Annotated in this window: 123 protein-coding genes, 1 tRNA gene, 1 pseudogene and 1 riboswitch (2 of these 126 cut by a window edge); of the genes and pseudogenes, 76 read left to right on the top strand and 49 right to left on the bottom strand. The window is 64.8% G+C overall.

Annotated elements, in window-relative coordinates:
- Positions 1–118, bottom strand: partial view of a PepSY domain-containing protein gene (locus ASG67_RS12425; RefSeq protein ID WP_056530679.1) — the start only. The gene continues 140 nt to the left of window position 1, outside the view; the window shows 118 of its 258 coding nt (coding positions 1–118); its start codon is at positions 116–118; its stop codon lies off the left edge, out of view.
- A gap of 223 nt (positions 119–341) precedes the next feature.
- Between ASG67_RS12425 and ASG67_RS12420 the strand changes: the two genes are divergently transcribed.
- The 4 genes from ASG67_RS12420 to ASG67_RS12405 all read left to right on the top strand — a co-directional run bounded on the left by ASG67_RS12420 (position 342) and on the right by ASG67_RS12405 (position 4,508).
- A complete protein-coding gene (locus ASG67_RS12420) occupies positions 342–1,082 on the top strand; it encodes an ABC transporter ATP-binding protein (protein WP_056530452.1) in 741 nt (246 codons plus the stop codon).
- A complete protein-coding gene (locus ASG67_RS12415) occupies positions 1,079–2,515 on the top strand; it encodes an ABC transporter permease (protein ID WP_056530450.1) in 1,437 nt (478 codons plus the stop codon). Before ASG67_RS12420 ends, ASG67_RS12415 begins: the two co-directional genes overlap by 4 nt.
- The gene (locus ASG67_RS12410) at positions 2,515–3,807 is read left to right on the top strand and encodes a DUF3526 domain-containing protein (protein WP_056530448.1); all 1,293 of its coding nucleotides are present in this window, start codon (positions 2,515–2,517) and stop codon (positions 3,805–3,807) included. The genes ASG67_RS12415 and ASG67_RS12410 overlap by 1 nt, the downstream gene beginning before the upstream one ends.
- Positions 3,808–3,974: 167 nt before the next feature.
- Positions 3,975–4,508 carry a TonB-dependent receptor plug domain-containing protein gene (locus tag ASG67_RS12405; RefSeq protein WP_235535186.1) on the top strand — a complete coding sequence of 178 codons (534 nt, stop codon included), beginning with the start codon at positions 3,975–3,977 and terminating at the stop codon, positions 4,506–4,508.
- 259 nt (positions 4,509–4,767) lie between these two features.
- On the opposite strand, the gene ASG67_RS12400 is transcribed toward ASG67_RS12405, so the two are convergent.
- On the bottom strand, positions 4,768–6,033 hold the full coding sequence (locus tag ASG67_RS12400) for a S41 family peptidase (protein WP_156460795.1): 1,266 nt from the start codon (positions 6,031–6,033) through the stop codon (positions 4,768–4,770).
- Between the two features lie 94 nt (positions 6,034–6,127).
- Between ASG67_RS12400 and ASG67_RS12390 the strand changes: the two genes are divergently transcribed.
- Both ASG67_RS12390 and ASG67_RS18965 read left to right on the top strand, forming a co-directional pair.
- On the top strand, positions 6,128–6,739 hold the full coding sequence (locus tag ASG67_RS12390) for an ArsR/SmtB family transcription factor (RefSeq protein WP_200940781.1): 612 nt from the start codon (positions 6,128–6,130) through the stop codon (positions 6,737–6,739).
- Positions 6,740–6,780: 41 nt separating this feature from the next.
- On the top strand, positions 6,781–6,918 hold the full coding sequence (locus ASG67_RS18965) for a hypothetical protein (RefSeq protein WP_156460794.1): 138 nt from the start codon (positions 6,781–6,783) through the stop codon (positions 6,916–6,918).
- A gap of 129 nt (positions 6,919–7,047) precedes the next feature.
- Here ASG67_RS18965 and ASG67_RS12385 read toward each other — a convergent pair whose 3' ends face one another.
- Complete coding sequence (locus ASG67_RS12385) at positions 7,048–8,073, bottom strand: tyrosine-type recombinase/integrase (protein WP_056530433.1); 1,026 nt, start codon at positions 8,071–8,073, stop codon at positions 7,048–7,050.
- Positions 8,054–8,812: a tyrosine-type recombinase/integrase gene (locus ASG67_RS12380; protein WP_162244354.1), complete on the bottom strand. Its 759-nt coding sequence runs from the start codon at positions 8,810–8,812 to the stop codon at positions 8,054–8,056. The genes ASG67_RS12385 and ASG67_RS12380 overlap by 20 nt, the downstream gene beginning before the upstream one ends.
- 24 nt (positions 8,813–8,836) lie before the next feature.
- Between ASG67_RS12380 and ASG67_RS18960 the strand changes: the two genes are divergently transcribed.
- The 12 genes from ASG67_RS18960 to ASG67_RS12330 all read left to right on the top strand — a co-directional run bounded on the left by ASG67_RS18960 (position 8,837) and on the right by ASG67_RS12330 (position 17,977).
- Positions 8,837–9,370, top strand: a complete 534-nt coding sequence (locus ASG67_RS18960; RefSeq protein ID WP_156460792.1) for a hypothetical protein — start codon at positions 8,837–8,839, stop codon at positions 9,368–9,370.
- Entirely contained in the window at positions 9,367–9,966 is a 600-nt protein-coding gene (locus ASG67_RS12370; protein ID WP_056530424.1) for a hypothetical protein, read from the top strand. The genes ASG67_RS18960 and ASG67_RS12370 overlap by 4 nt, the downstream gene beginning before the upstream one ends.
- 19 nt (positions 9,967–9,985) lie before the next feature.
- Complete coding sequence (locus ASG67_RS12365) at positions 9,986–10,519, top strand: hypothetical protein (RefSeq protein WP_056530420.1); 534 nt, start codon at positions 9,986–9,988, stop codon at positions 10,517–10,519.
- 35 nt (positions 10,520–10,554) lie between these two features.
- Positions 10,555–10,947 (top strand): hypothetical protein, encoded by a 393-nt coding sequence (locus ASG67_RS12360; RefSeq protein WP_235535185.1) that lies wholly within the window; start codon positions 10,555–10,557, stop codon positions 10,945–10,947.
- A gap of 116 nt (positions 10,948–11,063) precedes the next feature.
- Positions 11,064–11,576, top strand: a complete 513-nt coding sequence (locus ASG67_RS12355) for a TIGR02594 family protein (RefSeq protein WP_056530676.1) — start codon at positions 11,064–11,066, stop codon at positions 11,574–11,576.
- 19 nt (positions 11,577–11,595) lie between these two features.
- Positions 11,596–11,721 (top strand): hypothetical protein, encoded by a 126-nt coding sequence (locus ASG67_RS19715; RefSeq protein ID WP_268796292.1) that lies wholly within the window; start codon positions 11,596–11,598, stop codon positions 11,719–11,721.
- Positions 11,722–11,746: 25 nt separating this feature from the next.
- A complete protein-coding gene (locus ASG67_RS12350) occupies positions 11,747–12,004 on the top strand; it encodes a hypothetical protein (protein ID WP_056530415.1) in 258 nt (85 codons plus the stop codon).
- A 29-nt stretch (positions 12,005–12,033) separates the two neighbouring features.
- Positions 12,034–12,309: a spike base protein, RCAP_Rcc01079 family gene (locus ASG67_RS12345; protein WP_056530414.1), complete on the top strand. Its 276-nt coding sequence runs from the start codon at positions 12,034–12,036 to the stop codon at positions 12,307–12,309.
- Entirely contained in the window at positions 12,309–12,461 is a 153-nt protein-coding gene (locus ASG67_RS18955; RefSeq protein WP_156460790.1) for a hypothetical protein, read from the top strand. The genes ASG67_RS12345 and ASG67_RS18955 overlap by 1 nt, the downstream gene beginning before the upstream one ends.
- 404 nt (positions 12,462–12,865) lie before the next feature.
- Complete coding sequence (locus tag ASG67_RS18950; RefSeq protein ID WP_162244353.1) at positions 12,866–14,806, top strand: LamG domain-containing protein; 1,941 nt, start codon at positions 12,866–12,868, stop codon at positions 14,804–14,806.
- Positions 14,807–14,822: 16 nt separating this feature from the next.
- A complete protein-coding gene (locus ASG67_RS12335; RefSeq protein ID WP_156460788.1) occupies positions 14,823–16,766 on the top strand; it encodes a hypothetical protein in 1,944 nt (647 codons plus the stop codon).
- A gap of 83 nt (positions 16,767–16,849) precedes the next feature.
- Positions 16,850–17,977 (top strand): acyltransferase family protein, encoded by a 1,128-nt coding sequence (locus ASG67_RS12330; RefSeq protein WP_162244352.1) that lies wholly within the window; start codon positions 16,850–16,852, stop codon positions 17,975–17,977.
- A gap of 153 nt (positions 17,978–18,130) precedes the next feature.
- Here ASG67_RS12330 and ASG67_RS12325 read toward each other — a convergent pair whose 3' ends face one another.
- The gene (locus ASG67_RS12325) at positions 18,131–18,772 is read right to left on the bottom strand and encodes an SOS response-associated peptidase family protein (RefSeq protein WP_056530406.1); all 642 of its coding nucleotides are present in this window, start codon (positions 18,770–18,772) and stop codon (positions 18,131–18,133) included.
- Positions 18,765–18,914: a hypothetical protein gene (locus ASG67_RS18945; RefSeq protein WP_156460787.1), complete on the bottom strand. Its 150-nt coding sequence runs from the start codon at positions 18,912–18,914 to the stop codon at positions 18,765–18,767. The genes ASG67_RS12325 and ASG67_RS18945 overlap by 8 nt, the downstream gene beginning before the upstream one ends.
- Positions 18,915–19,263: 349 nt before the next feature.
- On the opposite strand from ASG67_RS18945, the gene ASG67_RS12320 reads away from it, so the two are divergent.
- Together ASG67_RS12320 and ASG67_RS18940 are read left to right on the top strand one after the other, a co-directional pair.
- A complete protein-coding gene (locus ASG67_RS12320; protein ID WP_056530403.1) occupies positions 19,264–20,097 on the top strand; it encodes a DNA adenine methylase in 834 nt (277 codons plus the stop codon).
- A gap of 867 nt (positions 20,098–20,964) precedes the next feature.
- Positions 20,965–21,459 carry a hypothetical protein gene (locus tag ASG67_RS18940; RefSeq protein ID WP_156460786.1) on the top strand — a complete coding sequence of 165 codons (495 nt, stop codon included), beginning with the start codon at positions 20,965–20,967 and terminating at the stop codon, positions 21,457–21,459.
- Between the two features lie 225 nt (positions 21,460–21,684).
- Here ASG67_RS18940 and ASG67_RS12315 read toward each other — a convergent pair whose 3' ends face one another.
- Both ASG67_RS12315 and ASG67_RS18935 read right to left on the bottom strand, forming a co-directional pair.
- Complete coding sequence (locus ASG67_RS12315; RefSeq protein ID WP_056530396.1) at positions 21,685–22,323, bottom strand: PEPxxWA-CTERM sorting domain-containing protein; 639 nt, start codon at positions 22,321–22,323, stop codon at positions 21,685–21,687.
- 341 nt (positions 22,324–22,664) lie between these two features.
- A complete protein-coding gene (locus ASG67_RS18935) occupies positions 22,665–23,537 on the bottom strand; it encodes a hypothetical protein (RefSeq protein ID WP_156460785.1) in 873 nt (290 codons plus the stop codon).
- A gap of 767 nt (positions 23,538–24,304) precedes the next feature.
- Here ASG67_RS18935 and ASG67_RS18405 point away from each other — a divergent pair.
- Positions 24,305–24,640, top strand: a complete 336-nt coding sequence (locus ASG67_RS18405) for an excalibur calcium-binding domain-containing protein (protein ID WP_082543488.1) — start codon at positions 24,305–24,307, stop codon at positions 24,638–24,640.
- A gap of 19 nt (positions 24,641–24,659) precedes the next feature.
- Here the strand turns inward: ASG67_RS18405 and ASG67_RS12310 are convergent, their stop codons facing one another.
- Both ASG67_RS12310 and ASG67_RS12305 read right to left on the bottom strand, forming a co-directional pair.
- A complete protein-coding gene (locus ASG67_RS12310; RefSeq protein ID WP_235535193.1) occupies positions 24,660–25,289 on the bottom strand; it encodes a glycosyltransferase in 630 nt (209 codons plus the stop codon).
- A gap of 183 nt (positions 25,290–25,472) precedes the next feature.
- On the bottom strand, positions 25,473–25,967 hold the full coding sequence (locus ASG67_RS12305) for an outer membrane protein assembly factor BamE (RefSeq protein WP_056530395.1): 495 nt from the start codon (positions 25,965–25,967) through the stop codon (positions 25,473–25,475).
- Positions 25,968–26,120: 153 nt separating this feature from the next.
- Between ASG67_RS12305 and ASG67_RS12300 the strand changes: the two genes are divergently transcribed.
- The 5 genes from ASG67_RS12300 to ASG67_RS12280 all read left to right on the top strand — a co-directional run bounded on the left by ASG67_RS12300 (position 26,121) and on the right by ASG67_RS12280 (position 29,281).
- Positions 26,121–26,639: a ubiquinol-cytochrome C chaperone family protein gene (locus ASG67_RS12300; protein WP_056530394.1), complete on the top strand. Its 519-nt coding sequence runs from the start codon at positions 26,121–26,123 to the stop codon at positions 26,637–26,639.
- Complete coding sequence (locus ASG67_RS12295; RefSeq protein WP_056530393.1) at positions 26,636–27,157, top strand: YceD family protein; 522 nt, start codon at positions 26,636–26,638, stop codon at positions 27,155–27,157. The genes ASG67_RS12300 and ASG67_RS12295 overlap by 4 nt, the downstream gene beginning before the upstream one ends.
- 110 nt (positions 27,158–27,267) lie before the next feature.
- On the top strand, positions 27,268–28,038 hold the full coding sequence (locus tag ASG67_RS12290) for a hypothetical protein (RefSeq protein ID WP_056530390.1): 771 nt from the start codon (positions 27,268–27,270) through the stop codon (positions 28,036–28,038).
- Between the two features lie 33 nt (positions 28,039–28,071).
- Entirely contained in the window at positions 28,072–28,854 is a 783-nt protein-coding gene (locus ASG67_RS12285) for a metallophosphoesterase family protein (protein WP_056530670.1), read from the top strand.
- A gap of 58 nt (positions 28,855–28,912) precedes the next feature.
- Positions 28,913–29,281 carry a hypothetical protein gene (locus ASG67_RS12280; protein ID WP_056530379.1) on the top strand — a complete coding sequence of 123 codons (369 nt, stop codon included), beginning with the start codon at positions 28,913–28,915 and terminating at the stop codon, positions 29,279–29,281.
- 7 nt (positions 29,282–29,288) lie between these two features.
- Here the strand turns inward: ASG67_RS12280 and ASG67_RS12275 are convergent, their stop codons facing one another.
- Positions 29,289–29,651: a hypothetical protein gene (locus tag ASG67_RS12275; RefSeq protein WP_156460784.1), complete on the bottom strand. Its 363-nt coding sequence runs from the start codon at positions 29,649–29,651 to the stop codon at positions 29,289–29,291.
- A 129-nt stretch (positions 29,652–29,780) separates the two neighbouring features.
- Here ASG67_RS12275 and ASG67_RS12270 point away from each other — a divergent pair, with 129 nt between their 5' ends.
- Complete coding sequence (locus ASG67_RS12270; RefSeq protein WP_082543487.1) at positions 29,781–31,220, top strand: S41 family peptidase; 1,440 nt, start codon at positions 29,781–29,783, stop codon at positions 31,218–31,220.
- A gap of 5 nt (positions 31,221–31,225) precedes the next feature.
- Here ASG67_RS12270 and ASG67_RS12265 read toward each other — a convergent pair whose 3' ends face one another.
- The gene (locus ASG67_RS12265) at positions 31,226–31,711 is read right to left on the bottom strand and encodes a DUF3833 family protein (RefSeq protein WP_056530374.1); all 486 of its coding nucleotides are present in this window, start codon (positions 31,709–31,711) and stop codon (positions 31,226–31,228) included.
- Between the two features lie 76 nt (positions 31,712–31,787).
- Between ASG67_RS12265 and ASG67_RS12260 the strand changes: the two genes are divergently transcribed.
- Positions 31,788–32,087 carry an alkylphosphonate utilization protein gene (locus tag ASG67_RS12260; RefSeq protein ID WP_056530372.1) on the top strand — a complete coding sequence of 100 codons (300 nt, stop codon included), beginning with the start codon at positions 31,788–31,790 and terminating at the stop codon, positions 32,085–32,087.
- Between the two features lie 3 nt (positions 32,088–32,090).
- Positions 32,091–32,777 (top strand): uracil-DNA glycosylase, encoded by a 687-nt coding sequence (gene ung, locus ASG67_RS12255; RefSeq protein ID WP_056530369.1) that lies wholly within the window; start codon positions 32,091–32,093, stop codon positions 32,775–32,777.
- Between the two features lie 20 nt (positions 32,778–32,797).
- Here the strand turns inward: ung and ASG67_RS12250 are convergent, their stop codons facing one another.
- Positions 32,798–33,148, bottom strand: a complete 351-nt coding sequence (locus tag ASG67_RS12250) for a hypothetical protein (protein ID WP_082543486.1) — start codon at positions 33,146–33,148, stop codon at positions 32,798–32,800.
- Positions 33,149–33,161: 13 nt separating this feature from the next.
- Here ASG67_RS12250 and ASG67_RS18930 point away from each other — a divergent pair, with 13 nt between their 5' ends.
- The 5 genes from ASG67_RS18930 to ASG67_RS12230 all read left to right on the top strand — a co-directional run bounded on the left by ASG67_RS18930 (position 33,162) and on the right by ASG67_RS12230 (position 34,885).
- Entirely contained in the window at positions 33,162–33,608 is a 447-nt protein-coding gene (locus ASG67_RS18930; protein ID WP_056530362.1) for a hypothetical protein, read from the top strand.
- Positions 33,609–33,768: 160 nt separating this feature from the next.
- Entirely contained in the window at positions 33,769–33,900 is a 132-nt protein-coding gene (locus ASG67_RS19710) for a hypothetical protein (protein ID WP_268796291.1), read from the top strand.
- 100 nt (positions 33,901–34,000) lie between these two features.
- Positions 34,001–34,282: a DUF427 domain-containing protein gene (locus ASG67_RS12240; RefSeq protein ID WP_056530359.1), complete on the top strand. Its 282-nt coding sequence runs from the start codon at positions 34,001–34,003 to the stop codon at positions 34,280–34,282.
- 134 nt (positions 34,283–34,416) lie between these two features.
- Positions 34,417–34,635, top strand: a complete 219-nt coding sequence (locus ASG67_RS12235) for a TraY domain-containing protein (protein WP_056530354.1) — start codon at positions 34,417–34,419, stop codon at positions 34,633–34,635.
- Positions 34,619–34,885: a type II toxin-antitoxin system RelE family toxin gene (locus ASG67_RS12230; protein WP_056530351.1), complete on the top strand. Its 267-nt coding sequence runs from the start codon at positions 34,619–34,621 to the stop codon at positions 34,883–34,885. Before ASG67_RS12235 ends, ASG67_RS12230 begins: the two co-directional genes overlap by 17 nt.
- Positions 34,886–35,188: 303 nt before the next feature.
- Here the strand turns inward: ASG67_RS12230 and thiC are convergent, their stop codons facing one another.
- The 9 genes from thiC to ASG67_RS12185 all read right to left on the bottom strand — a co-directional run bounded on the left by thiC (position 35,189) and on the right by ASG67_RS12185 (position 43,715).
- Complete coding sequence (thiC, locus tag ASG67_RS12225; protein ID WP_056530348.1) at positions 35,189–37,108, bottom strand: phosphomethylpyrimidine synthase ThiC; 1,920 nt, start codon at positions 37,106–37,108, stop codon at positions 35,189–35,191.
- A 38-nt stretch (positions 37,109–37,146) separates the two neighbouring features.
- Positions 37,147–37,255, bottom strand: a riboswitch (TPP riboswitch).
- Between the two features lie 89 nt (positions 37,256–37,344).
- Positions 37,345–38,385: a ferritin-like domain-containing protein gene (locus ASG67_RS12220; RefSeq protein WP_056530345.1), complete on the bottom strand. Its 1,041-nt coding sequence runs from the start codon at positions 38,383–38,385 to the stop codon at positions 37,345–37,347.
- A gap of 43 nt (positions 38,386–38,428) precedes the next feature.
- On the bottom strand, positions 38,429–39,475 hold the full coding sequence (locus tag ASG67_RS12215) for a ferritin-like domain-containing protein (RefSeq protein ID WP_056530342.1): 1,047 nt from the start codon (positions 39,473–39,475) through the stop codon (positions 38,429–38,431).
- Between the two features lie 183 nt (positions 39,476–39,658).
- Positions 39,659–40,534 carry a MipA/OmpV family protein gene (locus tag ASG67_RS12210; protein WP_235535184.1) on the bottom strand — a complete coding sequence of 292 codons (876 nt, stop codon included), beginning with the start codon at positions 40,532–40,534 and terminating at the stop codon, positions 39,659–39,661.
- Between the two features lie 73 nt (positions 40,535–40,607).
- The gene (locus ASG67_RS12205) at positions 40,608–41,018 is read right to left on the bottom strand and encodes a DUF2141 domain-containing protein (RefSeq protein ID WP_156460783.1); all 411 of its coding nucleotides are present in this window, start codon (positions 41,016–41,018) and stop codon (positions 40,608–40,610) included.
- Positions 40,963–41,748, bottom strand: coding sequence for a sterol desaturase family protein (locus ASG67_RS12200; RefSeq protein ID WP_056530661.1), 786 nt, complete (start codon positions 41,746–41,748; stop codon positions 40,963–40,965). Before ASG67_RS12200 ends, ASG67_RS12205 begins: the two co-directional genes overlap by 56 nt.
- 29 nt (positions 41,749–41,777) lie before the next feature.
- A complete protein-coding gene (locus ASG67_RS12195) occupies positions 41,778–42,584 on the bottom strand; it encodes a fatty acid desaturase (protein ID WP_235535183.1) in 807 nt (268 codons plus the stop codon).
- Complete coding sequence (locus ASG67_RS12190; protein ID WP_056530336.1) at positions 42,581–43,108, bottom strand: sterol desaturase family protein; 528 nt, start codon at positions 43,106–43,108, stop codon at positions 42,581–42,583. The genes ASG67_RS12195 and ASG67_RS12190 overlap by 4 nt, the downstream gene beginning before the upstream one ends.
- 91 nt (positions 43,109–43,199) lie before the next feature.
- Positions 43,200–43,715, bottom strand: a complete 516-nt coding sequence (locus ASG67_RS12185; RefSeq protein ID WP_056530655.1) for a GNAT family N-acetyltransferase — start codon at positions 43,713–43,715, stop codon at positions 43,200–43,202.
- 86 nt (positions 43,716–43,801) lie between these two features.
- Between ASG67_RS12185 and crtY the strand changes: the two genes are divergently transcribed.
- The 7 genes from crtY to ASG67_RS12150 all read left to right on the top strand — a co-directional run bounded on the left by crtY (position 43,802) and on the right by ASG67_RS12150 (position 50,745).
- The gene (gene crtY / locus ASG67_RS12180; RefSeq protein WP_056530652.1) at positions 43,802–44,974 is read left to right on the top strand and encodes a lycopene beta-cyclase CrtY; all 1,173 of its coding nucleotides are present in this window, start codon (positions 43,802–43,804) and stop codon (positions 44,972–44,974) included.
- Entirely contained in the window at positions 44,971–46,446 is a 1,476-nt protein-coding gene (locus ASG67_RS12175) for a phytoene desaturase (RefSeq protein ID WP_056530333.1), read from the top strand. The genes crtY and ASG67_RS12175 overlap by 4 nt, the downstream gene beginning before the upstream one ends.
- Positions 46,447–46,461: 15 nt before the next feature.
- On the top strand, positions 46,462–47,028 hold the full coding sequence (locus ASG67_RS12170; RefSeq protein WP_082543484.1) for a septal ring lytic transglycosylase RlpA family protein: 567 nt from the start codon (positions 46,462–46,464) through the stop codon (positions 47,026–47,028).
- A gap of 129 nt (positions 47,029–47,157) precedes the next feature.
- Complete coding sequence (locus ASG67_RS12165; RefSeq protein WP_156460781.1) at positions 47,158–48,756, top strand: sensor histidine kinase; 1,599 nt, start codon at positions 47,158–47,160, stop codon at positions 48,754–48,756.
- Positions 48,753–49,124 carry a response regulator gene (locus ASG67_RS12160; protein ID WP_235535182.1) on the top strand — a complete coding sequence of 124 codons (372 nt, stop codon included), beginning with the start codon at positions 48,753–48,755 and terminating at the stop codon, positions 49,122–49,124. The genes ASG67_RS12165 and ASG67_RS12160 overlap by 4 nt, the downstream gene beginning before the upstream one ends.
- A 74-nt stretch (positions 49,125–49,198) precedes the next feature.
- Positions 49,199–49,780, top strand: a complete 582-nt coding sequence (locus ASG67_RS12155) for a TIGR00730 family Rossman fold protein (RefSeq protein ID WP_056530328.1) — start codon at positions 49,199–49,201, stop codon at positions 49,778–49,780.
- Positions 49,780–50,745 carry a phytoene/squalene synthase family protein gene (locus ASG67_RS12150; protein ID WP_056530325.1) on the top strand — a complete coding sequence of 322 codons (966 nt, stop codon included), beginning with the start codon at positions 49,780–49,782 and terminating at the stop codon, positions 50,743–50,745. The genes ASG67_RS12155 and ASG67_RS12150 overlap by 1 nt, the downstream gene beginning before the upstream one ends.
- Before the next feature lie 36 nt (positions 50,746–50,781).
- Here the strand turns inward: ASG67_RS12150 and ASG67_RS12145 are convergent, their stop codons facing one another.
- On the bottom strand, positions 50,782–51,171 hold the full coding sequence (locus ASG67_RS12145; RefSeq protein WP_056530644.1) for an acyl-CoA thioesterase: 390 nt from the start codon (positions 51,169–51,171) through the stop codon (positions 50,782–50,784).
- Between the two features lie 122 nt (positions 51,172–51,293).
- Here ASG67_RS12145 and ASG67_RS12140 point away from each other — a divergent pair, with 122 nt between their 5' ends.
- From ASG67_RS12140 to ASG67_RS12125, 4 genes are all read left to right on the top strand, one after another.
- The gene (locus ASG67_RS12140; RefSeq protein ID WP_056530322.1) at positions 51,294–51,749 is read left to right on the top strand and encodes a GreA/GreB family elongation factor; all 456 of its coding nucleotides are present in this window, start codon (positions 51,294–51,296) and stop codon (positions 51,747–51,749) included.
- Positions 51,749–51,928: a hypothetical protein gene (locus ASG67_RS12135; RefSeq protein ID WP_056530319.1), complete on the top strand. Its 180-nt coding sequence runs from the start codon at positions 51,749–51,751 to the stop codon at positions 51,926–51,928. The genes ASG67_RS12140 and ASG67_RS12135 overlap by 1 nt, the downstream gene beginning before the upstream one ends.
- A gap of 61 nt (positions 51,929–51,989) precedes the next feature.
- Positions 51,990–53,156: an NAD(P)/FAD-dependent oxidoreductase gene (locus ASG67_RS12130; protein WP_056530316.1), complete on the top strand. Its 1,167-nt coding sequence runs from the start codon at positions 51,990–51,992 to the stop codon at positions 53,154–53,156.
- Between the two features lie 65 nt (positions 53,157–53,221).
- Positions 53,222–54,928: a DEAD/DEAH box helicase gene (locus tag ASG67_RS12125; RefSeq protein WP_056530312.1), complete on the top strand. Its 1,707-nt coding sequence runs from the start codon at positions 53,222–53,224 to the stop codon at positions 54,926–54,928.
- Positions 54,929–54,998: 70 nt separating this feature from the next.
- On the opposite strand, the gene ASG67_RS12120 is transcribed toward ASG67_RS12125, so the two are convergent.
- On the bottom strand, positions 54,999–55,394 hold the full coding sequence (locus ASG67_RS12120; protein WP_056530309.1) for a winged helix-turn-helix domain-containing protein: 396 nt from the start codon (positions 55,392–55,394) through the stop codon (positions 54,999–55,001).
- Complete coding sequence (locus ASG67_RS12115; protein ID WP_056530305.1) at positions 55,391–55,597, bottom strand: TOBE domain-containing protein; 207 nt, start codon at positions 55,595–55,597, stop codon at positions 55,391–55,393. Before ASG67_RS12115 ends, ASG67_RS12120 begins: the two co-directional genes overlap by 4 nt.
- A gap of 128 nt (positions 55,598–55,725) precedes the next feature.
- On the opposite strand from ASG67_RS12115, the gene acs reads away from it, so the two are divergent.
- The 3 genes from acs to ASG67_RS12100 all read left to right on the top strand — a co-directional run bounded on the left by acs (position 55,726) and on the right by ASG67_RS12100 (position 62,690).
- The gene (gene acs, locus ASG67_RS12110; protein ID WP_056530302.1) at positions 55,726–57,663 is read left to right on the top strand and encodes an acetate--CoA ligase; all 1,938 of its coding nucleotides are present in this window, start codon (positions 55,726–55,728) and stop codon (positions 57,661–57,663) included.
- 210 nt (positions 57,664–57,873) lie between these two features.
- The gene (locus ASG67_RS12105) at positions 57,874–60,981 is read left to right on the top strand and encodes a TonB-dependent receptor (protein ID WP_056530299.1); all 3,108 of its coding nucleotides are present in this window, start codon (positions 57,874–57,876) and stop codon (positions 60,979–60,981) included.
- A gap of 194 nt (positions 60,982–61,175) precedes the next feature.
- Positions 61,176–62,690 (top strand): tryptophan halogenase family protein, encoded by a 1,515-nt coding sequence (locus ASG67_RS12100; protein ID WP_056530296.1) that lies wholly within the window; start codon positions 61,176–61,178, stop codon positions 62,688–62,690.
- Between the two features lie 96 nt (positions 62,691–62,786).
- On the opposite strand, the gene ASG67_RS12095 is transcribed toward ASG67_RS12100, so the two are convergent.
- Genes ASG67_RS12095 through epsC form a run of 3 tightly spaced genes read right to left on the bottom strand, consistent with a single transcriptional unit; the run spans position 62,787 to position 64,797 of the window.
- Positions 62,787–63,044 (bottom strand): hypothetical protein, encoded by a 258-nt coding sequence (locus ASG67_RS12095; protein ID WP_056530293.1) that lies wholly within the window; start codon positions 63,042–63,044, stop codon positions 62,787–62,789.
- Between the two features lie 40 nt (positions 63,045–63,084).
- Positions 63,085–63,834, bottom strand: a complete 750-nt coding sequence (locus ASG67_RS12090; protein ID WP_056530290.1) for a gamma-glutamyl-gamma-aminobutyrate hydrolase family protein — start codon at positions 63,832–63,834, stop codon at positions 63,085–63,087.
- Positions 63,835–63,837: 3 nt separating this feature from the next.
- Complete coding sequence (gene epsC, locus ASG67_RS12085) at positions 63,838–64,797, bottom strand: serine O-acetyltransferase EpsC (RefSeq protein ID WP_056530640.1); 960 nt, start codon at positions 64,795–64,797, stop codon at positions 63,838–63,840.
- A 265-nt stretch (positions 64,798–65,062) separates the two neighbouring features.
- Here epsC and ASG67_RS12080 point away from each other — a divergent pair, with 265 nt between their 5' ends.
- From ASG67_RS12080 to ASG67_RS12055, 6 genes are all read left to right on the top strand, one after another.
- Entirely contained in the window at positions 65,063–65,656 is a 594-nt protein-coding gene (locus ASG67_RS12080) for an alpha/beta hydrolase (protein WP_056530287.1), read from the top strand.
- A gap of 102 nt (positions 65,657–65,758) precedes the next feature.
- A complete protein-coding gene (locus tag ASG67_RS12075) occupies positions 65,759–66,649 on the top strand; it encodes a fatty acid desaturase (protein WP_056530284.1) in 891 nt (296 codons plus the stop codon).
- Complete coding sequence (locus tag ASG67_RS12070) at positions 66,646–67,449, top strand: phosphate/phosphite/phosphonate ABC transporter substrate-binding protein (RefSeq protein ID WP_056530281.1); 804 nt, start codon at positions 66,646–66,648, stop codon at positions 67,447–67,449. Before ASG67_RS12075 ends, ASG67_RS12070 begins: the two co-directional genes overlap by 4 nt.
- Positions 67,450–67,467: 18 nt before the next feature.
- Entirely contained in the window at positions 67,468–68,862 is a 1,395-nt protein-coding gene (locus ASG67_RS12065) for an FAD/NAD(P)-binding protein (RefSeq protein WP_235535181.1), read from the top strand.
- A gap of 94 nt (positions 68,863–68,956) precedes the next feature.
- Positions 68,957–69,030: transfer RNA gene (locus ASG67_RS12060), tRNA-Gly, on the top strand.
- An 834-nt stretch (positions 69,031–69,864) separates the two neighbouring features.
- Positions 69,865–70,215 carry a hypothetical protein gene (locus tag ASG67_RS12055; RefSeq protein ID WP_056530278.1) on the top strand — a complete coding sequence of 117 codons (351 nt, stop codon included), beginning with the start codon at positions 69,865–69,867 and terminating at the stop codon, positions 70,213–70,215.
- Positions 70,216–70,234: 19 nt separating this feature from the next.
- Here ASG67_RS12055 and ASG67_RS18925 read toward each other — a convergent pair whose 3' ends face one another.
- Positions 70,235–70,381 (bottom strand): hypothetical protein, encoded by a 147-nt coding sequence (locus ASG67_RS18925; RefSeq protein WP_156460780.1) that lies wholly within the window; start codon positions 70,379–70,381, stop codon positions 70,235–70,237.
- 101 nt (positions 70,382–70,482) lie between these two features.
- Positions 70,483–71,241, bottom strand: a complete 759-nt coding sequence (locus tag ASG67_RS12050) for a competence/damage-inducible protein A (RefSeq protein ID WP_056530634.1) — start codon at positions 71,239–71,241, stop codon at positions 70,483–70,485.
- 51 nt (positions 71,242–71,292) lie between these two features.
- On the opposite strand from ASG67_RS12050, the gene map reads away from it, so the two are divergent.
- The 4 genes from map to ASG67_RS12030 all read left to right on the top strand — a co-directional run bounded on the left by map (position 71,293) and on the right by ASG67_RS12030 (position 77,174).
- A complete protein-coding gene (map, locus tag ASG67_RS12045) occupies positions 71,293–72,120 on the top strand; it encodes a type I methionyl aminopeptidase (protein WP_056530275.1) in 828 nt (275 codons plus the stop codon).
- 215 nt (positions 72,121–72,335) lie between these two features.
- On the top strand, positions 72,336–74,555 hold the full coding sequence (gene purL, locus ASG67_RS12040; RefSeq protein WP_056530272.1) for a phosphoribosylformylglycinamidine synthase subunit PurL: 2,220 nt from the start codon (positions 72,336–72,338) through the stop codon (positions 74,553–74,555).
- Between the two features lie 156 nt (positions 74,556–74,711).
- On the top strand, positions 74,712–75,851 hold the full coding sequence (locus ASG67_RS19225; protein WP_082543501.1) for a trypsin-like serine protease: 1,140 nt from the start codon (positions 74,712–74,714) through the stop codon (positions 75,849–75,851).
- Positions 75,852–75,950: 99 nt separating this feature from the next.
- Positions 75,951–77,174 carry a DUF418 domain-containing protein gene (locus ASG67_RS12030; protein ID WP_056530266.1) on the top strand — a complete coding sequence of 408 codons (1,224 nt, stop codon included), beginning with the start codon at positions 75,951–75,953 and terminating at the stop codon, positions 77,172–77,174.
- A 16-nt stretch (positions 77,175–77,190) separates the two neighbouring features.
- On the opposite strand, the gene ASG67_RS12025 is transcribed toward ASG67_RS12030, so the two are convergent.
- The 8 genes from ASG67_RS12025 to ASG67_RS11995 form a co-directional block, all read right to left on the bottom strand.
- Positions 77,191–77,616, bottom strand: coding sequence for an Hpt domain-containing protein (locus ASG67_RS12025; protein ID WP_235535180.1), 426 nt, complete (start codon positions 77,614–77,616; stop codon positions 77,191–77,193).
- A 108-nt stretch (positions 77,617–77,724) separates the two neighbouring features.
- Entirely contained in the window at positions 77,725–79,107 is a 1,383-nt protein-coding gene (der, locus tag ASG67_RS12020) for a ribosome biogenesis GTPase Der (RefSeq protein ID WP_056530260.1), read from the bottom strand.
- Positions 79,108–79,213: 106 nt separating this feature from the next.
- A complete protein-coding gene (locus ASG67_RS12015) occupies positions 79,214–80,539 on the bottom strand; it encodes a PQQ-binding-like beta-propeller repeat protein (RefSeq protein ID WP_056530258.1) in 1,326 nt (441 codons plus the stop codon).
- Entirely contained in the window at positions 80,536–81,267 is a 732-nt protein-coding gene (locus tag ASG67_RS12010; protein ID WP_056530256.1) for a tetratricopeptide repeat protein, read from the bottom strand. Before ASG67_RS12010 ends, ASG67_RS12015 begins: the two co-directional genes overlap by 4 nt.
- A gap of 90 nt (positions 81,268–81,357) precedes the next feature.
- Complete coding sequence (gene panB / locus ASG67_RS12005) at positions 81,358–82,245, bottom strand: 3-methyl-2-oxobutanoate hydroxymethyltransferase (RefSeq protein ID WP_056530253.1); 888 nt, start codon at positions 82,243–82,245, stop codon at positions 81,358–81,360.
- Positions 82,246–82,287: 42 nt separating this feature from the next.
- Entirely contained in the window at positions 82,288–82,434 is a 147-nt protein-coding gene (locus ASG67_RS19530; protein WP_235535179.1) for a hypothetical protein, read from the bottom strand.
- Entirely contained in the window at positions 82,401–82,745 is a 345-nt protein-coding gene (locus ASG67_RS19705; RefSeq protein ID WP_268796290.1) for a hypothetical protein, read from the bottom strand. Before ASG67_RS19705 ends, ASG67_RS19530 begins: the two co-directional genes overlap by 34 nt.
- A gap of 71 nt (positions 82,746–82,816) precedes the next feature.
- On the bottom strand, positions 82,817–83,170 hold the full coding sequence (locus ASG67_RS11995) for an ArsC family reductase (RefSeq protein WP_056530250.1): 354 nt from the start codon (positions 83,168–83,170) through the stop codon (positions 82,817–82,819).
- A 283-nt stretch (positions 83,171–83,453) separates the two neighbouring features.
- On the opposite strand from ASG67_RS11995, the gene ASG67_RS11990 reads away from it, so the two are divergent.
- Positions 83,454–83,864: a VOC family protein gene (locus ASG67_RS11990; protein ID WP_056530631.1), complete on the top strand. Its 411-nt coding sequence runs from the start codon at positions 83,454–83,456 to the stop codon at positions 83,862–83,864.
- A gap of 117 nt (positions 83,865–83,981) precedes the next feature.
- Here ASG67_RS11990 and ASG67_RS11985 read toward each other — a convergent pair whose 3' ends face one another.
- Positions 83,982–84,299 carry a DMT family transporter gene (locus tag ASG67_RS11985; RefSeq protein WP_056530247.1) on the bottom strand — a complete coding sequence of 106 codons (318 nt, stop codon included), beginning with the start codon at positions 84,297–84,299 and terminating at the stop codon, positions 83,982–83,984.
- A 159-nt stretch (positions 84,300–84,458) separates the two neighbouring features.
- Between ASG67_RS11985 and ASG67_RS11980 the strand changes: the two genes are divergently transcribed.
- The 6 genes from ASG67_RS11980 (at position 84,459) to ASG67_RS11955 (ending at position 90,509) form a co-directional block, all read left to right on the top strand.
- Entirely contained in the window at positions 84,459–86,504 is a 2,046-nt protein-coding gene (locus ASG67_RS11980; RefSeq protein ID WP_056530244.1) for an NAD(+) synthase, read from the top strand.
- Positions 86,505–86,547: 43 nt separating this feature from the next.
- Entirely contained in the window at positions 86,548–87,414 is an 867-nt protein-coding gene (locus ASG67_RS11975; RefSeq protein WP_056530241.1) for a CDP-alcohol phosphatidyltransferase family protein, read from the top strand.
- A 7-nt stretch (positions 87,415–87,421) separates the two neighbouring features.
- Positions 87,422–88,513 (top strand): inositol-3-phosphate synthase, encoded by a 1,092-nt coding sequence (locus ASG67_RS11970; RefSeq protein ID WP_056530238.1) that lies wholly within the window; start codon positions 87,422–87,424, stop codon positions 88,511–88,513.
- A 15-nt stretch (positions 88,514–88,528) separates the two neighbouring features.
- The gene (locus tag ASG67_RS11965) at positions 88,529–89,236 is read left to right on the top strand and encodes an NTP transferase domain-containing protein (RefSeq protein WP_056530236.1); all 708 of its coding nucleotides are present in this window, start codon (positions 88,529–88,531) and stop codon (positions 89,234–89,236) included.
- A gap of 491 nt (positions 89,237–89,727) precedes the next feature.
- Entirely contained in the window at positions 89,728–90,162 is a 435-nt protein-coding gene (locus tag ASG67_RS11960; RefSeq protein ID WP_156460779.1) for a hypothetical protein, read from the top strand.
- Positions 90,159–90,509 carry a hypothetical protein gene (locus tag ASG67_RS11955; RefSeq protein WP_056530230.1) on the top strand — a complete coding sequence of 117 codons (351 nt, stop codon included), beginning with the start codon at positions 90,159–90,161 and terminating at the stop codon, positions 90,507–90,509. Before ASG67_RS11960 ends, ASG67_RS11955 begins: the two co-directional genes overlap by 4 nt.
- 392 nt (positions 90,510–90,901) lie before the next feature.
- On the opposite strand, the gene ASG67_RS11950 is transcribed toward ASG67_RS11955, so the two are convergent.
- From ASG67_RS11950 to modA, 3 genes are read right to left on the bottom strand one after another with little or no spacing between them, the layout of a single operon-like run.
- Complete coding sequence (locus tag ASG67_RS11950; RefSeq protein ID WP_056530227.1) at positions 90,902–91,687, bottom strand: ATP-binding cassette domain-containing protein; 786 nt, start codon at positions 91,685–91,687, stop codon at positions 90,902–90,904.
- Complete coding sequence (gene modB / locus ASG67_RS11945; RefSeq protein WP_056530224.1) at positions 91,687–92,373, bottom strand: molybdate ABC transporter permease subunit; 687 nt, start codon at positions 92,371–92,373, stop codon at positions 91,687–91,689. The genes ASG67_RS11950 and modB overlap by 1 nt, the downstream gene beginning before the upstream one ends.
- 2 nt (positions 92,374–92,375) lie before the next feature.
- Positions 92,376–93,170 (bottom strand): molybdate ABC transporter substrate-binding protein, encoded by a 795-nt coding sequence (gene modA, locus ASG67_RS11940; protein ID WP_321163539.1) that lies wholly within the window; start codon positions 93,168–93,170, stop codon positions 92,376–92,378.
- Between the two features lie 57 nt (positions 93,171–93,227).
- On the opposite strand from modA, the gene ASG67_RS11935 reads away from it, so the two are divergent.
- Positions 93,228–94,370: a beta-N-acetylglucosaminidase domain-containing protein gene (locus ASG67_RS11935; protein WP_235535178.1), complete on the top strand. Its 1,143-nt coding sequence runs from the start codon at positions 93,228–93,230 to the stop codon at positions 94,368–94,370.
- A 134-nt stretch (positions 94,371–94,504) separates the two neighbouring features.
- Entirely contained in the window at positions 94,505–95,224 is a 720-nt protein-coding gene (locus tag ASG67_RS11930; protein ID WP_162244350.1) for a PEPxxWA-CTERM sorting domain-containing protein, read from the top strand.
- A gap of 78 nt (positions 95,225–95,302) precedes the next feature.
- On the opposite strand, the gene ASG67_RS19520 is transcribed toward ASG67_RS11930, so the two are convergent.
- A complete protein-coding gene (locus ASG67_RS19520; protein WP_235535177.1) occupies positions 95,303–95,758 on the bottom strand; it encodes a Crp/Fnr family transcriptional regulator in 456 nt (151 codons plus the stop codon).
- Positions 95,759–95,761: 3 nt separating this feature from the next.
- A pseudogene (locus ASG67_RS19840) lies at positions 95,762–95,884 on the bottom strand (Crp/Fnr family transcriptional regulator); the annotation flags it as partial.
- A gap of 6 nt (positions 95,885–95,890) precedes the next feature.
- Between ASG67_RS19840 and ASG67_RS19515 the strand changes: the two are divergent.
- The 7 genes from ASG67_RS19515 to ASG67_RS11885 all read left to right on the top strand — a co-directional run bounded on the left by ASG67_RS19515 (position 95,891) and on the right by ASG67_RS11885 (position 102,842).
- The gene (locus ASG67_RS19515) at positions 95,891–96,130 is read left to right on the top strand and encodes a hypothetical protein (RefSeq protein WP_056530216.1); all 240 of its coding nucleotides are present in this window, start codon (positions 95,891–95,893) and stop codon (positions 96,128–96,130) included.
- Between the two features lie 314 nt (positions 96,131–96,444).
- Positions 96,445–97,584 (top strand): helix-turn-helix transcriptional regulator, encoded by a 1,140-nt coding sequence (locus tag ASG67_RS11915; RefSeq protein ID WP_056530213.1) that lies wholly within the window; start codon positions 96,445–96,447, stop codon positions 97,582–97,584.
- A 198-nt stretch (positions 97,585–97,782) separates the two neighbouring features.
- Positions 97,783–99,660: a beta strand repeat-containing protein gene (locus tag ASG67_RS11910; RefSeq protein WP_056530211.1), complete on the top strand. Its 1,878-nt coding sequence runs from the start codon at positions 97,783–97,785 to the stop codon at positions 99,658–99,660.
- 67 nt (positions 99,661–99,727) lie between these two features.
- Complete coding sequence (locus ASG67_RS11905) at positions 99,728–100,111, top strand: hypothetical protein (RefSeq protein ID WP_056530209.1); 384 nt, start codon at positions 99,728–99,730, stop codon at positions 100,109–100,111.
- The gene (locus ASG67_RS11900; RefSeq protein WP_056530207.1) at positions 100,111–100,806 is read left to right on the top strand and encodes a C39 family peptidase; all 696 of its coding nucleotides are present in this window, start codon (positions 100,111–100,113) and stop codon (positions 100,804–100,806) included. The genes ASG67_RS11905 and ASG67_RS11900 overlap by 1 nt, the downstream gene beginning before the upstream one ends.
- A gap of 1 nt (position 100,807) precedes the next feature.
- A complete protein-coding gene (locus ASG67_RS19130; RefSeq protein WP_056530204.1) occupies positions 100,808–101,506 on the top strand; it encodes a hypothetical protein in 699 nt (232 codons plus the stop codon).
- Positions 101,507–101,513: 7 nt separating this feature from the next.
- On the top strand, positions 101,514–102,842 hold the full coding sequence (locus tag ASG67_RS11885) for a transporter (protein ID WP_162244349.1): 1,329 nt from the start codon (positions 101,514–101,516) through the stop codon (positions 102,840–102,842).
- Positions 102,843–103,168: 326 nt separating this feature from the next.
- On the opposite strand, the gene ASG67_RS11880 is transcribed toward ASG67_RS11885, so the two are convergent.
- Together ASG67_RS11880 and ASG67_RS11875 are read right to left on the bottom strand one after the other, a co-directional pair.
- Positions 103,169–103,642 (bottom strand): hypothetical protein, encoded by a 474-nt coding sequence (locus tag ASG67_RS11880; RefSeq protein ID WP_056530197.1) that lies wholly within the window; start codon positions 103,640–103,642, stop codon positions 103,169–103,171.
- Positions 103,643–103,684: 42 nt separating this feature from the next.
- Entirely contained in the window at positions 103,685–104,860 is a 1,176-nt protein-coding gene (locus ASG67_RS11875) for an acyl-CoA desaturase (protein WP_056530196.1), read from the bottom strand.
- Positions 104,861–104,974: 114 nt separating this feature from the next.
- Between ASG67_RS11875 and ASG67_RS11870 the strand changes: the two genes are divergently transcribed.
- On the top strand, positions 104,975–106,399 hold the full coding sequence (locus tag ASG67_RS11870) for a DUF1800 domain-containing protein (protein ID WP_235535176.1): 1,425 nt from the start codon (positions 104,975–104,977) through the stop codon (positions 106,397–106,399).
- A 2-nt stretch (positions 106,400–106,401) separates the two neighbouring features.
- Positions 106,402–107,571, top strand: a complete 1,170-nt coding sequence (locus ASG67_RS11865; RefSeq protein ID WP_056530193.1) for a DUF1501 domain-containing protein — start codon at positions 106,402–106,404, stop codon at positions 107,569–107,571.
- A gap of 10 nt (positions 107,572–107,581) precedes the next feature.
- Here ASG67_RS11865 and rutA read toward each other — a convergent pair whose 3' ends face one another.
- The 3 genes in view from rutA to ASG67_RS11850 are tightly spaced (at most 13 nt apart) and all read right to left on the bottom strand, a layout consistent with a single transcriptional unit that may run on beyond the window.
- The gene (gene rutA / locus ASG67_RS11860) at positions 107,582–108,646 is read right to left on the bottom strand and encodes a pyrimidine utilization protein A (RefSeq protein WP_056530190.1); all 1,065 of its coding nucleotides are present in this window, start codon (positions 108,644–108,646) and stop codon (positions 107,582–107,584) included.
- Between the two features lie 13 nt (positions 108,647–108,659).
- Positions 108,660–109,448 (bottom strand): pyrimidine utilization protein D, encoded by a 789-nt coding sequence (rutD, locus tag ASG67_RS11855; RefSeq protein WP_056530187.1) that lies wholly within the window; start codon positions 109,446–109,448, stop codon positions 108,660–108,662.
- Positions 109,448–109,791 carry the 3' portion of a Rid family hydrolase gene (locus ASG67_RS11850; RefSeq protein ID WP_056530184.1) on the bottom strand. 40 nt of this gene lie beyond the right edge of the window, so 344 of the gene's 384 nt are visible here — the last part of the coding sequence; its start codon lies off the right edge, out of view; its stop codon occupies positions 109,448–109,450. The genes rutD and ASG67_RS11850 overlap by 1 nt, the downstream gene beginning before the upstream one ends.

Below are 109,791 nucleotides of genomic sequence, written 5' to 3'. Positions count from 1 at the left end.
TGGAAAGCATGGCCTTTACCTTAGCGCTGCTGATCCAGTTTTTGCCTGGCATATCTGCAAAGGCGGGGGAACCAAGTCCCGCGGTTACAACCGCAGCGATGAGAATCTTCTTGATCATAATCGACTCCTTATGCGCTGAGTTCAAGCGCATAACATTTAACCGTCGTTCCGACTGACATTGGAAAATGTCGCCCTCTTTGAACGCCGCCATGATCATCGTTCCTCGCCAGCGATGAGCTGCGTCTCGCACGCTACTTGCTCCCTGCCTCGACATGGAATGTTGCAACACAGCAACAACCCCGTATGATACGCTATATCATGTCGCTTGCAGATTGAGGCCTATGCCCGGTAACAACGGTAACCCTATCGCTATCCACGAACTGGCGCTTGCCTACGGCAACCATCGCGTTCTCGACGGTCTTTCGCTTACCGTTCCTGCCAGCAGCATCACGGCGTTGCTGGGCGGCAACGGAGCGGGCAAGTCGACCACCTTGTCCGCCCTGCTTGGTTCTGTGCGCGCCGATGCGGGACAGATCGCAGTCTGCGGCATCGATCCAGGGGCTGACGCTGACGCGGCACGCCGACGCATTGCCTATCTCCCCGAAAACGTCGCGCTGTACGAGCATCTGAGCGCTGTTGAAAATGCCGATTACCTACTGGCACTCGCCGATCAACGTCAGAACCGGGGAACAATCACCGACGCGCTGGCTGCTGCCGGATTGCAGGACCGGGCGTGGGACCAGCGGCTGGGCGGCTTTTCCAAGGGGATGCGGCAGAAGGTCGCGATTGCAGTGGCGCTGCTACGCGAAGTGCCGGTACTGCTGCTCGACGAGCCGACCTCTGGTCTCGACCCGCGCGCAACCGCCGATTTCAACACGCTACTCCTAAAAGTGCGCGACCGCGGCACCGCAGTGCTTATGGTAACGCACGACCTCTTATCTGCCGCCGATGTCGCCGACCGCATCGCCTTCCTTGAACAAGGCCGGATCGTCGAGGATGTCACGGCCACCGGGGCCGAACGGTTCGACATTCGCGCCCTGCACGCGCGGTTCCAGATTGGCGTAGGGACCCGTGCGGCATGAGCGCGATCCACCTGATCGCGCGCGACGAACTCCGGTTGATGGCACGCAACCGCGTCGCGGTGATCGCGCTTGTTCTGCTCGTCCTGCTGACCCTGGCGGCTGTACTCAGTTCATGGTCGCACCAGCGGGCCATTGCCGAGTTGCGCACGCGGCATCAGCAGGTGGCCGCTGCGGCGTTCAAGGCTCAACCCGATCGCCACCCGCACCGCATGGTCCATTACGGCACCTTCATCTATCGACCGCTGGGTGCGTTGGCCGCGTTCGATCCCGGTGTCGATGCCTTCACGGGCAACAGCATGTTTCTCGAAGGCCACCGCCAGAACAGCGCCAATTTCGGCGACGTCCGGCAAAGCTCGCTGCTGGTGCGTTTTGGGCAACTCACCCCCGCCTTCGTCCTCCAGGTTGTAGCGCCGTTACTCCTGATCTTCCTGGGCTTCGGCGTGCTGGCGCGCGAGACCGAGCGAGGGACACTGCGATTACTGATGCTGCAGGGTGTCTCGCGCGGACAGCTGGTGCGCGGCAAGCTTGCCGCGCTCGGGATCGTGGCCGTGATCGTCGGATTGCCGGCGATGGTAGGTTTTGTCGCAGTCGTCGCGCAACCCGGCACGCTAGCGTTGCCAATGGCGGCCATCGGACTTGGCTATGCGCTGTATCTTGCCCTGTGGGTCGTCCTGATCCTGCTAGCGTCGGGCTTTGCTCGGCGCGGGCGCGATGCCCTCCTTGCACTGCTGGCAATATGGACGGTCGTGGTCGTGCTGCTGCCGCGCATCGCCCCCGACATCGCGGGGGCCGCGGTGCCGCTCCAGAACCGTCTTCAGACCGATGTCGCCATCGCGCGAGACCTGCGCCAGCTAGGCGACAGTCACAATCCCGACGATCCGCATCTGGCAGCCTTCAAGCAGTCGGTCCTGCAACGCTACGGCGTAACCCGGGTCGAGGATCTGCCGGTGAACTACAAGGGATTGCTGGCGATGGAGGGGGAGCGGCTGACGTCCGGTCTGTTCGATCACTATGCAGGTGCCAGCTTCGCGGCACAGACCGCTCAGAACCGGTTGGTCGACGCGATCGGTGTCCTGAGCCCAACGATCGCGATCCGCGCGCTGTCGATGGCTGCGGCGGACACCGACTTTGCCGGACACCGTCGCTTCCTCGAACAGGCGGAGGCGTATCGCTACGCCCTCGTGCAGCGTCTCAACCGGATGGAGGCGAAGAACGTCAGCTACGCCGACGATATAGCCGAGGATGCGGGTGCCGATCGCCGCAAGCGGATCGCAGCGGACAATTGGCAACATATGCCTGATTTCGCCTTCGTTGCGCCAAGCGCCGCGGCGCTTGCGACCGCGGCGCTCCCCGGGATCATTATTCTGGGACTGTGGCTGGCGGTCGCCACACTGCTGCTCACACGGGTGACCCGTCGTCTTGGAGCCCGTTAATGACCCTGTGGATACACGAACTTCGCCTGTTGCTCCGTGCGCGATTAAGCGTCGTGGCACTGATCCTGCTGGCCATACTCACCGCCGCTGCTGTCATCGCGGGCATGGTGGAAATCTCCCGGCAGCGCACCGCGATCGCTGCAATCCCGGCCGCGCAAGCCGAGGATATCGCTGCCGTTGCCGACTATGTCGATCGGACCAAGGACGCGGGCAGTGCGGGCTATTACAGCTTCCACCCCACCTGGGACGCACCGTCCACGCTGTCCTTCGCCGCAATCGGGATGCGCGACGTTACGCCCTACATCCTGCGCGTCCGGGCTTTAGGGTTGGAAGCACAAATCTATGACGGCGATGTCTTTAATCCTGAACTCGCTCTGCCAGGCCGGTTCGATTTCGCGTTCGTGCTCGTCTTCCTCGCGCCGCTGTTCGTGGTGGCGCTGTTTCATGATCTGACGTCCGGAGAACGCGAGGCGGGGCGGCTGCGGATGCTGGATGCTCTACCGCGAGGCGGCGCAATGCTGCTGCGGCGACGTATGCTGTTGCGTATCGCGCTATTATGGGCGGCCCTTGCCGTGCCCTTCCTGGTTGCCGCGGTCGCGTCCGGTGTCGGGGGCGCAGCCATCCTGGCGGTTCTCGCCGTGATCCTCGCCTACCTGCTGTTCTGGATGGCACTCGCTGCACTGGTCGCGAGACTCCGCTGGAGCTCGGTCGCAAACGCTGCAGCGCTGGCAGCGTGCTGGCTTGTACTGGTGCTCGTCCTGCCGACACTGGCGCACGTCGCAATCAACCGCGCCGTGCCGATCGGTCAGGGCGCAGAGATCGCGCTGGCCCAGCGCGAGATGGTCAACCGCGCCTGGGACATTCCCCGCGAAACGACAATGCGCCGCTTCTATGCCGGTCATCCCGAATGGGCGAACTCCGCCCCGCTCGGGTCCACCTTTCATTACAAATGGTATTTCGCCTTCCATCAGGTCGGGGATGAAAGCGTCGCGACCAAGGTTCGTGCTTATCGAAGCGGGTTGGAACGCCGCGATGCCGCTGCGCGCATGCTTGGGTGGGTGCTGCCTTCGGTGGGAGTACAGGCTTTGCTGACCCGGCTGGCTGACACCGACGTTCGCGCACAGCTGGCATATCAGGACCGAGTGCGTACCTTCCACGCCAGGCTGCGCAATTTCTACTACGGGTATCTGTTTCGCGACCGGCCGTTTGGCAGAGCCGACTTTGGCGGGGCGCCGAGCTTTACCACTCGAATAAATGCCGCGGGTGGATCAGGCGAGGCTGCCGACCAGTGACGATACCGCCCCTCCACGGCGGTGATCGCTAACCCGGCGCTACCAGACCTTCCGCTCTTGAAAAACGCGGCCATCAGCAATTCGTCAAACATAATAAGATAACATCACCTAAGGGGATCTACATGCGATCATTCGCGATAGCGCTTGCCGCCACCGCTGCGATGCCGATGCCTGTGTTGGCGCAGGAGGTCGTTCGGGAAGCTGACGCAGTCGAAGACGACGATGAGGCCGGCGAGATCATCGTTACCGGCAGCCGTTTTGGTGGCCGCACGGCAACGCAATCGTCGACGCCGGTGGACGCCATATCGCGCGAGGCGCTGCAACAGAGCGGGCGTGTTGATCTCATCCAGATGCTGAAGGTTCAGGTGCCGAGCTTCAGCGCTCCGCGACCGCTGGCATCCGGTGTCGGCGATTTCATCCAGCCACCGTCCCTGCGCGGACTAGGGGCCGGCGAACTGCTTGTGCTGATCAATGGCAAACGTCGCCACACCACGGCCGACCTCAATTCGAGCAACGGCATCGGTCGCGGCGACGTCGCGGTTGATTTCAACGCCATCCCGACCCTTGCCATGTCGAGGATCGAAGTGCTGCGCGATGGTGCTGCCGCCCAATACGGCTCGCACGCGATCTCGGGGGTCATCAACATGATCCTCGACCGCTCGCTCGGCACCATCGCGCAGGCAGGCTATCGGTGCCGATAACCCCTCCGGTCTTCGCTATTATGCGGCAATGGGCTTTGAAACTTACCGCGAGCCGGAAGGCATCGTCCAAAAGGTATATGTCATCGGATAGCGCCGCTGACTCACAGCATCTCCTAAAATTCGATCGTTTGCAGGAAGGCGTCTATTGGGCAGCTCGGTTCGAAAGCCTCGTCGCAGTCCACCACTTGGCGCAATCCAACTGTCGCAAGAGTGCCGACATTTGAGCCGTCCAAAACTCAGTAATTCTGCAACGATGAGCTTATTGCGTGTGTGTACCGGGTTGCAGATAGGTTGGGTTCCGCGCGCCGGATGGCGGATCAAGCACGAAGCGAGGGTATGATAGAACCAAGCCCGTGTTGGGCAGCTTCACGCTTTGCACTCCCCCGGACTGCCGGGTGCGAGCTGCACCGCCAGTCCCTGCCAGCGTGCCGAAGCCGTAATCCCGAACCACGTTGCTGAAGAGTACGGCCGACGAATAGGTGAGTGGTCCGATCAGGACCGTGACCTTGCCGGCGAAATGGAGCGGTTCGTCGGGAACCGGCTGGGTCGGCGTCTCGATCGTGCCCGCGGTCACCGCCCCGGTCCGCTCGCGCTTGAGATAGGTGGAGCCCTGCTTGTACGGCCGTGTCGCGATGTAGCGCAGGATGCCGTCCTTCCACATGTCGTCGTTGCCTCCGCCATTGGCGCTGACATCGATCACGAGACGATCGGTTGCAGCTGTCTTCATCCGGGCGAAGCAGTCATGGCTAAACCGTAGGAAGCGCTCCTTGTCCTCCCAGACGAATGACGCCACCGCCAGCTGCGCCGATCCATCCGCGTCGACGCGGCAGGCGAACAGTCGATCGAAATCGGTATCTCGCTGAAGGATCGCCGGGAGTGCGTGCCCGGCCGCCACATGGTGCTGCTTCCCGAGGCCGCTCAGCTCCAGGTCGTAGGTGGTCGGCGTCCCGTACAGCTTGGAGAAGAACAGCCACCAGCGTTGTGCCAGCAGGGCATTGCGGAAGGCGGGTGTGTCTCCGTGAGTCCTTGCGAGGAGCGAGCGGGCTACTGCGCGCGCATCACGTCCATCGATGCGCAAGATGCGGCGACCGGCCAAGGGCGTGGCTACTCCGCCCAGCGCGGCAGCGATTACCGGATAGCCGCTGTCATCAAGCCTGACCTCGAACGGGAAAAAGCCTGTCCCCTGCCGGACTGCTTCCGCGCCTTGCCCTCGCCAGTCTGGCAGGCCGATAAACAGATGACCGTCGGCCAGCACGGGGTTGATCTGCGCCAGTGTCGCCCAGGCTTCTGCCTGATCCATGGGGTGGTCGAGTTGCCGGCGTACCCTCTCGCCTTCCTGCTCAAGCTTTGCCGTTGTGACCGAGTGGCCGAGGTCGGGATGCTGATGCTCGATGGTGTCGAGCGCGAAGCGAAGGTCGGCTTGCAACGCGGCAGGATCGTAGATCGGAGCAGCGGTCACGTTCGCTGGAGTGGCGAGCAGTGCCAGTGCAGCCGGGATAGGGAATGATCCGATACGAAACGCCAATGCCGTTCTACCTTTCAGCCGTTTCCACCGAGGAAGCTTGCCCGATGTGATTCGTTGAAATAAGTAGGCTATATTTCAACAATGGTCTATGCCGATGAACACTGACGATCCACGTGCAGTCCGCAATCCGGCGCAGGTACGGCTGCTCAGCTCACCGGTGCGGCAGGAAATGGTTGATACGCTGGCCGCGCTCGGCGGTGAGGCTGGCGTGGCTGATTTGGCGGAACAGCTCGGACGGCCCGCGGACGGTCTCTACTACCACCTGCGCGCACTGGTGGCGGGCGGACTCGTCGAGGAATTGCCAGATGGAGGAGTTGAGCGTCGCTTCCGCCTTGCTGGGGAAGGTAGTGCTCCGCTTCGCCTCCTCTATAACCTTGGCGCGGAGGGCAACGCTGCCGAACTGCGGGCCTTCGTCGGTGGTTTATTGCAGATTGCCGGGCGGGATTTTGACAACGCGCTCGAAGGTGGGGACGTCGTCGTCGCTGGTACCGGGCGGGAGCTTTGGGCATCGCGCAACAAGGGTTGGCTCAGTCCGGCCGACGTGGCGGAAGTAAATGCTCTGCTTGCTCGACTAGGCGAGATAACCAGCCAGCCCAAGGGAGCTGGTCGGGATCGGCTCGCAAGTTTTGCTTTCGTGTTGGCCCCTCTCAATGCGAGGCCGAAGCGCCGAATATCACGCAAGGCCGATCAGGGCGAAGGTACCTGACGCCCACGCTTGCCCAAGGCATGAACCTACCGAGCGACATCGTGCTGATCGCCGGCGATAGTCGCTGGGACGTGGGCAAGCCGACCCATTTCCTCGATGAGCGAGGAACAGCGATCGAGGCGCTCGACATCATGCCCACCCGGCGCATGGTGAAAGAAACCTTCATCTGGCAGGACTAACTGAAGGACGAGCTGGACGTGCGCGAGTACCAAGCCAAGCTCCGGAAGGAGCTCGACTGGGTTACGAACATCTTGGCCGAGACGGACGGTCACGACGTCGAGTCATGATCGTCGGTCTCGGCCGACCTCTCAATACATCGTACGTTTCCGCACCAAGCGCAGAGTCTCCAGGACCCCTGGAGCCCGCTCCCGGAACTTGCCCGGCTTGATGCCAAGCTCGGCGTGGGCCGTCAGCGTCGCGAGTTGTTCTTCCGGATTGGCGTGCAGATACGTCTCGATGCTCTTATAGCCTACGTGGCGGAGGTGGCGTGCCGCTTTTCGCGGATCCTTGGTCGCTTTCAGGACGGCCATCGCGCAGGAGTGGCGAAGGACGTGCGGGGTGACGCGCTTTCTCGCGATGGAAGGCATGACGCGCGCCGCGATGCCGGCGTACCTGGTGAGGAGGTAGGCGAAGCCGTCGCGGGTCAACGGCTCGCCGCCCCGGTTGACGAATACGAGCTGGGACGCCGTCTGTGGCCTGGCGTCGAGCCATGCCCTGAGCACGTCCACATGCTCAGGCAGGAGCTCCATCACGTCCTTCGTGCCGCCCTTGCCCAGGATCGTCATGTTGGGATTGCGGCCGAGCCAGAAGTCGCCAATCCCAAGCCGCAACGCTTCCGACACGCGCAAGCCGTTGGCGTAGGTGATGAGGAGCATGGCCCTATCTCTGAGCCCAAAGCGCGAGTTGGGATCGGGAGCATTGAGGACCGCCGTGACCTCCTCAAGGGTCAGGTAGGCGACGACTCCCTTGCTGTACCGCTTACCCGCGATCGCCTTGACCCTGGAAACTTGGTCGAGGAGCGCCGGGTTCTTGAAAGCCGCATAGCCGAAGAACGATTTCAGGGCGGACAGACGCAGGTTGCGCGAGCGCACCGTGTTGCCGCGTTCCTCCTCCAGGTAGTTAAGGAACGTGAGCACCGTGTCGGGGTCCAGATCGCTGAAGAGCAGGCGATCCGGAGCCGTGCCCTTCTCCCTGGAGGCGTACTGTAAGAAGAGCAGCAGGGAATCCGCATAGACCTCCTGCGTTCTCGGGCTGAGGCCGCGGACGCGAACGAGGTGTTGGTCGAGGTAGCCCGACACAAGGGTCGGTACGTCGTTAGGCGTGCGATTGCGCATGACGCATATCCTCTATGGCTCTGGCGATGGCGAGCTTGGTTTTGGGCAGGAGGCGCAGGTACCAGTAGGTGCTCCTCACGCCGACATGACCGAGGTAGGTGCTGAGCGCCACGATGTGGTTGGCGACGAGCTCCTCATCGTGCGCGCACGCGGCGAGCGAGTTGATGGCGAAGGTATGCCGCAGGTCGTGGATGCGGGGCAGCCCGCTCCCATCCCGGCCCTTCATGCCGAGGAGGTTCGTGCATCGACGAAATACCTGGTCCATCTGGACTATGCTGGGTGTGCGGTTCGTCCAGATCACGAACAGTTTGGGGGCGTCGAGTTCGGGGGGTCTGAGCGCCAGATAGTTACTCAGCGCACGCACGGTGCTGTCGTCCACGAAGACGAGCCGATCCTTCTTGAACTTCGACTGGCGCACGAAGAGTTCGGAGCCGTTCATGTCCGCGAGCCTGAGGTTCAACGCCTCGCTCAGCCTCATGCCCGTCGCCGCGATCAGCCCGATGATCGCACGATAGGTGGACGCATCGTATGGATGTCTTAGTCCCAACGACCCGAACCCGTCCATGATGCGCAGGATTTCCTCCTCGCAGTACACAAAGGGGGTGAGCCGGTTACGGCGTCCCAGCCGCGACGTATAGTCCGGCGGCAGGATCTCGTGCCTGTCGTCCTCGGCGCGCAGGAACACGCCCAGATTCGCCAGCCAGTCGAGGTGTGTACGCCGGGAGTTGGCACTGCCCAAAGATCCCGTCCAGGCGAGGACGTCATGGTTGCGGAGATGGCTCGCACCCCGCGCGGCGGCGAAGGCGGCGAACTTGCGGAGCCTGACCCGGAGGTCGGCGTCCTGGTACCCGAGCTGCTTGCGCAGCTCGAGATAGCCCTCCACGGCTCAGTCATCACCGCCAAGATTGCGGATAACGCAACGAAAGGCGGGGCATCGACTGTTGGCGGTGGCAGATCGTTCACCACGTCCTCAACCACGGTCGCGCAGCTGAATTATGTTGTCAGTTCCAGCACGTCCGACGTCATTATTACGGCAGCGGGCGCCGTCATCATCAGCCCTGGTGCTGGGGCGGCAACGCGGGCGAACTTGGCCATTTCGGTCAACGGGGCGATCGTGCTGAGCGAGCAGATCGGCTCGCGGGGTATCGTTTCGAATTTCAACTATCCGATCCCGACCGGCGGCCTTCAAGGTGCCTGCACCATCCAGATGACGCTCACGGCGACCGGCGGGAACGGACAGGATGACCCTCATACGGTGAACCGCCCGACCCTGATCGTGCAGGAGTTCAAGAAGTGAACAACCGCTTCGCGATCCTCGACGCCAGTCGGGTGCTGCAATCCTATTTCTCGACATCCGACCAGACGCAGCTGGCGGCGAACATCCCGCCCGGTGGCAGCAGCATCCGCACGGACGACGTCAGCGAGCCGGGCACCGTCAAATACGATACCGCAGGCAACCGGGTGGCCATCTCACTCTCCGCGCCGGTCGAGACGGCAGAACAGGCCTTGGCCCGGATGATAGGGGTGATCGACGGTGAACGCGAAACCCGGATGATGACCGACCTGACCGATGGCGGCGCCAAGAAGTACGAATATGCCGAGAAGGCGCGCGAGGTCCGCGACTATCGATCACTGGGCGGCGCGGTCGTCGCCAGCTTGCTCATCCCGCTGAACATCAACGGCACGCGGGATCGGTTCGGCTGGTCGATGGCGGAAGCCGACGACACCGGAGACACGCTGGAAACCGTAATCGCCCGCTACGAGGCGAAGATCATTGCCGCGACCCTGCCCCGGAAGGTCGCTGCCCGCGCGCAGAAGCTGAAGCGTCAGCTGCGCGCAGCAGCGCCGACCGCGCGCGCCGCGATCTTCAACGCCCGCACCTGGCCCTCCTGACCGCCTGAAGGACACCAACATGGCAAACAGCAGTTACGCGGCCCAGTCGGTCGCGAACGGACCCATGACGCTTGCGCCACCCAGCTTCAACGGCATGGGCTGGCTCGTGGTCGTCAATCTGGCGGTGATGACGATCGCGACGATGGTCGGCGTCATGGTCATCGTGAAGCTGGCCGGCGACTGGCTGAAGCATCGCCGCCTGGACACATGGCTTTCGCCCGCCTCAATTTACCGGCTGCTCGGCATCCTGTTCGCCTGCGGCATCACGCTTCGCTGCGGGGCGGAGGCGGTCAGCTTGTGGGGTTGGAACCCGCAGGACCCGATCGCGACCGGCGTCTATCTGACCGCCAAGCGGCTAACTGATCCCATCGCCGTCACCTTCGGCGTGGGCGGCCTGATGATGTTCATCCTGTCCGAGCCGGGGATGATCGAACAGCAGCGCAAAGAGCCGTGGCCGGTCAACATGTGGCTGGCGCTGCCAATGGTGAAGCAGATGCTGTGGCTGGGCGGGATCACCTTCATCGCCGCAATCGGCGTGGTGTCCACGCGATGATGACGACCAGCGGCATACTGAAATCGGGGGCAACCATGGGCGCATTACTACCCGTCGCCGCGGCTGCTCTCGCGAGCAAGGGCGCGACGATCGCGACATCTGAGCCGGCGATCTGGCATTTCCTGGGCTATCAGTTCGAAGCGGCCGGTATGATCGCGGCGCTGTTCGGTTGCGTTTCCGCCCGGTTCTGGATCGGGGCAGCGCAGAACGTGCGCCACGAGCATCGCTGGTCGCTGGATATCCCGGTGACGATGATGGCGCTGGCGATGGCGGCTGCGCTCGTCATCTCGCGCCGGCCGGAACCGCTGGGCGGGCTGTTACTCGGCGCGGGCCTCGGCGTCCTGGGCGAGGGCATCTTCAAGCTGGCCGAACACTACCTGCAAAAGGCGGGCGCCGTGTTCGGTCTCGACACCGAGAAAACGGAATAACTGGCACCCCCACAGAGCCGTAGCGATACGCCGCTCTGTGGGGGTGTCGGCCGGCCGATACGCTGCCGGCCTGCCCGACGAAATACCGGCAAATCATGAACATGGAGCAAACGACCATGACGACGGCATCCGATCCGGCGTGGTTTACGGCTGCGCGGTCGCATCTTGGCATGCGCGAAATCCCCGGCCCGACGCACAACAACAAGCTGCTGTCGCTGCTCAACACCGCGAGCCGGTGGAACGGCGTCATCTGGCGCAATGACGAGATGCCGTGGTGCGGCGGGTTCGTCGCGGCCTGCCTGGTCGAGGTCGGTATCGAGCCGGTGAAGATCGCGGCGCGCGCGGCGAGCTGGGCGACGTGGGGTGCGAACCTGCGGCCCGATCGCCTCGCGCCGGGTGCGGTCCTCGTCTTCCAGCGCGAGGGCGGCGGGCACGTCGGCTTCTACGTCGGCGAGGATGCCCGGTATTATCACGTGCTGGGCGGCAATCAGAGCAACGCCGTTACCATCACCCGGATCGCGAAGAGCCGCCTTGTCGCCTCGCGTTGGCCGCGCGGTCACGCCGTATTCGGCGGTCCCGTGAAGATGACCGAGGTCGCCGGCATCCCCGTGTCCACCAACGAAGCCTAACCCAAGCGGAGAACACAACATGAAGATGATCCTGATCCTCGCCCTCGCGGCGAGCCTGTCGGCGTGTGCGACCGACAGCACCCCGAGCCCGAACGGCTCTGGTCGCCCTCCGGCCAACCCGCGTCCGGTCGTGGACGGCAAGTAATCCCCTCATCTGAAGGAACATCATCATGAATATCGGCAACATCCTGAAGGCGATCGTCAAGGTCGCGAAGGCCAACCCCATGCTCGTCGCTGGCGCTTTAGCTGCGGGCAAATCAGCGGTCAGCGCCGGCAAGCAGATCGTCAAGGCGGTGAAGGACGAGGCGAAGAAGCCCGCGTCTGTCGAGGTGTTGGCCAATGGGCTGCGTCTCAATGGCAATACCAAGATCGAGGGCGACCTGACGGTCGCCGGCAGCAAGTCGATGACCGACCGCCCCAGCGCCTGATCTCGCGCTCATCTACGAAGGAGGCTTGAATGCCTGACCCCTTTGCCGGCGTGTTTTCTGGCGTCTCCGATCCCGGCGAACGGGCGGCGGCTATCACGCCCAGCGACACCGCTGATCTGCCGGAAACGCCCAAGAGCCTGTACGTCGGCACAGGCGGCGACATTGCGATGATCGGCGATAACGAGCCGTCGGGCTCGGTGCCGGTCATTTGGCGAAACGTGCCAGCCGGCGCGATCGTCCCGTTCCGCCCGCGGCGCATTCGAGCCACCGACACCACCGCAGCCGATATCGTGGCGATCTACTGATGCGGCTCGGCTTTGGTCTGCAATCCACCGCGGCGCGAGGTCGGTCGACGCTTGCCCTGCTGCTCGCCGGCACGATCGGCGCGGTGATCGCCCGCCGCTGGGCCGACCCCGCCCCCTGGGATGACAATCAAATCTGGAAGGACGCCGTATGACCGTGCTCTCGACCATTCCTAACGGCGCTCAGTACAAGGATATTCGCGACACCGTGAACGCGATGTTGGTGGATGTAGCGACGCTGAAGCAGGGCGCTGCCGCGCCAGCACCCGCGCCGTCCTTCACGACGCCCGCCACAATCAGCAGTGATGGCACCCCGCAGGTCGGGGAGCAGCTGACCGGAAACGATGGCACGGTCGCGAACGGATCGATCACCGGCCGTCAGTGGCTGTTGGCAGGGACGGCAATCAGCGGCGCGACCGCCAGCCTGTATACGCCAACGCAGACCGGGGATCACACCTATCGCGTTACAGCGCTGGGAACGAACGGGGCGACGATCACCAGCTCGGCGACCGTGCCAGTGGCGACCGCAACGCCAACACCAACGCCAGCCGCCTTCACCATGAGTCAGCTCACGCAGTCGAACCGCACCTATCAGCGCGAAACGAAGACGGACGGCGGGCCAGCCAAAGGCAAGGGGCGCATTCCGGTCACGCTGAACGTCACGACGGCGGGGCCGATCTATGCCCGCACCCGTTCGATCGACGGCAACGACACGATCCTGCAAGCGGCATGGCTGGCGGTAACCAACGCGCCCGTCGCAAATGACTCTGTCGATATTCCCGGCGTCGAGGCGCGCACGGGCAAATTCTATCTCGACACGGCCGCGTCGGCGTCGGGACCGTGGAAGTTGGGGACCGTCCCGGTCGGCATGGGCCGCGTCATCTTGATGACCGGCCAGTCGCTACAGGTCCGCAACTTTTTCAAGACTAACGACACGACGACAATCGCGGGAGCGGGCATCACCGTGACCCAGAAGGGCGCTGTCCTCGGGTCGGGCGACACCACGACTAATAGCGCGTGGGTCACGCCGTCCGATGCCGGGCCTGCGACGTCCGCTGGTGCGGCTGCGCTCATCAATATGCAGTCCGATTTGTTCGGTGTGCAGATCGGTCTGGTTTTCTGCGCGGTCGGGAATACCAGCCTCACAACGTGGCAGGCAGGGCAGGCGAACAGCAACAGTGCCGTCGCCACGCTCTCCCAGATCGACAAGCGGTTTGAGGCGCACTGGCAGTATCAAGGTCATTCCGACATTGATAAGGGGTACGCGGCATATTGGGCACTGCTCAAAGGCTGGATGGATATCGTCGCCGCTAATACGGTGGGCACCGCCCCAGCTCGGTATTTTACGGCGATCCCGAATATCAATTCGTCCAATTTCGGACCGGAGCCGTTGCGCGCCGTTCCGCGCGGCGTTGCCGAGGATTATGCCAAGGCGACGGGCGGGACCTATCTGCCGATGAACGATATCGCGATGGTCCCCGGCGAAGGTATCCACGCCATACAGTCCGGTTCTGTTCGGCAGGTATCGCATTTCCACCGCGCGACGCGGCAGGAATTGGGCCTAGTCGGCGACAAGGGGCCGGTCATGGGCGTGCCAGTTGTCAGCGGCTTGACTGTCACTGTGCCAGTCATATTGCCCGCCGGCGCGACGACCCTCGCATTGGGAGCCGATCCGAAATCGCGCTTCGCCGTTCGCGAACGTGGCAGCAACGACGTACTGACAAGCAGTGCTTTGGCTTACAACGCGCCGAACCTAGTCTTCACCCTGTCCGCAGCGCCCAGCAATCGGATTGAAGTGTCCCCGTTCCTTACGTCCGGTGACGATGGCACGGTGAACATGATTTACGACAATTCAAACGACGGTGACGGCATCCCTGTAGGGCGCCAGCTATTCACGCCTGGGCGGCCGCTTCTCAGTCGTCCGAAAATTTCGGCCGTCCTGTCGCAGAACGTTGCTTTCGCAGCCGGCAAATTCGGGCAAGGCCGCTCTGCCGGGCAGATCACGCTACCCGCCGGGACCATGCCCAGCACCTACGGCGGCTTCACGTTCGAGATGGTGGTTACGCCGTCGTCGGTAGTTGGCGGTGTGCAAGTGCTGCTGGGTGTCGAGGGCTACGGCTATTTTCAGCAGGACGGCGCTACGATTGGCGTACCTAATGGTGAGAGTGTTCCGATTTTGGTTGGCCAATCGTATCACATCGTCTTTTTTGTTGATCCCGGCGGCAACAGCAAGGGCTTCTATGTCAACAGCGTTCCCCTTGGGTTCGGAAACCAGAACAACCCGACCACTGCCGGGCAGATTTGGATCGGACACCTCAACGGTAACGCTGAATACACGCGCGGCGTCATTGACGAGGTGGCGATGTTCTATGCGCCATTCAAATATCCTGTTGCTGGCTTCACCACGCCAACTGCGCCTTATGTCGGCAACGAGGATGGATTGCTTCACCTGTGGCATCTGAATGGCGACGGCGCCGACAGTTGCTCGCTCAATTCCTGATAAGGAAGGCATCATCATGCGATACCTCATGACGTTCGCGGGCCTGTTACTCGCTTTGTGCACTGCCACCCCCGCCACAGCCCAAACCGTGGCCGGCTGCGGCACGACAACCCCGACAAAGGCGGAAGCCGCCAGCATCCCGAAGCTGACCCTAAAGGCGGACTGCTTCGCCAAGGCCGGCACCGCGGCGAGCAAGGCCGAACAGGTCCACCGCGCAGCGATCGTTGCTGCAGCGCCCAAGCCGGTCGAGCCGAAATACTGGATCGACTGCGCCAAGGAAACCGAGACGTGCCGCGTCCCGTCTGCGACCCGCGTCCGCTATGGCGCGGCCGGCAAGTTCGCCTATCGCGATACCACCACCGCGATAGGCTGCGGTAACGGCACGTTCGGTGATCCCGCCCCCGGCATCGTCAAGACGTGCGCCTATGGCAGTGCCACGCCCGCGCCGGTGATGACGCCCGCGCCATCGCCGATTGCAACACCGCTGCCTGCGCCGGTCAGCACCGTCACCGGCAAGCCCGCCGCCGCGCGCGATCGGCTCGGCCTGAACGTGGCGGGCCTGACGTACTATGGCGGCGAGCCAATCTATGCGAACCAGCTTTACGGGCTCCGCTGGCTGGTGAATTGGCAGGGCATCGACGCACGCTTCCTGCGCCCAGACGGCTTCCCGATCGCGGTCGATGGCACTGCGGCCGCGCCGGTCGTGACGTCGATCCTCAATCCACCTGCCACGGCCAAGACGACAGACGATGCAACGACCATCTGCCGGTGGGAGGGTAACGGCGAGGTTTCGCTGGGCGGCAACGTCAACAAGCTGAAGCATGGCGATCACAGCGTTCAGTTCACCTGGACCAAATCGATCAAGGAAGATGGCGGCCGGATGTGGCTGTCGATCATGCGGTCGAATGCGGCCGATCCTGTCCGGGCGATGGATTGCCGCCTGACGACCGAAGCCCGCGACCTTGTGTTCGCCCCGTCAGTGCTATCGTACCTCAAGCCCTTCGGCGTACTGCGCTTCCTCGACCAGTCGGCCGCGAACGGCAACCCGCCGTCTGTGACTTGGGCAACCCGCTCGGTCCCCGGCGATCTGATTCAACGCGGCACCGACAACATCGCGATCGAGAACATGGTCGCGCTCGCCAACGCCAACGGGTCGAGCCCATGGTTCACGGTGCCGTGGAACGCCGACGCCGACTACCACCGCCGCATGGCGCAGCTGGTCCATGACAGCGTGCCGGCGGGCAAGCCCGTCTATGTCGAGATCAGCAACGAGGTATGGAACTACTCGTTCGGTCAGGCGGGGCAGGCGCAGACAGAGGGACTGGCGGCAGGACTGTCGGACAACGCGTTTCAGGCGAACATTCGTCGGCTGGCGCAGAAGACGATCGAGATCATGCCGATCTGGGCCGAGGTGTATAAGGATCGCCCTGCCGATCTCGTCCGCGTCATAGCGACGCAGGCCGATAACGCATGGGTCGGCGGCAACCTATTCGAGTTCGATAACGGTGCCATCGCCAAAAACATCGATGCGGTCGCCATCGCGCCGTACTTTAAGATCGACACCGACAAGCTGGTCGCGAATCACGCCACCAACATGACTGCGCTCGCGGCGGAAGCGAAACGGCAGGTGGCCTTCCAGTCGGCCGCATATAAGACGCTGACCGACAAGTGGGGCAAGCGGCTGATCGCCTATGAAGGTGGCCAGCATCAGATCGACCCCGACAATCAGGCACGGCTGGAAGCCATGAACCGCGACCCGGCGATGGAGGGCATTTACCGGCAGTACCTGACCGACTGGCAGGCTCTGACCGGCGACCTGTTCGTGCTGTATTCGGCGACCGGACCGTTTTCGAAGTATGGTGCATGGGGCCTGCGCGAATATGCCGGCCAGCCGCTATCCGAGACGCCGAAGCTGCGCGGCGTGCTGGATTTTGCAGATACTCAAGATGTACCAAAATAGGACAGCGGAAAAAGGTCTGTTGCCTACCATGCTTCAGTAAGACATCTCGTTTCGTAGGCGGAATACCGTCACAGGGAGATACCATGAGCCTTCATTCAAGGACAGCGCTGTGCGCTGTCGCGCCTGTTGCTCTGCGTAGCTCAAATTCACCTATCTCAACTCAGGAGTTAACTAGCGAGAACAAGCACTATCTCGAGTTAGACGGCTTGCGCGGTGTCGCAGCTCTGTCCGTGGCTCTGTTTCATCTGCAGCATTTTTATGGCGGTCAAAGCTTTTTCGGGCACGGTTACTTAGCCGTAGATTTCTTCTTCATGCTCAGTGGCTTTGTGTTGATGCACGCCTACGGTGAGCGGCTAGCGTCCAGAGACACCTTGGCGCCTTATTTACGTGATCGCGCGATCCGCCTATACCCGATGCTAATAATTGGTGCTGTTATTGGATTCGGTTTTGCCTACATCACCCGAGAACAGACGTCGCTATCGTTAGCATTCATCATAGCCGCTTCCGCAGTCAACGCGGCAGGGCTTCCCGCCATATGGAGCAAGAATCCGTTCTGGATAAACGGGCCTACATGGTCGCTTTTTTTTGAAGTCGTTGCGAGCGTATTGTTCGGCCTCCTGGCGTACTCAATAACGACCCGCCGCATCATTTTGGTAGCCGGGTTGTCCGCATTTTTGATGCTGGTGCTCAATCATCATGTTGGTCTCTTCGGCTTCGGTTGGACGCGTAAGACAATGGCTGCTGGTTTTGTGCGGGTCTGCGCGAGCTTTGCGATTGGCCTAATCTTGCAGCGCCTTCATTCGGCTGGGATGCTCGCGAATGGAGGCAAGCGGTGGTGGGTCGCGCCTGTATTAGTTGCGTCCTTTCTATTCTTGCCAACCTATTCCGAGCATTCAGTTTTTTATGATCCAGCGGTGGTTTTCGGGCTTTATCCGCTCCTGATCTTGGCCAGCGCAGGGAGTCAGGACCTTTACCCATCAATATCAAAACTTAGCGGAGCGCTTTCATACCCTTTCTACGTCGTTCATATTCCACTGTTAAGCCTGATCGAGCACTATCTTGTGACCTTTGGCGTCAAATTAAATGGTTGGACCGCATCGTCTAGTCTCATCGCGTCTCTTGCTATCTCGTGGGTACTATTGCGCTACTACGACGAACCGGTGCGCACCTACCTCAGGCGGCGCTTTGGTAGCAGACGACATCGCGGATAGGGCAAGCCGATATCTGCAAAAAGTCGCTGACGTTCCTGTAAGGCGTTTGCGACTTTGGTTGCGGCCCGTATTGACCGGGTTAACTTCAGCAAAGGAATGCCAAAGACTGCCGCAGTTAATGGAAGTCGGTCGGCCGTCTCCAGCATCACGGTATTACTGGTCGGCCGGCTTGCCCTCCCGCGTAGGAAAGACGGGTCCGCGGACCGTCATTCGCTCGGCAGGGTATGGACGCTGAAGTGCCAAGACATCGTCGTATGTGCCGGTTAGCCACCTATCCTCGTCGTCGCGGTGCAGGATTGTGATCATCGCCTTCGGATGGATCGGCGCGACCAACTCGTTCGCATCGCACGTCACCATTGCGAAGTAGCGCTCGTCACCGATCTGCCGCCAGAACCCGCCGATCGCGAAGACGTCCGCGTCTTTCACGTCAAACCACACCTCACCCTTGACCGGCTTGCCTTCGCCCACCTGATGCTTGTCAGGTGTCCATTCGCAGAACTCGGTCAGCGGGATCAGGCACCGGTTCTCCGGCCGCGCTGCCAACGCGCGCCATTGGGGCAACTTCAGGTTACGGACGTTCGTCATAGGCCACGGTGCCTGACCGGCTGTCACGTCCCATTGCATCACGTCCAGACCGCGACGATCGCCGTCCTGGCGAAAAACGTAAGCCCGGCTCTTGGGGTATAGCTCGACCGGGTTGAAGCGATTGTCCATCGGCTTCGGATTTAGCCAGTCCCCACCGAACCGGCTGATCAGTGTCTCAGGTTCGCCGCGATTGCGGGCTCGATTACACATCGATCTCTCGTCGGTTCAGTTCGGCTGCGAGGCGATCGGCTTCCTCGTCACCCACTTCGCCCGTCGTCTGCTCGTAGGCATTGCGAAGCTCGTCGTCCGTCATCGCAGCGATAACGGCGGGATCGGTCAGATGCTGGCTCATGTCGAAAGCCTACGCCTTCCCAGCTCATGCGCAACCGCAGGCTTGCCCCCGGCCGTATAACGCTTTGATATCCAATAGCACGAACTGGCCCGCGAAGAGGGCAACCGGCATTGAAAACAAAGGACAACGCCGCTCCACGGCTGAAGCGCTGCTTTGCGCTCGCTTGAGGCGATAAAGCCATATTCGAACACGTCCGCCGATCGATATCGGAATACCGATAACGGCTGAGCGGGGGTGCCGTGGGCAAACACGGCAACCGACGAGCTATGACCCTCGTCACGCGCGGCTGGCCTAGCCGCAAACGTCCCGCACCCATGCATGGGCGGGCGCCTATTGAGACCTGAAACCTATGGAGTCGAATCTTTATGACGTGCGGCCGGTAAGTCCGGCCGCGCCGTACATTGGCGGCAAGCGCAATCTTGCCCAGCGGGTTTGCACCCTTATCGGGTCAACGCCGCATAAGACCTATGTTGAGCCATTCGTCGGTATGGGCGGCGTCTTTCTACGTCGGAACCGCCGGCCGTCAGCCGAGGTGATCAACGATATCAGCGGCGACGTGGCCGGGTTCTTTCGCATACTGCAGCGTCACTATCTGGCGCTGATGGACCTGCTGCGGTGGCAGATCACCAGTCGGGCGGAGTTCGATCGGCTGCTGGCGCAGGACCCCGATACGCTGACTGATCTCGAAAGGGCGGCGCGATTCCTATACGTTCAGCGTTGCGCTTTCGGGGGAAAGGTCGCCGGCCGCGCCTTCGGCGTCAGCGTCAGCAATCCCGGCCGGTTCGATGTGACGAAGCTGGCCGTCCTCCTCCCGGAGATCCACGAACGCTTGGCGGGCGTCATTATCGAACGCCTGCCATATGGGCAGGTCATCGAGAGGTATGACAGTCCGGACACGCTCTTCTATCTCGACCCGCCCTATTGGGATTGCGAAGGGGATTACGGTCCGGGCGTTTTCAGCCGTTCGGATTTCGAATTATTGGCCGAACAGCTCGCTAGCATCCGCGGTCGTTTTATCCTTTCGATCAACGCAACGGACGGATCGCGGGCAGTCTTCAACCGCTTTGCAGTGGACGAGGTGATGACAACATATTCCGTCGGTCAGAAGACGGAAGGCGCGCGAACGGCGCCAGAATTGATCGTGAAAAGTGCTGGGATCGACTGGTCGGGTCCTTTAATTTGACCGCCGCCGTGGCTCATGGCGTCGCGGTGAGCCACGTCTGCTCGTGACATATTCCTTTGCCGCAGCGCGCCGACGGACCCTATTTGTTCCTCAGCATTCTGATTGCCCATGCTATGCCAAAGCTATGAAAGCGAATCGACCTGACGCGCCAAATTTGGCGCAATTTGCCAAAATAGGTCGTGAGGAGCCTCGATGGGTACAATGTCGACAAAAATATTTGTCCGCCGAATCATTCCGCTTGCACTTCGTTAAACCCGCAGAGAACCGCGCGCCGCAAGGCTCACACGTTCGCAATAAGTCAACGGTTCATCGCGCCCCGCCGAAAAGCCTATTGCTCCCACCCTCGTTCTATCACAGTCCGTATTGGTGAGGACCGATGGCGGACCCGATTGATGGTGTGTTGGAGGCTCTTCATCTTCGTATCGATTGGCGAACGGAGACATTTTAAGGTGATGACTATCGACTAACGTCAGAAAGGAACTCTGCTCCATAAGCAAAAAGGGCCGACCTTTCGGCCGGCCCCCCCGGATATCCGGACGGTTACCCATCGCGAAGCTCCTGTCTGGAAAACTAGGCGTCGCATGGAAGGCCATCCGGATCAACCCCTGGTTGATGAAAGGATGACCGAATGGTCTTCGTTCATGCGTATACTCGCGTCCGTTTTGGACGGCTTGAGTTCGTGTGTGCGCACTGGCGCTCTCGTTAATGCGATAGCCGTGCCACAACCGTTGCACGCCGCGACGGCCATTATAACTCAACCGGAGGGGTTGCGCGCTGCAACCCCTCCCCCCAGCCACTTTGCTTCAGGCATGTTCACTTTATCGAACCCGGCTATGCAATGTCGAAAGAGGCGATCAAGGGCAGTATATGGAAGACGCGGTGTACGGTTTGGGGGCGGCGTTGACGGGCTCGCTTCTGACTTGGCTAGTTCAGCATTGGTATGCTGGCCGCGCGAAAATTTTGGAAATCGACGACCCTATTCTGCTCGGATATATTGAAGGTGGGTTGCGCGAGGCCGTGCAAACTGCGGAAGAAGGTGATGCCATCCATATAATCGAGATTTGGAATAAGGGTCGGAAGGCATTAGTTGATCTTTCGTTCGACATTATAGAACCAGATAATCGTGGCGGTATTTCAAATGCCGGTTTCGTCTTTCACTCTGGCAGCGCCCCGAAACCTCGCATTCAGCTGGTTGAAGGCCGGATACAGATAAAGCATAATTGTATCCAACCGGTTGAACCCCTTCGTATGTGGGTCATTTCTAAAAGCCGAGCGCCTTTGCAGCTTCACTGCGCTTCCGATGCCATCCGAGTCCGCTCTCGCCGTCCTCGACGCACGATTCGAATACCTCTCATCAATTAAGGCTAGGCGGAACGTTGACACCGATGGCCGGGCGGACGAGCTTTTTTAGTGGTGGTAACGCTCAAGCCGCTTGCCCAAATGAAAAATCGTCTCGTACAACCCGGTTTCACCTCAACTGCGGTTTAACGGGTACGGCCGGGATTGGTGGAAAGCGGCCATTCCGGAGACGTAAAGAGCCGCCGACCTTCCGATCGACGGCCCTTCGCCCAGCTTGAAAGGAGTCTATCAGGCGAGCCGGATACGGGTGTTGATCTTCTTGCGCCGCATCGCGAAGCCCATGGCACCGAAGCCCAGCGTCATCATCGCCCATGTCGATGTTTCTGGAACGGCGCTGGCAGTCGCCACGGCGTTGCTAGTGAACGTGAAGCTCACAGAATTCGCCGTCCCGTTCACTGAAGACGTGGCCAAAGAAAATGTCCCCGACGTCGCATCCGCCGCCACACCATTTGTAAAAGTGCCGGTGCCAGTAATCGTGATGCTAGTTCCTAGCGGCGATCTCGTGAGGCTGGCATTGGCGAACGCAAACGCGATATTACTAGCCCCGCCGAAGCTAATGAAAGGATTAGTGACGTAGGGGTTCGCGATACCAGCGCCTAAAGCAATGTCGGATACTGACGCAAGAACGCCATTTAGACCTGCGAAGCTTCCTTGAGCATTTCCAACAAGGGCTGACCCATTTGTGCCGTAACCATTCCCTGTTCCACCAAACGCATCACCAAAGTCCAACCCCGTCGCCGTTGATGCTGTCCCACTGACGTAGTTACCCGAGAACGACGCAAGCGAGAATGAACCGATGATGGGAGCCGCGTTGGCCGAGCCCGCAAGCATCGTCGCCGTCAACGCCGCTACAATAAACTTCTTCATAAAAACCCCCCCACGTCTTGCGACCGTTCGCATCGCACCCGTAACGCCGTTAACAGGTCAATGACCAACGAGCTATCATGATTACTTGCATTAATTAGTAGGTTCCCGCTTCGGGACGGTTAGACCTTATTATTTAGATTGGGTCATGCCGGTACCGAGCAGGTTCTGACTGTCAGATGCGAACGTCCACCTTTGGGCGAAAGCGGTCGTCCGCCAGCGTCAGGCAAGCGCTTTGAGCCACGTATGTTTGTGACGCGCTCCCTTCACCTGCTCAAACCGCCTCACCGGTTCCGTAAAACATCCTGCGCCACGATTTTTTCACTTCGCAGGGGACCGTGCCGCTATTCAGCGTCGATGCGATGCTGGATGACACGTCTCAACGTATCTAGAACACCGTAAACGCCGACTGAGAATGCCGACAGTGAGCCAGAAAGACTTCGGCCGCAGTGGTGATTTAAGAGTGGAATGTTCTCAGCCAATTCGACTTCTATGCTCGACGATGATTTACTTTCGTCCACAAATCGCTGGCGCCTCGCCTCCATCGGAGGAAATACATAATAGCCGAATATTTTGACTCCCGCCGGGTTTGTTAACGAGGTCGTCATTTGGTTTGATGACATTTTAATCTCTACCGGCTGCAAATGCTCGTGATAGGTGTCAAACACACCCTCTCTAGATTTGATATAAATATCAGAGACTCTTATCACTACATTAGCTTGGGGTATCATGCGATGCTTATCAATATTGTCGAGCTTCGAAAGGCAAAACAGCGTGTCCCCCAATCCTCCCTCAAACGCCTCAAACTCTAAAAAGGCCGTACGTGCATCAGTATAAAGGCTTAGTTGGTCTATCTTTTTCCTATACTCTCTAGCCTTCGACGTAATTGGAAAATAGACATCTACGTCTCTCAAGTTGCTCGTCGTAAAGGTGTAATTATCCATCTTCCAAAATGTATAAGCACAGTGATCTAAAGCAGAGCGCCAGTTATGTATGGCATCGCCAACGTTTAACATTATTTCTGGAGGAATATTGGTATTAACTTCTAGCATCCATGAGTGGAGTGTATACCTTCCGTCGTGTTTCAGGGTATGTAATTTCTGTTGTTGAAATTGGTGTAAAGCGTTAACGGCTGCGCTACTGAAGAGCTGCGCTCTCTCATATTTCAACTGCGCGGTAAGAAGCGCATGTTCCCAAGGTCGCCAGCGCATTGCCATTCTGTTCGCCTCATTTAATCGGACAGATGGAATATGCCCCAATGATGACAAGCTTCCTAGCTTTCGGCGTTCGGTAAATATTGCGGGAGCAGTTACGCCGCCCACCCAAGGGTAAGGTAATACGGTTAGACATCATGCATTGGGCGCGGCGGAATTCCGTTGCCGAATCGCGTTAGGTTAGACGCCGGGAAGTGGCGGAAATCTGCGCATGTGGCAGCCCCGGTCGGGCCCTAACCAAGTCAGAATACAAGTTGCGGGATTGGTGGTTAGCTGACGTTCATTCACCGATACTGGCGTGATACAAGAGCTGACCGGACTTGGTGGAGAAGCAGGTTATACTTGTACCGCCAACGACCCCCCAGCGCGGGCGTAGCTCGACGCAGTTGCGATCCGGGAAGGAGACCGTCACGGGCAAAAGCAAATCCGCGATCTCTCTGGTCGTGCTACGTTCTTCCCGAGCTCTGATCGCGTAGGCGCGACGTTCCAACGGCGCGTCCTGACGGTAACGCACCTCTTGCTGCAACCGGCGAAGGCGACTTTCTGCCGTTAACCAAAGGCCTGAAAGCGCGGCGCAGGCAGTCACAAGGACAAGACAGAGGAGGGATGCCCAGCGTCGCATACTGCAGATCAGCACGCGGCACGAATGTCCGCAAGTGGGCGGAAGCGGCCCTTCCCTTCGCCCGCTCACTTCCTCGTGATGAGTAGTGGCAACGCGCAACCTGCTTTTTTTAACGCGATAATAACTAGGCCGTCGCGATCATGTATGGATGCGCCAAAAGTATCCCAGATTTCGCCATGCTCAGCGTGCGGGCGGTCCCTATCGAAAAGACCGGCGCTTGCCCGAAAAAGAGACGCCGTTTGCGATGACGGTTATTATTAGTTGCGTTTGGGTCGCTGTCGGGACGTGGTTTGCCGTGCCTCATGTCCAACGGGCGTGGCAACTTTTGACGCTGTCGTCTCACGAGATCGCCGTCGTTGAAGCCTCTGTACATTATGGTGGTTGTAACGAGGCACGGGCGGCGGGCGCTGCCCCAATCAATGCGGGATCGCCTGGTTATCGTATTGGCATGGATGGTGATGTAGACGGCGTCGCCTGCGAGTAGACACACGTAGTGGTAACGATCAAGCCGCTTCCGCGAATTCGTCCGCGTAATGGCCGGACACCAATCGCGATCCGCGCTTCACCAGCGGCAGGACCGGCAGTTGCACCACTGCCCGCCCCTCGATCAGCGTGTCGAATACGGTCAGTTCGTCGGGGTGGACGACGTCTTCGGCGTCATGGAACACGATCGCCTTCGTGACGCATCCGTCCGCCGCATCGGCCGCCAGCAAGGCATGCCATAATGTGTTGAGGCACCCGGCCTTCGTCGTCGGTCCTGGCGTCTCGCCGATCACCAGCCTGACGCGGGGGTCGTCACGGGCCACCGCCGTCGCTGCGGCAATGGTCGGCCCGTCATTGGGGTACAGGCCGACATAGATCCGGTAATCGCTATGACGGTATCGATCGAGCGCGGTCGTCAGCATCGCGCCGATCACCGCTTCCTCGTCCCAAGCGGGCACGAATACCGCCATCCGGCCGGGATGGCTGGGTGCCGACAGGGTCATCACCGACAATCGCCGACGCCCGCCTCGCCACGCCCTGCGGATCAGGAAAGCGGCGTCGATCAGCAGGTCATCGATACCGCCGATCAACAGGCCCACGCCGGCGAACAACATCGCTTCCCGCGCGATCACGTCGATCGCCCCCTGCACTGCCCCCAACGCCGCTTCCCCCTGACATTACCTCCGAAATGGAGGTTTTAAGGGGGCGCCGCAACGGTTTAGATCAGGGTCAGTGTCCCAACACGAGCCAGACATAACAACGGGTTGGGTTAACGAAACTGTCAAATGATGGGAAAGATCGGGCCGGCTAGTCGGCTCGGACCGCTACCGGTCTTACGGCGTATCGCGACTGCCACCGCCACCACCACCGCCGGCACCCGCGGCGCCGACCGTGCCGATATTGCCGAACAGATCCTGGAAAAACCCGCGCTGGCGACCCAGCGTCGGCGTCGTCTTGCCGTACGGAGTGATCGACGCGACCTGTTCGATGTCGCCGCGACGGATCGTCGTCACGTTGCCGGCGGGATCAAAGCTGATCTGGATGGTGATCTGCGATTTCACCCGCGGCGTCTGGAAGCCATAGTTGCGGCTGTCACGCGCGATGTAATACCAGTCACCACCGGTGCCCGGCGCGAACTGGCCGGCGATGCTCGGCTTGCCCAGCACTTGCTGCACGGACTGGCGAGTATCCACGCCCGGTTGCACCGAATTGACCAGATCGGCATCGATCACATAGCCCTGGTGCGATCGCAGCGGCGCACAGCCCCCGACAAGGACGCCGGCGACGAGACTCGCGGCGAGCGCGGCGCGGGCGGACGGGAAACGCATGAAAACACTCCAGGCGGGCGACACTGGGGTACGAAGCGGCCACCGCCCGCGATTGCATCGGCCACCGAACGCCTCGATATGCGAGGAGCCGGCGGTGCACAAGTCGCACGGCAACGACGGGCACGGAACCTTTGCCGTGAGACGATGGAGAGGATGCGGAGCTTGGACTGGCTGAAAAGATTATGGCGGCCACGGCGCGACGAAGCGACCATTCCGCTCTACCGCGCGATCGTCACCCGTGCACGGGCCGAACACTGGTATGTCGCCGGCGCCGTTCCCGATACGGTCGATGGCCGCTTCGATGCGATCGCCGCCGTACTCTCGATCGTGCTGATGCGCCTCGAACAGGAACCGGAGGGCACTGCTCCCGCAACCGCGCTGGCCGAACACTTCGTGGACGACATGGACGCGCAGCTCCGCCAGATCGGCTTTGGCGACATGGTTGTCGGCAAGCAGGTCGGCCGGATGATGGCGGCGCTCGGCGGGCGCCTCGGCGCCTATCGTGACGCCTTTGCGGGCGGCAGTCTGGAAGATGCGCTGATCCGCAATCTCTATCGTGACGAAGCCCCATCGGCATCGGCCGTGGAGCATGTCGCGACCGAACTACGGCGCCTGCACGGCGATCTGTCCACCCGACCGATCGAGACCTTGTTGAACGGAGAACTGCCATGACCCCCGAATGGAGCCGGCCCGAACGGCTCGACACGATCGGCGAGCAGGATCGCCGGATCGAGATCGCCGCCGACGAGCGCGAGCGGGCGGCACTGGCGCGTCGGTTCGGCATCGTCGCGATTGACAAGCTGGCCGCACACCTGATCGTTCGCCGAGAGGCTTCCGGCATCCTGGTGACCGGCACCGTCACCGCTGACCTGGTACAGGCCTGTTCGATTACCGGTGACGCGCTCCCGGTGGCCATCGACGAGCCAGTCGCGGTCCGCTTCGTCGAACCGTCCGTTACGGGCGAAGAGATCGAACTGTCCGCCGACGCGCTCGACACGATCGAGATCGAGGGCGGCGCGATCGATCTGGGTGAAGCGGCTGCCGAAACGATGGCGCTGTCGCTCGATCCGTTCCCGCGCGGACCGAACGCCGCCGCCGCCCTGAAGGACGCCGGCGTCGTCAGCGAGGACGAGGTCACACCCTTCAACGCCTTTGCCGGATTGAAGGCCAAGCTGGAAGGGCGAGCCTAACGCCGAACGTGGCCACTTGATCCATATCATCCGGCATCGGGACCCAAACCGTAAACTGTCGGTTAAGGACGGAAGGTCCAGTGAAAGGGTCGAAAGGGTAAAGGCACGATATGGCCGCGAGCGATGATTGGACCGGTAAGGTCGCCAACGACATGCAAGGTATCTTCGGGTCGGCCGGTCTTGCCGGTGACCGGATCGATGATGCGCGGCTATCCGGTAACGCCTTTCGCGCCATCAGGACTGCCGCACCACGTCGGCACGCTCGCTGGCTGACATTAGGTGCGCCTATCGCGGCGCTGGTGACGGCGGGGTTCCTGTTCACGCAGATTGACACGGCGTCACCCCTGAACGCCGCATCGACGCAACACATTGCACCCCGCAAGATCGATCATGTCGCGGCCTTCACAGCGATTGCGCCATCGGTTCAGCCGCGTGTGGAGGACGCTGTTTTACAAACTGCCGACCAGCCGTCGGATGTGACACCCACGACGGTTGCGGTCGAAGAGCGGATGGACGCCCCACGTTCCGTTCGCGTCGCACCAATCCCGTCCGAAGATTCGCCTCTACCCGCCGTCCGCCGTATGACAGTATCAACCGATGCCGGCGGGCGCCAGGATGGCTGCCGGGCGGGTAGCAACGAGGATGCCTGCATTTATCGCGACGTGCGTGCGGCCGACCGGCGACTCTTGGCGGCGTATCAGCGGGCAGTACAGGCTGGCGTGCCGCGCCGCGATCTGGTTGACATCCGCCGCGACTGGACACGCGCCCTGGCGATATCGCTAGACGATCCCGATGAGACGATCCGCCGCTATGACGATCTGGCCGATCAGCTGCGCTATCTTGCCAATACCGGACCAGCGACGCGCTTCGCCAGTGAATAAACGCCCGTGATGTGGACGAAGGCGGCCAGCGACATGCCCTGGGGCACGAATGCCTCGGTCGCAGGTGAGTTGGTGTACGCGATCGGCGACGTTCACGGGCGGTATGACCTGATGACGCGGTTGCTCGCCCGCATTGCCGACGATGTGAAGACGAGGGGTAATGGCCGCCGACCGATCGTCGTCTTTTGCGGCGACTACGTCGATCGCGGTCCCGAATCGGCAAAGATACTGTCGGCGCTGGTCTGGATGCGGACTCATGCCGAATTCGATCCTTATTTCCTCAAGGGCAATCACGAGGAAATGATGCTCGCCTATATCGACGACCCGATCGGGGCGCAGGGCTGGCTGAACGTCGGCGGCGCCCAGACGCTGCAATCCTATGGCGTGACACTCCCCGATCCTGCCGTGTCGGCCGATTACTACCGCGCGCGGGACGAGTTGATGGAGCGGATGCCTGCCTCTCACCTACGCCTGTTGCAGACGCTGTCGCTGTCGCATCGGATCGGCGACTACGCTTTCGTGCATGCCGGCGTGCGACCGGGCGTCCCGCTCCATCGTCAGGTTGCGGCCGATCTTTTATGGATCCGCGATGATTTCCTCGACCACAAACGGCGGTTCGAAAAGATCATCGTGCACGGTCACAGCTGGGATTCCGACCAGCCCGTCATTCGCGAACAGCGTATCGGCATCGACACCGGCGCGTACAAGACCGGCGTGCTGACGGCGGTCCGACTGGAGGATGGTCGGGTCGAATGTTTGCAGGCGCGGATCGATCAGTCGGACGATCCGATCGTTTCGGTGCCAGCGACGCTTTGAATTCTGCGACGAACCCTTTTAGGTTGCACCGCCGCCCCTGCTGGAGTTCGTGAGTGGAATGATAAAAATCCGGTTATGGGCGGCGCTCTGGGCGCTGACGACCCTGGCGCTTTCCCTATTGTTGTTCGGCAGTCCCGTCGTGAAGATCGGTCTGCCGATCGCGCTTGCCTTGTCCTCCCTGTGTCTGGTCGCGATCGTGCCGTTCAACGCGCGCAAGCGCGGTGCCCGCATCCGGGTGGCGCTGGGCTGTGCGCTCTATTCGCTCGGCACGTTGATCGCGCTGGGCGTCGCGATCGTCGAGCGAGCACCCTTGCCACTCGCCGCGCTGGTGCTGTTATTCGCGCTGTTCGGCTTCTTCCTGACCGGCTGGGCGTGGTTCACCCGCAATCGCCAGCGCCGCGCCGGATATTTCGATAACGAAGACTGATCGCGACCTATCCGGCGGTAGGTTTCGACGGCGATGCTATCGACGCCTTGGTGACCATCGCGGTGCCGTTGGGGTCGATCGAGACGACCCAGGGATTGGTCTTATCGCAGACGACCCCCCAGGCAGGGCGGTTTTCGATCGGAGCGATCGCGAACTCGCGCGTCACCTCCTGACACTCCTCGCCCGCATCCCGGATCGCGCGCAGGAAGACGCCGGATCGCAACCTGGGCGACAGCGTCTTGATCCGGGCGGCATATCCGCCATCCGGTGCCGCCGTCGCGGTGTTAGCGACCGACGTAGTGGCGGTGGTGCCGCTGTCGCAGGCGGCAAGCATGAGCAGGGGCAACGACAAAGCGATCGGTCTGTACATTGAACAGCCTCCTGGGCGTGAAACGAGCATCATCGGGACGGGTTGCTTCACCCTAGCGTAATGACGCGTGTTTAACCTGACAGGGATACGGAACCCGGCTAAACCGCTGAAGCCAATTGGGAAGAATCGATGAGATCCAGATTCGTCGCGGCTGTCAGCCTGTTCGCTCTTCTCTCCGGATGCGGCGGTGGAGGGGATGACGGCGGCAGTTTTACCGGATCGACCCCAAGCGGCACCGCCACGCCGACCCCGACCACCACCGCCGGGTGTTCGCTGACCGATCGCCAGAACTGGGCGGCGGGGCAGTTGCGCGAATGGTATCTGTTCCCCGATCTGCTGCCGGCCTCGCTCAGTCCGTCGGGCTATTCGACGGTACAGGATTATATCGACGCCCTGACCGCCACCGCGCGCAGCCAGCGCAAGGACCGGTACTTCACCTATCTGACGTCGATCGCGGAAGAGAACGCTTACTACAACAGCGGCTCCAGCGCCGGCTTCGGCGTGCGTCTGTCCTATGACACCGCCAACCGCCGCGTGTTCGTTGCCGAGGCGTTCGAGGGTGCACCGGCGCTGAACGCAGGGATCGATCGCGGTACGGAGATCCTCGCGATCGGCACCAGCGCCAGCGACCTTCGCACCGTCAGCACGATCATGGCGGCCAGCGGCAGCGCCGGCGTGTCGGATGCGCTGGGGCCATCGACCGCCGGGACGGCGCGGCTTCTGCGCGTGACCAGCGCGGCGGGCGGCACGCGCGACGTGACGATCGCCAAGACCGATTATGCGCTGACCCCGGTATCGTCGCGGTACGGCGCCCAGATCATTAACGACGGCGGCCGGCAGGTCGGCTACGTCAACCTGCGCACCTTCATCGAAACCGCCGACCCTGCCCTGCGCGAGGCGTTCGCGCGGTTCAAGGCGGCCGGCGTCACGCAGGTGATCGTCGATGTCCGCTACAATGGCGGCGGCCTCATCAAGATCGCCGAGCTGTTCAGCGACCTGTTGGGCGGCGCGCGATCGACCAGCGAGGTGCAGAGCTATACTGCCTATCGCCCCAGCAAGTCGTCGAACAACAGCACGCGCTTCTACGCCCCCCAGACGCAGTCGATCGCGGCGACGCGGATCGCGTTCATCGGCACGGGGAGCAGCGCATCAGCCAGCGAACTGGTGATCAACGCGGCGATCCCGTATCTCCACGCCAACGCGGCGCTGGTCGGCACCAACACCTATGGCAAGCCGGTCGGCCAGATCGGGCTCGACAATACGAGTTGCGACGACCGGCTGCGCGTGGTCGCGCTGGCGACGCAGAACGCGGCGCGACAGGGCGATTATTATGATGGCCTCGCCAGCAAGGTGGAGGCGAGCTGTCAGGCCACCGACGACACCACCTATCAATTGGGCGACCCGCGCGAGGCATCGACCAAGGCGGCGCTCGACTTCCTGGCGGGCCGGGTGTGCAGTCCGATCACCGGCGACGCCAGCGCCCAGTCACTGCGGACCAGTGCCGCGCGCACGCTGTTGTCGCCGGAGCGGCCCAACACCGCCCAGCGCGAGGTGCCTGGCCTCTATTGATCGCGTCAGTCGAGCTTGCGGATCGTCTCGTCCAGCGTGGCGACGGTGATGCCGAACTTCTTGGCGGTCAGCCGGTTCTGGGCCGAGCGGCCATCGGCGGCGAGCGTCAGCCATTGTTCGACCTTGAACCCGCCGGTGCTGGTGAAGGCGAGATGCAGCCGGTCGCCGGTCGTCTCGCCGGTGATCGCGCCCTTGGCATCGGTCAGCGTGCCGGTGTAGCGGCCCGGTGATACCTCGCGGATGCGCCATTGGCGGGGTTTGGGGGCGGTGCCTTCGCGGGTGACGATCTGGTCGAGGATCAGCGTGTCGCCCTCCATCCGGCCATGGCCCTGCACGTGCACGTCGTGGCCGGCGCGCAGCACGACCTTGAACCGCCCCTTCCCCTCGGTCTTGCCGTTGAAGAAGCGCAGCGCGTCGAACGTTGGCGCCGGCGGGGCGGCGGCGGTGGTGAGCAGGGCGAGGGCCGGCAGGGCGGCGAGAAGGAAGCGCATGACGGGAGAACGCGCGAAACGGCTTTCGGGTGGCGGCGGGCTGCTCTAGCGCAAACGGCGCAGCAGGAGCGATGGCGTGAGCGACGACGAGTATGTCTATGACGAGGCGAGCGGCGAGTGGGTCAGCGCGGCCAACGTGGCGACCGCCAGCGCCGAACAGGCGGTCGAGGTGCGCGATTCGGTCGGCAACCTGCTGGCCGATGGCGATCAGGTGACGCTGATCAAGGACCTGACCGTGAAAGGCGCGGGCCAGACGCTGAAGCGCGGGACGCTCATCAAGTCCATCCGGCTGACCGGCGATGCGCAGGAGATCGACTGCAAGTTCGACGGCATCAAGGGGCTGGTGCTGCGCGCCGAGTTCGTGCGGAAGCGTTGAGCGATGAGTGACGTACGGCTCAATCCGACCTGGCTGGAGCCGCTGCGGGGCGAGTTCGACAGCGAATACATGGCCGCGCTCCGCGCCTTCCTGGTCGCGGAGAAGCAGGCGGGCAAGCGCATCTTCCCGCCGTCGGCCGACTGGTTCCGGGCGCTGGACCTGACGCCGCTGCCGGCGGTGCGGGTCGTGATCCTGGGGCAGGACCCCTATCATGGCGAGGGACAGGCGCATGGCCTGTGCTTCTCGGTCCAGCCGGGGGTGAAGCCGCCGCCCAGCCTGCTGAACATCTACAAGGAACTGCGCACCGATTGCGGGATCGAGCCGGCGACGCATGGCCATCTGGAGCATTGGGCGAAGCAGGGCGTGCTGCTGCTGAACAGCGTGCTGACGGTGGCAAGCGGACAGGCGGCATCGCACCGCGACCGGGGGTGGGAGCGGTTCACCGATGCCGTCATCCGGCTGGTGGCGGCCAAGCCCGATCCGGTCGTGTTCATGCTGTGGGGCAGCTATGCCCAGAAGAAGGCGGCGTTCGTGAAGAACGACGGCACTCATCTGGTGCTGAAGGCCCCTCACCCCTCTCCCCTGTCGGCGTATAATGGCTGGTTCGGCAGCCGCCATTTCTCGCAGGCCAATGCCTTTCTGGCGAGCCATGGCGAGGCGGCGATCGACTGGGCCTTGCCGCCCGGCTGACCCGGAAGGTTAGGCTAAGGTTAGGCCAAGAACGTGTCGTTTGCGCCATTCCCGCCTGCCCGGCGCTGGCGACGGTTGCGGCGGCGTTCGTGGGTGACGGGGTGGTCGGCGGGTATGCGCAGGGCGGCATAGGGTTCGCGTTCGTCGACGGGATAGCGATCGTAGACATCGGCCACCGCGCGCGCGGTATCGACCGCCGCGGCCAGCGCGGCCGGCGGGATCAGGCAGTGCGGATCGGCGGGTGGCACGGGGCCGAGCGCGGCGAGGGCATCGGGCAGCGGTTGCTCGGGCGCGGGCTGCGCCTCGGCGGCCGCCGCGGTGCGATGCGCGACGCCGTATCGTTCCGGCCGATGGGCGCGCAGCAGGAACATCACCATCCGGTCGTTGACGCGCCGCTTCGCGCCGCTTCGCGCCGATGCGCACCCCGTCGCCGTCGAAGACGGGCACCTCCTCCCCCTCGATCGCGCGGGCGAAGGCGAGGTCGGCGATCCGGTCGGCGGCGGCGTGAAGCGCGGCGGCCCAGGCGCGGGCGAACCCCTCCGATCCCGGCGCGGTGCGCAGGCGATAGGCGCTCTGCACCGACATATCGACGGCCTGCGCCGCCTCCTGCACCAAGCCGGTTTCGGCCAGCGCCTGAATGAAGCGGCGCTGCACGTCGGGCGTCCAGCCATCGCTGCGCGGCCGGCGGGCGACGGGGCGCCATTCGAACTCCGTAGGATCAAAGCCATGTGCGTCGAAGCGCGAGACGGGGGAGGATGTCGTACCGGCATGGTCGACGAGGATGCCGGCGGCGGGCGGGGTGTCGGTCGATTTGCTCATCGACCAGGGTGAACCAGAAATGGCGCGTGTAGGACAGCGGGCGGGCGACGGCTGTTGGACACTTTGCGCGCGAGGTGTGGCGCGGCGGCATCCGTCAGTATAGGGCGATGGGCATCGCCGCGCGGGGGGTGTAGGGTTCGGCCGGGGCCTTCCGCCCCGATCGGAACCGATCATGGCCAAGAGCCAGCAAAAGTCGAACAAGGAAGTCCGCAAACCCAAGGCGGCCAAGCCGCCCAAGCAGAACGCCTCTCACCCATCGACCAAGGACCGCCCGGTCGGCATCGTCGGCGGCCCCAAGGACTGACACCGTCCTGCCCCGGCGCCCGTGACCGGCGCGTCGGGGTGGATGCGAGTGACGGCACGATCGGCCGACATCAGGCGTTGCAGCAGCCAAGGAGAACGACATGGCCGAAGCATGGTGGAACGACACGCGGATCGCGGCGAGCGACGATATCGTCGTCGTCGAGGGCAACAGTTACTTCCCGCTGGCGTCAATCGATCCGGCGGTGCTGAAGGACAGCGCGACGACGAGCGTTTGTCCGTGGAAGGGCACCGCGCATTATTACACGCTGGTCGCCGGCGGCGCGGAGAACCGGGATGCGGCGTGGTATTATCCGACGCCGAAGGACGCGGCGGCCGCGATCGCTGGGCGGGTGGCGTTTTGGAAGGGCGTGGTGGTGCGGTGAGCGCACTTTGCACGGATGTATAAAGTGGCGGGGTCACTTTTCACGAAAGTGGCTTTTCGTTGAAAGTGGCTGGCCGAGCACCTCCGTTGAATAAGCCTTTGCGCCCTGCTATATTTGTATAGCGGGAGGCGACGATGCTGGCAGTTCGATTGAATGGCGACACCGAGCAACGGCTGGAGGCGCTGGCCCAGCGGACCGGCCGCACCAAGACATTCTATGCGCGCGAGGCGATCGAAGCGCATCTGGACGATCTCGAAGATTTCTATCTGGCGGAAGAGCGGTTGCGCGATTTCCGCGCGTGTGACGCAATTCCGCTTGCGACGCTGAAGGCCGAGCTTGGTCTGGGCGATTGAGTTCCTGCCCGAAGCGGCGAAGGAACTGAGGAAACTCGACCGGACGGCGGCGGCGCGGATCGTCAAGACCCTGGAAGACCGGATCGCATCACAGGAGGATCCGCGCGCCATCGGTAGTGCGCTGGTCGGCGATCATGCGGGACTGTGGCGCTGGCGGATCGGCGATTATCGTGTGGTTGCGCGGATCGAGGACGAGCGGATCACGGTGCTGGTCGTGCGGGTGGCGCATCGGCGAGAAGTTTATCGGTAATTATTCGTAAGTATCTTCAATGCCCCAGCCAGATTATTGTCTCGCTGATTAGACCAAGCCGACGGTCTTTGAACTTGTTTAAGCCCACGCTGCTAGATTGCCGGTTATCTTCACAACCGGCAATTTAAAATAGGTGCCATTCGATTAAGACACCTTCGCGTCATTGTGAATGATGTAAGGGGTCCGGCACAGTATGGACAATCCACATCATTCTACCGTTTGCTTAAAGGCTTCAAAAACCAATACAGGAAAGTCATTGCCGCAGCCTTGTCGACGTAAGCACTGCGGCAACACCTAGATTAGTCACTCCGCTGGCAGGTAAACCTCCCCGCCCTTCTCGCGGAACTTCTCGCTCATTTCCGCCATGCCGCGCTCTGCTTCGGCGGCCGTGTGGCCGGTGGCGAAGATTGCGCGGTCGGCGTCGGCCTGATCCGTCGGCGCACCGGCTGCCAGGAACGTGTCGGCAGGCTGGTTCTGCTTGGCGGCGAATTCGCGGACTTCGGCGGTGATCTTCATCGAGCAGAATTTGGGGCCGCACATCGAGCAGAAGTGGGCGGTCTTGGCGCCTTCGGCGGGGAGGGTCTGGTCGTGGTAATCCTCGGCCGTGTCGGGATCGAGCGACAGGTTGAACTGATCACGCCAGCGGAAGTCGAAGCGGGCGCGGCTGAGCGCGTCGTCGCGCATCTGGGCGGCGGGGTGGCCCTTGGCGAGATCGGCGGCGTGGGCGGCCAGCTTGTACGTCACCACGCCAACCTTCACGTCGTCGCGGTCGGGCAGGCCCAGATGTTCCTTGGGCGTGACGTAGCAGAGCATCGCGGTACCGTACCAACCGATCATCGCAGCGCCGATGCCGCTGGTGATGTGGTCATAGCCCGGCGCGATGTCGGTGGTGAGCGGCCCGAGCGTGTAGAAGGGCGCCTCGCCGCAGACCTGGAGCTGCTTTTCCATGTTCTCCTTGATCTTGTGCATCGGCACGTGGCCGGGGCCCTCGATCATGACCTGCACGTCGCTCTTCCACGCGCGGTGGGTGAGTTCGCCGAGCGTGTAGAGTTCGCTGAACTGCGCCTCGTCATTGGCGTCGGCGATGCTGCCGGGGCGAAGGCCATCGCCGAGCGAATAGGCGATGTCGTACGCCTTCATGATCTCGGTGATCTCGTCGAAGCGTTCGTAGAGGAACGATTCCTTGTGATGGCTGAGGCACCATTTCGCCATGATGCTGCCGCCGCGCGACACGATGCCGGTGACGCGCTTCGCCGTCATCGGGATATAGGCGAGGCGGACGCCGGCGTGGATCGTGAAGTAATCGACGCCCTGCTCGGCCTGTTCGATCAGGGTGTCGCGGAACACCTCCCATGTCAGGTCCTCGGCAATCCCGCCGACCTTTTCCAGCGCCTGATAGATCGGCACCGTGCCGATCGGCACGGGGGAGTTGCGGATGATCCATTCGCGGGTGTCGTGGATGTTGCGGCCGGTGGACAGGTCCATGACGGTGTCGGCGCCCCAGCGGATCGACCAGACGAGCTTGTCGACCTCTGCCGCCACATTGCTGGCGACCGCCGAGTTGCCGATGTTGGCGTTGATCTTGACCAGGAAGTTGCGGCCGATCGCCATCGGTTCGGATTCGGGGTGGTTGACGTTGTTGGGGATGATCGCGCGGCCGCGGGCAACCTCGTCCCGGACGAATTCGGGGGTGACAAAATCGGGGATGCTCGCGCCGAAGCTCTCGCCGTCGCGGACATAATCCTTCAGCATGGCGCGGCCGAGGTTTTCGCGGGTGGCGACATATTCCATCTCGGGCGTGATGATGCCGCGGCGGGCATAGTGCATCTGGCTGAGATTCATGCCGGGCTTGGCGCGCAAGGGGCGCTTGATGCTGCCGGGGAACTGGGGGACGCCGCCGGAGCGATCGGGGCCGAGCTGGCCGTTATCCTCGGGGCGGAGTTCGCGGGCGTCGTAGGATTCGACGTCGCCGCGTGCCTCGATCCACTGGCGGCGAAGTTGCGGCAGGCCGGCCTGGATGTCGATATTGGCCTTGGGATCGGTGTAGGGGCCGCTGGTGTCGTAGACGCGCAAGGGCGGCTCGTTCGCCGATGGGTCGAGCACGATTTCGCGCATGGCGACGCGGACATCGGGGCTGGTGGGGACGGCGACGTGGATCTTGCGGCTGCCGCGAATCGGGCCGGTGGTGACGCCGATTTCGGTGCGGGCTTGAATGTCGGCCATGTCGTCTCTCCAAAGGTCGGAGAGCGGGCACGGATTTCTGGTGAAAACCGCTCCCTCCCTCCGCCGGTGTCAACCGGATCAGGTTCGGCGGGTCGCAACCTGCTGGCTGCCTCTCAAGCGCGCATGAGCGCTCCCCCGGGGATGGGACCAGCATAGGCGCGTGTCGAGGCGGCCACAAACAAAAAGGGGCCGCGCCGATGTGGCGCGACCCCCTCTCCGGTCGGAACTGGTTAGGTTCAGGACGTCGTGCGGACGGCGCCGTTGACACCGGCGGGGTAGAACCCGCCGCTGCTCGTGCCGGCTGCCCCGTTCAGGTACACGATGTTGAGCACCTGACTGGGCGAACGGACGAAGACCAGGCCGTTGGCGTCGGTCGGCACGATGTTCGAGATCGTATTCGCCGAGCCGACGATGCCCTGGTCGCGCGAACCGCCCTGGTTGAGCAGGCCGGTGTTCGCGGTGCCGTCCAGCATGTCGCGTGCCGCCGAAATCTGGCCGGCGGACGTGATGAGGAACTGATTGCTCAGGCCCTTGCGGTAGAGGACCGTGCGGACGAGACCGGCGTGATACGCCTCGGCCGCATGGATGCCCGCTGCGGCTTCGATGAAGCTCGGCGTGCTGAGTAGCTGGACGCCGCCCATGTACGCGGTGACGCCGACATCCTCGAAGATGAACGCGCCGAGGAGGAACGCCTCGTCCGATGCGTAGGGATCGAAAGTCGAAGTGCCGTTGACCACACCGGACGCGCGAGCGGCGAGGGTGAAGGAGCCGGTGGCATCGCCCGAGATGTTGAGCGCCGGCTGCGCCGCAACGGCGGCGGTGCCGATCGCGTTACGCAGGAAGGTGACGTGCGCGATCTCGTCATAGGCGATTTCGCGCGCGTACTGCGCGACGACCGGGTCGGTGAAGGCCACCTGACGCGGACGACCAGCGGTGGTGCTGGGCAACTGTACCGACCCTTGCGTGCCGACACCGGCCGTCAGCGTGCTGGCGATCGGCGTGCCGAACGCGGCGTAGCTGTAGAAATTGGCCTCGAGATATTCGAGCTGCAACGCGAAGTTGAGCACGTCGACCTCGGACACGCCGGTCGTGGCGGTCGGGGTTGGCGTCGGCGTGGCGATGGGGTCGTTGTCGTCGTCGTTACAGGCGGCCAGCATCGACAGGCCACCGGCGGCGACGGCGGCACCACCGGCCATCCGCATGAACCGGCGGCGTTCCAGGCGACGCTTGGCATTGGCTTCTTCGATCACGTCCAGAATGAAGCGTTCTTCGCTCATGACAGGTCCTCCCTAGAGGAAAAAGTTGGATGCGGTGTGCGGATCAGGATGCGGCGACGCTGGCGCGCAGGTTGCCGTTCAGTCCGTTGGGGAAGAAGCCACCCATCGTGGCCGCTGCGGCGTTCAGATAGACGATGTTCAGCACCTGGCTGGGCGTACGGCTGAAGGCGATCCCGTTTGAATCGAGCGGTACGATGTTCGATACCAGCGCATTGCTGACCGTGGTCGGCGAAATACCCTGATCGAGATCGCGGGTGGCGCCATCGAGCGAGTCGCGGGCGTTCGAGATCTGATCGGCGGCGGTCAGCAGAGACGGCTTGGCTGCGACAGCTGCCGAATTGGCCGTTGCAATCGACCCCATGCCACGGGCGTACAGCGTCGTGCGGACGATCGCGGCGTGATACGCCTCGACCGCCAGGATGCCGGCCGCCGCCTGAAGGAACGTCTTGTTGGTGATGAGCGGCGATGCGCCCTTGTAGGCGGTGACGCCAACGTCCTCGAAGATGTATGAGCCGAGCAGGAAATTGTCGGGGCTTGAATACGGATCGAACGGCGTCGTCGTGTTGCCGGCGGGGATCACACCGGCGGCGCGGGCGGCGGCGGTGAAGGGGCCATCGAGCGCGCCGGAGATGTTGATCGCAGGCTGGGCAACCGCCGACGAGCCAAGTGCGCCGGCGCTGCGCAGGAACGTGACGTGCGCGACCTCGTCCGCCGCAATTTCACGCGCATAGGCGGCAATGGCGGGTTCACCGGTAAAGTCGACCGCACGGGCCATGTTGGCGCCGGTGCCGGTGATGACCGCGCCTGGCGTGCCCGTACCCGACAGCAGGTTGGACGGCAGGCCCGCTCCGGTCGCGGCATAAAGATAGAACTGCGCTTCGAGATATTCGAGGTTGAGCGCGAAGTTCAGGATATCGGCGTCGGTGATCGTCGTGGTCTGGGCGCTGGCTTTGGTCGAAAAGCTGAGCGCGGCGGCACCGCCGACAGCGAAGGCACCCATGCCGAACGCAGCCTTGAAAAATTCGCGCCGTTCGTCGCGTCGCGCGACCCGGCGGTCGAGTGCGTCGATCAATTCTACGCTATCGGTCATGTGTTGATCCCCTGGCAGGCTGCCGACACCAGGGGCGCGACAGATCATCCTCTCACTGCGATCCACGACCGTCGCCGGCCATGGACCGACAACAGAAACGCCGGCGCGTTCCCAAAGGACGCACCGGCGCAAAACTTTATTTACATTGATTTTTACGCCGCGTTGCAGCGCAATCTGGTGGGCTTAGAAGGTGTAACCGATGCCTGCTGCCGCCAGCCACTGGCCGCGCGATCCGGCTACCGAGACGACGGGGCTATCGGCAAAATCATTCAGCATCCGGCGATAATTGATGCCGCCGATCGCCTTCCACCCGTGCAGCAGATCGCCGGTGACCGAATAGGTGCCGGCGAGGCCGACCGACCAGTTCTTCCAGCCGCCGCGGGCGTTGTACACGGCCAGACCGCTCGCCAGGCTCTGCGTGCCGTCGATCGAGTAGTAGCTGCGCGCATAGCCGCCACCGGCGCGCTCGGCCGAAACGAACAGGCCGACCGCGGTCTTCAGGTTCAGCGGCGTGAAATAGGCGACCGTCGGCTGCCAGATATCGCTGTCATGCGCGTTGTTGACGTCGTGGCGATAGCTGAGCGTGGCGGACAGCTTGTCATAATCGCTGGTGATGACGCCGGTCTTGCCGATGCCGACAAAGCCACCCAGCTCGATCGCGGTGTTGCGTTCGCCCAGCGCGCGGATGCGGCGATCGTCAATGGTCTTGTTACTCTGGCGGTTGAAGTTGATGACGCCGATCGGCCCCGCCTGCAGGTCCCAGACGGGACCGGGACGATCGCGGATCAGATCGACCGAGGCGCGGTTGCCAATCACCTGGATGTTGTAGCCACTGATCGTCGCCTGCACGGCAGGTGCCGGGACGAAGCGATAGTCGTTCGATCCTTCGTAATCGGTCAGGTATGCGCCGGCCACCGCGATGGTGATCGTGTCCTTGTCGAGATCGGCGGCGAGCGTCGACGTGGGCGTGGCCGATGGCTGGGTCCCGTCCTGCGCCAAGGCAGGCGTAGCGGCGACCAGCGCCGCTGTGGCGGTCATGATGAATAGGGCGAGACGCAAGACGGGGAACTCCAAGAAGATATATTACGGCCCCGAAACGCCTCTTTCCCGCTTTGTGTCCGCCCCGATCAGGTCAGAAGATGTAACGCATCCTGACCTGTTGCTCTTCGGCATCACTGTCGATCTGGAAACGGGCGGCGGCAAAACGCGGCGGGCCGAAGCCGATCTTGGGATTGCGCGAGAAGCCGAACCCTTCACGCGGGATGCCGGCAAAGGTGTCTAGCCGGTGATTGCCGTTCTCGTCATGGATCACCGCCACGGCATAGCCACCGCGTGGCAGGCCGGCGAACGAAACGGTCCGATTGCCGGCCGGGACGGAGCGGGTGATCGCGTGGGCATCATCGACACAGGCGGGGAAATTGTCGGGATCGGCGGTCAGGCAGACGCGCAGCAGGCCCTTGGCCGAGCGCATCTGGGCGACATCGACATCAAGTCGGGCGACCTGCGTCGCGCCCCCCAACAGCGGGAGCGCCAACAGCGCCATCGCCACCCGACGCAGCGGCCGCCCGGCGCGCGGCGCGGGCATGTTCGCGCGTGAAATCACCGATCCCCTTGTCGGTGCCGCACAGCCTGTCCCAGTGCCGGAAATAAAGGCCATAATTGCACCCGTACAATTCATGATGCCGCTGATGATGGCTAGCGGTGATCAGCCAGCCCCCCAGTGCACCCCTCCACATGAACCGCGGGAAAATCTCCCACCCCATGTGATTGGTGACCCCCATAACCGTCATGATGGTGAGGACCAATGCCAGACCGCCGATGTGGATCGGAATCAGGAAGACCAGTAGCGGAATTACCACAGCGCCGGTCAGCGCCTCGATGGGATGGAACGCCATCGCCGCCCAAGCGGTGGGCGGACGGCTGGCATGATGCAGCGCATGGGCCAGCTTGAACGGTTTGGGCCGGTGCATCCAGCGATGCGTCCAGTAGAACCAGGCGTCGTGGAGCAGCAGGTAGAGGAAGACCGACACCGGCCAGTACCACAGCGGATACGCATGGATATCGTCGTACACCCGCGTCCAGCCGAGATTCTGCCAGCCCCAGGCGACGACCCCGGCGGGGATGCCATAGATCGCCGCCGAGGCGAGGCTCCAGATCACCTCGCGACGGACCTGCGGATCGAGACCCATGTACAGGCCCGGATGCTTGCGGCGGGTCGCCCAGGCGAAACCGCCCGACACAATCAGGTAGCGGACGCCGACGATCATGGTCATCGCCAGTGCGGACAGGATGATCGCGATCGTCACGGGTGGGGCTTTAGCCCGGAAGCATTACCGAATTGATGGGCGCTTGCCTGATAGTCCCGCCGGCGGGCGGGCAGACCCCACCAGGGCGTGCCGGGCGACAGGTGATGTTCGTGATGATAGCCGCCGAAATGGAAACAGGTCAGCAGCGACAGCGTCGGCGCGATGCGGGCGCTGCGCGCGCGGTGCCGGTCGGCGAAGGGCTCGTCGCCCTCCCGGTGGGGCAGCCAGGTGCCGAACACGAACAGCTGCGCCACCGCGCCCAGTGCCGGGATCGCCCAGAACACCGCGATGTTGCCGAGCGGCGCGCCCAGTACTAGCGTGTAGACGAGCCCGACGATGGTGATGCGGGCGATCTGGCCGTGCGAATAATAGGTGCGGAAGAACTGGCCGAACCAGCCGATCAGGCTTGGGTCGCCGCCGTGAAAATCGGGGTCCCCCGCCCCGCCGGCATGGCGGTGGTGCAGGTGATGCTGGGGCAGCAACGTGGCGTAGGACAGGCAGGCATAGAGCGACAAGCAGGCCGCGCCGACGATGCGGTTCAGGCGCGGATGGCCGGGGGCGAGCGCGCCGTGCATCGAATCATGGGCGATGATGAACAGGCCGGTGCTGAGCCAGGTCTGGACGAGCACCATCACGGCGGCGACCGGCACCATGGCCAGGCTCCAGTGCCAGAAGAAGATGCCGGTGATATGGATCGCCAGCCACACCGTGACGATGACGGCGGCGAGCGTCAGGCCGATGCGTGTCTGACGCCGGGCGGCGGCGGTCGGCGAGCCAGCCGTCGGGGACGTGGCGATGCTCACTGCTCCGCCGGCGACGCGTCGGTGGCCATCCGCTGTACCGCGCGGGCCGGGCGGCGCTGCGGATCGGCGTTGGCGCGCAGTTGCGCCTTCAGCACCGCCGGCTTGCGCGCGAACAGGAAGCCGTGGCTGACGGTGCCGTCCTTGCCCTCGACCGCGTGGTGCAGGCGATGGGCCTGCAACAGCCGCTTGAAGTAACCCTGTTTGGGCACCCAGCGGAAACCGCCGCGCTGGTGGACGAGCATGTCGTGGACGAAGGCGTAGATGCCGCCATAGACGGTGATGCCGAGCGCCATCCACCACAGCGGTTCCCACCACAGGCCGACGACGAACAGCACGATCGGCACGATCGCAAAGACGATGGCGTAGAGGTCGTTCTTCTCGAACCAGCCGTCATGATCCTCATGATGCGACTGGTGCCAGCCCCAGCCCCAGCCGTGCATGACGTATTTATGCGTGGCCCAGGCGAAGCACTCCATGAACAACACCATGAAGGCGACGATCGCGACCTTTTCGACCCATGACATCAGCGTGTGACCCCATGGTCGGCGGCATAACGATGCAGCGATTTCAGCATGCTGGCCATATACGCGCGATGGGCCCCGGATGCGAGGGGGGTCATGCCGTGCGTTCGAGGAACAGCGTCGGCCGCTCGCGGTACAGCCCCTCGGCATAGACGGTGTAGCCGACATGCGCGGCGAGCCGGAGCGAGGGCGCGTTGGCGGGATCGATGATGCAGACGGTGCGCGGCATCCGGGTGTCCGCCCAGTCGAACAACGCCGCCAGCGCCTCACGCGCGAAACCCTGCCCGTGCGCCCAGCCCATCAGGGTCCAGCCCACTTCCGGCACGCCCGCGAACGAGGGCTGCGTCTCGCGGCGGGAATCCATGATGCCGACGCTGCCCGCGCAGCGACCGGTGTCGATGTCGCGGACCATCCAGTGACCATAGCCGCACCAGTCCCAATGACCCTGATAACGGAGCAGCCGGTGCCATGATTCCTCGCGCGTGGCGGGGCGACCGATCAGTCCTTCATAGACCGCCGGATCGGCCCAGAGTGCGGTCATGTCGTCATGGTCGCTGGGGACCGGCGGCGTCAGGATCAGGCGCCGGGTTTTCAGGAGGGGGGTGGTCAAAACGTCCATGCCGGCGATGGTAATCCATGACGCCGGGATGACGGAAAGATTTTCCGCTGGACGCCAAACTGCGCTAGTCGATGGCGATGGCGGCTGTTCACCATTGCGATGTTGCGATCGTCGGCGCGGGACTCGCGGGCGGCCTGATCGCGCTGGCGCTGCGCGCGCGGCATCCGACGCTCGACGTGCGGCTGGTCGACGAGGCGACGGTGGTCGGCGGCAACCATCGCTGGTCTTTCTTTGGCAGTGACGTGGGCGATGCGGATCGCTGGCTGGTCGATCCGCTCGTGACGCAGCGGTGGCCGGATCATGCGATCATGTTTCCCGCCCACGCACGGTCGTTTCCGGCGCCCTATTATTCGATCGAAAGCGAACGACTGGACGCGGTGGTGCGGCGCGATTTGCCGGCGGACGCGCTGATGCTGGGGCACAAGGTGCTGGCCGCATCGGCGACGGCGGTGGTACTGGCGGATGGCGAGCGGATCGAGGCGACGGGCGTGATCGACGTGCGCGGGCTGGGCGATCTGTCGGTGCTCGATCTCGGCTGGCAGAAGTTCGTCGGCCGCGACCTGCAACTGGCGGCGCCCCACGAAGCACCGACGCCGGTCATCATGGACGCGACGGTGGCGCAGATCGACGGATATCGCTTCGTCTATTGCCTGCCGCTGGCGGATGACCGGATGTTCGTGGAGGACACCTATTACAGCGATACGCCGGATATCGATCATGCGACATTGGGCGCGCGGATCGACCAGTATGCGGGTGCCCGCGGCTGGGTGACGGATGCGGTCGTCGGTGAGGAATCGGGTGTGCTGCCGGTGGCGATGGGTGGCGATTTCGAGGCGTACTGGCGATCGACCGGCAAGGTGGCGAAGGCCGGGATGCGCGCCGGCATGTTCCATCCGACGACCGGATATTCGCTGCCCGATGCGGTGCGAACCGCGACGATGATTGCCGGCCGCCGTGATTTCGGCGGCATCGCGCTGCATGACGCCACCCACGCGATGGCGAAGGCGACATGGGCGCAACGCGGTTTCTACCGGATGCTCGACACGATGTTGTTCAAGGCGGCAGAACCGGCGGAACGCTACCGCGTGCTGGAACGCTTCTACACCCTCTCTCCGCGGCTGATCGGCCGCTTTTATGCTGGACAATCGACGATGACCGACAAGGCGCGGGTGCTGACAGGCAAGCCGCCGGTTCCGATCGGCCGCGCCGTGCGCGCGATACTGGGTGCCGACCTGAGGACCGGCGCATGAGGCGGGCGATCGTCATCGGCGCGGGCTTCGGCGGCCTGGCGCTCGCGATCCGGTTGCAGTCGGCGGGGGTGGAGACCACCATCGTCGAGTCGCGGGACAAGCCCGGCGGGCGCGCCTATTATTGGGAGCGCGAGGGCTTCACCTTCGATGCCGGCCCCACCGTCATCACCGATCCGGCGTGTCTGGAGGAATTGTGGCAACTGACCGGCCGCGACATGCGCGACGATGTGGTGCTGGAACCGGTCACGCCCTTTTACCGCCTGAACTGGCCGGACGGGACGAATTTCGATTACACCAACGACGACAGCATCCTGCGCGGCGAGATCGAGCGGCTGCATCCGGGCGACTGGGAGGGATACCAGAAGTTCCTGACCTATTCGGCAGGCGTGTTCCACGAGGGGTACGAGAAGCTGGGCCATGTCGCGTTTCTCGACTTCGCGTCGATGATCAAGGCGGCGCCGGCGCTGGCGAAGTATCAGGCTTGGCGGTCGGTGTATTCGATCGTGTCGAGCTTCGTGAAATCCGAAAAGCTGCGTGAGGCGCTGAGCTTTCACACGCTGCTGGTCGGCGGCAACCCGATGACGACTAGCGCGATCTATGCGCTGATCCACAAGCTGGAACGCGATGGCGGCGTGTGGTTTGCCAAGGGCGGCACCAATCGGCTGGTCGCCGGGCTGGTCGCGCATTTCGAGCGGATCGGCGGCACGATCCGGCTGGGCGATCCGGTGGTGCAGATCGAGACGCTGGGCGACCGGGCGACCGGCGTGGTGACGGAAAGCGGCTGGCGCGGCGAGGCGGACATGGTGGCCGCCAACAGCGACATCATGCACACGTACCGCGACCTGCTGTCCACCTCGCGAGCGGCACAGCGGACCAAGGGAAAGCTGGAGCGCAAGAAATACTCGCCGTCGCTGTTCGTCACGCATTTCGGCATCAAGGGCACGTGGCCGGGCATCCCGCACCACATGATCCTGTTCGGTCCACGCTATAAGGGCCTGCTGGAGGACATCTACGATCATGGCGTGCTGGCCGAGGATTTCTCGTTGTACCTGCACCACCCGACCGTGACCGATCCGGCGCTGGCGCCCGAGGGTCATTCGACCTTCTACGTTCTAGCCCCTGTGCCGCACATGGGCAAGTTTCCGGTCGACTGGGCGGAGGTGACGCCGATCCTGGAAAAGCGCATCCTGGACGAAGTGGGTCGTCGCCTGATCCCCGATATCCATGAGCGGATCGTGACCAAGTTCAGCTATGCGCCGAGCGACTTCGCCGCCGATCTGAACGCGCATCTGGGCAGCGCGTTTTCGCTGGAGCCGATCCTGACGCAGAGCGCCTATTTCCGGGTCCACAACCGTGACGATGCGATCCCGAATCTGTATTTCGTCGGCGCCGGTACGCATCCCGGCGCGGGTATCCCCGGCGTCGTGGGCAGCGCGAAGGCGACGGCGAAGCTGATGCTGGAGGGGCGGTAGCCGGAGGGGGACTGCGTGCGGCCCCTTTTTTGTTCTGGCCTCCGCCCCACCGTCGTCCTGCTGGCGCTGATACTGTCGGCGTGCGGCGGCGGGCGATACCGGCCGGTCAGCGACACCCCGGTAAGGATCGGCCCTTCCTACACGGTGCGGGGCACCACCTATACCCCCGTTGCCGATCCCACCTATGACATGCTGGGCGAGGCGAGCTGGTATGGCGGCGAATCCGGGAACCGCACCGCCAATGGCGAACGCTTCCGCGCCAAGGGGATCACGGCGGCGCATACCACGCTGCCGTTGCCCAGCTATGTCGAGGTGACGTCGCTCGACACCGGTCGCACGATCCTGTTGCGGATCAACGACCGCGGGCCGTTCGCCGGGCGGCGGATCATCGATCTGTCCCGCGGGGCGGCGCAGTTGCTGGGGCTGCGCGCGCAGGGTCATGCCGCGGTGCGCGTGCGCCGCGTCGATCCGCCGGAACGCGATCGCGCCCGCCTGCGCGACGGCAAGCCAGCCGCGCCGCGTCCGGATGCCAGCGCCGCGACGATCGCCAATCTGCGCGCGCAACTGGACGCCGCGCCCTGATCGGCATCGTCCGCCCCTGACCGAGATGCGGTCGGGGACCACGACACAGGTTCGCATTATACGCTTGTATATCTGCGGTGTTTGCCGTCCGATGCCGTCGGGGTGGCGAAGCAGATCGCGGTGGGGGCCATGAGCGAGCGGACAGGCAAGGACCGGCGGCAGGCGTTCGACCTGCTGGGCGTGATCGACACGCCACCGGAAAAGACGTTCGACGATATCGTGCTGGTCGCCAGCGTGTGTTGCGACACGCCAATCGCGCTCGTCAGCCTGCTGGATATCGAGCGACAATGGTTTCGCGCGCGCATCGGACTGGATCTGTCCGAGACGCCGATCGACTGGTCGGTATGCCGGATCGAGATCGATCGCGGCGCTTTCCTGTCGATCCCCGACCTGACCGTCGATCCGCGCACCCGCGACAATCCGTTGGTGACGCACCACCCGCACCTGCGCTTCTACGCGGGCGCGCCGCTGGTCATGCGGTCGGGCGCGGTGATCGGGCGGCTGTGCGTGATGGATACGGTCGCGCGGCCGGACGGGTTGAGCGAGCAGCAACGGTTATTGCTGGAGGCGCTGGCGCGGCAGGTCGCCGATCATCTGGAACTGCGCCAGATCGCGCGGACCAGCGAACATCTGGCGCGGTTGCAGGCGGCACTGCTCGACATCGGCGACCGTATCCGTCGCAGCCGGTCGGTCGGCGAGATGACGCAATCGATCGCGCAGATCGTCGGCCATGCGTTGCAGACCGACCGAGCCGGATTCGGCACCGTCGACGCCGCCACCGAGACCATCGAGATCGAGCCGGACTGGACCGCCGACGGCGTCGCCAGCGTGGCCGGCCGGCACCGGTTCGAGGAGTTCGGCCGCCTCCGCGACGGGCTGGCGAAGGGCGAGATGCTGGTGATCCATGACGTCACCACCGATCCGCGCACCGCCGCCGATCCATCGCGGATGCTGGCGGTCGGCATCGCGGCGCTGGTCAACGTGCCGGTACGCGATCGGGGCCGCACCATCGCGGTGTTCCTGGTCCACGCCGCGACCCCGCGCCGCTGGACCGCGACCGAATTATCGTTCCTGCACAGCGTCGCCGACCGGCTGGAAGCGGGCGTGTCCCGCCACCGGCTGGATCAGCAGCAACGATCGGTGAACGGCGAGATCAGCCACCGGCTGAAGAACATGCTGTCGATGGTACAGTCGATTGCCACGCAGACGCTGCGCGACATTCCCGATCGCACGCCAGTGGCGGTGTTCGAGCAACGGTTGCTGGCGCTTAGCACCGCGCACGACGCCTTGTTGAAGGGGCAATGGATCGCGGCGGATATGGCCAGCATCATCCTCGGCGTGCTGGCACCGTTCGGGTTCGAAAATCGGATGCGGCGGACGGGTCCGATGGTGACGCTGGACGCCAGTGCGGCGATGTCGGTGTCGCTGGTAATCCACGAGATGATGACCAACGCCTGCAAATACGGTGCACTGTCGAACGATACCGGCCGGATCGACATCAACTGGGCGATCGCCGGCGACGGGGCCGATGCGACGCTGACGATGACGTGGGAGGAACAGGGCGGCCCGCCGGTAAAAGAACCGACCCGACGTGGATTTGGTGCCAGACTCATCCGCCAAGGTTTGATCGGGACAGGAGGTGTGACCCTTCGTTACCATGAGGCGGGGCTGACGGCCGAATTCGTCGTACCGTTGTCGGCCCTGACGCAAACGGGGAGTGACGCGTGAACGGCAGACCACAGGAGATTATCGTACTGGTCGTGGAGGACGAACCGATGCTGCGGCTGCTGGCCGTGGACATGGTGGAAGATGCGGGCTTTACCGCGGTGGAAGCCGCCAATTCGACCGAGGCGGTGCGCATTCTTGAAACGCGGCGCGATATCCAGATCGTATTCACCGATGTGAACATGCCGCAGGGGATCGACGGCCTCGACCTCGCCACCTGCATCCGTGACCGGTGGCCGTGGATCGAGATCATCATCACATCGGGCAAGCCGTTTCCCCTCAACACGCCGATGCCCGCGCGCAGCGTGTTCTACACCAAGCCCTATCGGCAGGCGCAGATCATCGACCAGATCAAACGCATGGCGGCGTAGCTTGCCGCCGCTGGCGTAGCTTGCGACCGCTCGCGCAGCTTGTCGCCGCGCCCGCCATCCCCTAGCTGACGGGGATGAAGCGTCTTGCCATTTATTGCGGGTCGGCCACCCCCGCCGACCCCGTTTATCTCGATTCCGCGCGTGAGGTGGGGGCGACGCTGGCGCATCGTGGCATCGGCGTCGTCTATGGCGGCGGGCGCCTTGGCCTGATGGGCGCGATCGCGGACGGCGCGTTGGCGGCGGGCGGCGAGGTGATCGGCGTGATCCCGCAGGCGCTGGTCGATGCGGAGGTCGCGCATCGCGGCCTGACCGAGCTTCACGTCGTGACAGGCATGCACCAGCGCAAGCAGATGTTCACCGACCTGTCGGACGGGTTCGTCACCATCCCCGGTGGCACCGGCACGATGGACGAATTGTGGGAAGCGCTGAGCTGGGCGCAGCTGGGCTATCACGCCGATCCGGTCGGGTTGCTCAACACCGCTGGGTATTATGATGAACTGATCGCGTTCTGGCACAAGATGGGGACGGTGGGTTTCCTGCGCCCGCAGCACCGCGACCTGCTGATCGTGGCGGATACGCTCGACGTGCTGCTGGAGCGGATGGGCGCGCATGTACCGACGCAGCCGATCGTGCGGATGAACGCTTCGGATCTGTGATGGCGGGGGAACCTGTGACGACGCCGGCCGAGCGGGCGGCGCTGGTCGCCGCGGCGCGCACGTCGATCGCGCGCGGATCGAAGAGTTTCGCCGCCGCCAGCAAGCTGTTCGATCCGGCGACGCGGGAACGCGCGTGGCTGCTCTATGCGTGGTGCCGCGCGTGCGATGACATCGCCGACGGGCAGGACCATGGCCATGGCATGAGTCGCGTCGACGATGCGCCCGCCCGGCTGGCGATGCTGCGGACCAAGACCGAGGCGGCGCTGGCGGGCGAGGTCGTAGGCGACATGCCGTTCGATGCGCTGCGCGTGGTAGTGGCCGAAACAGGGATGCCCCATGCGTGGCCGCGCGACCTGATCGCCGGCTTTGCGCTGGATGCCGACGAATGGCGACCACGGACCGAGGATGATCTGTACCGGTACTGCTATCACGTCGCCGGGGTCGTCGGGTGCATGATGGCGGTGGTGATGGGCGTGGCGCCGGACGACGAGGCGACGCTGGACCGGGCCTGCGATCTAGGGATGGCGTTCCAGTTGGCCAATATCGCACGCGATCTGGACGAGGACGACCGGGCGGGCCGTTGCTACCTACCGACCGACTGGCTGGTCGAGGTGGATATTCCGCCGGGCGAGCAGTTGAAGCCGCCATACCGCCCTCGCCTCGCGATGCTGGCGCGGCGGATGGCGATACGCGGCGCGGCGTTCGAGGACAGCGCGCGGCGGGGCACGCCGGCGCTGTCGCCGCGCGCGGCTTGGGCAGTGCTGGCGGCGGCGGGTATCTATGGCGCGATCGGGCGCACGGTCGCGGATCGCGGCGAGCGGGCGTGGGATGCGCGGGTGACGACGTCGGCGCGCGACAAGCTGGGCTTCATCGCGCGGGCGGGCGTGCAGGCGTGGCGGCGGGCGAAGCTGTATCCGCCGGTGCCGCGCGATCCGGCGCTGTGGACACGGCCGCGGACGGGTTAACGGGCTCTTCCCCGGCGGAGATCGGGGAACAACGGGTCAGAAAAACCGGTCGATCACGTTCTTTGCCAACCGCGCCGGGCGCAGGGTTTCGGCGTCGAGGCAGCACCAGCTGGACTTCACCTCCGCCAGCACTTCCTCGCGCCGGCGGATCACCGTTTCATAAAAGGCCCGCGCACCCTGCACCTTTTCGAGGATGACGGTGGCGATCACCTCGTCGTCGAGGAAGGCGGGTTTGCGGTACGTGATCTCGTGCTTCAGGGCGACCCACAGGTGCTCTGCCACCGCATCGGCAGGGGCGAGCTTCTGCCAATGGCTGACCACCGCCTCCTGCACCCATTTCAGGTAGCTGGCATTGTTCACATGCCCCATGAAATCGATGTCGGCCGGATCGACCGCAATGGCATAGGCGTGGGGAATGGCCGACATGGCTGGATGATAGCATGACGGCGGCACGACCGCTAACAGCATTGTCAGTACCGGCCGGACAAGACCGCCTTTCACCGGGGCGGGCCAGCGCCTATCTGCAACCGCATGAGAAGAACCCCATCATGAGCGTCGCGTTCCGCCGCGAGAGCGACGAGGAGCATCTGGAGCCGCGCTTCGAACTGCCGATCCCCGCCGGCCCGAATTTCGTCACCGCCGCCGGCCCTGCGCTGGTCGCGGCACGGGTGGCGGCGCTGGAGGCTGCCGTGGCCGCAGCGACCGACGAGTCGCGCGACGTGCTGGCGCGCGAGCTGAGGTACTGGAACACGCGCGCCGCCACGGTCGAGGTGGTCGCCTTGCCGACCGACGACGAGGTCGGGATCGGCAGCCGGGTGACGTTCCGGCTGGACGGGCGCGAGCGGCACATCGCGATCGTCGGCCATGACGAGGCGGACGCGGACGCGCGCATCGCCTTCGCCGCTCCGCTTGCCCGCGCGCTGATGGGCACCGGGCCGGGCGATCTAGCGGATTTTCAAGGCAGGACGGATGCGATCGAGGTGATCGCGGTGGAGAATAGCTGATGGCCGAGAAGTTCGAACGACACCGCCAGCCGTGGAAGACCGACGAGGTTCAGAAGCTGCACCAGCTGGCGAAGAAAGACATGTCGCTGAAGGCGATCGCCAAGGCGCTGACCCGCAGCGAGGAATCGGTGAAGGATCGCGCCAAGTCGGACGGGCTGACGATCGCGAAATTGCGGTAGATTGATACCGGGCTGCGCTCGCAATGACGGCCTGTGCCCATTTCCAGAGTAGTGTCCCCGCATGACCACATCCTATGACGCGATCATCTTGGGCGCCGGTGCGGCGGGGATGATGTGCGCCGCCGTCGCGGGGCAACACGGGCGGCGGGTGTTGCTGGTCGATCATGTCGCGCGGCCGGGGGCAAAGATCGTCATTTCCGGCGGCGGCCGGTGCAATTTCACCAATACCGGGACGGTGCCGGATCGCTTCCTGTCGGCCAACCTGCATTTCGCCAAGTCGGCGCTGCGGCGGTACACGCCGGCCGACTTCATCGCGCTGGTCGAGCGGCATGGCATCGCCTGGCACGAGAAGACGCTGGGGCAGTTGTTCTGCGACGGATCGGCGAAGCAGATCGTCGAGATGCTGGTCGGCGAATGCGAGATGGGCGGCGTCGAATGGTCGCTGGGACAGACGGCGGATGTCGAACATGACGGTACCGGTTTCCGCGTGGCGATCGGCCCGCGCACCGTCACCGCGCCGGCGCTGGTGATCGCCACCGGCGGGCCATCGATCCCCAAGATCGGCGCGACCGATTTCTCGTATCGCCTTGCCAAGCAATTCGGGTTGAAGCTAGTTGAACCGCGCCCGGCGCTGGTGCCGCTGACGCTGGGGCCGGACGAGGCGCTGTTCCGCGAACTGGCCGGCGTGGCGGCGGAGGTCGTGGCGAGCGCGGGCAAGGGGTCGTTCCGCGAAGCCGCGCTGTTCACGCATCGCGGCCTGTCCGGCCCGGCGATCCTGCAGGCGTCATCCTATTGGCGGCATGGCGAGACGGTCGCGATCGACTTCACGCCGGGCCGCGATCCCGACTGGCTGATCGCGTTGAAGCGCACGCAACCGCGCGCCAGCCTGCGCCGTTCGCTCGGCCTGCCCGATCGGCTGGCGGAGGCGCTGGCGGGGCAGTTGCAGGTCGCCGATCGGCTGGCCGACGCGCCGGACAACGCATTGCGCGGCGCCGCCGAACGACTCGCGGCATGGCCGTTCCGCCCCAATGGCAGCGAAGGGTATGCCAAGGCGGAGGTGACGGTCGGCGGAATCAGCACCGCCGAATTGTCGTCGCAGACCATGGAAGCGCGAAGGATTCCGGGGCTTTATGCCATCGGCGAGGCGGTGGATGTCACCGGCTGGCTGGGCGGGTACAATTTTCAGTGGGCATGGGCGAGCGGATCGGCTACAGGTAACGCGCTCTAGGGCTATGCGCCAGAGACCACGATACGCGATGGTCCGGCGGGCGAAAGCCCCCATATTGGATTTTGATGCTTCCCGATAATCTTCCCGCGTCTCTCTCAGAGGCGCTTGCCGCGCGTGGATACGACCAGCTCACCCCCGTGCAGTCCTCCGTCATCGCTCCCGAGGCGACCGGTCGCGACCTTCTCGTCTCGGCCCAGACCGGCTCCGGCAAGACCGTCGCATTCGGCCTGGCCATGGCCGACGAGTTGCTCGTCGACGGTGCGTTTCCGACCGCCGGCCCGCCGCTGGCGCTGGTGATCGCCCCGACGCGCGAACTGGCCCTGCAGGTCAGCCGCGAACTCGAATGGCTCTATGCCGGTGCGCGCATCGCCACCTGCGTCGGCGGTATGGATGCCAGCCGCGAGCGCCGCGCGCTGAACCACGGCGCGCACGTCGTCGTCGGTACGCCGGGTCGGCTGCGCGACCATCTGGAACGCGGCGCGCTGCGCCTGTCCAGTCTCCGCGCCGCCGTGCTCGACGAGGCGGACGAGATGCTCGACATGGGCTTCCGCGAGGATCTGGAGCAGCTGCTCGACGCGACGCCGTCCGAGCGGCGCACGCTGATGTTCTCCGCCACCCTGCCCCGCCCGATCGTGGCGCTGGCCAAGACGTACCAGCGCGATGCGCTGCGTATCTCGACGGTCGGCGAGGATCGCGGGCATGGCGACATCGAATATCAGGCGGTCGCGGTCGCGCCATCGGATATCGAACATGCGGTGGTGAACCTGCTGCGCTTTCATGAGGCGGAGACGGCGATGCTGTTCTGCGCCACGCGCGACAATGTCCGCCATCTCCACGCCAGCCTGGTCGAACGCGGTTTCGCCGCGGTCGCCTTGTCGGGCGAGCATTCGCAGAACGAGCGCAACGCCGCCTTGCAGGCACTGCGTGACGGCCGCGCGCGCGTCTGCGTCGCCACCGACGTCGCCGCCCGCGGCATCGATCTGCCCAGCCTGAGCCTGGTCGTGCACGTCGAACTGCCGCGCGACGCGGAGACGTTGCAGCACCGGTCGGGTCGTACCGGCCGCGCGGGCCGCAAGGGCATCGCGATGCTGATCGTGCCGTATCCGCGCCGCCGCCGGGTGGACATGATGCTGCGCGGCGCGCGCATCGCCGCCAACTGGCTGCCGGTGCCGTCCGCCGACGACATCCGCAACGCCGATCGCGAACGCCTGCTGACCAAGCTGGCCGAGCCGGTCGAGCTGGACGATGAGGATCGCGCACTGGGTCAGCGTCTGCTGGAAACCAAGACGCCCGAGGATGTCGCCGCGATGCTGGTCCGCGCGCTGCGTGCCAGCATGCCGAACCCGGAAGAGATGGCAGACGGCGCGAACGAGCCGCCGCGTCGCGAGGACGGGCATCGCCCCGGTTTCGACGACACCGTCTGGTTCCGTCTGGATATCGGTCGCAACCAGAACGCCGATCCGCGCTGGCTGTTGCCGCTGCTGTGCCGTCGCGGTCACGTGACGCGTGAGGAGATCGGTGCGATTCGCATCGGGCCGAGCGAAACCTTCGTTCAGATTCCGCGCGTCGCCGCCGCCAAGTTCGCGGCCTCCGCCGCCAAGACCTCACATGGTGGCGACGACGAGAGCGGCATCGCGATTACCCAGTCGGACGGCCCGCCCGCCGGCGGCCAGCGTGCCGCGCCGCGTGGCGGCCGCCCGCCCAATGCCGGTGGCGGTCGCCCCGGTGGGGCGCCGCGCTATCAGGCGAAGCCGAGCCGCCCGCGGCGGTAAGAGCGGACCTCTACACGCACCGTTCCCCGGCGGGGCCGGGGAACAGTGTAGCTGGACCGGATAAACGCCTTTACCCCGCCTCTACCGTGGCATCCGGATCGATCGGCGCGGACCGCAACATCGCGCGAAGCACCGCTAGCGGCTCGGCATCGGCGGCGCGCGCCAGATCGGCCTCCATCTGGCGATAGGCGGCACGCGCTTCGCGCCCTGCCGCCGTCAGGCGGGCACCGCGGTTCTGGCCACCGCCAGCGGTGGTATCGACCAGCCGATCGGTGAAACAGCGGTTCATGCCGTCGACCAGCAACCACGCCCGGCGATAACTCATGCCCAGCAGGCGGCCGGCAGCGGAGATCGACCCTTCCTGCTCGATCGCGTCCAGCAGCGACACCTTGCCCGGGCCGAGCGCCGCTTCGGTGCCGCAGAACAGTTGCGCCTTCAGTTTCAGGCGGGGCGGCGTTTCGGTCATTTGCCGATCAGCACGTCGCTCGCCTTGACCAGCACGGTCACGGTGTCGCCCTCGGCCAGGCCCAGGTCGGCGATCGCCTCCTCGGTGATGCTGGCGGTGACGATGTGGCCGCCGCCGATATCCACCTTCACCGTGCCGTTGACGGCGCCGGGCGCGATGGCGGTGACGGTGCCGGCAAACTGGTTGCGCGCGCTGATCTTCATGATGGTCGCTCCTGATGAAACCCTGGTCCTATCATCCCGACGTCTTCCTATCACCGGTCTTTCGTCGCGGATGGCGTCGGCGGTCGAGCGGTGTATGGGGGCGCAAACAACGATGGACAGAGAGCGCGATGACCGATCCCGAACTGTATCCCGTTCCGGCCGAGTGGCAGGCGAAGGCGCGCATCGACGATGATGGCTATCGCGGGCTGTACGCCGCATCGCTGGCGGACCGCGACGGGTTCTGGTTGGAACAGGCGCAGCGGCTGGACTGGATCACGGCACCGCGACAGGCGGGGGACTGGTCGTTCGACAAGGATGATTTCCACATCCGCTGGTTCGCGGACGGCACGCTGAATGTCGCGGCGAACTGCATCGACCGGCATCTGGAGACGCTGGGCGATACGACGGCGATCATCTGGGAACCGGATGTGCCGACCGAGGATGCGCGCCACATCACCTATCGCGAATTGCACGCCGAGGTCTGTCGCTTCGCCAATGTGCTGAAGGCGCAAGGGGTGGCGAAGGGCGACCGGGTGACGATCTATCTGCCGATGATCCCGGAGGCGGCGTTCGCGGTGCTGGCCTGTGCGCGGATCGGCGCGATCCATTCGGTGGTGTTCGGCGGCTTTTCCGCCGACGCGTTGGCCGGGCGGATCGAGGATTGCGGATCGACGCTGGTCATCACCGCCGACGAAGGCCGGCGCGGCGGCAAGCGCATCGCGCTGAAGGCGTGCGTGGACGAGGCGGCGAAGAAGGCTCCCTCACTGGCGCGGACGATCGTGATCCGCGCGACGGGTGCCGACATCGCGATGGGCGAGCGCGACATCTGGTATCATGACGCCGCCGCCGATGTGGACAGCGATTGCCCACCGGTCGAGATGGCGGCGGAGGATCCGCTGTTCATCCTCTACACCAGCGGATCGACCGGCCAGCCCAAGGGCGTGCTGCACAGCTCGGGCGGCTATCTGCTCTGGGCGGCGTACACGCACGAACTGGCGTTCGATTACCGGCAGGGCGAGGTGTTCTGGTGCGCGGCCGATATCGGCTGGGTCACCGGGCATACGTACATCCTCTATGGTCCGCTCGCCAATGGCGCGACGACGCTGATGTACGAAGGATTGCCCAACTGGCCCGACGCCAGCCGCATCTGGCAGGTGGTCGATCGGCACAAGGTCAACACGCTGTTCACCGCGCCGACCGCGCTGCGCGCGCTGATGAAGGAGGGCGACGCGCTCGTCCACGCCACCTCGCGCGCGTCGTTGCGCCTGTTGGGATCGGTCGGCGAACCGATCAACCCGGAGGCGTGGCGCTGGTATCACGATATCGTCGGCGATGGCCGCTGCCCGGTGATCGACGCGTGGTGGCAGACCGAGACGGGGGGCATCATGATCGCCCCCCTGCCCGGCGCCACCGCGCTGAAACCCGGCTGCGCCACCCGCCCGCTGCCCGGGGTCGAGCCGATCCTGGTCGACGAACAGGGCAAGGTGCTGGAGGGCGAGACGAGCGGCAATCTGTGCCTGACCGCCAGTTGGCCGGGGCAGATGCGGACCGTATGGGGCGATCACGACCGGTTCTTCCAGACCTATTTCTCGACCTATCCCGGCACCTATTTCACCGGCGACGGCTGTCGCCGCGATGCCGATGGCTATTACTGGATCACCGGTCGCGTCGATGATGTCATCAACGTGTCCGGCCACCGGATGGGCACCGCCGAGGTGGAAAGCGCGCTGGTGCTCCATGCGCATGTCGCGGAGGCGGCGGTGGTCGGCATGCCGCACGACGTGAAGGGTCAGGGCATCTATGCCTATGTCACGCTGAACGCCGGGGTCGAGGCGACGACCGCGCTGCATGACGAATTGCGGCAATGGGTCCGGCGGGAGATCGGACCGATCGCGACGCCCGACGCGCTGCAATTCGCGCCCGCATTGCCCAAGACGCGATCGGGCAAGATCATGCGTCGCATCCTGCGCAAGATCGCCGAGGGCGATACCGGCAGTCTGGGCGACACATCGACGCTGGCCGATCCGGCGGTGGTCGACGATCTGGTCGCCGGGCGGATCGGATAATAACCGATACAAAACCAATACATGGCCAATTACTCGCGATCCTGACCGGTATTGTGTGATCGGTGCAACACCCGCGCGTGTTTCGGTTAACGACGTTGGCCGTCGCTTGACGAGCGACGGCCACTCCCAATAAAACAAATCAATAGATATTATACGACGGCGATCGGAAGGGCACCATCAGGGAGTGCCCTGATCGCCAGGGGAGAGGATATGACTGAAAAGCTGAGCGCCCGCGTGGCGCTGTTCACCGCCGCGTCGGTGATCGCGATGGTCCCGGCCCAGGCATTCGCCCAGAACGCCGCCGTACCGGGTCAGGACATCCCCGCCGCGCAGCAGGACGTGCCCGCCACCGCCGATGCGCCCGCCGACGAGGGCGATATCGTCGTCACCGGTATCCGCGCGTCGCAGGCGCGCGCGATCGAGGTGAAGCGCAACGCCGACAGCATCGTCGAGGCGATCAGCGCGCAGGACATCGGCAAGCTGCCCGACGTCACCATCTCTGATTCGCTCCAGCGCATCCCCGGCGTGCAGATCCGCCGCGAGGCGGGCGAAGGCGGCGCGATCAACATCCGCGGCCTGCCGCAGGTGACGACGCTGATGAACGGCGAGCAGTTCCTGGGCGCCAATTCGGTCACGACGGTGCAGCCAAACTTCACCGATATCCCCTCGCAGCTGTTTTCCGGCGCGACGGTGTTCAAGTCGCCGACCGCGTCGCTGCAACAGGCGGGCCTGTCGGGCACCGTCGACCTGCTGACGCGCCGTCCGTTCGACCTGAAGCGCGGACTGACGCTGGCCGCCGCCGCCGAGGGTCAGTATGGCGACCGCACGAAGAAGTATGATCCGTCGGTCAACGGCCTCGTGTCGTACAACTCCGGTCGGCTCGGCATCCTGGTGTCGGCTGCGTACAGCGACCTGAACCTCAGCAACAGTTTCCGTGGCATTCAGGATTACGGCGTCACGCTCCGCACCGAGCGGGGTAGCGATGCCTTCCAGAACGCAGACGGATCGATCACGCCGGCCAACCGCGGCGACTTCGCGGTCGGCAATAACGGCATCAGCCGCGGCACGCCGATCCGCAATGCGGCGGGCGTCCTGCAGGGTTACGACGTCAACGGCGACGGCGATGCGAACGACGCGTTCATCACGCCGCAGTCGCACACCGCATGGAACAAGATCACCAGCCGCGAACGCTTCGGCGCCAATGCGTCGCTGCAGTTCCAGATCAACGACCAGCTGACGCTGACCGCCGATGGCTTCTACACCCGCCAGACGCAGTATGACCGCACCGCCGGTTTCCAGTTCCAGGCGGTCGACTGGCAGTCGTCACCCTTTCTGCCGACCAATTCGCGCGACACCGGCGCGATCGTCAACGGCCTGCACCTGAACACGGTCCAGACCTACACCTACGACATGCCGAACTTCGACAGCTATGCCGAGACGTTCCGCGTGAAGTCGGAATCGCAGAACTACAACGCGCAGCTCGACTGGAACAACGGCAGCACGCTGAAGGCCACCGTGCGCGGCATCTATGGCAAGGCCAGCCGCAAGTCGGATCAGGGATATGTCCAGTACAGCCTGACCAACGGCAAGCAGTGGGCATATAACGGCATCGGCAACTACCCCGCCGCGATCGGCGGCGACCGCCAGTTCAATCCGACCGGTTATCAAATCTATAGCCAGAAGGCGACGGTCGACTATTCGAGCGGCGCCCCCGTCTTCACTTTCCCGCAGGCGTTTCTGAACCAGGTGCAGGACCCGTCGCGCTATGGCCTGAAGACGATCTCGTCGGAAAACAACGTCTATCAGGACGGCGATATCTGGGCGGTGCGCGGCGATGCCGAGTGGAAGCCCAGCGAGCAGTTCGGCCTGAAGATCGGTGGCCGTTACGGCCAGCGCAGCGTCGACCAGTTCACGTTCGAGCGGGTGTCGCCCTTCTATGCCGGCAACACTGACAACGCCCAGAACCCGGCAGCGGGTTGCCTGGTCAAGTGGAAGGCGTTTGACGTCAACCTGAACGACCGGTCGTGCAGCGTGCTCGATTCCTCGGGCAACGCCTACACCGCCGGGCTGACCCGGCTGGCCAACGATCCGATCTTCGCAGATCGCCTGAAGAAGGTGTCGCTGCCCGCCAGCGGTGCGCCGTCGATCTATGTCTTCGATCCCAAGGCGATCGACAATTCGGAAGCGCTGCAGAACGAATTCTATCCGGGCAGCGTCAACAATGTGAACCCGGCCGATTCGTTCAGCCTGAACCTGAAGCAGATCTCCGGTTACGCGCAGGTCGATGGCAAGGGTGAGGTGTTCGGGCTGCCGTTCAGCGTCAATGGCGGTCTGCGCGTCGTCAACACGCGCTTCACCGTCCGCCAGAACGTGGTCGGTGCGCCGCAGCCGTACGGCGTGTCCGGTGTCGATGCCGGCGACGTGTACACCAAGCGCGACTTCACCGACTTCCTGCCGGCGTTCAACCTGACGCTGGACATCACGGACAAGCTGCGTGCGCGTGCCGCCTTTGCCAAGACGATGACGCTGCTCGACTTCCTGCAGTGGGGCGGGGGTCTGAACGTCAACTATGCGATCAACACCACGATCAACCCGGCGCGGTTCGAGGCGCAGAGCGCCAACAGCCGCGGCAACCCGAACCTGAACCCGTGGCGCGCGGACAATGTCGAGGCGAGCGTCGAATATTACACGGGCCGGTCCAGCCTGATCGCGGCGGGCGTGTTCTACATCAAGGTGGACAGCTTCATCGCCAACGCCACCGTGTTCCGCAGCGACATTCCGGACAATGACGGCGTCGTCCGCCGCACGATCCCGGTCAGCACCGTGGTGCAGGGCGAGGGTGGTTCGCTGAAGGGTGCGGAAGTCTCCGCCCGGCAGGCACTGGCCGATTATGGCGTGAACGGGTTCTTCGGCGGCTTCGGCGTCGATGCCAACTACACGCTGTCGCTGGGCGATGCCGGCCTGACCGATCTGGCCGGCAAGCAGCAGCCGTTCCAGGATAACTCGAAGCACCAGGCGAACGCCGCCCTGTGGTACGAGCAGTACGGATTGCAGACGCGCGTCGCTTACAACTACCGCTCGAAGCGGCTGGTGTCGTCGGATTACGGCGGCATCACCGGCCTGGCCCAGTATCAGAAGCCGACCAGCTATCTCGATGCGTCGATCGCCTATGATGTGACGCCGAACGTGACGCTGTACGGCCAGGCATCGAACCTGACCGCCGAGACCGAGCGTTATTACCTGACCTTCACCGATCAGGTGTTCAACGAGAACATCTATGAGCGCCGCTTCATCGCCGGCATCCGCGTGAAGCTGTAACGGCTGAAGAAATACCCCAAGCCTGCCGCCGTCGTCCCCACCGGGTCGGCGGCGGTTCTTTTTCGGGGCGAGGCACATCAGAAACGATCCGATGGAAGCCCGGGCCAGCCAATCTGCTTCTCCGGCGGAGGCCGGGGAGGCATTGGTGGGGCCAAGGGTTCCCTCCGCCACGTAACGATGGAAGAGGTGCCAGCATGAACCAGCAACCCGATCGCGCGATCCGTTCCATCGTCATCGTCGGAGGCGGCACCGCCGGCTGGATGTCGGCGGCGTATCTGGCGCGGATGCTGGCGCATCTGCCGATTGCGATCACCGTCATCGACAGCGCGGCGATCGGCACCGTCGGCGTCGGTGAGGCCACGGTGCCGGCGATCCGCGACTTCCTGGCCGCCGTCGAACTGGGCGAGCCGGAGGTGCTGCGCGAAACCAGCGGCACGATCAAATACGGCATCCGCTTCGATGGCTGGGTGGCGCCCGACAAGGCGTTCTTCCATCCCTTCGGCCTATACGGCGTGCCCGCACGCGGCGTCGCGTTCCACCAATATTGGCTGAAGCTGAAGGCGGCGGGCGACGACCTGCCGATCGGCGATTACTGCCTCGCCACCCAGCTGGCCGAGCAGGGCCTGTTCCTGCCGCCGCCGGACCGCCCGGCGAACGATCTCGGCGTGTTCAACTTCGCGGTGCATTTCGATGCGTCGAAGTTCGCCGCGATGCTGCGTCGCCTGTCGATCGCCAACCGCGTGACGCATATCGACGGCCGCATCGACCGGGTCGAGCGCGACGGCGAGGACGGCCGCGTCACCGCCGTGCATCTGGAGGGCGACCGCCGGGTCGAGGGCGATCTGTGGATCGACTGTTCCGGGTTCCGCAGCCTGTTGCTGGGCGAGGCGCTGGGCGTCCCCTATATCGACTGGCGCCACTGGCTGCCGTGCGACCGCGCCATCGCCCTGCCTTGCCGCGCCGCCGCCGCGCCGCGCCCCTTCACCACCGCCACCGCCCGGCCCGCCGGCTGGCAATGGCACATCCCGCTTCAACAGCGCGTCGGCAACGGCCATATCTATTCGTCCGACCACATGAGCGACGACGAGGCGGAACATATCCTGCGCGCCAATCTGGAGGGCGAGGCGCTGGCCGAACCCAACCGGCTGCGCTTCACCGCCGGTCACCGCGACCGCTTCTGGGATCGCAACGTCGTGGGCATCGGCCTATCGTCGGGGTTCCTCGAACCGTTGGAATCGACCAGCATCACGCTGATCCAGTCGGGGCTGGAACGGCTCGTCGCGCTGTTCCCCGATCGCGATGTCGATCCGCGCCTTGCCGCCACGTACAACCGGCAATCGACGCTGGAGTTCGAGCGGGTGCGCGACTTCCTGTTCCTGCATTATCAGGCGAACGGGCGGACCGGCGAACGCTTCTGGGACGAACGCCGCTCGGTTGCCCTGCCCGAGACGCTGCAACGCAAGCTCGACGCCTGGCGCAGCGGCGGCGAGTTCGTCCGGTATGAATGGGAGTCGTTTCAGGACGCCAGCTGGCTCAGCATGTATGCCGGCTTCGGCGACTTGCCCCCCCGGCATAGCCCGCTCGCCGACCGGTTCGACACCGGGGCACTGCGCGGCACCTTTGCACGGATGCGGGAGGCGATCGCCGGCACGCTGGCCCATGCCGAACCGCACGCCGCCTTTCTGGCGCGCCACGCCGCCGACACATAGCGGCCCGGCAGCGAGGCTGCCGGGCCGAGTTTGACGCCTAGGGAGCTTACACCTGGCGCGTTCCGTGACCGCCGCCGTCAGCGGCGGTAAACTGAATTAAAGGCCGTTGCCCGGTGCCTCGGCGGCGTTGCCGATCGGGGCGGCTTTGTTGTCGAGGCCCACGGCGTTGTCGAGGCCGGTCGCGCCGTTGCCGAATTCGCCGTCATATGCCCCGGCATTACCCTCGGCCGGGATATCGGTGCTGTTCAGCGACAGGTCGCTGGCCGCCGCGCTGTTCGCGCCGCTGTCGGACGGCGAGCAGGCGCCGAGCGAGGCGGCGGCGACCAGTATCGAGGCGGCGATGATCTTGTTCATGAATAGTCCCTTTCGTGTTGAACCCGGTGATGCGCCATCGTCAGTGCGCGACGCCGCGTAGCGACGCGCCGACCATGGCGAAGAAGGCGCGGCTGCCGGCGCAGCGTTCGGCATTCCATTCGGGATGCCACTGCACCGCGAGCACGTCGGCGCCGCACGGGCGCGCCCAGATCGCCTCGACCAGCCCGTCGCCGGTCGCCACCGCCTCGACGGACAGGCCATGGCCGAGCCGGTCGACGCCCTGATGATGCACCGAGTTCACCGACAATTGCCGCGCGCCCGTCGCCCCGGCCAACCGGCCGCCATGGGTCAGTTCGACATCGTGGCGATGCGCGAACAGCGCCTCGTACGCATCGTCTGGCTCGGCATGGTCGTCCGCCAGATGATGGCTGCCGCCGCGATCCATCGCCAGCGTGCCGCCGAACAGCACGTTGATCTCCTGCATCCCGCGACAGATGCCGAACACCGGCTTGCCGACCTCGATCATCCGGCCGGCCAGCGCCAGCGCCACCTCGTCCCGCTGTTCGTCCAGCGGCCCCGCGACGGCGTCGCTGCCATAACGGGTGGGGGCGACGTGCGACCGCGATCCGGTCAGCAACAGGCCGTCGAGGATGCCGGCCATCTGCGTCGCATCGGTGATCCTGGCCAGCGCCGGCACCAGCAGCACGGTCGCGTCCGACAGCGTGGTCAGCGGTGCGACGAAGCGGCTGGCGACGACCTGCACCGGCCGGTCGACCACTTCGTTGCAGCACAGGACGCCGATCACCGGCTTGCGCGGAACGCTGCCCATCGCTCAGTCCACGCCCAGCAGGGTGTCGCGCACGGCATTGGCCTCTGCCACGGCGGCGACGCGTGCCTCCGGCTGCACGACGATGCTGTGCGGCGGCACGTCGCCCAGCAGCCAGACATTGCCGCCGATCGTCGACCCCGCGCCGATCGTCACCCGCCCCAGGATCGTCGCGCCGGCATAGATCACCACGTCGTCCTCGATGATCGGATGGCGGGCATAGCGTTCGTGCGGCCCCGGCGCCCGCTCGCCGAACGGCGTCCGCGCGCCCAGCGTCACATGCTGGTACAGCCGCACCCGTGCGCCGATGATCGACGTTTCACCGATGACGACGCCGGTGCCGTGATCGATGAAGAAGCCCGCGCCGATCGTCGCGCCGGGATGGATGTCGATGCCGGTGCGCTCGTTGGCGATCTCGGAGATGATCCGCGCCACGATCGGCGCGCCCAGCCCGTGCAGTTCGTGCGCGATCCGGTGGTGCAGGCTGGCGGTGGCACCGGGGTAGCAGACCAGGATCTCGTCCACGCTGCGGGCCGCCGGATCGCCCAGGAACGCCGCCTCGACATCGCTGTCGATCAGGCGGCGCACCTTGCCCAGCGTGCCGGAGAACAGACGGACGATCGTGCCGGCCTGATCCGCGTCGAACCGACTGCCGCGCGCTTCCGCCTGCCAATATCCCAGTTCGGCGGCGACCTCGCGTTCCAGTTCGGTCGTGGCGCCGATCAGCTTGGCGACGACGAATGCCTCCTCCTCGGTGCCGCCGCCCCGGACATGGCCCAGCCGTCGCGGATACAGCGCCGCCGCCAGCGTCTCGACGATTCGCTCCAGCGCGGCGCGGGAGGGGAAGCTGGCGACGTCGCGCCCCTCACCCTGCCGCGTCCGCCAGTCGGTCCGCGCCGCCAGCAGATCGCGCGCCACGTCGGAGATCGACGAGCCGGCGGCGGGGGATTGGGTGAAACCGAGCATGGCGATCAGCGCGCCCGGCCGATCGACGCGGCACGCGGCGACGGTCGCGGCATGGTCGATGGGGGCAATCGGATCGGGCAGCATCTTCGTCTCCTTGTTGCGACAATACCCTACTTGTTCAATAGGAATTGAAAGAAAACCTGTCTGCGGCGAAAGCCCGGCTGTGCGCGACGGTTCGACGCGCCCAGTCCTCGATCAGGCGTTTTCGGCTGGGCAGGCTGCGCAGTTTCGGGTTTGATGCGTTGTCGACCTCAAGGAGACGAGCATGATCGCACTCGCTAGGCAGGATCGCTTTTCGATCGTTACCATTATTGGCGGCGGCACCGGCGCGGACACGCCCGCGCCCGCATGGGAGACCATGTTCGGCTGGCCGGCGAGCGGCGTGCACACCCTACCGCTGGACGTCACCTCACCGGGCGATCGCAACATCTGGGCGGCGCGGCTGGACGAGATCGTGCGCGGTGCCGACCGGGCGGTGTTGCTGGTGGCGGACGGGCTGGGCTGTGCCGCCAGCGCCTGGTGGGCACGCCTGTCGCCGGCCGATTACGTGGCGCGGATCGCGGGCGCGGTGCTCTTTACGCCCGATGCACAGGATCACGACCGTGCCGGCCTGTTCGAATCGCCACAGACGCGGCTGCCCTTCCCGTCGCTGGTGATCCAGCCGGGCGGATCGGCGACCGGCATGGTGCGGAACACCGTCGCCGACTGGGGCAGCCGGCTGGTCGTCAGCGACCGCGAGCGCCAGCGCGATACCGGGTTGGTGGCATGGCGACAGGCACAGCGATTGTTCCTGCGGCTGACCAATCAGGTGGTCGAACACGAGGTCGGCCGGGCCGAGGCGCTGGCCGGCCGACGCTGAACCCCCACGCGACATAGCCCGTCTTTACGGCACCCCAGCGAATGCCCCTTTAATTCCCACTCGATCGGTAGATATTAAGCCATCCTGACGAAGGAGTGGCCGATGGATCGACGACAGGGCAAGGGCGTGGAGCTGCCGACGCTGGCGGTGACGGTGATCGTCTATGGCGGCTGGATCGCGCTGACCGCCGGTCATGCGCTGATTCCCTGGCCGCTACTGATGCTGGCGGGTGGCTGGATCGTCGCATGGCAAGGATCGCTGCAACATGAAGTGATCCATGGCCACCCCACCGGCCGGCGGCGGATCGATGACGCGATCGGATCGGTGCCGCTGTCCTTGTGGCTGCCGTACCGCGTCTATCGCCGGTCGCATCTGGCGCATCACGGCTCGCCCGCGATCACCGATCCGTTGCAAGACCCCGAGTCGCGCTACCTGCGCGACCATCGCGGGTTCCTGCGCCAGGTGGCACGCCTGCAATCGACGCTGATCGGGCAGATGATCGCCGGGCCGGTGATCGTCATCACCCGTTTTCTGGTTGGCGAAGCACGGCGCGCGTGGCGCCACCCTCGTGCTGCGGCGGCGGACTGGACGCCGCATCTGCTGGGCGTTGCGGTGATCCTGGCGTGGCTGGACCATGTCGGCCTGGGATGGGGCCAGTATCTGGCGATGTTCATCTATCCCGGCACGGCACTGTCCCTGCTGCGGTCCTATGCGGAACATCGCGCCGAGCTGACCACCCCCGGCCGGGCGGCCAGCATCGAATCGCGTGGAGCGCTGGCGCTGCTGTTCCTCAACAACAATCTGCACGTCGCGCATCACGAGCGGCCCTTGCTGCCCTGGTATCTGCTGCCCGCCTATCACCGTGCGCATCGCCATCGCTTTTCGCTGGCGGGATCGCGGCGCTATGCGGGCTATCGCGAGATCGCGCGCCGCTTCCTGTTCGCGGCGCATGACGATCCCGTCCATCCCGTTTATCGGCCGACCGCACCATGATCGCCTGCAGCTTCCTCGGCATGTACGACCTGCCGGCGCAAGCGTCCGCCAACGATCGCCTGTGGACCGCGATCGCTACCCGGCTGATCGCGCGCGGCATCGCTGCACCGCGCCATCTGACGCGCGACAGGGCGCCTGAAGACCTCTGGCGCGACCCGGCCTTGCTGTTCGGGCAGGCGTGCGGCTATCCGCTGGTCAGCCATGCGCTGCCGCTCGGCGTGCTGGCGCTGCCCGATTACGACGCGCCGGGGTGCGCAGCGGGCCGTCACCGCAGCCTGATCGTCGCCCGCGCCACCGATGCCGCCGCCACGCTGGCCGATTTTCGTGGACGCCGCGCCGCGATCAACGATCCCGCGTCCAACACCGGCATGAACCTGTTCCGCGCCGCCATCGCTCCCGTGGCGCACGGCGAGCGCTTCTTCGCCGATGTCGTCGTCACCGGATCCCACCGCGACAGCATCCGCGCCATCCTGAATGACAAGGCAGATCTAACAGCGATCGATGCGGTGAGCCATGCCGGCCTCGCCCGGTTCGAGCCCCATCTTGTCGAGCGACTGCGGATCGTCGCCGAGACGCCGTCGTCCCCTACCCTGCCCTTCGTCACCGCCCGCACCACGCCGATCGAGACCGTCACCGCACTGCGCATCGTCCTGACGGAGGCGATGGCCGATCCTGCCCTTGACGATGCCCGCGCGACGCTGTTCCTGCACGGCATCGTCCCCGTGCCGCCAGATGCGTTCGCCGCGCTGGGTGCGATGGCGGAAACCGCCGCGGCGCTGGGTTATCCCGACCTTGCCTGACCGGCCCACGGAGCGATCATGATGTACGCATCGAACCCCGTCGTGGCGGGCTATCTGCCGCCCGGCAGCCATGTCGCGATCGTCGGTGGCGGTTTCAGCGGCACGTTGATGGCGATCAACCTGTTCCGTTTTGGCGGCCCCCGCGCCACGCTGATCGAACGTGCACCGCGACGGCTGGCGCGCGGCATCGCCTATGGCGCGGCCCGGCCCGATCAATTGCTCAACGTCCGTGCGGCGGGCATGAGCGCGTTTCCCGACGATCCCGATCACTTCGCCCGCTGGCTCCGCACGCAGGGCGACGCGCCACCCGCCGCCTTCGTCGCGCGATCGACCTATGGCAGCTATCTGCGCGCCACGCTGGCCGAAGTGCGCGAGCGGGCCGGCGACCGCCTGACGATCGTCGCGGACGAGGTGTCGGCGATCGAGCGCACGCCGACCGATCTGCGCCTGACGCTGGCGGAGGGTGCGCCGTTGGCGGCAGACGCGGTGGTGCTGACGCTCGGCAACCTGCCCCCGCACGTGCCGCCGGGGATCGACGTCGCGGCGCTGCCCGCCGATGTTTATGTCGATGATCCCTGGGCCACTGACCCCGCCGCCGGGCTCAGCCCGGACGACACCGTCGTGCTGATCGGATCGGGGCTCACCGCGATCGACATCGCGCTGCATCTCGACGCCTCCGGCTTTACGGGGCCGATCCTGGCCCTGTCCCGGCGCGGGCTTTCGCCGCGCCGCCATGTCGATGGCAGCCCGCCCGCCGCCGGTCTGAGCGATCCGCCCGATCTGCCCTTGTCGCAGATCGTGGCGACGGTTCGTGCAGAGGCCGAGCAAAAGGGCTGGCGCGCGGCGGTCGATGCGCTGCGCCCGGTGACGCAGCGTTGGTGGGAGCGTCAGGACGACACCACCCGTGCGCGTTTCTTGCGCCATTGCCGGCCGTTCTGGGACGTCCATCGCCACCGCCTCGCACCCGCCGTCGCCGACCGGATCGACCGGCTGGTGGCCAGCGGCCAGCTGACCTTCGCCGCCGGCAAGACGATCGACACGACGCCAGTGCCGAACGGCGCGCGCGTGCGCTGGCGGCCACGTCACGCCGATCAATCTCGCACGATCACCGCCCGGCGCATCGTCAACTGCACCGGCCCGCAGGGCGACGTGCTGCGCACCGCCGAGCCGCTGCTGCGCCAGATGGTCGGCACCGGCATGGTCCGCCCCGACGGATTGCGGCTGGGCATCGACGTCGACGCCGGATCGCGGGTGATCGACCGCCACGGCGTCGCGCAGCCCGACCTCCACTGCATCGGCCCGATGACGCGCGGCAGCTTTTGGGAGATCGTCGCCGTCCCCGATATCCGCCGCCAATGCGCCGACCTCGCCCGCCGCCTGTCGAACGCGCACTGGATGACCGAAGGACTGTGATGCACGGCGATCATCCCGGTTGACCGGTACGCGTCACCTGTGGCAGTCGGCGCGTGGTCCAGCGCCCCGGCAATCCCCGATTGCCACCGCGCCTGCGGGTGTAGCTCAATGGCAGAGCAGAAGCTTCCCAAGCTTACGACGAGGGTTCGATTCCCTTCACCCGCTCCACGCCTTTTCCTACGAACCGGCTCCAGCTCTCGTCCAATCATGGTATGAACGGCGGGGTTTGGGTGGAAAGCGGGCACTCAATCGAATAGTAGTGCCGCTATGTCTGCATCTTGCTCGCTGCTCCGCAATTGGCTGATGACGGCGCTCGTCTCAAGCATCGCCCTGGAGGCAGCCGCTCAAAGAAGACCCAGGAAAGTACAATCTCAACCCCCTTGGTATGAGGCCATGCGGCTTCAACTTCGCTTAGCACCTCTGTCACGATCGGCGGACGCGATACGGCTTTACAGGTCTGATGGCAGAGGGGCAGTGACCGTCAGTCAGATAATGGTGTTGCCCGATAACGCCACCGCCCGATTGACAATAATCAAGGGCGTATCTCGCGAAGATCGTATCAGGCAGACATCATATATCTCTCGCGTCCTGGCTCGCGCAGACTTCGAAAAGCTGAAATCGACCCTGTTTGATACGCTACTACCCCGCAGCGAGTTAGTCGCTCCCAGCCCGGTCAAAGGCGACGAGATTTGGGTCTGCGCTGATGGACCTCTTGTAACCATGGAAGTTGCTTTAGGACAACCGACACCGCTGTATGTGAGGCGAGAAGCCAGTTGCACGACGCCAGACTCCACTCTTGCAGCCGCTAATGTCTTGGACGCGTTCGCCTCTGCCTCAATACACAAATGATTCTGTTCGCAAACAGGCACTAGCGTTCATTGACGATATCGTGCGCGGGCCTACAGCCACTTATCTTTGTGGCATGTTCCCTTCACCCGCTCTATACCGCCGCAATACCGTCGCATGTGATCGTGTTTCGAATGACAATCGGCGCGGACATTGATGCAGGAAGTCATTCTTCCGATCGCCGCACTGACGATGCTGCTGCTTCTTGCGGTGCAGGTGCGCAAGCTGATTTCGCAGATGATCGTTCACGGTACGCTACGGCGCGCGCTGAAGACCGATCCGGAAAGCGCTCGTCTGCTCATCGCGACACTGGAACCCGAATCGCGCCTGTCCACCGGCCTTTTGGGCTGGATCATGGTCTCGGCTGGCGCGGCGATCGGGGTGGCGGCCGCATTCGGGCCAGCGGACGAGCGAACCAGCAATTGGCAGATCGCCGCGGTCAGCGTGATCGTCGGTGCAGGGGTGCTGGCTTACCTGTGGTGGGTAAGGCGTAGCACCACGGCCTGACGGTACCACGCTAGACGGATCAGGCGGCGCGTGCCTTGGCGTGCATCGGTTCACGGTCGTTGGCGGGCGTGGCGACGGCGGCAAAGGTCATGACCGGTGCGGCGGTCTGCTGCTTCCGGTAATCGAGATAGAGCGCGATCAGGCTGAACATGGTAACCTCGGACATGGAATTTGCTGCATTGCAGCGCATAGTTCCATGTGTCGTCACCGGCCGGCTATCACAACTGCGCAGTCGGTCGCTGCGATTGCAGTTGTTGCACGCGTAGATCAGATACCGTCGTCGATTACCTCGCGGCCCGCCGCCCGCAATGCCGCCGTCAGGTCTGCCAGACAGGCATCGACCCGCGCCGGATCGGCGCTCCGCACGACGAAGTTGGCGCCCGTCCGGCCTTCGCGGAAGAACGGATAGCTGCCGATCGCGACCTCTTCATGCGCCTTTTCCGTCGCGCGCAGGATATCGGCGACCTCGCTCTCACCGACCCAGCAACCGATCGTTCGCGACACGACGGGGCGTCCGCCCTCCAGCGTCCCCGTCAGCGCATCGAGCATGCCGGCCGTGATGTGGGGGACCCCCGCCATGATGAAGATGTTGGCGATGCGAATGCCCGGTGCACCCGACACGCGGTTCTCGATCAGCCCCGCCCCCACCGGCACCCGTGCCATCCGCGCCCGCGCCTCGGTCAGGCCGCCGCGCGTTTCGTAATAGCGGGTCAGCGTCGCCATCGCGTCCGGGTGATGCTCAACGCCGACACCCAGCGCCGCTGCGATCGCATCGACGGTGATGTCGTCGTGCGTCGGGCCGATGCCGCCGGTGGTGAACAGGTAATCGTTGCGTGCGCGCAGCGTGTTCACCGCCTCGACGATCGCCTCTTCGCGGTCGGCCACCACGCGGACCTCGGCCAGGCGGATGCCCTGCACGTTCAGCCAGGTGGCGAGCTGCGCCACATTCTTGTCCTGCGTCCGGCCGGAGAGGATCTCGTCGCCGATGACCACCAGCGCGGCCGTCCAGATGCGTTCGCTTGCCATGGCGGCGGCATAGCCTCGCAAATCGGCGCCCGCCACGCTATAACGTGGGGCATGACCGAATATGTCACCGTAACCTCCGACGCGCCCGATGCGCGTACCGGCGCCATCAAGCTGCACGGCCCCGCCGCCTTTGCCGGCATGCACAAGGCGGGGCGGCTCGCCGCCGAAACGCTCGACATGCTGGTCCCGCACATGGTGCCGGGCGTCACCACCGCCGCGGTCGACCGGATGATCTATGATTTCATCTTGGCCGGCGGCGGGGTGCCGGCGACGCTGGGATATCGCGGCTATATGCATTCCACCTGCATCTCGATCAACCATGTCGTGTGCCACGGCATCCCGTCGGACAAGGCGTTGAAGTCGGGCGATATCGTCAATGTCGACGTCACGCCGATCCTGGACGGCTGGCACGGCGATTCCAGCCGCATGTACCTGATCGGCGACGTGCCGCTGAAGGCGCGACGGCTGGTCGAGGTGACGTATGAGTGCCTGATGCTCGGCATCGAACAGGCGAAGCCCGGCAACCATATGGGCGACATCGCCCATGCCGTGCAGCGCCATGCCGAATCGCACCGTTACGGCGTCGTCCGCGATTTCTGCGGTCATGGTCTTGGCCGGTTGTTCCATGATGCGCCCGAGGTCGTCCATGTCGGCCGCCCCGGCACCGGCCCGCAATTGCGGCCCGGCATGATCTTCACCATCGAACCGATGATCAACATCGGCCGTCCCGACGTGAAGCTGCTCGACGACGGCTGGACGGCGGTGACGCGCGACCGGTCGCTGTCGGCGCAGTTCGAACATTCGATCGGCATCACCGATACGGGGTGCGAGATCTTCACGACCAGCCCCGCCGGCCTGCACCAGCCGCCCTATTCCTGATCGTCCTGCCGGAAAAACTGGGGGCAGCGTCCGGAATTGGACGCTGCCCCCAGCCCCGTAGTGACACGGAATGACAACCGCCGAATACCGACGGTCGTTGCCGCCGTAGCGGAAAAACCTCTAAAAATTATGTCCAACCTGCCACAATAAGCGTCATTTCGGGGGAAATCGCGGCGACGCTGGCATGGCGGGCCATCCCCCGCTATCTGCGCGCCATGACCGAGATCACCGCCACGATCGTCGCCGAGCACGGCCTCTCCCCGGAAGAATATGAGCGCGTGCTGCATGCGTTGGGGCGCGAACCCAATCTGGTCGAACTCGGCATCTTCTCGGTCATGTGGTCCGAGCATTGCAGCTACAAATCCAGCCGCCTCCACCTGAAGAAGCTGCCGACCACCGGCCCGCACGTCATCTGCGGCCCCGGCGAGAATGCCGGCGTGATCGATATAGGTGATGGACAGGCGGCGATCTTCAAGATGGAGAGCCACAACCACCCGTCCTATATCGAACCCTATCAGGGTGCGGCGACGGGGGTCGGCGGCATCCTGCGCGACGTATTCACGATGGGCGCGCGGCCGGTCGCGAACCTGAACGCGCTGCGCTTCGGTCGGCCCGATCATCCGAAGATGCGGCACCTGATCTCCGGCGTCGTGTCGGGCATCGGCGGCTATGGCAATTGCGTCGGCGTGCCGACGGTGGGCGGCGAGGTGAATTTCCACCCCGCCTATGACGGCAACATCCTGGTCAACGCGATGACCGTCGGCGTCGCCGATCAGGACAAGATCTTCTATTCCGCCGCCAGCGGCATCGGCAATCCGATCGTCTATGTCGGGTCGAAGACCGGGCGCGACGGCATCCACGGCGCGACCATGGCCTCGGCCGATTTCGGCGACGATGCCGATGCCAAGCGCCCGACCGTGCAGGTGGGCGATCCCTTTACCGAGAAGCTGCTGATCGAGGCGTGCCTGGAACTGATGGCGACCGACGTGATCGTCGCGATCCAGGACATGGGCGCCGCCGGCCTCACTTCCTCGTCGGTCGAGATGGCGTCGAAGGGCGGTGTCGGCATCGAACTGGTCATGGACGACGTGCCGCAGCGCGAAACCGGTATGACGCCGTACGAGATGATGCTCTCCGAATCGCAGGAGCGCATGTTGATGGTGCTGAAGCCCGGCCGCGAGTCGGAGGCCGAGGCGATCTTCCGCAAATGGGAACTGGATTTCGCGGTCATCGGCCGCGTCACCGATACCTGCCGCATGGTGTTGACGTGGAAGGGTGAGACGGTCTGCGACATTCCGCTCGGGCCGCTGGCCGACGAGGCACCGCTCTATGACCGGCCGCACGTACCGACGCCGAAGCCCGCCCCGCTCCAGAACACGCCCGGCTCGCCGGATATCGCCGCCGATCTGCTGACGCTGATGGGATCGCCCGACATCGCCAGCCGTCGCTGGATCTGGGAGCAGTATGACCACATGGTCGGCGCCGACACCGTGCAGCGCCCCGGTGGCGACGCCGCCGTCGTCCGCGTCCACGGCACGGACAAGGCACTGGCGATGACCACCGACTGCACGCCGCGTTATTGCTTCGCCGACCCGGTCGAAGGCGGCAAGCAGGCGGTGGCCGAGGCATGGCGCAACCTGACCGCAGTCGGCGCGACGCCGCTCGCCGTCACCAACTGCCTGAACTTCGCCAATCCGCAGCGGCCCGAGATCATGGGCCAGATCGTCGGCTGCCTCGATGGCATGAGCCAGGCGTGCATCGCGCTCGATTTCCCGATCGTGTCGGGCAACGTGTCGCTTTATAACGAATCGAAGGCGACCGGCGGCGGCTCCGCCATCCTGCCCACGCCCGCGATCGGCGGTGTCGGCCTGATGCCAGACTGGTCGAAGAGCATGACGATCGCGTTCAAAGCCACCGGCGACATCATCCTGACCGTCGGCACGCGCGGTGGCCATCTCGGCCAGTCGCTGTGGCTGCGCGAGGTGCACGGGCGCGAGGAAGGACCGCCGCCGCCGGTCGATCTCGCCGCCGAACGCCGCACCGGTGATTTCATCCGCGAGGCGATCCGCGCGGGGCAACTGACCGCCTGCCACGATGTGTCCGATGGCGGCATCGCGGTGACCATCGCCGAAATGGCGCTGGCCGGCGGCATCGGCGCGATGATCGACCGCAAGCAGCCCTATGACTGCGCGCGCTCGTTCTTTGCGGAGGATCAGGGCGTCTATATCGTCACCGTCCACGACCATGCGCTGCTCGATTTCCTCGGTGCCGCGCTGAATGCAGAGGTCGATGTCGAACCGCTGGGTCGCACCGGCGGCAAGCGCCTGATCTTCGAACGGCCCGACCGCGACGATGTGGTGGCGCTCGATTCGCTGCGGGCCGCCCATGAAGGCTTCTTCCCAACCCTGATGGGGTCGGATGCGGCACTGGCGTAAAAATAACGCAGCGCAGCAGGAATAGTCATCGGCGGTTAACAATTCCAGTTAAAAACGGCTTTACCTTGCTGCACTGCATGATAGCTTCCTGTGCACGGGAGGCATGATCGTTATCGTTCGCGGGAACGGACACGCCCCTGAAAACGGGGAGATTTCATGACAAAGCGTATGTTCCGCCGCACGATGACGGCTGCCTTCGCACTGGCGATCGCCAGCCCTTCCATGGCGGCCACGGTGACGGGCAGCAGCAACGGCCTGTCCTATACCGCCTCCAACTCCATTGTCGGCACGACCGGCACCGGCACGCAGGTCGCCGTACCGCCGGGCAATCCGATCTATTGGGCGACCGACGCGAAATATAGCGGCGTCGTCTCGCTCATCATGAACCGCGGCGCCGCCGGCAGCTTCATCTGTTCGGGTGCGCTGATGGCCGACCGCATGTCGATCCTGACCGCCGGCCACTGCGTCAGCGATGGCGCCGGCACCGCCAATCCGATCTCGACCACGGCCTATTTCTACAACGGTACCGATCCCGATCTGGTGACGTTCCAGAGCCCGCTGGCGACCGCGATCTCGGTCAGCGAGTATTTCGTCAACGCGGACTATACCGGCCAGGTCATCGATCAGAACGACATCGCCGTCCTGCGCCTGTCGCAGGCCGCACCGTTGTTCGCGCAGGGATATGGCCTGTACACCAACGACCTGACCGGCACCGATTTCAACGTCACCGGTTATGGCGCGCGATCGTCGACCGGCGGCAATGTCGGTGACGATCTCGGCGTCGGCCGGCGTCGTCAGGGCGACAACACCTACGACTTCCGCCTGGGCGATAGCACCATCAATGGCGCTCTCGATTTCCTCAGCGATGGCGCGCAGACCGACTACACCTACCTGTCCGATTTCGATAACGGCCGGCGCGCCAATGACGGCTCGTGCATCCTGACCGGCCTGGTCGGCGTCGAAAGCTATAAGTTCTGCAATCTGGGCCGCGGCGCAACCGAGGTGTCGATCGCCGGTGGCGATTCGGGCGGTCCCAGCTTCGTCGATGGCAAGATCTCCAGCGTCAATTCATTCGGGCTGACGTTCGGAACCGAGACCGGCGACGTCGACGAGGAACTGAATTCCACCTTCGGTGAATTCAACGGCTTCGTCCCCACCTCGATCCACGCCAGCTGGATCAGCAGCGTGCTGGCGGTGCCGGAGCCGTCGACCTGGGCGATGATGCTGACCGGGTTCGGCCTGACCGGCATGGCGCTGCGTCGCGGCCGTCGTCGTACCCGCGTGACCTTCGCCTGATTAACTCGCGTCACCCGCTACGCCGGTCGTCGCGGGTGACGCATTCTTTCGGCACGCAAAGCGCTATCGCGCGCGCCGCCCGCGTGCCAATCGGCGGCGATGATCTCCGACCCCGCCGACCCGACGCCCCCTGACATCCGTTACGACACGCTCGACGTCATTCGCGGCGTCGCGGTGATGGGTATTCTGGTCGCCAATCTGCCTGCCTTCGCGCTACCCCGCGCCGCCTATTTCTCGCCGCTCGCCTGGGGCGGCACCGGCCCCGCCGACATCGCCATCTGGTTCGCCAACTTCGTGCTGATCGAGGGCAAGATGCGTGGCCTGTTCTCGTTCCTCTTCGGCGCCTCGATGCTGCTGGTCATCGATCGCGCGGGGGAAGACGGCGCGCAGGTGCATCTGTGGCGGATGGCGACGCTGTTCCTGATCGGCTGCATGCACCTGTACCTGATCTGGTGGGGCGACATCCTCAGCCATTACGCGCTGGTCGGCGGCCTCGCGCTGATGTTCGCGCGGTTGCCCGTCCGCGCGCTGGTGCTGGCGGGGCTCATCACGCTGACCATGGAGACGGTCATCAGCGGCGTCGCCACGCAGATGCTGTTCGACAGCGCGCCGCGCAACACCGCCGCCGCCACGGCGATCTGGAACGGCTATTCCGCCATTTTCGGTATGCCCCCCGCCGGCGTGCTGTCGGCGGATATCGCCGGGCAAAGCGGCGGCTGGTGGGCGGGCGTCCGGTGGCGCTGGGACCATGCCGATGCCCCGTTCGCCTCGCTCGTCTATGTCGGGTTGCAGACGTTGAGCGCGATGCTGTTCGGGATGGCCGCCTGGCGCAGCGGCTTCCTGACCGGTGGCTGGTCGCCGGCGCGGTATCGCGGCTGGGCGATCTGGTGCCTGGGCCTCGCGCTGCCGGCCTATGCGCTGCTCGGCTGGCTGACGATCGCGCACGGCTTCGACCAGCGCTGGGTGATGACCGGATCGATCTTCGCCAGCGAGCCGATCCGCATGGTCGCCGTGGCGGGCTATGCCGCGCTGATCGTGCTGCTGATCCGGCCCGGCGGGCGGCTGACGCGCCGGCTGGCGGCGACCGGGCGCAACGCCTTTACCAATTACATCGGCACCAGCGTGCTGATGACGTTCGTGTTCGGATGGGGCCTGCACCAGTTCGCGGCGTGGAACCGCGCCACGCTCTATCTGCTGATCCCGGCCGTGTGGGGCCTGATGCTGTGGTGGCCGACGCGGTGGCTGGCGCGATACCGTTATGGCCCGCTGGAATGGGTGTGGCGCGCGATGGCCCGGTTGGAACGACCGCCCACGCGGCGCTGAACCGGCCCGCTCTGACTCAGCCCGGCATCGCGCGGCGACCGAATCCGCCGGCGGCTGGACGGCGCACCGGCACCACCGGATTCGCCTCCCGCTCCAGCAGCGCCAGCGTCTGTTCGAACAGCGGCCGCAAGCGCGTCACCTGCTCCAGCGCTTCCTCGGGCGTGTCCTGCCGCTCGACGCAGTCGCGGGCCACGACCTCGATCGTCTCGGCCAGCGCCGCCAGCGGCATCGCGCCGAATTGCCGCGCCTCACCCTTCAGCGTGTGCGCCGGCATGACCAGCGCCGCTGCCTGATTCGCGCGCATCGCCGCCTCGATCGCGGCGACCGACTTCACGCCATCCTCGCGAAAATAGCCGAGAATGCGCACGAAGCCCGTTCCCAGTTCGGACTTGGCCGCCGCAAAGGCCACCCCATCCACCAACGTGCTTCCGTCCAACGACACCCGACTGCTCCCGCGACTTCCGGTTCCAGCCTCGGGAGGTACCGCAATCCGGTAAACAGAAGGTTGCCGCAGGCCGTTTTGCGCAGGATCGGACCTATCCCGCCGAACCTACTCCTTCGTATCGAACGGGTTCTTCGGCGCGCGCATCGTCACACGGACGGGCACCGCCCCGAATCCCAGTTCGCGCCGCATCGAATTGACCAGATACCGTTCGTAACTGGCCGGCAACTGGTCGACCCGCGTGCCGAAGATCACGAAGCTCGGCGGCCGCGTCTTCACCTGCGTCACGTACCGCATCTTGATGCGGCGGCCGCCCGGCGCGGGTGGCGGATTGGCCTCGATCGCCTTTTCAAACCAGCGGTTCAGCTCGCCGGTGCCGACCCGCTTCGACCACGCCTCGCGCACCTCGAACGCCGCGCCGATCAACTGGTCGATCCCGCGTCCGGTTGCGCCCGACACGGTGATGACGGTGACGCCCTTCACTTGGCTCAGGCCGTCCTCCAGCGCCTTCTTCACGCCGTTGAACAGCGACGACGCGTTTTCAGCGATGTCCCATTTATTCAGCGCGATCACCAGCGCGCGGCCTTCGGACAGCACCTTGTCGGCGATGCGCAGGTCCTGCGCCTCCAGCCCCAGCGTCGCATCGAGCAGCAGCACGACGACCTCGGCGAAATCGACGGCGTGGAGACCGTCGGCGACCGACATCTTCTCCAGCTTGTCCTGCACCTTCGCCTTCTTGCGCATGCCGGCGGTGTCGATCAGCTTTACCGCGTGCGGGCGGCCGAGCAGGTCCATCCACGTCCAGTCGACCGCGATCGAATCGCGCGTGATGCCCGCTTCCGGCCCGGTGATCAGGCGATCCTCGCCCAGCATCCGGTTGATGAGCGTCGATTTGCCAGCATTCGGCCGGCCGACGATCGCCAGCTTCAACGGCGCGTCGAGCCGCTCGTCATCCTCTTCATCTTCCTCGGGCGGGAACTCGTCCTTGTCCTTGTCGATGATCGCGACCAGCGCCTCGAACAGGTCGCCCACACCTTCGCCGTGCTCGGCGGACATCTGCACCGGATCGCCAAAGCCCAGGCTCAGCGATTCGAGGATGCCTTGATTGCCGCTCGTGCCCTCCGCCTTGTTCGCGACCAGGATCACCGGGGTGGCGGACTGGCGCAGCCAGCGGGCGATCTCCTCGTCCAGCGGCACGATGCCGGCGCGCGAATCGAACAGGAACAGTGCTACATCGGCCTGCCCGATCGCCGCCTCGGTCTGCAACCGCATCCGGCCGGGCAGCGTCTGGGCGTCGTGATCCTCGTATCCGGCGGTGTCGATGACGCGGAATTCGAGGCCGACGAGGCTGGCATCGCCCTCCCGCCGGTCACGCGTTACGCCCGGCCGGTCATCGACCAGCGCGAGCTTCTTGCCGACGAGGCGGTTGAACAGAGTCGATTTGCCGACATTCGGCCGGCCGACGATCGCGACCACGGGGAGTTTGGGCATCGTGGCGCTGTAGCCGCAGACGGGGGCGGCGTCACCCCGCCGGTATCAGCCGCAAAATCCGATCCGTGGCATCAGGCGCGGACCGCCGCGATCCCGGCAATCCCGATCAACGATACGCCGCGATCTGCCCCTTCTGGTCCAGCACGTACAGCGTCTGGTTGGCGACGATCGGCGACAGGCCGAACGGCACCTTGGTCTCGATCGTCTGCATCACGCTGCCATCGGTGGGCGAGGCGAAGACGATCTGGCCGCGCGAATTGGTCATCACCAGCCGGTTGCCCGCCAGCACCGGGCCGAACCACGTGATCGGCCCCGACCGCTTCTTGATGTTGCGGAACCGCGGCAGTTGCGCGATCCAGCGCGCCTTGCCGCTCGCCCGCGACAGCGCCGCCAGTCGCGCATCGTCGGTCACCACGAACAGCCATTCGCCCGCGATCCACGGTGTCGAGATACCGGCGAGGTTCTGCTCCCACAGCCGCTGCCCGGTCGACAGTTCCAGCGCGACCATGCGCCCGCCCTGCCCGACCGCATAGACGCGACCCTGATCGACCACCGGCGCCGCATCGATATCGGCCAGGCTCGACACCGACGTGGCGATCGACGTGCGCGACAGCGCATCCTGCCACAGTACGCGGCCATTCTCGTATCGATAGGCGGACAGTTCGCCGCTCGAATAGCCGGCGACGACCGAACCCTGGCTGGCGGCAGGCGCGGCGACGCCGAACACGCCTTGCGTCTCCAGCGTGCCGGACTGCGCCCATTGCACCTTGCCGTCGGCCTGGTTGATCGCGAAGATCTGGTTGTCCTGCGACAGGACGTACACATTGCCATTGGCGACCGTCGGCGCCCCGCGCAGCGGACCGCCGGGCTTGGCCCGCCACAATTCCTTGCCGTCCGCCGCGTTCAGCGCGACAACGTCGCCCAGACCGTCATCGGCATAGACCTTGCCGTCGTCGTAACTCACGCCGCCGCCGAAGCGCGATCCGCTGTTCTTCTTGCCGGGCGACAGTTCGACCGTCCACAGCGTCGCGCCGGTATCGGCCGCGATCGCATGCACCGCCGCGGCGACGTCGATCACGAACATCTTGCCCTCGGCCACCACCGGCGTCGCCGCCAGCCGCTCCCGCGGGGAGCCGCCATTGATCGTCGCCTGCCACACGCGGGCCGGCGTCGCGCCGAGCGCCAATTGGCCCATCGACTTGGCGGCATTGCCACCCGGCTGCGACCACGCGTCGTTCGCCGCCGAGGCGGGCAACGTCACCTGCACATCGGCCAGCGACGGATCGGTCGCGACGCCGTTTTCGGACGTCAGGATCGACACGCGTTCGCCGACGGTCGGCGTCTTCTTGGGGCCACCGCCCTTGAAGATGCCGCACGCGCTCAGCGCCACCAGAGCCGCCACCATCACCGGGGCGCGGAAATGCTTGATCATTGCGACGGGCTATCCTGATTGGTGGTGCCGGCGGGCTTTCCGGCCGCACCCGACGGAAGGGCATCCACGCCCAATACGCCCGCCATCTGAACGGCACGTTGACGCAGCGAATCGGGCACGCCCTCGTCCCGCGCGATCCGGCCGAACAACTGGCCGGCCTGCGCCTGCTGGCCCAGGCGGATCTGCGCCAGCGCCATCATCTCGCCGGCGCTGCCCAGCCACGGATTGCCCGGCACCGCCAGCGGCCGCATCCGCTCGACCACGGTCTGCGGCTTCAGCGTATCATACTCCGCGGCGGTCTGGCGGATCAGCGCCAGATCGCGGAACGGCTGGCCGACGCCGGTGTCGGTGGCGACCGAGGCGAAGATCGCCGCCGCCCCCTTCAGGTCCTGCTTCTGGAGCAACAGATCGGCCTGCGTGAACTTGGCCAGCGCCCGGTATCCGGCGGCGTCCGATCCGGCGAGCGTCTTCAGCGGCGCGGCGGCCTTGTCGAACTGTCCCTGGCCCAGCGCGTCGAACGCGGTCTGCAACTGCTCACCCTCGGCACCGGCGGCCTCGCGGCTGCGGTGCTGCCAGAACAGGAACCCGCCCAGCAGCGCCAGTGCGGCGACCACGCCAGCGATCGACCACAGCCCCCATTTCGTCCAGAAATTGGTCAGGCGATCGCGGCGAACCTCGTCATCGACTTCGCGAAGAAAGGCCACATTGGTGTCGGGCGGCAGGGCCAAGGACTAGCTCCGGGAAAGGCAGGCGGGAAAAAACGGGCAGGATTTGGGAACCAGCGCCTTTAGCGACGTTGCCCGCGAAACGGAAGCGGATCAATCCGCGGCCGGCGCCCTGGCCGCGTACACCTGTTCCACGCCGGGAAAGCTGCGCGCCCTGACGTCGGCGGCATAGCGCGCGGCGGCATCCTGTATCCGCGTGGCGAGATCGTCGTAGCGTTTCACGAAGCGCGCGGTGCGGTCGAACAGGCCCAGCATGTCCTCCGCCACCAGCACCTGCCCATCGCACTGCGCCGATGCGCCGATGCCGATCACCGGGCAATCCACCGCATGGGTGATGGCGATCGCGATCGGTTCGACCACGCCCTCCACCACGATCGCGAACGCGCCCGCATCGGCGATGGCGGTGGCATCGGTGGCGATCTTGGCCGCCTCCGCCTCAGTCCGGCCACGCGCGCCATAACCGCCCAGCACGTTCACCGCCTGCGGCGTCAGGCCGATATGACCCATCACCGGAATGCCGCGTTCGGACAGGAAGCGGACGGTCGCGGCCATCGCCTCGCCCCCCTCAAGCTTCACCGCCGCCGCGCCGGTTTCCTTCAACAGCCACGCCGCACTGTCGAACGCCTGTTCCGGCGACCGCTCGTAACTGCCGAACGGCATGTCGATGACGACCACCGCATGGTAACTGCCGCGCACCACCGCCGCGCCGTGCGCCGCCATCATCGCCAGCGTCACCGGCACCGTCGACGGCAGGCCATAGATAACCTGCCCCAGGCTGTCGCCGACCAGCAGCATGTCGCAATGCGGATCGAGCAACTGCGCGTTGCGCGCGGTGTAGGCGGTCAGCATCACCAGTGGCTCGCCACCGCCTTCGCGACTGGACTTGCGCGCGCGCATGGCGGGCACGGTCAGCCGCTTCAGCGGGGCCGGCGTCGGGTTGGCGCGGCTGGTGGCGGTGTCGAGCGTATAGGTCGTGGACATGGCCGCGATCCTTACCCCCGCCTGCTCAACCGATCCAGCGCCTCAACCGATCCAGCCGCGCCGCCGCGCGCGCGACGCCAGCCACAGTTGGAACACGCCGACCCCCAGGATCAGCGCCGGAAACCCCGCCGCCTCGGCCAGTCCCTTGTGCGCGATCAGGTCGGTCGCCACGAACACCCAGCCGAACATCGCGACGATCCCGACCAGCGACACGATGAAGAACTGCCGCGCCACCGTCGATCGCAACAACAGCGCCAGCGCGCCGGCAAAACCCGACCCACCGTCATCGCGAACAGCGGATTGTACCAGACCGGCAGCGCGCCATAAAACATCCGGTCATAGGCGGTCGACGGCCCCATCGCCTCCGCGCCCAGCCGCACCTGCTGGATGTAACTGACGATCCCCATCGCGCCCCACAGCATCAACGCGATCGCCACCAGCCAGAACCACCGCGGCACCCGCCGCCGGTCCGGCCCCCGATAACCGCCCCAGTCGCCCATCACCGCCCCCTCTGCCCGCCAGCAGGTGTGCGCCGCCCGCCGCGATCAGGCAAGTACCGGTACCGCCGCGTTCAGCGGCCCGGAAACAGCCCCGCATAGGCATCGGAATCGAACCCGGCCCGCACCTCACCCCCCGTCACCACGATCGGCCGTTTGATGGCCGACGGATGCGCCAGCATGATCCGCACCGCCTTCTCCGCATCCAGATCGGCGCGGGTCTCCTCGGGCAGCTTGCGGAACGTCGTCCCCTTGCGGTTCAACACCGTCTCCCACCCCAGCCGATCGACCCACCCACGCAACTGCCCCTCGTCCACGCCGGCCTTCTTGTAGTCGTGGAAGTCATACGCGACGCCCTGCGCATCGAGCCACGTGCGCGCTTTCTTCACCGTGTCGCAATTGGGGATGCCGAATAGGGTGACGGCCATACGGGTTCTCGATGTTTGGAGTCTGGTACTAGGTTGACCAGTGCGAATGGAAATAGCAGCTATTCCGCTGGCGCCTATTAGTGGACGTTGGGATGGCGATCTGGGCTCCCGAGACCGGCCATTCGTTAAGCGCGATCTTTTCTTTTTCTCTGTCTCCGATAGGCCATTTCGAGGATGGACAATCGGGAACAGATTTTGGGAAACGGGGTGCCCCGTTACCAACCGAGCAATTTAGACGGGCGATGGCGTTTGCTCGACGCTCAGATTGGGGCAGCGTAACCAGATGCCCCAGCGTTTGAATCTAACCGCCCTCCTCGTGGACGAATATGACATTGCTCTCTCCTTCTTTGTCGGGAAGCTTGGCTTCGAGTTACGGGAGGACACCGCGCTTACAGACGACAAGAGGTGGGTCGTGGTTGCGCCATACGGCGCGACCAGTGGACTGTTATTGGCGCGGGCTGTCGGTGAAAGGCAACGTAGGGCGATCGGCGACCAGAGCGGCGGTAGAGTTTTTTTGTTTCTAGAAACGGATGACTTCACCCGTGACCACCTCGCCTACACGCAGCGGGGTATCTGTTTCGTTGAGACGCCTCGCCATGAACCTTATGGCATTGTAGCTGTATTCGAGGACCTCTACGGCAACCGCTGGGATCTGATCGAGCCTTTCGCCGCCCCAGAGATCATGCACGATTGAGCGTCCTTTTCGCGAAAAGCGGCAGCACGGAAATGTCGGCTATTACCATCTGTCTTGCCGAAAGCCGCTTGTCTGCTACCACCAATCCCGGACGCCGCTTAAAAGCATCCACCCCCCTCACGGCGTCGCCAGCTTCATCATCACCAGCCCGCCGACGATCAACAACGCCGCCATCACGCGCATCGGCGTGACCGCTTCGCCGAACACCATGATCCCGACCACGAACGCCCCCACCGCGCCGATCCCCGTCCAGATCATGTACGACGTCCCCAGCGGCAATGTGCGCATCGACCAGGACAGCAGGCCGAAACTGATGAACATGCCGCCGATCGTCACGACGCTCGGCCACAGTCGCGAAAAGCCGTGCGACTGCTTCATCGCGCCGGCCCACACGATCTCGAACAAACCGGCCAGCACCAGGGAAATCCACGCCATGACAGCCTCCTTCAGGCTGCCGGGCCGTCCCGGTCTTGAACACCCCGGACGCGGGGACGGGAACGTGGTCGCCGCGGGCGTCAGATAATCGGCCGTGGCTCTTTTGACTACGATCGCGGGGGCGTGGTGCGATCGGTCAAATCGGGTAGAAGCCTCATCATGACCCACCCGTTCTACTCGCTCCACCGCCAGCGTATGGTGCGCGTCGCCGCCGCCACGCCCGGCGCCAGCGTCGGCGACACGCGCGCCAATGCAGCGGCGACGATCGCGCTGGCGCGGGACGCGGATGCGCGCGGGGTCGATCTGGTGGTATTCCCCGAACTGAACCTCACCAGCTACGCGATCGACGACCTCCACCTGCAATCCGCACAACAGCGCGCGACGCGAGATGCGATCGCGGCGGTGGTCGCGGCCAGCGTCGACCTGAAACCCGTGCTGCTCGTCGGCGCCGCGCTCCAGCGGAACGGCCGGCTGTACAATTGCGCGGTCGCGATCGCGCGCGGCCGGGTGCTGGGCGTCGTGCCCAAGACGTTTCTGCCCAATTACCGCGAATATTACGAAAAGCGCTGGTTCGCGAGCGGCGGCGGCCTCACCGGCCTGACGATCGAGATCGATGGCGAGGATGTGCCGTTCGGCCCCGACCTGATCTTCGCGGCCACCGACCTGCCCTTCTTCACCTTCCACGCCGAAATCTGCGAGGATTACTGGGCGCCCACCCCGCCCTCGACGATGGGCGCGCTGGCCGGGGCGCTGATCTGCTGCAACCTGTCGGCGTCCAATATCGTCATCGGCAAGGCGCGCGAGCGGGCGATGCTGGCGGCCGCGCAATCGGCGCGCGGCGTCTGCGCCTATGTCTATGCCGCCGCCGGGATCGGTGAGAGCACCACCGACGTCGCGTGGGACGGGCAGGGCCTGATCCACGAACTGGGCGAACAGATCGCCGAATCGCCCCGCTTCTCACGCGAACCGCACCTGACCGTCGCCGACATCGACACCGAACGACTGGCGCAAGAGCGCAGCCGCTTCGGCACCTTCAATGACGCCGCGATGTTTGCCGGCCACCTCGAAACCCGCTTCCGCCGCATCGGCTTCGCACACGGTGAGGATGTCGGCGACCACGGTCTCGAACGCGCCGTCCGCCGCTTCCCCTTCGTCCCCAACGATCCCGCCGGGCGCGACGCCGACTGTTTCGAAGCGTTCAACATCCAGGTCGAGGCACTGGCGAAGCGGCTGGAAGCGGCGCAGGCGAAGACGCTGGTGATCGGCGTCTCTGGCGGCCTGGATTCCACCCACGCGCTGATCGTCGCGGCCAAGGCGATGGACCGGCTGGGTCGCCCGCGCGCCGATATCCTGGCCTTCACCCTGCCCGGCTTCGCCACCGGCGAGGGGACGAAGGCCAATGCCTGGGCGCTGATGCGCGCGCTGGGCTGCACCGCCGACGAGATCGATATCCGCCCCGCCGCCCGCCAGATGCTCGGCGACATCGGCCACCCCTTCGCCGACGGTGAACCGCAATATGATGTGACGTTCGAGAACGTGCAGGCGGGGCTGCGCACCGATTACCTGTTCCGCCTCGCCAACCAGCGCGCCGGCATCGTGCTGGGCACGGGCGATCTGAGCGAGATGGCGCTCGGCTGGTGCACCTATGGCGTCGGCGACCAGATGAGCCATTATGCGGTCAACACCGGCGTGCCCAAGACGCTGATCCAGTTCCTGATCCGCTGGTGCATCCGCGACGGCCAGTATGATGCGGCGACCAACGATGTGCTCGCCGCGATCCTGGCGCAGGAGATCTCGCCCGAGCTGGTGCCGGCGGGCGCGGACGGCGCGCTGCAATCGACCGAGTCGATGATCGGCCCGTACGCGCTCAACGACTTCTTCGCGCATTACGTGCTGCGCCACGGCCTAGCCCCGTCGAAGATCGCGTTCCTGGCGTGGCACGCCTGGCGCGACGTGGATGCGGGCCGCTGGCCGGCGGACTTCCCGGCGGACGCGCGTGTCGCCTATGACCTGCCGACGATCCGCCACTGGCTGGAGAAATTCTGCTATCGCTTCTTCCAGACCAGCCAGTTCAAACGGTCCGCTTTGCCCAACGGCCCCAAGGTGTCGGCCGGCGGCGCGGTCAGCCCGCGGGGCGACTGGCGCGCCCCGTCCGACGGCACGGCGCAGGTGTGGATCGATGAACTGAACGTCAACCTGCCGTAACCATCTTGAAATAAATCGCGCACGGGCGCATTGTCGCCAGCCTATGACAGTGCCTCCACCGGATGGATCGCGCGATCGCCGGATCGAGGACCCTTCCAATCTCTGGCTGATCCATCCCACCAGCCGCCTGCTGCTGCCGTGGACTCTTGCGCGCGGCATCTCGGCCAATGCGGTGTCGGTCGCGGGACTGGTGCTGGGGGCGGCGGCGGCACTGGCCTATGCACGGTTCGATGCGTGGCCGCTGGCGGTGCTGGGCCTGGTCCTGTCGGTCGGCTGGCTGGTCGCCGACGGTCTGGACGGCATGGTCGCGCGCGCGACCGGCACCGCCAGCCCGCTCGGCCGGATGCTCGATGGCCTGTGCGATCACGGTGTCTTCGCTCTGATCTATGTCGTGCTGGCGATCGAGGTCGGCACGGTCGGTGGCTGGGTCCTCGCCTTCGCCGCCGGTGCCGCCCATGCCGTGCAGTCGAGCCTGTATGAGGGCGAGCGCAGCCGATTCCACCGCCGGATCAAGGGAACGGCGCTGGTCGCCTCCACGACGCCGGCCAGCGACAGCGGCTTGGTCCGCTTGTACGACTGGTTCGCCGGCAGCCCCGATCGGCTGGCGCGCGCATTCGAACATCGCCTCGCCGCGTCGCCCGAACCGCAGGTGCTGGGCGCGCGCTATGGTGCCGCCGCCGTGCCACCGATGCGGCTGCTGTCGCTGGAAACCGCCAATGTCCGCGTCGGGATGATCTTCATCGCCTGCCTGATCGGCGATCCACGCATCTTCTGGTGGTTCGAAATCGTGCCTCTCACGCTGATCGCGGTTGCCGGTCTCGCCTGGCATCGCCGGGTCGAACGGTCGCTGCTGAATTCAACTTCTCCCGCCCCGGCCGAAGCGCCGGCGCGTTATCTCGTCAAGGAATAGGACTGTAATGGCCAACATCCGGATCGCCATCGTCGGCATCGGCAACTGCGCAAGCTCGCTCGTTCAGGGGCTGGAGCATTATGGCGAAGGGACCAATGACGCCGTCGGTCTGATGCATTGGGAAGTCGGCGGCTACCGCCCCAGCGACATCAAGGTCGTGGCCGCATGGGACGTCGATGCGCGCAAGGTCGGCAAGGACGTGGCCGAGGCGGTCTTCGCCAAGCCCAACTGCACCGCCGTCTTCGCCGCCAACCTTCCCGCCACCGGCACCGTCGTCAAGATGGGCAAGGTGCTGGACGGCGTCGCCGAGCACATGGCCGATTACAAGGACGACCGCACCTTCATCGTCGCCAACGACACGCAGCCGTCGAAGGAAGACGTGATTGCCGAGCTGAAGGCAACGGGCGCCGACGTCCTGATGAACTATCTGCCGGTAGGTTCGCAGGAAGCCACCGAATTCTACGCCGAATGCGCGCTGGAAGCCGGTGTCGCCTTCGTCAACAACATCCCCGTCTTCATCGCGTCGAACCCGGTCTGGGCCAAGCGGTTCGAGGATGCCGGCGTCGCCATCGTCGGTGACGACATCAAGGCCCAGCTCGGCGCGACCATCGTGCACCGCGTGCTGACCGACCTGTTCGCCAAGCGCGGCGTGAAGCTGGACCGCACCTACCAGCTGAACACCGGCGGCAACACCGACTTCCTGAACATGTCGAACCATCGCCGTCTGGAATCAAAGAAGATCTCCAAGACCGAGGCCGTGCAATCGGTCGCCGCCGAACGCCTCGACGACGACAACGTCCATATCGGCCCGTCGGATTATGTGCCGTGGCAGAACGACAACAAGGTCTGCTTCCTGCGCATGGAAGGCCAGTTGTTCGGCGGCGTGCCGATGAACCTGGAACTACGCCTCTCGGTCGAGGATTCGCCCAATTCCGCCGGCGTCGCGATCGACATGATCCGCTGTGCGAAGATCGCCAAGGATCGCGGCATCGGCGGTGTCATCGACCCCGCCAGCGCCTATTTCTGCAAGCACCCTCGCACCCAGATGACCGACGACCTCGCCCAGCTAGAGGTCGAGAAGTTCATCGCGGCCGCCTGACGGGATAACGACGCGATGATCCGCAACGCCGTCCTGCTCGCCGCCGGCTATGGTAGCCGGCTGCGACCGGCGGCGCCGTACAAGCCGCTCTGCCCGGTCGCCGGCCGGCCATTGATCGACCATGCCCTGACCGGCATGGCCGAGGCGGGGCTGACGCGGGCGATCGTCGTGCTGGGTTACGGCGCGGAGCCGATCGCGGCGCACCTCGCCGGCCGCGCCTGGCCGCTGGCGGTGGAGACGGTGATGACCCGCGACCACCGCGAGCCCAACGGTGTCTCCGTCCTCGCCGCCGCCCCTGCGCTGGCCGGCGAACCGGCGGTGCTGGCGATGTGCGACCACCTCGTCGCCCCCGCTCTCTACGCCCGCCTTGCCACCACGGGCATCGGCGATGGCGCAACCCTCGGCATCGATCGCCGCATCGGCCACCCCTGGGTCGATCCCGACGACGTGACCTGGGTGAAGACCGATGGCGACGACATCGTCGCGATCGGCAAGGGCATGGCGGACGCCGACTGCTACGACACCGGCGTCTTCGCGATCGGCCCCCGCCTGTTCGCCGCGCTCGGCAGCCTCGGCGCCCCCTCCCTCACCGAAGGCATGCGCCTCCTCGCCGCCGATCGCCGCGCCCATGTGGTCGATTGCAGCGACCTCGACTGGATCGACGTCGACGACGCGCCCGCACTGGCGAAGGCCGAGGCGTGGCGGCTGGCCCTGGCCGCCTGATATCGGCGGTGCTGGACGGTCGTTCAGCGGGGTTCGGAAAAGCTAGTTGTTTTTTTGGATCCAGCAAACTTCTCTGAACTCGTTGAGTCTCTTGCCATTGGAATGGCGATGAACGGGTTTGTCCTACTTGCCCGGTAACGTGAACTATACGCCTGGCGACGACGTGGTTTGACAGGGATGGGGCCACTACCCATACTCTTTCGCCTGTCAGAATAGGAGCGGTCGTGTTCAGGCAAAGCGCGGCATCCCTGATCGCGGCACGGCTGGACACGCCGAGCGGCACCCGACAGTCGGCCGAAATGGCCCTCCGGCGAATTGTGGCTGATCCGCGCTTCACGTCTGGACCACCGATACAACTTGCCCGCGCCGAAGTCAGGAATGGACGCATCCTGGTCAATCCCGAGCGGTCGGACTTTCCCAGCTTCACATTGCCAAACAATGTTGGTGCAGAAGGTTTCTCGCCCGGTTTCTTCTCACACGATTATCTTGTGGTGAATCTTGCACCCGCGACGCTATCGAATGCGGCGGGCCTACTGCTCGTCGGCCAAGCGTTGGCTGCTGATCCGACGCCGGGACGGGACGGCGCACCTTCAGGTATCGGTACGCTTAACGACGTCGGACCACTGGTGCCGTGGGACGGAGGCGATAATCTGGTCAACACCTACACCATTCCATCTACCGACCCGCACCGCAGCCTGACGATCATCAATTATACGATCAAGGGACAGCACGCGATGGACGAAGGTTTCGTTCTCCGATTTGGCCGTTTGCGCGCGGATGGCCGGGTGGAACTGATAACCTATGGCGAAGGCAATGCCGCGCTACAGTCGACCGCTACCGGAGTGCTGTGGCGATCGCGCGTGGCGCAGGTCTGGACCGAGAATGCGCCGGCGATCTTCGCCGCGGCGCTGAGAGGGCGGCGATGAGGGGCATCGCGATCCTGGGTGCACTGGCGCTGCCGTGTTTGGCGGTTTTCGATTACGCCATTGTCGCGGCCGCGTTTCTGGGCAATCCTCAAGGGGGTGAATGGGCGCTGGTCGCCATAGCCGCGTTGCTGGTCGCGTCATTCGCATTCCGACGCGCATCGCTGGTCTTCGTCGCGCAGAACGCCCTCATGACGCTGGTAACGGCGCATGCCCTGCTGGGAGGATCAACGCCGAATGCTGGCGATGTCGTCCAGCTACTTGGCCTGTTTTCGCTCGGTAACCTCCTCGCTTGGCCGGTGGCGCAGCTGGCCGCATCACCGCGCGGACCCGCCAACATCCAATCGTAGAACTGCCATACGGTGAAACCATTGGGCCCTGGCCAGTCCGGCTGTGAAGCAGGAATACCTGATTTGACCTCGCGCGGGTCGCACCTGTCAAAAATTTCCGACGCGGATGTCGCGGCTTTCGCTACCGCTGCCGTAGCCAACCCGAGCCAAGTCCACGAGTGACGTTACGAGTACCGCCAAGCCCTTTCGAAGCTCCGCAGAAATCAGTGGGCAACCCGAATTGCGCCATCCGTCATCTGCAGTTTGCGGCCTATCGCTGTCCTACAGTCCCCAATGATGGTAACCCGCGAGCCAATATGATCGCTGTTCTTTCTCATCATCGCGCGCGGGAAAAATAGGACTGGTTGGCCTAACCTTAGCCTAACCTTCCACATAGTGACACGCCCCGCCCGTCACCACGACACCCGCACCGCCGCTCCCACCGGCGCATCCAGCCCCGGCACGGCGATCGTCTCGCCGCCGATCCGCACCAGCCCCGGCGCCACCGCCTCGCCCGTTACCAACCCGCTCGGCAGCAGCGCCGCCGGCGTGCCTTCGGCCACCACCCGCCCCGCCTCGATCCGCACCAGATGATCGCCGAGCAGCCGGACCTCGTCCTCGCGGTGGGTCACGTACAGCATCGGCAGCCCGAACCGCTTCAGCGCGGCGATGAAGCCCAGCACCTCGCCGCGCCGCGCCTCGTCCAGCGCCGATACCGGCTCGTCGAGCAGCAGCAGGTCGGGCTGACTGAGCAGTGCGCGGCCGATCGCCACCCGCTGCCGCTCGCCGCCCGACAGGTCGAGCGGCCGGCGATCCAGCAGATGGCCGATCGCCAGCACCTCGATCACCGCGTCGCGCTCGATCCGCCGCCCGTCCGACGCCGCCTTGGGTGCGCGCCGCCAACCATAGGTCAGGTTGCGATCGACCGACAAATGCGGGAACAGGCGCGCGTCCTGATGAACGATGCCGATCCGCCGTCGCTCCGCCGGCACCGCGATGCGGGTGGCGGTGTCGGTCAGCACATGGTCGCCCACCGCCACCATCGCCGCGTCCGCGCGGACCAGCCCCGCAACGATGGCGAGCGTTACCGACTTGCCCGCGCCCGATGGCCCGAACAACATGGTGATGCCGTCCTTCGGCCCGGTGAACGCCACGTCCAGCCGGAACTCGCCCAGCCGGTGCCGCGCGCTGACCCGCATCACCGCCCCGCCCGGCGACGACCGATCCGCAACAACAGCTCCGACAGCAATAGCCCCGCCAGCGCCGCCGCGAACGAGATGCCCGACAGCCGCGCCGCCGCGCCCTCACCGCCCGGCACCTGCAACGCCGCATAGATCGCCAGCGGCAGCGTCTGAGTCTCGCCGGGGATGTTGGCGGCGAAGGTGATGACCGCCCCGAACTCGCCCAGCGCCGCTGCGAAGCCGACCACCGCCGCCGCGACCAGCCCCGGCAGCGCCAGCGGCAGCACGATCGTGAACGCCCGGTCCCACGGCCCCGCCCCCAGGCTGCGCGCCGCCTCTTCAAGTCGCGGATCGACCCCCTCGATCGACAGCCGCACCGCACGCAGCATCAGCGGAAAGGCGGACACCCCCGCCGCCAGCGACGCCCCCGCTGCGGTGAAGGCCAGCCGGATGCCCCATACCTCGTCCAGCCAGCGCCCGATCGGCCCCTGCGTCCCGAACAGGATCAGCAGCACGAAGCCGATCACCACCGGCGGCAATATCAAGGGAGCATGCAGCAGCGCATCGAGCAGGAACCGCCCCGGAAACCGCACCCGCGCCAGCAACCAAGCGAACGCCGTCGCTGCAATCAGCCCCCAGAAGGTCGCGGCCCCCGCGATCCGCAGGCTGAGCCCCAGCGCCTCCCACTCCTCGGGCGTCAGCATCGTCAGCCGAGCGGCCGGAAGCGATAGCGGCGAAAGATCGCCCTGGCCTCGGCGCCGCCCAGGAACCGATAGAATGCCACAGCCCCCGGCTTCGCGCCGCGGATCACGGCGGCGGGATAGATGATCGGCGGATGGCTGGCGGCGGGGAACAGGCCGACGACCCTGACCGCCGGTTCGGCCACCGCGTCCGTCTCGTACACGACGCCCAGCGGCGCCTCGCCCCGCGCGACATAGGACAGCGCCGCCCGCACGTCCTGCGCCGGCGCCAGCCGGTCGGCGACCGACGCCCATACGCCGAGTCGGGTCAGCGCCGCCTGCGCATACCGCCCCGCCGGCACGCTGCGCGGATCGCCGACCGCCAGCCGGTTACGATCGCCCAGCGCGGCGGCCAGCGGGAAGCCGGGCCGGATGCGCAAGCTCATCCGGCTCGCACGCGGCGCCACCAGCGCCAGCCGCCCGCCGAGCAGATCGCGGCGCGCACCCGGCTGCAACCGGTCGGCCTTTTGCAACTGATCCATCCACGACGGTTCGGCCGACACGAACAGATCGGCCCGCGCCCCCGCCTCGATCTGGCGCGCACCGGTGCCGCTGGACGCGAAGGAGAACCGCACCGGCTGGCCCGTCCGCTGCGTGTACGCGCGCCCGACCGTCTGTAGCGCATCCGTCAACGAGGCGGCGGCGAAGACGGTCAACGGCTCGCGCGGTTGCGCGGCAAGGGCCGGCGCCATGCCGATACCGGCGAGCGCAGCCGCCAAGCCCAGCACCATCCGCCTGCCCATCACGCGATATATCCGCACGCCGTCCTCCACCGCCATATACGGCCGGCTATACCGGGCAGCATCGGCGGGGCAAGGGTGACGCCCGCCGAATCGGTGGCCGATCGCTGGACACCCCCCCGCCCGCTGCGCGATGTCGGGCGGATGCAGACTCACTCCACGCCCGAACTCGGGATCATCGAAGCATTCTTCGGCCCCGCCTGGACTTGGGAGGAACGAACCGCGGTGATCGATCACCTCGCCCCCGCCGGCTATGGCTTCTACCATTATGCCCCCAAGGGCGACGCGCACCTCCGTCGCCGCTGGGACGAGCCGCATCCGCCGGAAGCCACAGCGGCGATCGCCGCGTTTGCCGCGCATTGCCGGTCAATGGGGGTGCGATTCGGTGTCGGCCTGACCCCGTTCGAGGTGCATGTCGATTTCAACGAGTCCGCACGCACGCGACTCGCCGCCCGACTCGCCGCACTGGATGCGATCGGCATCGACGACCTCGCCATCCTGTTCGACGACATGCGCGGCGACCTGCCCGATCTGGCCGAACGGCAGGTGGTGATCGTCGATTTCTGTGCGAGCCGGACATCCGCGACCCGGGTTTATATGTGCCCGACCTATTATTCGGACGATCGCGTGCTCGATCGCGTCTTCGGCGAACGACCGGCAGGTTATCTGGAGGCACTCGGCCGCCTACTCGACCCGGCGATCCGCATCTACTGGACGGGCGAAGAGGTGTGTTCGCGGGAGATCGGCCCTGGCCATCTTGCCGATGTCGCTGCCCGTCTGGGGCGGCCGGTGTGCCTGTGGGACAATTATCCGGTGAACGACGGCCCGCGTATGTCCGATCACCTGCACCTACGCGCCTTCACCGGCCGATCCGCCGCCAATGCCCGTCATCTTCAGGTCCACGCCATCAATCCGGCGCTGCAACCGCTGCTCGGTTGCATCCCCGCACTGACGTTGCCGATATTATACGACAGGAAAGATGCCTATCGGTACATGGCCGCATTCCGGCAGGCGGCCTCCACGGTCGGCGGCGATCCACTCGCCGCCATGCTTGAGGCAGACTTATTGTCGTTTCAGGACAGTGGCTTGGGCCGCCTTTCGGCACGGCGCGACTCGCTGGCGAAACGGTATAAGGACGTCAACCATCCCATCGTTGCGGAAATCCTAAAATGGCTCAATTCCGGATATAAAGTATCCGCAGAGGACGTTCATACCCAGTAAACAAACCCTTTCTTTGCCGTATCGCGACCTCAGTGTGTCTTTTTGACACGATTCGGGAACAAAATCTTAGTGAATGCGTGATTATAACTATGCTGCGCTGCAACCAAAACCTAAAGGCTGCGTTAAGCGCTCGGATGGACGGCCATGACCGTGCGCTCTGGCGAGGTGCTGGAACGGCGAAGGCCAACCTTCTGCTTAAAGGGAGTATCTCTATGGTTATGAAAATTGCGGCAGTAGCCGGTCTGTTTACCGCGATCGCGTCGCCTGCTTCGGCGGCAACTTTCGTTACCCAGTTGGGCAGTGCGGCCTCGTTCGCAGCACCCACCGGTACCGCGATCACCTTCAACGGTGCGCTGCCGACCGGGTTCTCCCTGAACACGGTCAATTCGTCGATCGTCAACGGCGATCTCAACAACCAGTATGCGCAGCCCGCATTCAGCGACGGCAGCAACTATCTTGCCGTCCTGAACGGTGGTTCGGCTATGCTTCAGTCCAGCACGGGCTTCGACACGGTCAGCTTCTTCTTGGGTTCGATCGACTCGTTCAATTCGGTCCAGTTGCTCAGCACGACCGGTCAGGTCATCGGCACGTTCGCCGGCAGCCTGTTCACGGCCAACGCCAATGGCAACCAGGACATTCCGCAGACGAACCGTCGCGTTACCTTCACGCGCAGCGCAGGCGACGCGATGATCGGCGGCATCAACTTCATCAGCGGCGGTAACTCGCTGGAGGTCGATAACGTCGTGTTCGCCGTTCCCGAGCCTTCGACCTGGGCGCTGATGTTCCTCGGCTTCGGCATGGTCGGCACGGCGATGCGCTATCGCCGTCGTAACAAGTCGGTCACCTACGCCTGATCCGTTAGCGGTTCGGAATGAAAGCCGTCGGCCCATCGGTCGGCGGCTTTTTTCGCGTGTGGACGGTGGCGCTGTCTCTCAGGCGATAGCGAGTTCGGCGACGGGCACCGTCTGCGGGCGCAGATAGGCCCCGTTGAATCCCGCCAATCGCTGCAGACCAACCAGGTCCAGCACCGTCAAACCGCCCCGGCGGGACGTGATCATCGCCCGGCTTCGCAAGTCCTGCAGCACGCGGTTGACGTGAACCGGCGTCAGACCCAGCGTGTCGGCGATCTCCTCCTGCGTCAGCGGATAAAAGCGCGGCCCCTGTCCATCCGGCGCGATCATCGCCAGGCGTTCGGACAGCTCGCAGAACAGATGCGCCACGCGTTCCAGTGCGTGGCGACGACCCATATTGACGATCCATGCGCGCAATATCGCCTGCTCGACCAGCGAACACCACGCCAGCGCATGTCCGACCATCGGGTCGGTCCGTTCCAGCGCATTGATCGCCTGCGGCAGGATATAGGCGACGCGCACAGGCGTGAGCGCCATGATCCCCTGATCCATCCGGGCCAGCATAGTGCACCGCAGATCGCAAAGGTCGCCGGGCAAGAGCAAAGCGGTGATCTGACGTGCGCCGCTCGGCAATAACTTATAGCGGGCCGCCCAACCGCTCATGATGAGATGAACGCGATCGGCGCGTTCGCCGTCATGGACGATGTTGACGCCGCGACCGATGTCACGAACATCCCAACACAGGTCGAGCAATTCCCGAATGTCTCGTTCTTCGAGTCGACAGCAATGCTGCAATCGCGCGATCAGCGGATTATCGTCCACGGCGCCCTCCCTCTCGACCCGATGCTAAGGGTCATTATTGTTATGGATAGCATTACCCCCATCATCGGCCATCATCTGAACGAATGATGAAGGATTCTTCGTCCCGAAATGGTACGGAATCGAAACTATTGCCGGTCTTCCAAGGTACAGCGTCATCATTTCGGACGCGATCTGAAATATCAACCAAACTTATGTTGTTGAGAAGATCGAAGGCGCTGAACTTTTGTTGTTCTGCCGTCATCTGGAATGGTGCGATGAACACTGGATGACAGCTGGATGAACATCGAAAGCCCGACGCCGACATGGCGCCGGTGCGTGCGGACAATCCAGCTCATAGAGACGACGATCGGCACGCCCACCGGCGCAGGCGGTGCGTTGCCGTGACAGGGAGGATTACCGGGATGGCCACGCGCTTGCACGTCGCCCAGCAGGATCGGCATTCGCCGAACATCATTCTGTTATCCGAATTCCGTCGCACCGAGACCGGCGCCGATCGAGGCGACATCGGCGATGACGGCTATGAACCGCTCGCCGAAATGATGCACGAAGTGGCACATGAACTGGCCACCGATGGCGTGATGGCCGCTTGGCATGATGCAGACGATCAACCGCGCGTGATGTTCGTCAGTGGCACCGGCGAACCCGGATCGTCGGCGGAACGGGACATGATCGCGGCGGCAAAGGTTGCGGCTATCCAACAGACCCCGATCTGCCATGCGCGCGAGAACGACGAGCCGGGCGGATCGACGATGGTTACGGCCCGGATTCCCGCCAGCGACGGCGTTGCCACCGTAACGATCGCCGTGCGGCTTCACGGCGAGGGCACCTATATCGATACGCGTGATATCGGCGCGCGGCTGATCGCGATGGTGAAGCCGTTCTTTCGCTTATGGTCGCTGCGGTCACGCGCGATGGCGCGCATCCAGGGTCTGACATCGGCGATCAACAGCAGCGATGTGGGCACGGTGCTGGTCAATGGGCACGGCGAACTGGTGTTCGTGAATGCTGCCGCCGAACTGATGCTAGCGAGGAACGACGGCATCCGCCGTGCGGGATCGATGCTGAGCGCTACCCGGCTCGCCGATACGATGCGCTTGCAGGCCGCGATTGAACATGTGTCGAGTGGCGGTACTCCGCGCGATGCAAGCGTGGCGGAGGCGCCGGTCGTCGCCCTGCAACGCAAGGCGGGCCGGCCACTCCTCGCGGTGATCCTGCCGAACGCGGCGCACGGCACGGGCGATGACGACGTCGCTGCCGTGGTGCGGATATTCGACCCCGATCGCGATCTCGACGCGCTGCTTTCACCCGTATGCAAGCTGTACGCACTGTCGCCGGTCGAAACCCGTCTGGCCTGCCTGCTGGCCGGTTCGCTGTCGCTAACGGATGCCGCAGTCAGGATGCGTGTACAGGAACAGACCGCCCGGTCCTACCTGAAGCAGATCTTCCTGAAAACCGACACGAACCGTCAGGCCGAACTGGTCGCGTTGCTGCTAAAAAGCGCGGTGCGGGCGGCCCCGAACAGTCGCGCCACCCTGATCTGATCGGTCCTGTCGCCCCCCCAAATCGGGGGACGCGAAGTCGATGAACGGGGGGGCGCTATTCTACCAAGCTGGGGCAGCGCCACTGCCGGATAGGGAGGATGTTTCCACCGTGCCGATCCAGGCGCCGCACCGTCCCTTCCATATCTCCGTCGGTTCGGAGCAACGGCAGGCGTGGCGTAATTCATGGAAGGATGTCCGATGAAGACCCAGCTCTTTCGTTCCTGTTCCGTCGCCGCACTGTTGATCGCGGCGCCGTCCATCGCCATCGCGCAGGACACCACGAACACCGCCGGCGCCGGCCAGACCGCCGCCAACAACAGCTCCTCCGCCACGACAGACCAGTCGAACAGTTCCACCAATGTTGCCGACAGCGGCAATGGCAACGACCTGTCGACCAACGTCGCCGACAGCGGCAACGACAATTCCAACAACTCCACGAATACCGCTGACTCGGCTAACGACAGCTCGGACAACTCGACCGCCGTTGCTGACAGTGGCAATGACAATTCGAACAATTCCACCAACGTGGCCGATTCGGGTAACGACAATTCGAACAGCTCGACCAATGTCGCCGACAGCGGCAATGGCAATGACCTGTCGACCAACGTGTCCGACAGCGGCAACGACAACTCGAATAATTCGACCAACGTTGCTGATTCGGCGAATGACAGCTCGGATAACTCGACGGCCGTTGCTGACAGCGGTAATGACAATTCCAACAGCTCGACGACGGATAATTCGAACAATTCGACGAACGTGGCCGATAGCGGCAACGACAGCTCGAACAATTCGATGACCGACAATTCGAATAATTCCACTAATGTCGCCGATAGCGGCAATGATAATTCGAACAGCTCCACCAACGTCGCGGACAGCGGCAATGGTAACGATCTGTCGACCGATAACTCGAATGCCGGCAACGACAATTCGGACAACTCGACGAATGTCGCTGACAGCGGTAACGATCAATCGAACAATTCGACGAATGTTGCCGATAGTTCGAACAACTCCACCAATATCGCCGACTCCGGCAACGATAACTCGACGTCCTCGACGATGACGACGAATACCGACAATTCGAACAATTCGACCAACGTCGCCGATTCGGGTAACGATAGCTCGAACAACTCAACGAACGTTGCCGACAGCGGTAACGATAACTCGAACAATTCGACGAACGTCGCCGACTCCGGCAACGGCAACGACCTGTCGACCGACACGACCGTCGCCTCGTATAACACGAACAGCGGCAACGACAGTTCGAACAGCAACAACGATGCGTCGACCGACTCGTCGGACAATCGCACGACCACCGGTGGCCGGGTCGCCGCCAGTGACAATTCCAACGTCACCGACAGCAGCGACAATTCCACCACGACGAACAACGTGGCGGATAGCGGCAACGACAACTCGGATAATTCGACCAACGTCGCCGACAGCGGCAACGATAATTCGGATCGTTCGACCAACGTGGCCGACAGCGGCAACGATAGTTCGAACAACAGCACGGCCTCGGGTCGTTCCGCCAACAACGGCAGCACGGCGACCGATAACTCGAACAATTCGACCAATGTCGCAGACTCGGGCAACGATAGCCGCGACCAGTCGAACAATTCGGACAATTCGATCAGCGTGGCCGACAGCGGCAATGACAGCCGTGACCAGTCGAACAGCTCCAACAACTCGGTCAACAACAGCAACAACGACAGCCGGGATCAGTCGGACAACTCGGATAACTCCATCCGCGTCGCCGACAGTGGCAACGACAGCTCGGTCACCAATAGCAACAACATGACCGATACGTCGATGAAGACCGGCGTTGCCAGCACCAGCAATGTGTTCGGCGATGGGGCCTTGGTCGCCAGTGCCACCCTGTCCAGCTACGTCACCGGGGTAACGGTGACCTATACCGGCGGCGACAGCGGCGGCCCGAACACCAACAACAGCATCAACACCGATGGCAGTTCCTTCCAGAACTTCGCCGGTATGCAGGCGCTGAACCAGAACACCGGCGTCGGCGCATCGCAGAATGCGAACGTCAGCGTCGCGGTCTCGGCCGGCGATATCTCGATGTAATCGACTCCCTCGAAGCCGGCGGTGCCTTGGCGCCGCCGGTTCTTTTCCCTTTATCGAGGAGCGTCAGATGATCTCCCTTCCGGGCCGCCCCGCCCTCGCTATCTGGGGCACAGTCCTCGCGACGGCCTTCGCGACCACGGCAGCCGCTCAGACGGCGCCGACCACGACCGAGCCCGTTTCGGCCTCCCCCTTCGACGTCGCGACGATCGACGACACCGCCCTGCACGATATCGCCGGCCGCGCCGACACCGCCCAGATCGCGACCAACACCCAAAATGCCGGCGTGTCGCGAAACAGCATCGGCGACAATGCCACCACCGGCAACGCGCAGATCGCCGACAACGCCTTCCAGAACATGTCCGGTCTGTCGATCCTGAACGTCAACACCGGCAACAACGTCGCGATCAACGCGGCAATGGCGGTCAACATCTCGATCACGCCGGGGCAGTGATGCGGGCTGCGGCCTTGATCCTGGCGCTGGCGCTGTCGGCCTGTGCCGACCATGTCGTCGGCACCACGCGGTTCGTGGCACCGGTCGGTCCCGTCGGCGATTACGCCGTACCCGTCACCAGCGTCGTCGAGCGCCGGTTCGACGGCGTCATCCGCCAACGATATGATTTCAGCTGCGGATCCGCGGCGCTCGCGACCCTGTTGCGTTATCATTACGATCTGGCGGTGCGTGAGGACGATGCGTTTCGCGGCATGTGGGCGCGCGGCGATCGCGACCAGATCCGCCGGGTCGGCTTCTCCCTGCTCGACATGAAGCGCTGGCTGGCCAGCCATCAGTTGTCGGCGGACGGATACAAGGTGTCGCTGGACAAGGTCGCCGCCACCGGGGTGCCCGGCATCGCCCTGATCGCGGTGAAGAACTACCGCCATTTCGTCGTCGTGAAGGGCGTGCAGCGTGACGAGGTGCTGCTCGGCGATCCGTCGAGCGGGCTGACCGTGATGCCGCGCGCCGAGTTCGAAGGCGCCTGGAACGGCATCTATTTCGTGTTGTCGCAGGATCAGGCGCGGGCGAAGTCGCGCTTTAATCAGGAACGGCAATGGGTCGCCTATACACGGGCGCCGATCGGCGGGCGGTTCGCCGATCCGGTCAGCCAGCAGGCGCTGTCGCTGACCAATCCCTTCCGTGGAGATTTCTGAGATGCACGGCATCCTGATCCTGCTGCTGTCGATGCAGGCCGCACCGGATGCTGCACCGCTAGCGCCGTTGCCCGACCCGTTACCCAACGAGGTACTGGCGGCGCAGCGCGGCGGGTTCCGGTTGCCGAGCGGGATCGATGTCGCGCTGACCGTGCAGACGCAGACCGCGATCAACGGCGCGGTGGTCCTGCGATCGGTGTTCCAGGCGGACCATGGCACACCGACGCTGACCGTCTATGCCCCCAGGTCCGGCGAGACGGTGGCGGCCGGTGGCGGCAATGCCGGGGCCAGCGGCGATCCGGCGATGCCCGTCGTCACCTATGACAGCCGCAACGGCATCCAGATCAGCGCGAGTGGCGGGACGCCGGCGGTGTCGCTTACCCTGTCGGGCGGCGCGGCGCCGGTCGCGGCGGGCCTGGTGCCGGTTACCGGTGAGGGCGTCGTGACCGATAATGGCACCGTCAGCCAGTCGACACGCGGCGCCTTGCAAGTGGCCGAGCTGCGCGCCGCCGACCTGACGATCACGCATCTGGCGGGCAGCGCGTTCGGAACGGCGATCGCCAATGCGGGCAACGACCGGGCGATCGATACCTCCACCGCAATCGGCATCGATCTGCACAACGCCGGACCGGATGTGCTTGGATCGTCGATGTTGCGGGTGCAGGATGTGGCGATCAACGCCATGCAATTCCGTCAATGAGGGGCCAATGAGGGGATCAGGATTCGTCGCCGCGCTGCTTGCAGGAACGGGGCTGATCGCCCTGCCCGTCGACGCCCAACGTCGCCCCGCCCGCCCCACCGTCCAGCAACAGCTCGATGCCGCACAGGCGCAGTTGAAGGCGCAACAGGCGCGGATCGATGCGCAGGACGAGCGCCTCGCCGAACTGCAGCGCCGGCTCGATCAACCTCAGGCCGTGGCGATCGCCGGCGCACCGCTGCCCCCCGCGCCCGCCGTGCTGGCGGCGCAGGCCGGGGCGCCGGGAACACCGGGCGATCCGGCGGGGGTGCTGCAGCCGCCACTCGCGCCGCTGGAACGCGTCGGTCAGGCCCCCGTGGCGGAGGATCGGCCGATCGAACTGGCGGTGCTCGATAGCGCCGGCAGCATCGTGACCCGCAAGGGGCAGCTCACCGGCGAAGTGCAGCTGGATTATGCCCGCGCCGACCGCAACCGGGCGGTGTTCCGCGGGATCGAGCTGGTCGAGGCGGTGCTGGTCGGCGTATTCGACATCAACGAAAGCCGGCAGGACGTCATCACCAGCTCTGCGGCGCTCCGTTACGGGCTGACCAACCGGCTGGAACTGGGCGTCCGGTTACCGGTCGTACACCGGTCCGATTCGTCGATCCTCGCGCCGATATCGGGCAGCACCACCAACGACTCGGCCGCCACCATCGACAATTCGGTGAAGGGCAACGGCATCGGCGATCTGGAGGTGACGGCGCGATACCAGCTGCTCGACGGGCGCGGTGGCACGCCGTATCTGATCGCCAACCTGCAAGGCGTGATCCCGACGGGGAGCGACCCGTTCGCGATCCCACGCGACCCGCTGGGCCGGGCGCGCCGGGCCGCCACTGGTGCCGGGTTTTGGGGCATTGCGCCCAGCCTGACCGCGATCCTGCCCAGCGATCCGGTCGTGCTGTTCGGAACGCTTGGTTACACGTTCAACCTGGGCAAGAACGTGAACACCGAGATTCCGCCGGTGCTGATCTCGTATGTCGATCCCGGCGATGCGATTTCGGCGAGTGCGGGCATCGGCATCTCCTTCAACCAGCGCACGACGCTGAACCTGGGGTACGCGCATAGCTGGGCGTTGGGAACGAAGACGCGGACCCAGTTGCTGCAGGCCAATGCTACCTGGGGCGACACGCGGATGACGACGTCGCGTGACCTGCAGATCGGGCGGCTGCTGTTCGGCGTCACGTACCGCGTCACCGACCGGTCGAGCGTGAACTGGTCGGTCGAATTGGGCGCCACCGACGACGCGACAGATCTGCGCACCGTGTTGCGGGTGCCGACCGTGTTGTTGACCGGCCACTGACGGCGGAAAGTCACTAAAGTCACCCTCACGGCCGCGGGCGCGCGCGCATGTGTCTGCGCGCGCGCGATTATAACGCTGGTTGGTGCGATGGACGGTGGGAAAGAGCTATCGTTCGTCGGGAATAATGCAGTAACGCAGTGTAGGACATACCCCGCGTCGTCAATTTGACGATTTCACCTGACCCGTTCGTGCGGAGTAGAGACCGAGTAGCCCTGCAGGGGCGTATCGAGGGCTCGTATCGAGGCACCGTTGCGTGCGACAACCTGTCCCTCGATACGGGCTTTCGACAGGCTCAATCCCTACTCGGGACGAACGGCTGGAGCAGGTCATTTCGGCAGCGGCTGGCCCATCAGTTCGCGGGCGGTGCGGTAGCAATCGTCGATATGGCCGTTGCCGATCAGCTTCATCGCGCCAAAGCTGATCGTCGCCGCGACCGCCGATCCGATGAACGGCACGTATTTGGCCACCGAGGCGGTGGCGACGCGGACGCCCATACGCTTCAACAGCGCGACCACCAGCTTGCGCGTCACCATGCGGCCGATCACGTTGTTGCCCATGCTGGATGCGATCACCAACACCTGCTGGCCCATGCGCGGTTCCAGCTTCTGCACCTGTTCGTGGTCCAGTTGGAATTTCGCGCTGATCGCGGGCAGCATGTTCGACAACAGGCCGACATCGGCGACCAGATCGGCGCCCGGCACGGGGACCACCGCCGCCCCCGCCGACATCATCGATCGCTGCGTCACCATTCGCCGGCATTCGTCGCGAAGCCGGTCGAGTTCTGCGATATCGGTAATCATCGGTGTGCGGTCTCCGAGTGGGGAATATCCCCCGATTGCCGCCTAACGCACGAGCGGGCTATTCGCCTCCGCCCCGGCGCCAACCCCGATCACCGCCAATTGCCGGCCGACCGCCGCCAGCACCAGCGCATGCGCGCGGTCGACGATCTCGTCGAGTGACGGCGTGCGCGCGAACAGCGTCCGTGCCTCGGCCAGCAGGGCATCGCGGCTGGGCAGATGCGGGTGGAACCGATGCCACAGCGCGCCCGACGCCTCTGCCTGCGCGACCAGCGTGGCGCGCAGCGCCGCCAGCTCCGCCTCCGGCCAGCTCGCGCGCAGGCGACCGGCGATCCGCTCGGCGCAGAATTGGCCGGCGAGCTGTTCGGAAGTGCGCGCGATCACCTTGGCGCCAAGTCGCTGTTCGTTGCGCAACACGCCGACCGGCGGCTTCTTCAACGCCGAGACGATGCCGACCCATGAAAGCATCGTCAGGATGTAAAAGGTCATGTCGACCTCCCACCAGCGAAAGCCCTGTCGTGCGCTGCTCTGGAACGCATGGTGGTTGTTGTGCCAGCCCTCGCCCATCGTCGCGATCGCCAGCACCAGGTTGTTGCGCGAATCGTCGCCCGTCACATATCGGGTCGAGCCACGGACATGCGCCAGCGAGTTGATGCAGAACGTCGCATGATAGACCAGGACCGTGCTCCACACGAAGCCGACGATCAGGCCCGACCAGCCGCCGATGGCCAGGCTGATAAGCGCGAGGCCGATCGCCGGCACATGTTCGTGAGCGTGCAGCCAGCGCAATTCGGGATAGCGCGTCAGGTCCGGCACCACGGACAGATCGGCGACGTCATGCTTGCGCGCGAAGATCCAGCCGACATGGCTGTACAGGAAACCGGTGTGGCGCGGCGAATGCACATCGTCGGGCGTGTCGGCATAGCGGTGGTGATGGCGATGCTTGGCCGCCCACCACAACACGCTCTTCTGCGCGGTGCTTTGCGCCAGTAGCGCCAGCACGAACTGGAAGGCGCGGCTGGTGGTATAGGCGCGGTGCGAGAAATAACGGTGATACCCCGCCGTCACCCCGAACATCCGCAACCCGTACAGGGCCGCGCCCATCACCAGCGCCGTCGTCGTCACCCCCGTCCAGATCGCGGCGAACGCGGCGAGGTGGATCAGCAGGAAGGGAACGGCCGAGGGATAGACGATGTCGTCGGCATGCGCGGTCTGGTTCATCACGATCCGGTTAGCGCCTGATTGTGCCCGGGAAAAGGCGGCTTGCAGGATGATGGGGGACGGACACACTTCTGCGACAGATCGGGCGTATATCCTGGGGCGAGGAGAAGGATCTTGGCGACTCCGAACCCCAATATCGCGCTGACCCGATTCGGGTTGGGCGCACGACCCGGCGATAGCGTCGGCGGCGATCCGCAACGCTGGCTGATCGCGCAGTTCGACCAATACCATCCCCGGCCCGCGCCGATCGCCGCGGCACCGGTGACGCGGACGGTGGCGATCGATCTGATCGCGTATCAGGACGAACGGCGGGCGATGCGGATGCAGACGGCTGCACCTGCCCCGACGATGATGCCCGCGGCCGACGCCATCATGCCGACGCCGCCGGCACCGACCGCGATGGCCGATGACAAGAAGCGGCCGTTCCGCGAAGCCTATGCCACCGCGATCGGTGCGCGGGCGCAAGCGGCGTTGCTGACCGATGCGCCGTTCGTCGAGCGGATGGTGCATTTCTGGGCGAACCATTTTGCGGTGTCGGCGGACAAGCAGACGGTGGTGGGGTTCGCCGGGCCGATGGAGTTCGAGGCGATCCGCCCGCATGTGCTGGGCAAGTTCGGCGATATGCTGGGCGCGGTGGAGCGGCATCCGGCGATGCTGCTCTATCTCGATCAGGCGGTGTCGATCGGCCCCGGCAGCCAGCGTGGCCAGCGGGCGGCGGCACGCGGCGGCAAGCGCGCGGGGCTGAACGAGAATCTGGCGCGCGAGATACTCGAACTGCACACGCTGGGCGTGCGGACCGGCTATGGTCAGGCGGACGTGACCGAACTGGCGCGCGCGTTGACCGGCTGGACGGTCGGCGGACTGGGGCCGCTTCGACAGGCGGAGCCGGGCGCGTTCCTGTTCGCACCGGCGCTGCACGAACCGGGCGATCGCATGATGCTGGGCAAGCGGTATGGCGCAGCGGGGGAAGCACAGGGACAGGCGGTACTGGCCGATCTGGCGACACATCCTGCGACCGCGCGGCATCTTGCGACCAAGCTGACGCGGCATTTTGCCGCCGACGATCCGCCGCCCGCGATGGTCGCGCGGCTGGAGGCGGCGTACCTGCGATCCGGTGGCGATCTTCCGACCATGTACCGCGCGATCGTCGAGTCGCCGGAGGCATGGACGGGCGCGAAATTCCGCAACCCGTGGGATTGGGGCATCGCGTCGATGCGCGCGCTCGGCCAGCGCGAGGTGCGGCCCGGCGTCGTCGCGGGCCTGATGACGCAGCTCGGTCAGCCGGTGTGGAAACCGGGTCAGCCCTCCGGCTACGACGACACCGCCGCCGCCTGGGCAGGGCCGGACGCGATCCTGCGCCGGGTCGAGGCGGCATCGCGCTTCGCCGGGCGCGGCGGCGTGACGGATGCGCGGGCGCTGACGGGCCGGCTATTTCCGGGCGGTGTCTCTGCCCTGACGACGCAGGCGATCGCGCGGGCAGAAAGCCCGGCCGAGGCGCTGGCGCTGTTGCTGGTGGCCCCTGAAAGCATGCGGAGGTGAGCATGACCGATTCCCAGATCCGGATTGATCGGCGTTCGCTGATCGTGCGCGGCACGTTGGGGCTGGCGGGCCTCGGCCTCGTACCGCGTGTGGCGTTCGCCAAGTCGGCGACGGAACAGCGGCTGGTATTCACTATCCAGCGCGGCGCGGCGGATGGGCTGGGGACGATCGGCGCGGTCGGCGATCCCGCCTTTGCGGGCGTGCGCGGCGATCTGGCCGCCGATGTGGCGACTGGCACGAAGCTGGACGCGATGTTCGCGCTGCATCCGGCGATGGCGCGCACCGCCGCGCTATATGGCCAGCATCAGGCGTTGTTCGCGCAGGCGCTGGCCTCACCCTATCGCGACCGGTCGCATTTCGACGGGCAGAACGTGCTGGAGACGGGCGGCAGCGGGGCGTACCAGTTGAAGGACGGCTGGCTCAACCGGTTGCTGACGTTGCTGCCGGCCAGCGAGGCACGGGCGATCGCGGTGGCGACGACGGTGCCAATGGCGCTGCGCGGGCGGCGCGAGGTGGCGTCCTATGCGCCCTCGAACTTGCCGGATGCGTCGGACGATCTGCTCGCGCGGGTGACGACGATGTATCAGGGCGATGCCCAGCTTCACGGCCTGTGGGACGAGGCGATGCGGACGCGCACGCTGACCGGCGATCTGGCGCAGGACGACGGCCGCAACGCCGCCGCAACGGGCGCGCTGGCGGCGAAGCTGCTGATCCCGGCCAATGGCGCGCGGATCGCGATGATCGAAACCGGCGGCTGGGACACGCATGCCGGCCAGCGCGGACGGCTGGCGGCGCAGCTGAAGGGGCTGGACGCGATGATCGGTGGCTTGCGTGATGGCATGGGGCCGTTGTGGGCGAACACGTTGGTAATCGTTGCGACCGAGTTCGGTCGGACGGTGGCGGTCAATGGCACCGGCGGCACCGATCATGGCACCGGCGCGGCGGCGATGCTGATCGGTGGTGGCGTGAAGGGTGGCCGGGTGCTGGCCGACTGGCCGGGGCTGGCGCCGGCGGCGTTGTACGAGGGCCGCGACCTGAAGGCGACGATGGCGCTCGACGCGCTGATCGGTGGCGCGGTGGCGGGGCATTTCGGGCTGGAGCCGGCGTTGGCGATGAAGGCGCTGTTTCCGGCCGGTGGCGGAACGAAGGTGGTGGAGGGGCTGGTCGCCTGACCCTTTCCGCTTATTTCACACTCCGGCTCTTCATCAACGGCTGGATGCGCGTGCCGAACGCCTCCACCCCTTCGAGGAAATCGTCGAACGTCAGCAGCACGCCGCCGGTGTTTGGCACCGTCGCCATTTCGTCCAGCATCCGCGCGACGCTTTCGTAGCTTCCGACCAAGGTTCCCATGTTGATGTTCACCGCCCCTTCCGGCGCGGCGAGCTGGCGGACGTTGGTGGTCGCGTTATGCTTGTCGGCCGCCCCCTGATCGGTGAGCCATGCGATCGCCTCGTGATCGACGCCGTCGTTGTACAGGCGCCATTTCGCCATCGCCTCCTCGTCCGTCTCTGCGGCGATGATCATGACGAGAACGAAGACGGACACGTCGCGCCCGGTCTTGGCGGTGGCCAGCGCGAGGCGTTCGTTGTTGCCGGCAAAGGCGGTCGGCGTGTTCACGCCCTTGCCCAGACAGAACGCATAGTCGGCCCACTCAGCCGAGAACGCCAGGCCCTCGTCGGACGAACCCGCGCAGATGATCTTCATGTCGCCATCGGGCCTGGGCCGGACGAGGCAGTCGTCCATCTGGTAATATTCACCCTTCAGGTCGCTGCGCCCCGTCTCCCACAATTCACGCAGGATCTGGGCGTATTCGCCGAGCATCTTGTATCGGTTGCGGAAATGCTCGTCGCCCGGCCATAGCCCCATCTGGCTGTATTCGGGCCGTTGCCACCCGGTGATGAGGTTCAGGCCGAAGCGCCCGTGGCTGATCGAATCGATCGTGTTGCACATCCGCGCGGCGAAGGCGGGCGGGATGATGAGCGTGGGGCAGGTGGCGTATATCTTGATGCGCTCGGTAACGGCGGCGAGGCCGGCCATCAGCGTGAAGCTCTCCAGCCCATATTCCCAGAACTCGGTCGCGCCGCCGAAACCGCGCAGCTTTATCATCGACAGCAGGAAGTCGAGGCCGTGTTCCTCCGCCTTCAGCGCGATCGCCTTGTTCAGGTCAAACGACGGCATGTATTGCGGCGCGGTCTTCGAGATCAGCCAGCCATTGTTGTTGATGGGAACGAAGACGCCGACCTGCATGTCACGTGATCCCTTATTCGCCGTCGAGCCAGTCGAGCAGCCACCGGTTGAAATGATCGGCGCGGGTGACGTTGCACGCATGGCCACCCTCCGCCAGTTGCGCCAGTTGCGATCCCGGCAGCCGCGCGTACATCCGCGCGGACGCGGCAGGCGGCACCAGCATGTCGTCGTCGCTCGACACGAACAGCGTCAGCGGCTTCAGCTGCGCTAGGCGTTCCACCACGTCGAAGCGGCGAGCGGCGGCGATGCGGCGTTCGATCATGTCGGCACCGGGGAAATGCGCCAGCTGCGCCTCCTCTTCGGCCAGCAACTCATCATGATGGTCGCTGATCCATTGCGGCGGATACAGGAACAGCGGTTGCGCATGGAGATAGGCACGCGGACCACTGGCGCGCAGCAATGCGAGCCGCGTGTCGAAACAACGCGCGGTATGTCGGTCGAGCCGCGCCCAGCCGTTGATGACCGCCAGCCGCTCTACCCGTTCCGGCGTCGCCAGCGCCATCGCCATGCCGGCCATGCCGCCGACCGCATGGCCGATCACCGTCGCCCGCTCGATCCCCAGCCCATCGAGCAGCAGGCGCATGTCGTCGCCGAGCGACTCCAGCGTCAATATAACCTCGACCGCGCGATCCGAGCGACCGGTGCCGCGATGGTCGTACACGATGACGCGGTGCCGGTCGGCGAGTGCGGCTAGGTTCGGCGCCCAATATCCCGCCGACCCGCCGAGACCGGACGACAGCAGCAGCACCGGTGCGTCGGCGGGGCCGTGCAGTTCGTGGTACAGCCCGGCGACGAGGGTCATCAGGAAAGGTGCGCGACCGAGGCGATCTCGACCAGGCAATCGGCCTTCACCAGTTCCGCCTTGATGCAATATCGCGCCGGCTTCGCGCCGGGAAAATACTCGGCATAAACGGTATTGAACGCGGCATAATCGGCGAAGTCCTTCAGGAAGATATGGTTCATCGCCACATCCTCCAGCGTCGCACCCGCCACCGCCAGCGTCGTGCGGATCGTGTCCATCACCACCCGCGTCTGCGCCGCGGCATCGCCCGGGTGCAGCACGACGCCGCCCTCGCCGAGCGCCAGCACGCCCGAGACATAGACGGTGTTTCCCGCCTTCGCGCCGGCCGAATAGGGCGCGATGG

It is taken from the genome of Sphingomonas sp. Leaf339 (assembly GCF_001426195.1).
In the GTDB taxonomy this organism is placed as follows: domain Bacteria; phylum Pseudomonadota; class Alphaproteobacteria; order Sphingomonadales; family Sphingomonadaceae; genus Sphingomonas.
Note: the sequence above shows the minus strand (reverse complement) of the source record. Positions and strands in the feature narration are given on the sequence as shown.

What these genes read in the sequence shown, in the direction of transcription:
- ASG67_RS12420 (WP_056530452.1), top strand. Translation starts at nt 342, where the DNA reads ATGCCCGGTAACAACGGTAACCCTATCGCTATCCACGAACTGGCGCTT.
- ASG67_RS12415 (WP_056530450.1), top strand. Translation starts at nt 1,079, where the DNA reads ATGAGCGCGATCCACCTGATCGCGCGCGACGAACTCCGGTTGATGGCA.
- ASG67_RS12410 (WP_056530448.1), top strand. Translation starts at nt 2,515, where the DNA reads ATGACCCTGTGGATACACGAACTTCGCCTGTTGCTCCGTGCGCGATTA.
- ASG67_RS12405 (WP_235535186.1), top strand. Translation starts at nt 3,975, where the DNA reads ATGCCTGTGTTGGCGCAGGAGGTCGTTCGGGAAGCTGACGCAGTCGAA.
- ASG67_RS12390 (WP_200940781.1), top strand. Translation starts at nt 6,128, where the DNA reads ATGAACACTGACGATCCACGTGCAGTCCGCAATCCGGCGCAGGTACGG.
- ASG67_RS12385 (WP_056530433.1), bottom strand. Translation starts at nt 8,073, where the DNA reads ATGCGCAATCGCACGCCTAACGACGTACCGACCCTTGTGTCGGGCTAC.
- ASG67_RS18960 (WP_156460792.1), top strand. Translation starts at nt 8,837, where the DNA reads ATGGTTGCGGAGATGGCTCGCACCCCGCGCGGCGGCGAAGGCGGCGAA.
- ASG67_RS12365 (WP_056530420.1), top strand. Translation starts at nt 9,986, where the DNA reads ATGGCAAACAGCAGTTACGCGGCCCAGTCGGTCGCGAACGGACCCATG.
- ASG67_RS12360 (WP_235535185.1), top strand. Translation starts at nt 10,555, where the DNA reads ATGGGCGCATTACTACCCGTCGCCGCGGCTGCTCTCGCGAGCAAGGGC.
- ASG67_RS12355 (WP_056530676.1), top strand. Translation starts at nt 11,064, where the DNA reads ATGACGACGGCATCCGATCCGGCGTGGTTTACGGCTGCGCGGTCGCAT.
- ASG67_RS19715 (WP_268796292.1), top strand. Translation starts at nt 11,596, where the DNA reads ATGAAGATGATCCTGATCCTCGCCCTCGCGGCGAGCCTGTCGGCGTGT.
- ASG67_RS12350 (WP_056530415.1), top strand. Translation starts at nt 11,747, where the DNA reads ATGAATATCGGCAACATCCTGAAGGCGATCGTCAAGGTCGCGAAGGCC.
- ASG67_RS12345 (WP_056530414.1), top strand. Translation starts at nt 12,034, where the DNA reads ATGCCTGACCCCTTTGCCGGCGTGTTTTCTGGCGTCTCCGATCCCGGC.
- ASG67_RS18955 (WP_156460790.1), top strand. Translation starts at nt 12,309, where the DNA reads ATGCGGCTCGGCTTTGGTCTGCAATCCACCGCGGCGCGAGGTCGGTCG.
- ASG67_RS18950 (WP_162244353.1), top strand. Translation starts at nt 12,866, where the DNA reads ATGAGTCAGCTCACGCAGTCGAACCGCACCTATCAGCGCGAAACGAAG.
- ASG67_RS12335 (WP_156460788.1), top strand. Translation starts at nt 14,823, where the DNA reads ATGCGATACCTCATGACGTTCGCGGGCCTGTTACTCGCTTTGTGCACT.
- ASG67_RS12330 (WP_162244352.1), top strand. Translation starts at nt 16,850, where the DNA reads ATGAGCCTTCATTCAAGGACAGCGCTGTGCGCTGTCGCGCCTGTTGCT.
- ASG67_RS12325 (WP_056530406.1), bottom strand. Translation starts at nt 18,772, where the DNA reads ATGTGTAATCGAGCCCGCAATCGCGGCGAACCTGAGACACTGATCAGC.
- ASG67_RS18945 (WP_156460787.1), bottom strand. Translation starts at nt 18,914, where the DNA reads ATGAGCCAGCATCTGACCGATCCCGCCGTTATCGCTGCGATGACGGAC.
- ASG67_RS12320 (WP_056530403.1), top strand. Translation starts at nt 19,264, where the DNA reads ATGGAGTCGAATCTTTATGACGTGCGGCCGGTAAGTCCGGCCGCGCCG.
- ASG67_RS18940 (WP_156460786.1), top strand. Translation starts at nt 20,965, where the DNA reads ATGGAAGACGCGGTGTACGGTTTGGGGGCGGCGTTGACGGGCTCGCTT.
- ASG67_RS12315 (WP_056530396.1), bottom strand. Translation starts at nt 22,323, where the DNA reads ATGAAGAAGTTTATTGTAGCGGCGTTGACGGCGACGATGCTTGCGGGC.
- ASG67_RS18935 (WP_156460785.1), bottom strand. Translation starts at nt 23,537, where the DNA reads ATGGCAATGCGCTGGCGACCTTGGGAACATGCGCTTCTTACCGCGCAG.
- ASG67_RS18405 (WP_082543488.1), top strand. Translation starts at nt 24,305, where the DNA reads ATGCGCCAAAAGTATCCCAGATTTCGCCATGCTCAGCGTGCGGGCGGT.
- ASG67_RS12305 (WP_056530395.1), bottom strand. Translation starts at nt 25,967, where the DNA reads ATGCGTTTCCCGTCCGCCCGCGCCGCGCTCGCCGCGAGTCTCGTCGCC.
- ASG67_RS12300 (WP_056530394.1), top strand. Translation starts at nt 26,121, where the DNA reads ATGCGGAGCTTGGACTGGCTGAAAAGATTATGGCGGCCACGGCGCGAC.
- ASG67_RS12295 (WP_056530393.1), top strand. Translation starts at nt 26,636, where the DNA reads ATGACCCCCGAATGGAGCCGGCCCGAACGGCTCGACACGATCGGCGAG.
- ASG67_RS12290 (WP_056530390.1), top strand. Translation starts at nt 27,268, where the DNA reads ATGGCCGCGAGCGATGATTGGACCGGTAAGGTCGCCAACGACATGCAA.
- ASG67_RS12285 (WP_056530670.1), top strand. Translation starts at nt 28,072, where the DNA reads ATGCCCTGGGGCACGAATGCCTCGGTCGCAGGTGAGTTGGTGTACGCG.
- ASG67_RS12280 (WP_056530379.1), top strand. Translation starts at nt 28,913, where the DNA reads ATGATAAAAATCCGGTTATGGGCGGCGCTCTGGGCGCTGACGACCCTG.
- ASG67_RS12275 (WP_156460784.1), bottom strand. Translation starts at nt 29,651, where the DNA reads ATGTACAGACCGATCGCTTTGTCGTTGCCCCTGCTCATGCTTGCCGCC.
- ASG67_RS12270 (WP_082543487.1), top strand. Translation starts at nt 29,781, where the DNA reads ATGAGATCCAGATTCGTCGCGGCTGTCAGCCTGTTCGCTCTTCTCTCC.
- ASG67_RS12265 (WP_056530374.1), bottom strand. Translation starts at nt 31,711, where the DNA reads ATGCGCTTCCTTCTCGCCGCCCTGCCGGCCCTCGCCCTGCTCACCACC.
- ung (WP_056530369.1), top strand. Translation starts at nt 32,091, where the DNA reads ATGAGTGACGTACGGCTCAATCCGACCTGGCTGGAGCCGCTGCGGGGC.
- ASG67_RS12250 (WP_082543486.1), bottom strand. Translation starts at nt 33,148, where the DNA reads ATGTTCCTGCTGCGCGCCCATCGGCCGGAACGATACGGCGTCGCGCAT.
- ASG67_RS19710 (WP_268796291.1), top strand. Translation starts at nt 33,769, where the DNA reads ATGGCCAAGAGCCAGCAAAAGTCGAACAAGGAAGTCCGCAAACCCAAG.
- ASG67_RS12240 (WP_056530359.1), top strand. Translation starts at nt 34,001, where the DNA reads ATGGCCGAAGCATGGTGGAACGACACGCGGATCGCGGCGAGCGACGAT.
- ASG67_RS12235 (WP_056530354.1), top strand. Translation starts at nt 34,417, where the DNA reads ATGCTGGCAGTTCGATTGAATGGCGACACCGAGCAACGGCTGGAGGCG.
- thiC (WP_056530348.1), bottom strand. Translation starts at nt 37,108, where the DNA reads ATGGCCGACATTCAAGCCCGCACCGAAATCGGCGTCACCACCGGCCCG.
- ASG67_RS12220 (WP_056530345.1), bottom strand. Translation starts at nt 38,385, where the DNA reads ATGAGCGAAGAACGCTTCATTCTGGACGTGATCGAAGAAGCCAATGCC.
- ASG67_RS12215 (WP_056530342.1), bottom strand. Translation starts at nt 39,475, where the DNA reads ATGACCGATAGCGTAGAATTGATCGACGCACTCGACCGCCGGGTCGCG.
- ASG67_RS12205 (WP_156460783.1), bottom strand. Translation starts at nt 41,018, where the DNA reads ATGGCGCTGTTGGCGCTCCCGCTGTTGGGGGGCGCGACGCAGGTCGCC.
- ASG67_RS12200 (WP_056530661.1), bottom strand. Translation starts at nt 41,748, where the DNA reads ATGACCATGATCGTCGGCGTCCGCTACCTGATTGTGTCGGGCGGTTTC.
- ASG67_RS12190 (WP_056530336.1), bottom strand. Translation starts at nt 43,108, where the DNA reads ATGTCATGGGTCGAAAAGGTCGCGATCGTCGCCTTCATGGTGTTGTTC.
- crtY (WP_056530652.1), top strand. Translation starts at nt 43,802, where the DNA reads ATGGCGGCTGTTCACCATTGCGATGTTGCGATCGTCGGCGCGGGACTC.
- ASG67_RS12175 (WP_056530333.1), top strand. Translation starts at nt 44,971, where the DNA reads ATGAGGCGGGCGATCGTCATCGGCGCGGGCTTCGGCGGCCTGGCGCTC.
- ASG67_RS12165 (WP_156460781.1), top strand. Translation starts at nt 47,158, where the DNA reads ATGAGCGAGCGGACAGGCAAGGACCGGCGGCAGGCGTTCGACCTGCTG.
- ASG67_RS12155 (WP_056530328.1), top strand. Translation starts at nt 49,199, where the DNA reads ATGAAGCGTCTTGCCATTTATTGCGGGTCGGCCACCCCCGCCGACCCC.
- ASG67_RS12150 (WP_056530325.1), top strand. Translation starts at nt 49,780, where the DNA reads ATGGCGGGGGAACCTGTGACGACGCCGGCCGAGCGGGCGGCGCTGGTC.
- ASG67_RS12145 (WP_056530644.1), bottom strand. Translation starts at nt 51,171, where the DNA reads ATGTCGGCCATTCCCCACGCCTATGCCATTGCGGTCGATCCGGCCGAC.
- ASG67_RS12140 (WP_056530322.1), top strand. Translation starts at nt 51,294, where the DNA reads ATGAGCGTCGCGTTCCGCCGCGAGAGCGACGAGGAGCATCTGGAGCCG.
- ASG67_RS12135 (WP_056530319.1), top strand. Translation starts at nt 51,749, where the DNA reads ATGGCCGAGAAGTTCGAACGACACCGCCAGCCGTGGAAGACCGACGAG.
- ASG67_RS12130 (WP_056530316.1), top strand. Translation starts at nt 51,990, where the DNA reads ATGACCACATCCTATGACGCGATCATCTTGGGCGCCGGTGCGGCGGGG.
- ASG67_RS12125 (WP_056530312.1), top strand. Translation starts at nt 53,222, where the DNA reads ATGCTTCCCGATAATCTTCCCGCGTCTCTCTCAGAGGCGCTTGCCGCG.
- ASG67_RS12120 (WP_056530309.1), bottom strand. Translation starts at nt 55,394, where the DNA reads ATGACCGAAACGCCGCCCCGCCTGAAACTGAAGGCGCAACTGTTCTGC.
- ASG67_RS12115 (WP_056530305.1), bottom strand. Translation starts at nt 55,597, where the DNA reads ATGAAGATCAGCGCGCGCAACCAGTTTGCCGGCACCGTCACCGCCATC.
- acs (WP_056530302.1), top strand. Translation starts at nt 55,726, where the DNA reads ATGACCGATCCCGAACTGTATCCCGTTCCGGCCGAGTGGCAGGCGAAG.
- ASG67_RS12105 (WP_056530299.1), top strand. Translation starts at nt 57,874, where the DNA reads ATGACTGAAAAGCTGAGCGCCCGCGTGGCGCTGTTCACCGCCGCGTCG.
- ASG67_RS12100 (WP_056530296.1), top strand. Translation starts at nt 61,176, where the DNA reads ATGAACCAGCAACCCGATCGCGCGATCCGTTCCATCGTCATCGTCGGA.
- ASG67_RS12095 (WP_056530293.1), bottom strand. Translation starts at nt 63,044, where the DNA reads ATGAACAAGATCATCGCCGCCTCGATACTGGTCGCCGCCGCCTCGCTC.
- ASG67_RS12090 (WP_056530290.1), bottom strand. Translation starts at nt 63,834, where the DNA reads ATGGGCAGCGTTCCGCGCAAGCCGGTGATCGGCGTCCTGTGCTGCAAC.
- epsC (WP_056530640.1), bottom strand. Translation starts at nt 64,797, where the DNA reads ATGCTCGGTTTCACCCAATCCCCCGCCGCCGGCTCGTCGATCTCCGAC.
- ASG67_RS12080 (WP_056530287.1), top strand. Translation starts at nt 65,063, where the DNA reads ATGATCGCACTCGCTAGGCAGGATCGCTTTTCGATCGTTACCATTATT.
- ASG67_RS12075 (WP_056530284.1), top strand. Translation starts at nt 65,759, where the DNA reads ATGGATCGACGACAGGGCAAGGGCGTGGAGCTGCCGACGCTGGCGGTG.
- ASG67_RS12070 (WP_056530281.1), top strand. Translation starts at nt 66,646, where the DNA reads ATGATCGCCTGCAGCTTCCTCGGCATGTACGACCTGCCGGCGCAAGCG.
- ASG67_RS12065 (WP_235535181.1), top strand. Translation starts at nt 67,468, where the DNA reads ATGATGTACGCATCGAACCCCGTCGTGGCGGGCTATCTGCCGCCCGGC.
- ASG67_RS12055 (WP_056530278.1), top strand. Translation starts at nt 69,865, where the DNA reads ATGCAGGAAGTCATTCTTCCGATCGCCGCACTGACGATGCTGCTGCTT.
- ASG67_RS18925 (WP_156460780.1), bottom strand. Translation starts at nt 70,381, where the DNA reads ATGTCCGAGGTTACCATGTTCAGCCTGATCGCGCTCTATCTCGATTAC.
- ASG67_RS12050 (WP_056530634.1), bottom strand. Translation starts at nt 71,241, where the DNA reads ATGGCAAGCGAACGCATCTGGACGGCCGCGCTGGTGGTCATCGGCGAC.
- map (WP_056530275.1), top strand. Translation starts at nt 71,293, where the DNA reads ATGACCGAATATGTCACCGTAACCTCCGACGCGCCCGATGCGCGTACC.
- purL (WP_056530272.1), top strand. Translation starts at nt 72,336, where the DNA reads ATGACCGAGATCACCGCCACGATCGTCGCCGAGCACGGCCTCTCCCCG.
- ASG67_RS19225 (WP_082543501.1), top strand. Translation starts at nt 74,712, where the DNA reads ATGACAAAGCGTATGTTCCGCCGCACGATGACGGCTGCCTTCGCACTG.
- ASG67_RS12030 (WP_056530266.1), top strand. Translation starts at nt 75,951, where the DNA reads ATGATCTCCGACCCCGCCGACCCGACGCCCCCTGACATCCGTTACGAC.
- der (WP_056530260.1), bottom strand. Translation starts at nt 79,107, where the DNA reads ATGCCCAAACTCCCCGTGGTCGCGATCGTCGGCCGGCCGAATGTCGGC.
- ASG67_RS12015 (WP_056530258.1), bottom strand. Translation starts at nt 80,539, where the DNA reads ATGATCAAGCATTTCCGCGCCCCGGTGATGGTGGCGGCTCTGGTGGCG.
- panB (WP_056530253.1), bottom strand. Translation starts at nt 82,245, where the DNA reads ATGTCCACGACCTATACGCTCGACACCGCCACCAGCCGCGCCAACCCG.
- ASG67_RS19530 (WP_235535179.1), bottom strand. Translation starts at nt 82,434, where the DNA reads ATGTTCGGCTGGGTGTTCGTGGCGACCGACCTGATCGCGCACAAGGGA.
- ASG67_RS19705 (WP_268796290.1), bottom strand. Translation starts at nt 82,745, where the DNA reads ATGGGCGACTGGGGCGGTTATCGGGGGCCGGACCGGCGGCGGGTGCCG.
- ASG67_RS11995 (WP_056530250.1), bottom strand. Translation starts at nt 83,170, where the DNA reads ATGGCCGTCACCCTATTCGGCATCCCCAATTGCGACACGGTGAAGAAA.
- ASG67_RS11990 (WP_056530631.1), top strand. Translation starts at nt 83,454, where the DNA reads ATGCCCCAGCGTTTGAATCTAACCGCCCTCCTCGTGGACGAATATGAC.
- ASG67_RS11985 (WP_056530247.1), bottom strand. Translation starts at nt 84,299, where the DNA reads ATGGCGTGGATTTCCCTGGTGCTGGCCGGTTTGTTCGAGATCGTGTGG.
- ASG67_RS11980 (WP_056530244.1), top strand. Translation starts at nt 84,459, where the DNA reads ATGACCCACCCGTTCTACTCGCTCCACCGCCAGCGTATGGTGCGCGTC.
- ASG67_RS11975 (WP_056530241.1), top strand. Translation starts at nt 86,548, where the DNA reads ATGACAGTGCCTCCACCGGATGGATCGCGCGATCGCCGGATCGAGGAC.
- ASG67_RS11970 (WP_056530238.1), top strand. Translation starts at nt 87,422, where the DNA reads ATGGCCAACATCCGGATCGCCATCGTCGGCATCGGCAACTGCGCAAGC.
- ASG67_RS11965 (WP_056530236.1), top strand. Translation starts at nt 88,529, where the DNA reads ATGATCCGCAACGCCGTCCTGCTCGCCGCCGGCTATGGTAGCCGGCTG.
- ASG67_RS11955 (WP_056530230.1), top strand. Translation starts at nt 90,159, where the DNA reads ATGAGGGGCATCGCGATCCTGGGTGCACTGGCGCTGCCGTGTTTGGCG.
- ASG67_RS11950 (WP_056530227.1), bottom strand. Translation starts at nt 91,687, where the DNA reads ATGCGGGTCAGCGCGCGGCACCGGCTGGGCGAGTTCCGGCTGGACGTG.
- modB (WP_056530224.1), bottom strand. Translation starts at nt 92,373, where the DNA reads ATGCTGACGCCCGAGGAGTGGGAGGCGCTGGGGCTCAGCCTGCGGATC.
- ASG67_RS11930 (WP_162244350.1), top strand. Translation starts at nt 94,505, where the DNA reads ATGGACGGCCATGACCGTGCGCTCTGGCGAGGTGCTGGAACGGCGAAG.
- ASG67_RS19520 (WP_235535177.1), bottom strand. Translation starts at nt 95,758, where the DNA reads ATGGCGCTCACGCCTGTGCGCGTCGCCTATATCCTGCCGCAGGCGATC.
- ASG67_RS19515 (WP_056530216.1), top strand. Translation starts at nt 95,891, where the DNA reads ATGAACGCGATCGGCGCGTTCGCCGTCATGGACGATGTTGACGCCGCG.
- ASG67_RS11915 (WP_056530213.1), top strand. Translation starts at nt 96,445, where the DNA reads ATGGCCACGCGCTTGCACGTCGCCCAGCAGGATCGGCATTCGCCGAAC.
- ASG67_RS11910 (WP_056530211.1), top strand. Translation starts at nt 97,783, where the DNA reads ATGAAGACCCAGCTCTTTCGTTCCTGTTCCGTCGCCGCACTGTTGATC.
- ASG67_RS11905 (WP_056530209.1), top strand. Translation starts at nt 99,728, where the DNA reads ATGATCTCCCTTCCGGGCCGCCCCGCCCTCGCTATCTGGGGCACAGTC.
- ASG67_RS11900 (WP_056530207.1), top strand. Translation starts at nt 100,111, where the DNA reads ATGCGGGCTGCGGCCTTGATCCTGGCGCTGGCGCTGTCGGCCTGTGCC.
- ASG67_RS19130 (WP_056530204.1), top strand. Translation starts at nt 100,808, where the DNA reads ATGCACGGCATCCTGATCCTGCTGCTGTCGATGCAGGCCGCACCGGAT.
- ASG67_RS11885 (WP_162244349.1), top strand. Translation starts at nt 101,514, where the DNA reads ATGAGGGGATCAGGATTCGTCGCCGCGCTGCTTGCAGGAACGGGGCTG.
- ASG67_RS11880 (WP_056530197.1), bottom strand. Translation starts at nt 103,642, where the DNA reads ATGATTACCGATATCGCAGAACTCGACCGGCTTCGCGACGAATGCCGG.
- ASG67_RS11875 (WP_056530196.1), bottom strand. Translation starts at nt 104,860, where the DNA reads ATGAACCAGACCGCGCATGCCGACGACATCGTCTATCCCTCGGCCGTT.
- ASG67_RS11865 (WP_056530193.1), top strand. Translation starts at nt 106,402, where the DNA reads ATGACCGATTCCCAGATCCGGATTGATCGGCGTTCGCTGATCGTGCGC.
- rutA (WP_056530190.1), bottom strand. Translation starts at nt 108,646, where the DNA reads ATGCAGGTCGGCGTCTTCGTTCCCATCAACAACAATGGCTGGCTGATC.
- rutD (WP_056530187.1), bottom strand. Translation starts at nt 109,448, where the DNA reads ATGACCCTCGTCGCCGGGCTGTACCACGAACTGCACGGCCCCGCCGAC.